General features: G+C 67.5%; 95 protein-coding genes (1 of these 95 running past the window's edge). 49 read left to right on the plus strand and 46 right to left on the minus strand.

The window, feature by feature from the left end; translation table 11 throughout:
• Positions 1-9: 9 nt before the first annotated feature.
• From ISF28_RS06950 to ISF28_RS06980, 7 genes are all read right to left on the minus strand, one after another.
• Complete coding sequence (locus tag ISF28_RS06950; protein WP_198116428.1) at positions 10-390, minus strand: tautomerase family protein; 381 nt, start codon at positions 388-390, stop codon at positions 10-12.
• An 18-nt stretch (positions 391-408) separates the two neighbouring features.
• A complete protein-coding gene (gene yacG / locus ISF28_RS06955) occupies positions 409-591 on the minus strand; it encodes a DNA gyrase inhibitor YacG (RefSeq protein ID WP_198116429.1) in 183 nt (60 codons plus the stop codon).
• A gap of 13 nt (positions 592-604) precedes the next feature.
• Positions 605-1,360, minus strand: coding sequence for a cell division protein ZapD (zapD, locus tag ISF28_RS06960; protein ID WP_198116430.1), 756 nt, complete (start codon positions 1,358-1,360; stop codon positions 605-607).
• A 60-nt stretch (positions 1,361-1,420) separates the two neighbouring features.
• The gene (gene coaE / locus ISF28_RS06965) at positions 1,421-2,092 is read right to left on the minus strand and encodes a dephospho-CoA kinase (RefSeq protein WP_198116431.1); all 672 of its coding nucleotides are present in this window, start codon (positions 2,090-2,092) and stop codon (positions 1,421-1,423) included.
• Between the two features lie 25 nt (positions 2,093-2,117).
• Entirely contained in the window at positions 2,118-2,987 is an 870-nt protein-coding gene (locus tag ISF28_RS06970; protein WP_198116432.1) for a prepilin peptidase, read from the minus strand.
• Positions 2,988-3,077: 90 nt separating this feature from the next.
• On the minus strand, positions 3,078-5,291 hold the full coding sequence (locus ISF28_RS06975) for a putative bifunctional diguanylate cyclase/phosphodiesterase (protein ID WP_198116433.1): 2,214 nt from the start codon (positions 5,289-5,291) through the stop codon (positions 3,078-3,080).
• A 138-nt stretch (positions 5,292-5,429) separates the two neighbouring features.
• Positions 5,430-7,136, minus strand: a complete 1,707-nt coding sequence (locus tag ISF28_RS06980) for an ArnT family glycosyltransferase (protein WP_198116434.1) — start codon at positions 7,134-7,136, stop codon at positions 5,430-5,432.
• 272 nt (positions 7,137-7,408) lie between these two features.
• On the opposite strand from ISF28_RS06980, the gene ISF28_RS31145 reads away from it, so the two are divergent.
• Positions 7,409-7,759, plus strand: coding sequence for a signal protein (locus ISF28_RS31145; RefSeq protein ID WP_198116435.1), 351 nt, complete (start codon positions 7,409-7,411; stop codon positions 7,757-7,759).
• A 9-nt stretch (positions 7,760-7,768) separates the two neighbouring features.
• Here the strand turns inward: ISF28_RS31145 and ISF28_RS06990 are convergent, their stop codons facing one another.
• The 5 genes from ISF28_RS06990 to ISF28_RS07010 form a co-directional block, all read right to left on the minus strand.
• On the minus strand, positions 7,769-8,665 hold the full coding sequence (locus ISF28_RS06990; protein WP_198116436.1) for a DMT family transporter: 897 nt from the start codon (positions 8,663-8,665) through the stop codon (positions 7,769-7,771).
• 90 nt (positions 8,666-8,755) lie between these two features.
• On the minus strand, positions 8,756-9,145 hold the full coding sequence (locus ISF28_RS06995) for a helix-turn-helix transcriptional regulator (RefSeq protein ID WP_229518917.1): 390 nt from the start codon (positions 9,143-9,145) through the stop codon (positions 8,756-8,758).
• 766 nt (positions 9,146-9,911) lie between these two features.
• A complete protein-coding gene (locus ISF28_RS07000; RefSeq protein ID WP_198116437.1) occupies positions 9,912-11,150 on the minus strand; it encodes a type II secretion system F family protein in 1,239 nt (412 codons plus the stop codon).
• A 9-nt stretch (positions 11,151-11,159) separates the two neighbouring features.
• Entirely contained in the window at positions 11,160-12,887 is a 1,728-nt protein-coding gene (gene pilB / locus ISF28_RS07005) for a type IV-A pilus assembly ATPase PilB (protein WP_198116438.1), read from the minus strand.
• A 248-nt stretch (positions 12,888-13,135) separates the two neighbouring features.
• Complete coding sequence (locus ISF28_RS07010) at positions 13,136-14,443, minus strand: HlyC/CorC family transporter (RefSeq protein ID WP_198116439.1); 1,308 nt, start codon at positions 14,441-14,443, stop codon at positions 13,136-13,138.
• Positions 14,444-14,766: 323 nt separating this feature from the next.
• Between ISF28_RS07010 and ISF28_RS07015 the strand changes: the two genes are divergently transcribed.
• The 3 genes from ISF28_RS07015 to ISF28_RS07025 are packed head-to-tail and all read left to right on the plus strand — an operon-like array spanning position 14,767 to position 18,588.
• Entirely contained in the window at positions 14,767-16,776 is a 2,010-nt protein-coding gene (locus ISF28_RS07015; RefSeq protein WP_198116440.1) for a ferritin-like domain-containing protein, read from the plus strand.
• A complete protein-coding gene (bufB, locus tag ISF28_RS07020; RefSeq protein WP_198116441.1) occupies positions 16,776-17,732 on the plus strand; it encodes an MNIO family bufferin maturase in 957 nt (318 codons plus the stop codon). The genes ISF28_RS07015 and bufB overlap by 1 nt, the downstream gene beginning before the upstream one ends.
• Positions 17,710-18,588 carry an HvfC/BufC N-terminal domain-containing protein gene (locus tag ISF28_RS07025; RefSeq protein WP_198116442.1) on the plus strand — a complete coding sequence of 293 codons (879 nt, stop codon included), beginning with the start codon at positions 17,710-17,712 and terminating at the stop codon, positions 18,586-18,588. Before bufB ends, ISF28_RS07025 begins: the two co-directional genes overlap by 23 nt.
• Positions 18,589-18,611: 23 nt before the next feature.
• On the opposite strand, the gene ISF28_RS31000 is transcribed toward ISF28_RS07025, so the two are convergent.
• The 4 genes from ISF28_RS31000 to ISF28_RS07045 form a co-directional block, all read right to left on the minus strand.
• Positions 18,612-20,183, minus strand: a complete 1,572-nt coding sequence (locus ISF28_RS31000) for a methyl-accepting chemotaxis protein (RefSeq protein ID WP_198116443.1) — start codon at positions 20,181-20,183, stop codon at positions 18,612-18,614.
• Positions 20,184-20,210: 27 nt separating this feature from the next.
• The gene (locus tag ISF28_RS07035) at positions 20,211-20,615 is read right to left on the minus strand and encodes a type 2 periplasmic-binding domain-containing protein (RefSeq protein WP_198116444.1); all 405 of its coding nucleotides are present in this window, start codon (positions 20,613-20,615) and stop codon (positions 20,211-20,213) included.
• Positions 20,616-20,625: 10 nt separating this feature from the next.
• A complete protein-coding gene (locus ISF28_RS07040) occupies positions 20,626-21,873 on the minus strand; it encodes a hypothetical protein (RefSeq protein ID WP_198116445.1) in 1,248 nt (415 codons plus the stop codon).
• Between the two features lie 217 nt (positions 21,874-22,090).
• Positions 22,091-22,648: a ClpP family protease gene (locus ISF28_RS07045; protein WP_198116446.1), complete on the minus strand. Its 558-nt coding sequence runs from the start codon at positions 22,646-22,648 to the stop codon at positions 22,091-22,093.
• Positions 22,649-22,884: 236 nt separating this feature from the next.
• On the opposite strand from ISF28_RS07045, the gene xdhA reads away from it, so the two are divergent.
• The 9 genes from xdhA (at position 22,885) to ISF28_RS07090 (ending at position 38,484) form a co-directional block, all read left to right on the plus strand.
• The gene (gene xdhA, locus ISF28_RS07050) at positions 22,885-24,366 is read left to right on the plus strand and encodes a xanthine dehydrogenase small subunit (protein WP_198116447.1); all 1,482 of its coding nucleotides are present in this window, start codon (positions 22,885-22,887) and stop codon (positions 24,364-24,366) included.
• Positions 24,367-24,376: 10 nt separating this feature from the next.
• Positions 24,377-26,722 carry a xanthine dehydrogenase molybdopterin binding subunit gene (xdhB, locus tag ISF28_RS07055; RefSeq protein WP_198116448.1) on the plus strand — a complete coding sequence of 782 codons (2,346 nt, stop codon included), beginning with the start codon at positions 24,377-24,379 and terminating at the stop codon, positions 26,720-26,722.
• 1 nt (position 26,723) lies between these two features.
• Complete coding sequence (xdhC, locus tag ISF28_RS07060; protein ID WP_198116449.1) at positions 26,724-27,734, plus strand: xanthine dehydrogenase accessory protein XdhC; 1,011 nt, start codon at positions 26,724-26,726, stop codon at positions 27,732-27,734.
• A complete protein-coding gene (guaD, locus tag ISF28_RS07065; RefSeq protein WP_198116450.1) occupies positions 27,735-29,042 on the plus strand; it encodes a guanine deaminase in 1,308 nt (435 codons plus the stop codon).
• Positions 29,043-29,098: 56 nt separating this feature from the next.
• On the plus strand, positions 29,099-30,589 hold the full coding sequence (locus ISF28_RS07070) for an adenosine deaminase family protein (protein WP_198116451.1): 1,491 nt from the start codon (positions 29,099-29,101) through the stop codon (positions 30,587-30,589).
• Positions 30,590-31,170: 581 nt separating this feature from the next.
• Entirely contained in the window at positions 31,171-34,584 is a 3,414-nt protein-coding gene (locus ISF28_RS07075; protein WP_198116452.1) for a TonB-dependent receptor, read from the plus strand.
• 141 nt (positions 34,585-34,725) lie between these two features.
• Positions 34,726-36,417: a bifunctional metallophosphatase/5'-nucleotidase gene (locus tag ISF28_RS07080; RefSeq protein ID WP_198116453.1), complete on the plus strand. Its 1,692-nt coding sequence runs from the start codon at positions 34,726-34,728 to the stop codon at positions 36,415-36,417.
• A gap of 45 nt (positions 36,418-36,462) precedes the next feature.
• Positions 36,463-37,515: a S1/P1 nuclease gene (locus ISF28_RS07085; RefSeq protein WP_198116454.1), complete on the plus strand. Its 1,053-nt coding sequence runs from the start codon at positions 36,463-36,465 to the stop codon at positions 37,513-37,515.
• Positions 37,516-37,644: 129 nt separating this feature from the next.
• The gene (locus tag ISF28_RS07090; protein WP_229518918.1) at positions 37,645-38,484 is read left to right on the plus strand and encodes a MipA/OmpV family protein; all 840 of its coding nucleotides are present in this window, start codon (positions 37,645-37,647) and stop codon (positions 38,482-38,484) included.
• A 51-nt stretch (positions 38,485-38,535) separates the two neighbouring features.
• Here the strand turns inward: ISF28_RS07090 and ISF28_RS07095 are convergent, their stop codons facing one another.
• The 5 genes from ISF28_RS07095 to ISF28_RS07115 all read right to left on the minus strand — a co-directional run bounded on the left by ISF28_RS07095 (position 38,536) and on the right by ISF28_RS07115 (position 44,363).
• Positions 38,536-39,501, minus strand: a complete 966-nt coding sequence (locus ISF28_RS07095) for an ABC transporter permease (protein ID WP_198116456.1) — start codon at positions 39,499-39,501, stop codon at positions 38,536-38,538.
• Positions 39,502-40,596 (minus strand): ABC transporter permease, encoded by a 1,095-nt coding sequence (locus ISF28_RS07100; protein WP_198116457.1) that lies wholly within the window; start codon positions 40,594-40,596, stop codon positions 39,502-39,504.
• A gap of 14 nt (positions 40,597-40,610) precedes the next feature.
• The gene (locus tag ISF28_RS07105; protein WP_198116458.1) at positions 40,611-42,140 is read right to left on the minus strand and encodes an ABC transporter ATP-binding protein; all 1,530 of its coding nucleotides are present in this window, start codon (positions 42,138-42,140) and stop codon (positions 40,611-40,613) included.
• A 129-nt stretch (positions 42,141-42,269) separates the two neighbouring features.
• Entirely contained in the window at positions 42,270-43,271 is a 1,002-nt protein-coding gene (locus ISF28_RS07110; RefSeq protein ID WP_198116459.1) for a BMP family lipoprotein, read from the minus strand.
• 159 nt (positions 43,272-43,430) lie between these two features.
• Positions 43,431-44,363: an alpha/beta hydrolase gene (locus ISF28_RS07115; protein WP_229518919.1), complete on the minus strand. Its 933-nt coding sequence runs from the start codon at positions 44,361-44,363 to the stop codon at positions 43,431-43,433.
• A 230-nt stretch (positions 44,364-44,593) separates the two neighbouring features.
• On the opposite strand from ISF28_RS07115, the gene ISF28_RS07120 reads away from it, so the two are divergent.
• Together ISF28_RS07120 and ISF28_RS07125 are read left to right on the plus strand one after the other, a co-directional pair.
• Complete coding sequence (locus ISF28_RS07120) at positions 44,594-45,445, plus strand: hypothetical protein (protein WP_198116461.1); 852 nt, start codon at positions 44,594-44,596, stop codon at positions 45,443-45,445.
• 126 nt (positions 45,446-45,571) lie between these two features.
• The gene (locus ISF28_RS07125; RefSeq protein WP_198116462.1) at positions 45,572-49,042 is read left to right on the plus strand and encodes an arabinofuranosidase catalytic domain-containing protein; all 3,471 of its coding nucleotides are present in this window, start codon (positions 45,572-45,574) and stop codon (positions 49,040-49,042) included.
• A 90-nt stretch (positions 49,043-49,132) separates the two neighbouring features.
• Here the strand turns inward: ISF28_RS07125 and ISF28_RS07130 are convergent, their stop codons facing one another.
• Genes ISF28_RS07130 through ISF28_RS07140 form a run of 3 tightly spaced genes read right to left on the minus strand, consistent with a single transcriptional unit; the run spans position 49,133 to position 51,500 of the window.
• Positions 49,133-50,191, minus strand: a complete 1,059-nt coding sequence (locus tag ISF28_RS07130; RefSeq protein ID WP_198116463.1) for a type VI immunity family protein — start codon at positions 50,189-50,191, stop codon at positions 49,133-49,135.
• Positions 50,192-50,199: 8 nt separating this feature from the next.
• Positions 50,200-50,871 (minus strand): VRR-NUC domain-containing protein, encoded by a 672-nt coding sequence (locus ISF28_RS07135; protein ID WP_198116464.1) that lies wholly within the window; start codon positions 50,869-50,871, stop codon positions 50,200-50,202.
• Between the two features lie 53 nt (positions 50,872-50,924).
• Positions 50,925-51,500, minus strand: a complete 576-nt coding sequence (locus ISF28_RS07140) for a PAAR domain-containing protein (protein WP_229518920.1) — start codon at positions 51,498-51,500, stop codon at positions 50,925-50,927.
• 466 nt (positions 51,501-51,966) lie between these two features.
• On the opposite strand from ISF28_RS07140, the gene ISF28_RS07145 reads away from it, so the two are divergent.
• On the plus strand, positions 51,967-52,269 hold the full coding sequence (locus ISF28_RS07145; RefSeq protein ID WP_198116590.1) for a YciI-like protein: 303 nt from the start codon (positions 51,967-51,969) through the stop codon (positions 52,267-52,269).
• A gap of 1 nt (position 52,270) precedes the next feature.
• Here ISF28_RS07145 and ISF28_RS07150 read toward each other — a convergent pair whose 3' ends face one another.
• On the minus strand, positions 52,271-53,431 hold the full coding sequence (locus ISF28_RS07150) for an SMP-30/gluconolactonase/LRE family protein (protein ID WP_198116465.1): 1,161 nt from the start codon (positions 53,429-53,431) through the stop codon (positions 52,271-52,273).
• Between the two features lie 205 nt (positions 53,432-53,636).
• Between ISF28_RS07150 and ISF28_RS07155 the strand changes: the two genes are divergently transcribed.
• Genes ISF28_RS07155 through pcp form a run of 3 tightly spaced genes read left to right on the plus strand, consistent with a single transcriptional unit; the run spans position 53,637 to position 55,958 of the window.
• The gene (locus ISF28_RS07155; RefSeq protein ID WP_198116466.1) at positions 53,637-54,326 is read left to right on the plus strand and encodes a DUF969 domain-containing protein; all 690 of its coding nucleotides are present in this window, start codon (positions 53,637-53,639) and stop codon (positions 54,324-54,326) included.
• Entirely contained in the window at positions 54,323-55,279 is a 957-nt protein-coding gene (locus ISF28_RS07160; protein ID WP_198116467.1) for a DUF979 domain-containing protein, read from the plus strand. Before ISF28_RS07155 ends, ISF28_RS07160 begins: the two co-directional genes overlap by 4 nt.
• 7 nt (positions 55,280-55,286) lie before the next feature.
• Complete coding sequence (gene pcp, locus ISF28_RS07165; protein ID WP_198116468.1) at positions 55,287-55,958, plus strand: pyroglutamyl-peptidase I; 672 nt, start codon at positions 55,287-55,289, stop codon at positions 55,956-55,958.
• Positions 55,959-56,088: 130 nt separating this feature from the next.
• Here the strand turns inward: pcp and ISF28_RS07170 are convergent, their stop codons facing one another.
• From ISF28_RS07170 to ISF28_RS07180, 3 genes are read right to left on the minus strand one after another with little or no spacing between them, the layout of a single operon-like run.
• Entirely contained in the window at positions 56,089-56,994 is a 906-nt protein-coding gene (locus tag ISF28_RS07170) for a LysR family transcriptional regulator (RefSeq protein ID WP_198116469.1), read from the minus strand.
• Positions 56,995-57,013: 19 nt separating this feature from the next.
• Positions 57,014-57,934: a pseudouridine-5'-phosphate glycosidase gene (locus tag ISF28_RS07175; RefSeq protein WP_198116470.1), complete on the minus strand. Its 921-nt coding sequence runs from the start codon at positions 57,932-57,934 to the stop codon at positions 57,014-57,016.
• Between the two features lie 2 nt (positions 57,935-57,936).
• Complete coding sequence (locus tag ISF28_RS07180; RefSeq protein ID WP_198116471.1) at positions 57,937-59,052, minus strand: carbohydrate kinase; 1,116 nt, start codon at positions 59,050-59,052, stop codon at positions 57,937-57,939.
• 211 nt (positions 59,053-59,263) lie between these two features.
• On the opposite strand from ISF28_RS07180, the gene xapA reads away from it, so the two are divergent.
• The 7 genes from xapA to ISF28_RS07215 all read left to right on the plus strand — a co-directional run bounded on the left by xapA (position 59,264) and on the right by ISF28_RS07215 (position 67,295).
• On the plus strand, positions 59,264-60,106 hold the full coding sequence (gene xapA, locus ISF28_RS07185) for a xanthosine phosphorylase (RefSeq protein ID WP_198116472.1): 843 nt from the start codon (positions 59,264-59,266) through the stop codon (positions 60,104-60,106).
• 24 nt (positions 60,107-60,130) lie between these two features.
• Positions 60,131-61,324: a phosphopentomutase gene (locus ISF28_RS07190; RefSeq protein WP_198116473.1), complete on the plus strand. Its 1,194-nt coding sequence runs from the start codon at positions 60,131-60,133 to the stop codon at positions 61,322-61,324.
• Entirely contained in the window at positions 61,321-62,277 is a 957-nt protein-coding gene (deoC, locus tag ISF28_RS07195; protein WP_198116474.1) for a deoxyribose-phosphate aldolase, read from the plus strand. Before ISF28_RS07190 ends, deoC begins: the two co-directional genes overlap by 4 nt.
• Positions 62,278-62,288: 11 nt before the next feature.
• Complete coding sequence (locus tag ISF28_RS07200) at positions 62,289-64,679, plus strand: aldehyde dehydrogenase family protein (protein WP_370663398.1); 2,391 nt, start codon at positions 62,289-62,291, stop codon at positions 64,677-64,679.
• Between the two features lie 25 nt (positions 64,680-64,704).
• The gene (gene deoA, locus ISF28_RS07205) at positions 64,705-66,027 is read left to right on the plus strand and encodes a thymidine phosphorylase (RefSeq protein WP_198116475.1); all 1,323 of its coding nucleotides are present in this window, start codon (positions 64,705-64,707) and stop codon (positions 66,025-66,027) included.
• The gene (locus ISF28_RS07210) at positions 66,024-66,428 is read left to right on the plus strand and encodes a cytidine deaminase (protein ID WP_198116476.1); all 405 of its coding nucleotides are present in this window, start codon (positions 66,024-66,026) and stop codon (positions 66,426-66,428) included. The genes deoA and ISF28_RS07210 overlap by 4 nt, the downstream gene beginning before the upstream one ends.
• A gap of 126 nt (positions 66,429-66,554) precedes the next feature.
• Positions 66,555-67,295: a DUF2076 domain-containing protein gene (locus ISF28_RS07215; RefSeq protein ID WP_198116477.1), complete on the plus strand. Its 741-nt coding sequence runs from the start codon at positions 66,555-66,557 to the stop codon at positions 67,293-67,295.
• On the opposite strand, the gene ISF28_RS07220 is transcribed toward ISF28_RS07215, so the two are convergent.
• The 4 genes from ISF28_RS07220 to ISF28_RS07235 are packed head-to-tail and all read right to left on the minus strand — an operon-like array spanning position 67,296 to position 69,741.
• Entirely contained in the window at positions 67,296-67,730 is a 435-nt protein-coding gene (locus ISF28_RS07220; RefSeq protein ID WP_198116478.1) for a VOC family protein, read from the minus strand.
• 19 nt (positions 67,731-67,749) lie between these two features.
• Positions 67,750-68,562, minus strand: a complete 813-nt coding sequence (locus tag ISF28_RS07225) for a LytR/AlgR family response regulator transcription factor (protein ID WP_198116479.1) — start codon at positions 68,560-68,562, stop codon at positions 67,750-67,752.
• Positions 68,559-69,449, minus strand: a complete 891-nt coding sequence (locus ISF28_RS07230) for a sensor histidine kinase (protein ID WP_198116480.1) — start codon at positions 69,447-69,449, stop codon at positions 68,559-68,561. Before ISF28_RS07230 ends, ISF28_RS07225 begins: the two co-directional genes overlap by 4 nt.
• A gap of 13 nt (positions 69,450-69,462) precedes the next feature.
• Positions 69,463-69,741: a hypothetical protein gene (locus tag ISF28_RS07235; RefSeq protein WP_198116481.1), complete on the minus strand. Its 279-nt coding sequence runs from the start codon at positions 69,739-69,741 to the stop codon at positions 69,463-69,465.
• Positions 69,742-69,957: 216 nt separating this feature from the next.
• Between ISF28_RS07235 and ISF28_RS07240 the strand changes: the two genes are divergently transcribed.
• Both ISF28_RS07240 and ISF28_RS07245 read left to right on the plus strand, forming a co-directional pair.
• Positions 69,958-70,644: a helix-turn-helix transcriptional regulator gene (locus ISF28_RS07240; RefSeq protein ID WP_198116482.1), complete on the plus strand. Its 687-nt coding sequence runs from the start codon at positions 69,958-69,960 to the stop codon at positions 70,642-70,644.
• A gap of 66 nt (positions 70,645-70,710) precedes the next feature.
• Positions 70,711-71,328 carry a glutathione S-transferase family protein gene (locus tag ISF28_RS07245; protein WP_198116483.1) on the plus strand — a complete coding sequence of 206 codons (618 nt, stop codon included), beginning with the start codon at positions 70,711-70,713 and terminating at the stop codon, positions 71,326-71,328.
• A 19-nt stretch (positions 71,329-71,347) separates the two neighbouring features.
• Here the strand turns inward: ISF28_RS07245 and ISF28_RS07250 are convergent, their stop codons facing one another.
• From ISF28_RS07250 to ISF28_RS07265, 4 genes are all read right to left on the minus strand, one after another.
• Positions 71,348-72,478, minus strand: coding sequence for a PEP-CTERM sorting domain-containing protein (locus ISF28_RS07250; protein ID WP_198116484.1), 1,131 nt, complete (start codon positions 72,476-72,478; stop codon positions 71,348-71,350).
• A gap of 159 nt (positions 72,479-72,637) precedes the next feature.
• Positions 72,638-73,198 (minus strand): GNAT family N-acetyltransferase, encoded by a 561-nt coding sequence (locus ISF28_RS07255; RefSeq protein ID WP_198116485.1) that lies wholly within the window; start codon positions 73,196-73,198, stop codon positions 72,638-72,640.
• A complete protein-coding gene (locus ISF28_RS07260) occupies positions 73,186-73,836 on the minus strand; it encodes a TetR/AcrR family transcriptional regulator (RefSeq protein WP_198116486.1) in 651 nt (216 codons plus the stop codon). The genes ISF28_RS07255 and ISF28_RS07260 overlap by 13 nt, the downstream gene beginning before the upstream one ends.
• The gene (locus ISF28_RS07265; protein WP_198116487.1) at positions 73,833-75,272 is read right to left on the minus strand and encodes an aminotransferase-like domain-containing protein; all 1,440 of its coding nucleotides are present in this window, start codon (positions 75,270-75,272) and stop codon (positions 73,833-73,835) included. Before ISF28_RS07265 ends, ISF28_RS07260 begins: the two co-directional genes overlap by 4 nt.
• A 185-nt stretch (positions 75,273-75,457) precedes the next feature.
• Between ISF28_RS07265 and aptA the strand changes: the two genes are divergently transcribed.
• The 8 genes from aptA to ISF28_RS07305 all read left to right on the plus strand — a co-directional run bounded on the left by aptA (position 75,458) and on the right by ISF28_RS07305 (position 87,501).
• Positions 75,458-76,774 (plus strand): omega-aminotransferase AptA, encoded by a 1,317-nt coding sequence (gene aptA, locus ISF28_RS07270; protein ID WP_198116488.1) that lies wholly within the window; start codon positions 75,458-75,460, stop codon positions 76,772-76,774.
• 17 nt (positions 76,775-76,791) lie between these two features.
• Positions 76,792-78,285: a CoA-acylating methylmalonate-semialdehyde dehydrogenase gene (locus ISF28_RS07275; RefSeq protein ID WP_198116489.1), complete on the plus strand. Its 1,494-nt coding sequence runs from the start codon at positions 76,792-76,794 to the stop codon at positions 78,283-78,285.
• Positions 78,286-78,386: 101 nt separating this feature from the next.
• Positions 78,387-79,763 carry an NAD(P)-dependent oxidoreductase gene (locus tag ISF28_RS07280; RefSeq protein ID WP_198116490.1) on the plus strand — a complete coding sequence of 459 codons (1,377 nt, stop codon included), beginning with the start codon at positions 78,387-78,389 and terminating at the stop codon, positions 79,761-79,763.
• The gene (gene preA / locus ISF28_RS07285; protein WP_198116491.1) at positions 79,763-81,037 is read left to right on the plus strand and encodes an NAD-dependent dihydropyrimidine dehydrogenase subunit PreA; all 1,275 of its coding nucleotides are present in this window, start codon (positions 79,763-79,765) and stop codon (positions 81,035-81,037) included. Before ISF28_RS07280 ends, preA begins: the two co-directional genes overlap by 1 nt.
• Positions 81,038-81,179: 142 nt before the next feature.
• Positions 81,180-82,667, plus strand: coding sequence for an NCS1 family nucleobase:cation symporter-1 (locus ISF28_RS07290; RefSeq protein ID WP_198116492.1), 1,488 nt, complete (start codon positions 81,180-81,182; stop codon positions 82,665-82,667).
• Between the two features lie 27 nt (positions 82,668-82,694).
• Entirely contained in the window at positions 82,695-84,083 is a 1,389-nt protein-coding gene (gene hydA / locus ISF28_RS07295; protein ID WP_198116493.1) for a dihydropyrimidinase, read from the plus strand.
• 22 nt (positions 84,084-84,105) lie between these two features.
• The gene (locus ISF28_RS07300; RefSeq protein WP_198116494.1) at positions 84,106-85,386 is read left to right on the plus strand and encodes a Zn-dependent hydrolase; all 1,281 of its coding nucleotides are present in this window, start codon (positions 84,106-84,108) and stop codon (positions 85,384-85,386) included.
• A gap of 123 nt (positions 85,387-85,509) precedes the next feature.
• Entirely contained in the window at positions 85,510-87,501 is a 1,992-nt protein-coding gene (locus tag ISF28_RS07305; protein WP_198116495.1) for an MHYT domain-containing protein, read from the plus strand.
• A gap of 15 nt (positions 87,502-87,516) precedes the next feature.
• Here the strand turns inward: ISF28_RS07305 and ISF28_RS07310 are convergent, their stop codons facing one another.
• Positions 87,517-88,722, minus strand: a complete 1,206-nt coding sequence (locus ISF28_RS07310; RefSeq protein WP_198116496.1) for an ammonium transporter — start codon at positions 88,720-88,722, stop codon at positions 87,517-87,519.
• Positions 88,723-88,956: 234 nt separating this feature from the next.
• Here ISF28_RS07310 and ISF28_RS07315 point away from each other — a divergent pair, with 234 nt between their 5' ends.
• Positions 88,957-90,768, plus strand: coding sequence for a DUF885 domain-containing protein (locus ISF28_RS07315; protein ID WP_198116497.1), 1,812 nt, complete (start codon positions 88,957-88,959; stop codon positions 90,766-90,768).
• A gap of 81 nt (positions 90,769-90,849) precedes the next feature.
• Complete coding sequence (locus ISF28_RS07320; protein ID WP_198116498.1) at positions 90,850-92,154, plus strand: NRAMP family divalent metal transporter; 1,305 nt, start codon at positions 90,850-90,852, stop codon at positions 92,152-92,154.
• Positions 92,155-92,161: 7 nt separating this feature from the next.
• Here ISF28_RS07320 and ISF28_RS07325 read toward each other — a convergent pair whose 3' ends face one another.
• The 5 genes from ISF28_RS07325 to ISF28_RS07345 form a co-directional block, all read right to left on the minus strand.
• A complete protein-coding gene (locus ISF28_RS07325; RefSeq protein WP_198116499.1) occupies positions 92,162-93,280 on the minus strand; it encodes a TIGR03118 family protein in 1,119 nt (372 codons plus the stop codon).
• A gap of 86 nt (positions 93,281-93,366) precedes the next feature.
• The gene (locus tag ISF28_RS07330; RefSeq protein ID WP_198116500.1) at positions 93,367-94,077 is read right to left on the minus strand and encodes a TorF family putative porin; all 711 of its coding nucleotides are present in this window, start codon (positions 94,075-94,077) and stop codon (positions 93,367-93,369) included.
• Entirely contained in the window at positions 94,026-95,324 is a 1,299-nt protein-coding gene (locus ISF28_RS07335) for a S8 family peptidase (protein WP_198116501.1), read from the minus strand. The genes ISF28_RS07330 and ISF28_RS07335 overlap by 52 nt, the downstream gene beginning before the upstream one ends.
• On the minus strand, positions 95,321-96,031 hold the full coding sequence (locus ISF28_RS07340; RefSeq protein ID WP_198116502.1) for a zf-HC2 domain-containing protein: 711 nt from the start codon (positions 96,029-96,031) through the stop codon (positions 95,321-95,323). Before ISF28_RS07340 ends, ISF28_RS07335 begins: the two co-directional genes overlap by 4 nt.
• Positions 96,028-96,615, minus strand: a complete 588-nt coding sequence (locus tag ISF28_RS07345; RefSeq protein ID WP_370663399.1) for an RNA polymerase sigma factor — start codon at positions 96,613-96,615, stop codon at positions 96,028-96,030. Before ISF28_RS07345 ends, ISF28_RS07340 begins: the two co-directional genes overlap by 4 nt.
• Positions 96,616-96,790: 175 nt before the next feature.
• Between ISF28_RS07345 and ISF28_RS07350 the strand changes: the two genes are divergently transcribed.
• Positions 96,791-97,207 carry a hypothetical protein gene (locus ISF28_RS07350; RefSeq protein ID WP_198116503.1) on the plus strand — a complete coding sequence of 139 codons (417 nt, stop codon included), beginning with the start codon at positions 96,791-96,793 and terminating at the stop codon, positions 97,205-97,207.
• A 118-nt stretch (positions 97,208-97,325) separates the two neighbouring features.
• Complete coding sequence (locus ISF28_RS07355) at positions 97,326-98,030, plus strand: CPBP family intramembrane glutamic endopeptidase (RefSeq protein WP_198116504.1); 705 nt, start codon at positions 97,326-97,328, stop codon at positions 98,028-98,030.
• 10 nt (positions 98,031-98,040) lie between these two features.
• Here the strand turns inward: ISF28_RS07355 and ISF28_RS07360 are convergent, their stop codons facing one another.
• Entirely contained in the window at positions 98,041-98,979 is a 939-nt protein-coding gene (locus ISF28_RS07360) for a LysR substrate-binding domain-containing protein (RefSeq protein ID WP_198116505.1), read from the minus strand.
• A gap of 118 nt (positions 98,980-99,097) precedes the next feature.
• Here ISF28_RS07360 and ISF28_RS07365 point away from each other — a divergent pair, with 118 nt between their 5' ends.
• Complete coding sequence (locus tag ISF28_RS07365) at positions 99,098-100,300, plus strand: urate hydroxylase PuuD (protein WP_198116506.1); 1,203 nt, start codon at positions 99,098-99,100, stop codon at positions 100,298-100,300.
• Positions 100,301-100,303: 3 nt separating this feature from the next.
• Here the strand turns inward: ISF28_RS07365 and ISF28_RS07370 are convergent, their stop codons facing one another.
• The 3 genes from ISF28_RS07370 to ISF28_RS07380 all read right to left on the minus strand — a co-directional run bounded on the left by ISF28_RS07370 (position 100,304) and on the right by ISF28_RS07380 (position 103,244).
• The gene (locus tag ISF28_RS07370) at positions 100,304-102,694 is read right to left on the minus strand and encodes a S9 family peptidase (protein WP_370663400.1); all 2,391 of its coding nucleotides are present in this window, start codon (positions 102,692-102,694) and stop codon (positions 100,304-100,306) included.
• A gap of 210 nt (positions 102,695-102,904) precedes the next feature.
• Positions 102,905-103,048, minus strand: coding sequence for a hypothetical protein (locus ISF28_RS07375; protein WP_198116507.1), 144 nt, complete (start codon positions 103,046-103,048; stop codon positions 102,905-102,907).
• Positions 103,049-103,085: 37 nt separating this feature from the next.
• Complete coding sequence (locus tag ISF28_RS07380; protein WP_198116508.1) at positions 103,086-103,244, minus strand: hypothetical protein; 159 nt, start codon at positions 103,242-103,244, stop codon at positions 103,086-103,088.
• A 203-nt stretch (positions 103,245-103,447) separates the two neighbouring features.
• On the opposite strand from ISF28_RS07380, the gene ISF28_RS07385 reads away from it, so the two are divergent.
• The 8 genes from ISF28_RS07385 to ISF28_RS07420 form a co-directional block, all read left to right on the plus strand.
• Positions 103,448-104,089, plus strand: a complete 642-nt coding sequence (locus tag ISF28_RS07385; RefSeq protein WP_198116509.1) for an ANTAR domain-containing response regulator — start codon at positions 103,448-103,450, stop codon at positions 104,087-104,089.
• Positions 104,090-104,103: 14 nt separating this feature from the next.
• Positions 104,104-105,279, plus strand: coding sequence for a CmpA/NrtA family ABC transporter substrate-binding protein (locus tag ISF28_RS07390; protein ID WP_198116510.1), 1,176 nt, complete (start codon positions 104,104-104,106; stop codon positions 105,277-105,279).
• A gap of 271 nt (positions 105,280-105,550) precedes the next feature.
• Entirely contained in the window at positions 105,551-106,846 is a 1,296-nt protein-coding gene (locus ISF28_RS07395) for an MFS transporter (RefSeq protein WP_198116511.1), read from the plus strand.
• Positions 106,847-106,882: 36 nt separating this feature from the next.
• The gene (gene nirB, locus ISF28_RS07400) at positions 106,883-109,420 is read left to right on the plus strand and encodes a nitrite reductase large subunit NirB (RefSeq protein ID WP_198116512.1); all 2,538 of its coding nucleotides are present in this window, start codon (positions 106,883-106,885) and stop codon (positions 109,418-109,420) included.
• Positions 109,421-109,447: 27 nt separating this feature from the next.
• Positions 109,448-109,807: a nitrite reductase small subunit NirD gene (gene nirD, locus ISF28_RS07405; RefSeq protein ID WP_198116513.1), complete on the plus strand. Its 360-nt coding sequence runs from the start codon at positions 109,448-109,450 to the stop codon at positions 109,805-109,807.
• Complete coding sequence (locus ISF28_RS07410; RefSeq protein ID WP_198116514.1) at positions 109,808-111,034, plus strand: NAD(P)/FAD-dependent oxidoreductase; 1,227 nt, start codon at positions 109,808-109,810, stop codon at positions 111,032-111,034.
• 12 nt (positions 111,035-111,046) lie between these two features.
• A complete protein-coding gene (locus tag ISF28_RS07415) occupies positions 111,047-113,749 on the plus strand; it encodes a nitrate reductase (RefSeq protein ID WP_198116515.1) in 2,703 nt (900 codons plus the stop codon).
• 297 nt (positions 113,750-114,046) lie between these two features.
• Positions 114,047-115,343, plus strand: the 5' end (the start) of a protein-coding gene (locus tag ISF28_RS07420; RefSeq protein ID WP_198116516.1) for a type VI secretion system Vgr family protein. It continues 1,430 nt past the right edge of the window; the window shows 1,297 of its 2,727 coding nt (coding positions 1-1,297); its start codon is at positions 114,047-114,049; its stop codon lies off the right edge, out of view.

Consider the following 115,343-nt stretch of genomic DNA (forward strand, 5'->3'; position numbering starts at 1 on the left):
CGATCGTTCTCACGTATGCAGCAATCTGCCGCCCGCGAACGACCAGTTTTCCCAGGTCGTTTCCTTGAAGACGACCATCACGTTTTCCGGATCGAAGCCGTCCGCGCGCAGGCGGTTCATCAGCTCGCCCAGCAACTTCTTCTTGACCTTCACGCTGCGTCCGACGGACCAGACGATCTCGATCAGCGCGAAGTCGTCCGTGCGCGTCGTCTGGACGTCGGGGTAGTGGGTGTCGTAGCGGAAGTCCGCGGCGTCGAGTTCCAGCACGCGCTGGAACCGGTCGGTGTCGGGCACGCCGGTCGCGCCGAGCGCGGCGTGGACGGCGGCGAAGACCTTGTCCTTGAACTCGGCGCTTTTCGGCTTGCGGACGGTGAGCGTGACGAACGGCATGCGGCTTCCTCGCTGAGCTTATTCCTTCGAGACGGAATCGTCGTCGGCGTCGCCCGGCGGCGCGCCGGGAATCGTGTACTTTTCTTCGGCCCAGGCGCCCAGGTCGATTTGCTTGCAGCGTTCGGAACAGAACGGACGGAATTTATTCGCTTCCGTCCATTCGACCTTCTTGCCGCAGGTGGGGCAGGCTACGACGGTCATGGTGTTTCCAACATCAGAAATTGCACAGTGTGAGCTCGAACGGGACGTCTTCTTCCAGCGGCTTCGGTTTCAAGTCGCCGCCCTGGGTCGTGAAGCGCACCCACAGCATGTATTTGTTGGCGGAGATCTCGGGGATCGCGCCGAGGGATTCGTCCAGCGACAGGCGCAGCATCTGGTAGACCTTACCTTGCAGCATCTGCTGGTAGCTGCCGGACGTGGCGATCATCTTGACGGGGCCGCCGGAATCGCGCAGCAGGCGCAGCACGAGGGCCAGCGCGTCGAACAGGGGCGCCAGCGGGGCGAACCAGGCCACGATGTCGGCGTGGCGCTGCCCGGCCGGGCGCCGCTGCCACGCGTAGTAGGACGGCAGGTCGAATTCGCAGGCGCCGCCGGGGATGATCGTGCGGCCGCGGATGCTCATCAGCCATTCGTTGTCGCGCACGTTCTGGCCCGTCTTGCCCTGGGCGTTGACGAGGGCGTTGCTGACGGTGTCGAGCTCGGCCAGCACGGCGTCGAGCATGTCCTTGGCGACGGCCGGATTGCTGCGGTAGCCCAGCAGACTCTGCTTCTGGCGTTCCAGCTCCTGCAGGAGGTCGGACTTGAGGTCCGCGCGGCCCGCTACTTCCAGCATGTCGAAGATCGTCGCGAGCGCGACATGGTGCTGCAGAGGATGTTCCTGAACTACAAAGAATTTGAACTTCTCGTACAGGTCCTCCAGCCGCAACAACGTGCGTATGCGCTCGTTGAACGGGTATTCGTAGACGATCAAAATGACATCCTCAAGAATGTAGGCTGGCAACCACGTGATTCTGAACCATGATGCACAAAATTACAAACGCTTGCTTGTCTGCTCTGCCAATCTTGCCGCTTCGTCAAGATAAAAGCGGTGCAGGCGCTCCACTTGGGGCAGCAGGGCGTCGATGCCGGCGTCGTTGAGGATGACATCATCCGCTTCTTCCAGCCGGCGTGCACGCGAGACCTGGGCCGCCATGATGGCGCGGACCTGTTCTTCCGCCAGGCCATTGCGTGCCATCACGCGCGCCACCTGGGTGGCTTCCGGACAGTCGATCGCGAGCACGCGCGCCACGCGCTCGCGCCACGTGCCCGATTCGATCAGGAGGGGGACGGCGAAGATCGTGTACGGACCGCCGGCCAGCAGCGCGGCGGCGGCCGTCGCCTCGCGGATGCGGGGGTGCAGGATGGCTTCCAGGCGGGCGCGGGCGTGCGGGTCGGAGAAGACGAGGGCGCGCATCCTGGCGCGGTCGAGGGCGCCGTCGGGCGTGGCGTAATCGGGGCCGAAGGCGTCGATCAGCGCGGGCATCGCGGCGCCGTGCGGGGCCGTCAGGCCGTGGGCGATCCGGTCGGTGTCGACGACGGCGGCGCCGCGCGCGGCGAAGAGGTCGGCCACGGTCGTCTTGCCGCAGCCGATGCCGCCGGTGAGGCCCACCGCATACCGGGGCGGCGGGTGCGATGCTGAAACGGTCGGGCCGGTTGTCTCCATGCGATCCTCGGGCCCGGCCGCGAGGCTAGACCAAGAAACCCTGCGCGTAGCGGGTGAGTGGTGTTCCGTACAAGAGTGCGATCATACCAGCCGCCGCGAGATAGGGGCCGAACGGGATCGGATTATTGCGGTCGCGCTTGGCGAACACGATCAGGCCGATGCCGACGACGGCGCCGACGGCGGACGACAGGATGATGATGGTCGGCAGCATCGTCCAGCCCATCCATGCGCCCAGGGCGGCGAGCAGCTTGAAGTCGCCGTAGCCCATGCCTTCCTTGCCGGTGGCGAGCTTGAACAGCCAGTACACGGCCCACAGCGACACATAGCCGGCCATCGCGCCGATGACGGCGTCGCGCAGGGGCACGATGGTCCCGTTCAGGTTGACGAGCAGGCCCAGCCACAAGAGCGGGTACGTCAGGTCGTCGGGCAGCGTCTTCGTGTCGTAGTCGATCAAGGTCATCGAGATCAGGAAGTACGCGAACGCGAGGCTCGCCAGGCCCAGCCAGCCGCTGCCGAAATGCCAGACCAGCACGGCCGACAGCAGGCCCGTGACGGCCTCCACGATCGGGTAACGGGGCGAGATCGGGGCCTTGCAGGCGCTGCACTTGCCACGCAAGAAGAGCCAGCTGACGACGGGGACGTTTTCCAGCGCCGTGATGCCGTGGCCGCAATGCGGGCAGGCGGAGCGGGGAACCATCAGGTTGAAGCGGTCCTGGTGCGGCAATTCCTTGCCGGCTTCGTGCGCGATGTAGTTGTCGAGCTCGCGCTGCGCCATCACGGGCAGGCGGTACACGACCACGTTCAGGAAGCTGCCGATCAACAGGCCGAACAGGGCTGCGGCGAGAGTCGCGGCGAGGGTCGCCGGGGCGGCGAAGAGCAGGGTTTCCGGTGGCATGGCGCTCCGATGGTTGGCTGATTCCGTGAATCAACTATTCTAGGGGTTTTCCCGTGCTTTGGGCAGCGTCTTGACGCGTGCCCGCCACGTTCAGGCCGCCTCCGGCTGCGCGATCAGGTCGAACAGGCGCTCCAGCGGCACGGGCCGGCCCGGCAGCCAGCCCTGCACGAGGGGACAACCGAACTGGCGCAGGTAACCCAGCTGGGCGTCCGTCTCCACGCCTTCCGCGACCACCGTCAGCTTCATGTGCCGGCCCAGGTCGAGGATCGAGCGCACGATGGCGCAGTCGTTCCGGTCGTACGGCACGCCGGCCATGAACAGGCGGTCGATCTTGAGCGAGCCGATCGGCAGGTTCTTCAGCAGCGACAGCGACGAATAGCCCATGCCGAAGTCGTCCAGGCCGATGCCGAAGCCGCGCCGGCGCAGTTCGCGCATGATGGCGATCGACTTGTCGGCGTGCTTCATCACGACGCCTTCCGTCAGCTCGAGGCAGATGCGGCGCGGGTCGGCGCCGGCCGCCGCGGCCATGGCCGCGAGGCGGTCCGGCAGTTCGGCGTCGATGAATTCCGGCGCGGCCATGTTGACGTGCACGCGCACGCCGGCCAGCCCGGCCGCGCTCAGGCGGGCGACGTCGCGGCAGGCCTGGCGCACGACCCAGCGGCCGATGTCGACGATCAGGCGGCTCTGTTCCGCCAGCGGAATGAACACGTTCGGCGGCACGATCTCGCCGTTCGGCCGGCGCCAGCGGATCAGCGCTTCGACGGCGTCGATCTCCATGTCCGTGCTGGTGCGGATCGGCTGGTATTCGAGGAAGAATTCGCCGCGCCGGATCGCGCAGTGCAGGTCGGTCAGCAGGCCGATGCGGTGGCCCGCGTCGGCCGGCGCGCCGTCGCCGCAGAAGCGGCTGACAAGGTTGCGGCCATTCCGCTTGCTGGCGTACATGGCGGCATCGGCCGCGTGCAGGAGTTCGCGCGTGCTGCGGCCGTGGTCCGGATACGTGCTGATGCCGATGCTCGCCGACACCGCGAGCCGGTGCTCGCCGTAGACGAAGCGGCGGCGCGCCGCGTCCAGCACGGCCTCGGCCACGCGTTCCAGTTCGAGCGGCGTGGTGCCCGGCACGGACAGCAGCGCGAATTCGTCGCCGCCCAGGCGGCCGATACGCCAGCCGGGCGGCGCCAGCGCGCGCAGGCGCTGCGCGAACTCGGTCAGGACGACGTTGCCGGCATCGTGGCCGAACGCGTCGTTGATGGGCTTGAACTGGTCGAGGTCGACGAACAGCACGCCGAACGTCTGCCCGGGGCGCGCGTCGCGGCACTGGCGGTCGAGCTGGTCGTAGAAATGGGCGCGGTTGGCCAGGCCCGTCATCTCGTCGGTGTGGGCGCGCACGCGGATGCGCTCCTGCTGGCGCATGCGTTCGACGGCTTGGGCGATCATCGCGGCGATCGACTTGGCGAGGCCCGGCAACTGGGCATCGGGCTGGCGCTGCTGGACGCTGAAGAATTCGAGCACGCCGGGCCGCATCAGGCACGCGTCCGACGCGAGGAAGGTCACCGGGAAAAAATAGGCGGACTGCAGGCCGCACGCGCGTGCCGCCTCCGCCCGCAACAGGGCGGCCGTGCCGCTCGCATCCTCGATCCAGTGCGCGTCGCCGCTGGCCCAGACGGTGCCGATCATGCCCTCGCCGGGCGCCATCGCCAGGCGCGCGCTGGCCTCGCGGAACGGCGCCAGCGCCTGGTTCGGAGCCTGCCACGCATAGCGGCAGCGCAGCGCGGGGCGCGCGCCGGCGCGCTCGTCGAGCGACCAGTACGCGCCCCATTCCCAGCCCAGTTCCTCGCAGACGAGTTGCAGGATGCCGGTCACGGCGTCGTCGATGCTGTCGGTGCCGACGAGGTATTGCGTGAGCGCGAAGTTGAAGCGCTCGCGCGCGGCGGCCTGCTTCGCGGCGGTGACGTCGACGAGGATGCCGGCGGCGACGGCGCCGTCCGCCGTGTCGACCTGCTGCAGGCGCAGCCAGCGCAGGCCCCGTCCGCCCGTGCGCACGCGGAATTCGCACTCGGCGCCGGTGCCGCCGGTCGCGACGCGGCCGAGGGCGGCGCGCACGACGGCGCGGTCTTCCGGCTCGACCCGCGCGAGGCAGGCGTCGGGATCGGCATGCCGGCCGGTGCCGAAAAAGGATGCGGCGACGGCCGACAGCGCGATGCCGCCGCCGGCGCGGTCGAACCACCAGCGGCCGAGTCCGGCAACGAGGTCACCCGGGTCGGCGAGGTTGGGAAGGAGGGAAATGTCGATGTTCTGTATGGTCATGAAAGCCGCGAGCGATGAGATCGATGGACATGCACCAGAACCGGACGGGCCGGTCCGGTTTGCACCGAAACGGACGCCGGACGGCCTGGTCGCCATCTTGGTGTTGGTCTATCCGTCCAGATGCAAGTTGCATGCCGGTCATCGGTCCGTGCAGGCGGCCGCGCCGGGCGCGCGCCGGAACAGCCAGAAATGTTCGTCGCGGTCGGCCGGGCGGGCGCCGTCCCACACGGGCCGCCACGTCGCCGCGTCGCTGCAGCGCGGCAGGCGGCCGTCCGGGTTCTCCAGCAGGATCTGCGTGCAGGCTGACGCCGGCCGTTGTTCCAGCCGCTCGGTCACGATGCCGTCGTAGTAGTGCAGCAGCGCGCGTTCGCTTTCGCCGACGCCGTAGCTGGCCACGCAGCCGGCGGCCAGCGCCGGCTGCAGCGCGCGGAAGACGTGGCGGTAGGCCTTGACGTCGTCGATCCACGGCAGGAACAGCGTCGTCGCGAGCAGCCAGCACAGCGCCATGCCCGTCACCCACGTCTGCAACGCCGCCTGGCGCCGCGGATGCAGGAACATGAGCCAGGCCGCGCCGGCCGTCGCGCCCGACGCGCAGGCGAGCCGCCAGGCGTCCACGTGCCGGCCGGGATGCGGCGGCAGCAGCCCGGCGAGCGCGCGCAGGTGCAGCGGCGCGGGCAACAAGACGATGTCGGCCCACGCGAGCCACAGCGTCAGCGCGACGCCGCCGAACAGGATGCGCGCGCCCATGCGCCACGCGGATTCCGCGCGTGGCGCCAGCGCGAGGGCGCTGCGCGCGCCGAGCAGGGACAGCGGCAGCAGCAGGGGCAGCGCATAGCCGCCGCGCGCGGACGCCGCCGCGACCAGCACGCCGAAGATGACGGCCGCCAGGACGACGGCCGACTGCAGGCGTTCGTCGCTGGCCAGCTGCGCGCGGTCGCGCCACAGCGCGACGGCCGCGAGCGGCGCCGCCGGGAACGTGATCCACCACAGGTTCTTCGTCCAGAAGCCGGGATCGTGCGCCGCGCCCAGCTCGGGCACGGCAAAGCCGACGAAGCGCCCGATATTGTTCATCCAGAACCAGTCGCCGAACAGCACGGGCGAGCGCAGCCAGAGCGCGGCCGGCCACAGGGTCAGCCACGGCAGTGCGGCCAGCAGCGCGACGAGCACCGTGCGCGCGTAGGCGCGCGCCCGCCAGCGCGCGAAGCACAGCGGCAGCAGCAGGGCGGCGAGGCCGAACACGCCGGGCGCGAGCAGGCCCTTGGCGAGGAAGCCGACGCCGACGCCGGTGCCGACCGCAATGCCGCTCGCGACCGGGCGCGTGCGCCAGCGCGGCAGGCCGGCCATGGCGACCGCGATCCCGGCCAGCAGCGCGGTGTCCGTCAGCATCAGGTGGGAAAACGCGGCCAGTCCGAAGCAGCCCAGCAGCACGCAGACCGTCGTGCGGCCGAACTGCGCGTCGACCCACAGCCGGCCGCACCGCGCCAGCGCCGCGCACGCGAGCAGGATGAACAGGCCGGTGGCCAGGCGCGCGCCGTCGTGCAGCGGCAGCACGGGCGACGTCAGCGTGGCCAGCGCGCCCGCGACCCAGTAGAACAGCGGGGGCTTTTCCATGAACGGCTCGCCCGCCATCCTGGGCACGACGGCATCGCCGGTGGCCAGCATGTTGCGCACGATCTCGGCGATATACGTCTCGTCCTGTTTCCACGGTTCGTGGCCGAGGAGGCCGGGCAGGACATACAGCCCGAGCAGGAGCAGAAAGGCCCAGGTCCGGGTGCCGAGCACGAAGCGGCCGGCCAGTTGTGGTTCGGCCGCGCGCGGCGCCGGCGCGGTGCCGGGGCGCAGCACCTGGCCGATGTCGTCGAGCTCGGGGGGGCGTGCTGGACATGGCGGTTTCCTGTGTCACTCTGCGCCAACGGTAATCCCGGCGCGCGCTGGCCTGTTTGATGTCGTCGTACTCGATCGGCATCGACAGTGGCATCGAACGACCGTATTTACGACGCGTAAAAATGATAGCTCTGCGTCGGGCGCACACACGTTACGGTTTGGTTATTTTTTCGATTTGTCATGCAGTGTGGGAATATGATGCGGCCTCGACGAACCGCATCCATGGAGGAAACATGAAGAACTATCTCGCCGTCTTGTTCACCGCATTGACCGCATTGACCGCATTGACCGCGTTGACCGCGACCGCCGCCCCGGCCCAGACGACGGTGCCGAATCCGCTGGCACCGGACAAGGCCGTCCCGAGCGCCCCCGCGGCGGCCAAGCCCGCGGCATCCGCGCCGGCGCACAAGGAGCAGGCGCCGGGCGGCGGCGCGGGCAAGGTCTGGGCGAACAGTTCCAGCAAGGTCTATCACTGCGAAGGCGACAAGTACTACGGCAAGACCAAGAAGGGCGAGTACATGACGGAAGCGGACGCCAAGGCCAAGGGCTATCACGGCGTCGGCGGCAAGTCCTGCTCCAAATAAACCTGCGCTTCACGGCGTGAGTTCGTCCTGCGCGCGCATGGCCCCGCGCAGGAGCGCCGGCACGGCCACCGCACCGAGGACGAACGCGATGCCGGCGAGTTGCCGCCCGCTCACCGGCTCGTGCAGCAACAGGGCCGCCAGCAGCAACGCGGCGACGGGCGCCAGCGCCGTGAACAGCGCCGCCTCCGTCCCGCCGACGCGGGCCGTGCCCGCATACCACAGCAGGAATCCGCCGACGGTGGGCACCAGCGCATAGTAGGCGACGGCGAGCAGCGCGGACGGCGTGGCGGCCGCCACCGGCGCCCGTTCCGCCAGCGCGAACGGCAGGGAGGCCGCGAGTCCGATGGCGCTCATCAAGGTGGACAGCGCGAGCGGGGAGATCTCGATCCGCACCCGCTTGTCGAGCAGGATGAACAAGGCTTCGCACAGCACCGCGCCGAGGACGAGCGCATTGCCCGCCGTCGGCCCGGCACCGGCGCCCGCCGGTTGCAGCACGAACAGCCCGGCCCCCGCCAGCGCGACGGTCGCGAGCAGCGCCGGCCGCGGCCGCTCGCCCAGCACGCACACGGCGACGACGGACGACACGACGGGCAAGGTGCCGAGGATGACGCCGGCATCGAGCGCCGACGTCGCGCGCAGCCCGGCCATCAACAGCGCCGTGTATCCGGCCGTGCCCGCCAGCCCCTGCACGACGAGGAGGGCACTGTCGCGCAGTCCGGGGCGAGGCAGGCGTTGGCCGGACACGCGCAGCAGCACGAGAAAACAGGGCAGGGCGAGCGCGAAGCGCAGCGCGGTGGCGGTGAATGGCGGCAGGCCGGCGGCGGCGATCTTGCTGGCCACGACGGTGCTGCCGACCAGCATCATCGCCAGCGTCAGGTACAGGTAACCCAGGGTGGTGCGGGACACGGCGTTCTCCTCGTCATCGACATGGAAACGCAGGTTAGCCGCCTGCTCGGCGCGGGTATTGAATGAAATTGCAGGCGAACGCGGACGAACTCAGGCGAGCGCGGCGACGTACGCGCCGGGCGTGATGCCATAGGTGCGGATGAAGAGCCGCGTCATGTGGCTCTGGTCGGCGAAGCCGCCGGCGGCGGCGGCTTCCGCCAGCGCCGACCCGCGGGCCAGCAGGGCGCGGGCCGCGTCGATGCGGCGCTGGATCAGGTAGGCGTGCGGCGTCAGGCCGGTCGCCCGGGCGAATTGGCGCACGAGCTGGAACCGGGTCAGCCCGCTGGCCTGGGCCAGGTCGGCGAGGCTGTGCGCGGCGGCCGGCGCGTCGTCGATCATGGCCCGGGCCCGCGCGATCGCGGCCGTGGCCGGCGTGGGCCGGTTGCGCGCAGACGTCTCTTGCAGGCCCCGCAGCAATTCGAGCAGCGATTGTTCGCGCAACAGGGCGGTCGCGGCGCATCCCGGGTCGGCCGTGACGGCCGCGTACAGGCGCCGAAAGCAGGCGGACAGCGCGGCGTGGCGCGCGACGGGATGGCGGAACGTGTAGTCGTCGCTGGCCCCCTCGTTCAGGTCGGACGCGACGGCACCCGCGAGATGCGGGAGCGCTCAGTGTACGGCCGGCTTTTTAATCGTGGCAAGCGGTTATCGGCTGGAATGAAGCGGATTGTCCGGCTTCAGGCGTGCCCGTGGGCGCCGCATGCGTTTTTTCGCGGCGAACTTCCTGAGCTTTGGAAACACCAGCGAGCGTTCGCCGCAGTCGCTGCACAGGATGTGCTCGCTGCTCCACAGGAGGCGCATCAAGGGCGTACGCGCGATACGCCGCACATAGGTGGAACCGCATTCGGGGCAGGAGGCCATGGGACGATATACTGGGGATTGTGAATTATTCTTCCAGCATAGCGGCAATTGCTGAGTTACACCGTGCGGTAGCGCACAATGGCGCGTGGCCGATGCGTTAGGTGCGCCACAGTCGGCCGCGCGAGACCCCGCTAGTGTGCGAGCATGGGCACGCGGATATCCGATCGAAAACTCTATGCGATGAAACGCATGTCGCTCGCCTTGCAGCGCGCGGCGGCGGCGCGGCCGCTCGGCCCGAGCACCGACCGCGCCCTGCGCTGGGCCGCGGCCTGGGGTCTACTGGCCGGCATCCGGACGCCGCGCACGCGCATCCGCTTGCGGCGGACGACGCTGCATTGCAGCAGGGACGTCAGACCACGGACCCCAGCTTGAAGATCGGCAGATACATGGCCACGACGAGGCCACCGATCAGCACGCCCAGGACGACCATGATCATGGGCTCCATCAGCGACGACAGCGCTTTGACGGCTTCGTCCACTTCTTCCTCGTAGAAGTCCGCCACCTTGCCCAGCATGCCGTCCAGCGCGCCGGATTCTTCGCCGATCGCGACCATCTGCGTCACCATGTTCGGAAACACATTGGCGTTCTGCATGGCGGCGGTCAGGCTCGTGCCCGTGCTGACTTCCGTCTGAATCCTTTTCGTCGCTTCCAGGTAGACGTAGTTGCCGGCGGCGCCACCGACGGAATCCAGCGCTTCCACGAGCGGCACGCCGGCGGCGAACATCGTCGCCAGGGTGCGGGTCCAGCGCGCGATCGTGCCCTTGCGGATCACGTCGCCGAACACGGGAATGCGCAGCAGCACGCGGTCCATGAATTGCTGCATCTTCAGCGACCGGCGCCACGTCTGGAAGAAGAAGTACAGGGCGCCGAAGAGCGAGCCGAAGATGAGGTACCACCATTTCACGACGAAGTCGGAGATGCTCATCACGATCAGGGTCGGGGCCGGCAGGTTCGCGCCGAAGCTGGTAAAAATGGATTTGAACGCGGGCACCACCCAGATCATGATCACGGCCGTGACGATGAAGGCGATGGCGATGATCGAGCACGGGTACATCAGCGCGCCCTTGATCTTGCTCTTGAGCGCGAGCGTCTTTTCCTTGTAGATCGCCAGGCGCGTCAGCAGGTCTTCCAGGATACCCGCCTGCTCGCCGGCGCCGACCAGGTTGCAGAACAGCGGGTCGAAATACAGCGGGTATTTGCGGAAGGCGTTGTTCAGGCTGGTGCCCGTTTCGATGTCGGCGCGCAAGTCCATGATCAGCTTGGACATCGACGGGTTCGCGTGGCCCTTGCCCACGATGTCGAACGATTGCAGCAGCGGCACGCCGGCCTTCATCATCGTGGCCAGCTGGCGCGTGAACAGCGTGAGGTCCTTGTCCTGGATCTTCTTGCCGCTGCGATACACCTTCTTCTTGACCTTGGTGACCATGATGCCCTGTCGGCGCAAGGTCACGTTCACGATGGTCTCGCCGCCGGCGCGCATTTCGCCGCGCACGGTCTTGCCCGTCTTGTCCTTGCCTTCCCAAGCGAAGATGTATTCCTTGACCTGCGCACCGGGTGCGCGGCGAGCCGTAGCGGATGTCGTTGCCATGTCGGTTCCTTATTCGTTCGTGCAGCCGAGCACTTCCTCGAGACTGGTGAGCCCTTGTTTCACTTTCATCAGGCCGGACCGGCGCAGCGAGTTCACGCCCTCGGCCTCGGCCTGGGCGGCGATCTGCATGGCGTTGCCGTGCGCCAGGATCAACGCCTCGATGGCCGGCGTGATCGGCATGATCTGGTAGATGCCCACGCGGCCCTTGTAGCCGGAGCCGAGGCAGCGTTCGCAGCCGACAGGGCCGTAGGGCCTCCAGTCGCCGTCCAGGTCGCCGTCGCGGAAGCCCGCCGCCTTCAACGTGTCGCGCCCGATGTCGAGCGGCTGCTTGCACGTGCACAGGCGGCGCGCGAGGCGCTGGGCGGTGATCAGGATGACGGACGACGCGATATTGAACGGCGCCACCCCCATGTTCATCAGGCGCGTCAGCGTCGACGGCGCGTCGTTCGTGTGCAGCGTGGAAAACACCATGTGGCCCGTCTGCGCCGCCTTGATCGCGATGTCGGCCGTTTCCAGGTCGCGGATCTCGCCGACCATGATGATGTCCGGGTCCTGGCGCAGGAAGGCTTTCAGCGCGACGGGGAACGTGAGGCCAGCCTTTTCGTTGACGTTGACCTGGTTCACGCCGGGCAGGTTGATCTCAGCCGGGTCTTCCGCCGTCGAGATGTTGATCCCCGGTTTGTTCAGCAAATTCAGGCAGCTGTACAGCGACACGGTTTTACCGGAGCCGGTCGGGCCCGTCACGAGCACCATGCCGTACGGACGCGTGATGGCGTCGATGAGCAGGGCTTTCTGGTCCGGGTCGTAGCCGAGCGCGTCGATGCCCATCTGGGCCTGCGTCGCGTCCAGGATACGCATGACCGTCTTTTCGCCAAACAAGGTCGGCAGCGTGCTCACGCGAAAATCGATCGTCTTCGTGGGCGACAGCACGAGGCGCATGCGGCCGTCCTGCGGCACGCGCTTTTCCGAAATGTCGAGCTTGGCCAGCACCTTGATGCGCGAGACGAGCTTGTCGCGGATCGACAGCGGCGGGGCCAGGTGGTCGCGCAGCACGCCGTCCACGCGCAGGCGGATGCGGTACTGCTTTTCGTAAGGCTCGAAGTGGATGTCCGATGCGCCCAGGTTGATCGCGTCCATCAGCACCTTGTTCAGGAAGCGCACGATGGGCGCGTCCTCGACTTCCGTCGCGGCCGCTTCCGACGCCTGCGTCTGCGGTTCTTCCTCGGCGAACTCGATGTCGCCTTCCTCGCCGACCAGCTCGCTCAAATCCTGCTCGGCGCTCTTGGCGAGGTTCGCCAGCAGGGCCAGCAGGGCGTCGTGGGCGACGATCACCGGCTCGACCGTCGATTCGCTCTGGAACTTGATCTGGTCGAGCGCCTGGGTATTCGTCGGGTCGGACAGCGCCACCGACATCTTGTTGCCGCGGCGCGCCAGCGCGACGACGCGCTGGGCCTGCATCAGCTTGGCGTCGATGGCGTTGACGGGCAGCGAGTCGAGGCTGAAGGTGGCGAGGTCGAGGAGGGGATAGCCGAAGGTTTCGGCGCAGAACACGGCCAGGGAACGCGCATCGACCGAGCCTGAGCCGAGCAAGGTGTCGATGAAACCGGCCTTGTCGGCGCTCGCCTTCTTTTGCAGCGTATCCGCCTGAGGCAGCGTCAAGCGTCCCGCCTGCACGAGGGCACGCGCCAGCCCGGGCAACGCAGTGCCTGGGGTGGTGGTAGGGAGGACTGCTGCCATATGGTTACGGTCGGAAGGACGACGAGAAGCCGGGCAGGAAAGGGAGCCCCGGCGGATGTTCTCGATGATGCCCGTAGGCATCAAATCGGTCAAGACTTTGTCGTGGGGAAAGATGCGTGCATACCACGCGGACGAATTGGTATGTAACCAACAGGGAATGTCGGGCGAATAACATCGTTATTCCTCGTGCAATGACCAGGAAGGAACCGCCGGCTCGTGGCCCGCGGCGCTCGGCCGGACGAGCCCGATCAGGCTGCCAGCCAGCGTTTGACCGCGACCGGCCGCAACAGTTTCACGACCTTGATGGCCTGGTTCTGCACTTGCACGACTTCGATCACACAGTTGCCGATCTTGAGGGCGATGGGGAATTCGGGAATCTCCTGCAGCTGTTCCAGCAGCAGGCCGTTGACGGTCTTGGGTCCGTCGAGGGGCAGGTCGAGACCCAGCTTCTTGTTGATGTCGCGCAGTGGCGTCGTGCCTTCGAGCAGCACTTCGCCCTGGGCATTCCACGCCATCGCATCGCTGCGCGCGGCGCCCGGGGAGGACGTCGTGAAGTCGCCGATCATTTCCTCGATGATGTCCTCGAGGGTGACGAGGCCCTGCACTTCGCCGTATTCGTCGACGATGATGCCCAGGCGCTCCTTGTTTTCCTGGAAATACTGGAGCTGGGTGAACACGCCCGTGTCTTGCGGGATGAAATAAGGCTCGGTCAACAGTTCGCGGAAATGCTCGATCGTCAGGTCGTCTTCCTCGTTCAACAGCGCGACGGCCTTGCGCACGTGCAGGATGCCGACGATGCGATTGATCTCGCCCTCGTAGACGGGCAGCTTGTTGTGGTAGCACGTGGTCAGTTCGGCCATGATGTCGTCCACGGGCAGCGCGAGGTTCAGCGCCTCGATCTGGCTGCGCGGCGTCATGACGTCCTCGACGGAGATTTTTTCCAGGTCGAACAGGTTCAGCAGGATGCTCTTGTGCTTTTGCGGGATGTAACTGCCCGCTTCCAGCACGACGGAGCGCAATTCTTCCGGCGACAGGCGCTGCTGGGCTTCCGCATGGCCGACGCCCACGCCGCGGATGCGCAGCATCCGCAGCAGGCCCGACACGAACAGGTTGACGAACCAGATCGCCGGCTTGGCCACCCTCATCAGCGGGCGCAGCACGAAGCTGGAGCCCAGCGCGATGCGTTCCGGGTATGTGGCGCCGATGATCTTGGGAGAAATCTCCGCGAACACGATCAACAGGAAGGCGACGACGGCCGTGGCGATCGTGATCACGCTTTCCTCATGGCCGAAGAACAGGATGGCGATGGCGGTCACGAGCGCCGTGGCCATCGCATTGATCAGCGTGTTGGCGATGAGCACGAGGGACAGCAGTTTATCGGTGCGGTCCAGCAGCCACAGCGTGGTGATGGCGCGGCGGTGGCCCCGTTTGGCGAGGTGGCGCAGGCGATATTTATTGGCCGCCATCAGGGCGGTTTCCGCCATCGCGAAGAAGGCCGAGCAGAGGATCAGGAGGGCGAGTGCGAGGATGAGCACCCAAAGCGGTACGGTTTCCAATGATCACCGTCAAGAATCGTCAGGAAACTGGCAAGGCCAGCGCGGTGCGGGACGCCGGGCGACCACGCAGAGGCCGATTCTAAGACATGGGGAGGGGGCTTGCAAGTTTGGCTAGAGATGCCGCGCGACAGGATGTGGTTACGCGTGATACGAAAAATGTGATTATTGGTGAGTATTTATCGATCGAATGTAGATCATAATTCTTTCCGCAAGGAATCATCGAACGCGGGGGCGAGGATCGAACAGCCCTGCTACGACGGTCTCCGTGCCGTTGCGCTGGAAACCGCAACTGTCTCTTCGACATCTCACACAAGGCTTATCACATGCATATTCCTGTCCTCGGAAAAACGCTGAAACCGATCACGCAGCGCAGCCTGGCCGATCTGGCCACCGACATCTCGGCGGCCAAAGCCATTGCGCAGGCGGCGGTCAACGTCGAATTGTTTACGATCCCGCTGTACATGAGCACGATGTACTCCATCTACGGCATGCATCAGATCAATTCTTCCGGGCAGACCTATTATCTGGGTCGCGAATGGCCGGGGATGTCGACCAGGGCCATGCCGGGCACGCCGAATGCCAAGGCTTTCAATATCATCTTCAGCGTGTTCATCCAGGAAATGCTGCACCTGCAGATGGCCTCGAACATCGCGACGGCGCTGGGCGTCCAGCCGACGTTCACCAGCCTGGCCTTGCAGACCGAGAAGCACGGCTGGCATTGCTATGGCCCGCATTGCAGCATCATTCCCCACATCGTCGACCTGAAAGACACCAGCAATTACAGCAACGTGCGGGTGAACACGGAAGCCCTGAACGAAAACCAGGTGAAGTTATTCCTCGCGATTGAACAGCCGGAACGGGATGCGCGCAAGGAATTGGAACATTTGCCCACGCCGAAATACTTCCCCACCGTGCCGTTCCAGGACTGGAAGCCGGGCAATACCGAACTCGACTTGCCGCTGTTCGGGACCATCGGCTGGATGTACGAGTGCTATGCCCAATATCTCAGCATCGAATACACGGACGGTGAAAACCTGTTCCAGAAGATGTTCCAACCCGGTTCGGTACAGCAAGACATGTTCAACTCCGAAGTGTCCGGCCATCCGAAAAAGGAATTTCCGCGTTTCGAGACCCTGCTGACCGCGGCCGACGAGACCGACGTCACGACGGCATTCGACAAAGTGATCGACATGATGAGCGCGATCTCGGACCAGGGCGAAGGCAACGCCATTACCATGCAGCGCTACCGCAAGCGCCACCTGCTCCAGGCCGTCGACGGCAAGTACCAGGAAGACACGGCGGCGTTGAAGCAGGACTATCCGTCGTTCGACCAGCACGGCACAGCGGCGCCATCGCGCGATGCCGCCGCGCGCGGCGACAACAAGGCGCAAGATCACTACGAGCGCTTCCAGGAAGTGCACAAGCTGCTGCACGCCGTCACGACCTGGGAGCAGTGGCACGCCGTCTGGGACAAGGAAGGCAAGGGCTGGACCGGCGCCGACCTGCGCAACGACCAGTACGATGCCGCCAAGGCGCCGGCCAACATTCCCAAGCCGGACGACGTGGCGGGGGCCCTGAACCGGCTCAAGGCCCAGGGCGCGCCTACCCATCATTTGCTGAGCCAGGTGGCGGTCGGTGCCATCGCCGGCATCACGACCGTGCTCGACACCTACTGGAAAGTCCAGGACACCGTCTTCCCCTACCCGTCGATGGTCGGTTCCGGCGACCGCATGTCGATCTGCTGGGCCATCTTCGGCAAGGCGGCCAATCTGGGCGCGGGCCTCGACGCGCCGGACAAGGACACGCTGTACCACGCCTGCCAGGGCCTGTCGCTGGCGCAGCCGGACACGACGGCCAGCTGCGCCGCGATCGAAATCTACCACTCCTGCAAGGGATCGAACGGCTGCCACGCCCAGGGCGGCTGCGGCTTCGCGCATTCCGACGAGGGCGGCGGTTCCTGCGGCAGTTCGAGTTGCGGCGGCAGCGCGGCGACGGCCAAGCTGCATGGCACCTGCGGCGCGCCGAGCACCATTCCCTACAGCGCGCCGAGCGACAACAAGTGCGCCTCGTTCGGCGGCTGCGCGGTGCCGATCTCGGCCTCGCAGGTCTACCCCGACACCGCCCCGCCGCCGACCATGAAGCTGTACGACTTCGTCGGCCCCAAGCACGAGTCGCAGGCGCTGCCGAATACCATGGCCTTCGCGTGTGGCGACTCGGTGTATGAAAAGGCCTGGGAAGCGTACAAGGCGGTGATGGCGAGCCGCGGCCAGCCGGTGACCGCGCCCATGCCCGAACCGACCGACCTGCGCCTGGCCCTGCCGCCGTCGACCTGATGGAAGCGCCGCAATCTGCACGCGGCGCGCAGCCGCGCCTGGGCCTGCCGAATCTGGGCCTGGGCGTGGGCTTGCGCTCGACGCATTTCCAGCACATCCTCGAGCACGGACCCGGGGTCGATTGGTTCGAAGTGATCAGCGAGAACTTTATCGACAACCACGGCCACGCGCGCCATGTACTCGAGACGGTGGCGGATCGGGTCCCGGTGGTGCTGCACGGGGTGTCGCTGTCGATCGGCAGCACCGACGCGCTGGACTTCGGCTATCTGGCCAAGCTGAAGCAACTAGCCACGGACGTGAAGCCCGCCTGGATCTCGGACCACCTGTGCTGGACCGGCGTGGCGTCCGTCAATTCGCACGACCTGCTGCCGCTGCCGCTGACCGAAGAGAGCCTGCGCCACGTGACTGCCCGGGTCGAGCAGGTGCAGGATTTCCTGGACCGGCCGCTGATCCTGGAAAATCCCAGCACCTACATGCAGTTCCGCCAGTCGAGCATGCCGGAATGGGAATTCCTCGGCCGCCTGGCCGAGCGCACCGGCTGCGGCCTGCTGCTGGACGTGAACAATGTCCATGTGTCGGCGTTCAACCACGGCTTCGACGCCGCCGACTACATCGCGCGCCTGCCGCACGATCGCATCGTGCAGATCCACCTGGCGGGGCCGACCGACTGCGGCGCCTACCTGGTCGACACCCACGACCATCCGGTGCCGGAGCCGGTCTGGCAGCTGTATGCGCTGGCGCAGCGCCTGACGGGCGGCGTCGCCACGCTGCTGGAGTGGGACGGCAAGATTCCGCCGTACCCGGAACTGCTGGCCGAGCTGGACAAGGCCCGGACGGTGCTGGCCGGCCGCATGCCCGCGCCCGTGGCGGCCGCGCCGGGCCTGCCGGACACCGTGCGCTCGACGCCCGTCGATTTCTGCCTTGGAGGAACGGATGACCTCAGCGTCGCTGCATGAGCTGCATGAGCTGCAAGACTGGTTCCTGACCGTGATGACGGCCCCGGGCGGCGTCGAACGCGGTGCGGCGCTGGCCGCCGGGCGCCATGCCTGGCGGCTGGACGAGGTGGTCGCGCATGCGCACGGCGCGGCGCCGGATACCCGCATGCATATTTACGCCAACGGCTATGTGCTGCGCTTGCTCGACTGCCTGCGCGCCGATTACCCGATGCTGCTCGAGGTCATGGGCGAACCGTTGTTCACGTTCTTTGCCAAGGCCTACGTGTGGCGCCATCCATCGACCTCGCCGTCGCTGTACGACCTGGGTGCCGGATTTGCGGCCTTTCTCGCCGACAGCCAGGGCGGGCTCGGCGCGGATGACGGCCTGCTGCGGCTGCCCATCGAGCTCGCGCGCCTCGAACGCGCCCGTACCGAGGCGGGACGGGCGCGCGGCATGGAGCGCGGCGGCACGGTCCGGTCCGCCATCCAGCATCCGCTTGCGCTGATGCTGGGCCAGGACGTGACGTTGTCCGCGCCCCCCTGTTTGCGCTTGCTGGACCTGGCGCTGCCACTGCTGCCCTTCGTGGACAGCCTGCGCGGCGACGGCGCGGTGCCGCCCGCGCCGGCACCGCAGCGCAGCTACGTGGGCGTCACGCGCATGCGTTACCGGGTGCGCGCGTACGCGCTGGAAGCCTGGCAATTCCACCTCTTGCAGGCGCTGGTGGAACAAGACGGGCGCGGCACGTCGTCGCAGCAGTGCGTCCAGCGCGCGGCCGAGCGCACGGGGCAGGCGGCCGACCACCTGGCGGTGCAGATGATGCTGTGGTTGCCGACCGCCGCGGCAAGCGGTCTGGTATTGGCGGAGACGTTCGGCTAGTCGCGGCGCCCGCGACACCTTCCTCAGCCGCGCGCCAGCGCCAGCCGCCCTTGGCCGCCCGGCGCGGCCAGCGTGTGCCCGGCCGCCAGCTTGAACTGCGCCAGCGCGCCGGACAGCTGCTCCGTCTGCTCCGCCAGCGATTCCGCCGCGGCCGACGCTTCCTCGACGAGCGCCGAGTTCTGCTGGGTCATCTGGTCCATGTCGTCGATGGCGCGGCCGATCTGTTCGATGCCTTCTTCCTGGCGCTGGCCGGCCACGCTGATCTCGGCCATGATGTCGTGCACCTTGCGCACCGACGCGACGATCTGTTCCATCGTGGCGCCCGCCTCGTCGACGAGCGCGCTGCCGGCGTCGACCTTGGCGACGGAGTCGCCGATCAGTTGCTTGATTTCCTTGGCGGCCGCCGCCGAGCGTTGCGCCAGGTTGCGCACCTCGCCCGCGACGACCGCGAAGCCGCGGCCCTGTTCGCCGGCCCGGGCCGCTTCCACGGCGGCGTTCAAGGCCAGGATATTCGTCTGGAAGGCGATGCCGTCGATCACGGAAATGATCTCGACGATCTGCTTGGCCGACGCGTTGATGGCGCCCATCGTGGACACCACGTTGCCCACCACTTCGCCGCCGCGGGTGGCGATGTCGGTGGCGGACAGGACCAGTGTGTTCGCCTGGTTCGTGTTGGCGGCGTTCGTGCGCACGGTCTCGGTCAGCGATTCGACGGCGCGCGTCGTGTGCTCCAGGCTGCGCGCCTGCGATTCCGTGCGGCCGGCCAGGTCGGCGTTGCCGCTGGCGATTTCGGCACTGGCCGTGGCGATGGTCTCGGCGGATGTCTTGATGCCGGACACCATCGTCGCCAGGCGCGTGCGCATGTCCTGCAGCGCGGCCAGCAGGCTGTGCCGGTCGCCGGCGTCGAGGCGGATGTCCATCGACAGGTCGCCCGCCGCGACGGCGCGCGTGATCTCGCGGGCATACTCCGGTTCGCCGCCCAGCTGTTGCCAGATCGTGCGGATGACGAACCACGACACGCCGATCAGGGTCGCGATCACGACCAGCGCCGTGACGACGATGACGGACAGCACGTGGCGCACGCTCGTGCTGCTCTGCGCGATGCCGGCCTTGAATTGTTGCTGGGCCTGCTCGTTGAATTTCGCCACGTCGGCATTGAGCACGGTCAGCGCGCCCTGCATGCGCTGCACGGTCGCCTGCGTGTCGCCCTGCTCGAGTTCGAGCATGATCCTGGCGGCCGACACGGCCGGCGCATAGTAATCCTCGAATTCCTTGCTCAGACGCTTGGCGGTCGGATCCATGCCCGGGATCTTGCCGACCTCGGCCAGCTTGGCGCGGACCTTGTTCGCCTGGTCGCCGATCTGGGCGATGCGGGTCTTGTCGCCTTCGGAGACGGCATCGCGCAGACCGTCGGTGATGCCCTGCAGGTCGGCGGCCAGCGCCTTCGACGTGCCCAGCGCCGGATAGTCGACGGTCTCGGTCGTGTGGATCGAGTCCAGGGCGCCGCTGGCGATGGAGGCGGACACCGCCACGCCGAGGCCGAAGATGATGGTCGAGATGACCGGAAGTGCCCAGATCTTGCGCTTGATGCTCATGCCGTTTCCTTTGAATATGCGGGACGTTTACGGTGTGTAGATCACTTTCACCGAGGCGTCGACCGCGCTCTTTTCGATGTAGCCGATGGCTTTCGGGTCGCTCGCCACCATCTTCTTGACGGCGGCGTTGTCCGCCGCTTCCCTGGGCATCGTGGCCTTGCCGGTGAACACCAGTTTGGACCACAAGGACTTGACCTGGGACGCGTCCTTGTCCGTCACCTTCTTGTAGAACTCGGCGCGGACCGGGGTGCCTTCCGGCTGGTCGACGGGGGTCATGGCGCTCGACCGGCCCAGGAAAAATTGCGCGACCTGGTCTTTCGTCATCGGCGCCGCGGCGGCCTTCGGACTCACGACGACCACCACGTCTGCCATGGCGGGCAGGGCAAGCATCAATGCGGCGATGCCGAGGCCGGTCTTGATCGGATGTTTCATCGATCTCTCCTCAGAACACGAAGTCGACCGCGACGGCGCCGACGTTGACCGGGCCGTGGAAGCCCGGCTGCGGGTTGATCAGCAGGCCGGCCGCCTGGTTCGGGCGCACGTGGTCGAATTGCACCTTCAGCGCCAGCGAGCGGTAGAAGTCCCAGCGCATGCCGATCGAGTCGGTCTGCTGCTCGCCCTGGCCCACGCCCGTGTACGGCAGGGTGGCGACGATGCCGGACAGCGCGGCGAGGGTCGGGGTGCACGCGGCCGGGTAGCCGGCCGGGCAGGCCGCCGGCATGCCGTTGTGGACCGTGCCGTTGATGGACAGCCTGGCGTGGCTGTAGTACGGCAGGAACTTGCCGATGCGATAGCCGCCCATCACGTACCACGACGTCGTGTCGTTGACCCAGCTGTCGGTCTTGCGCTTGGCGTATTCGCTTTGCACGAGGATGTCGTTCCAGTCGAGCGTGGCGCCGATCGACGTGAACGATGCCTTCTTGTCGCGCACGTCGATGTCGGATGCGAGCTGGGCCGCCTGCGGGATGTGGTAGCCGGCGGCGACCATGTTCAGCGAGTTCAGCAGGGCCGGCATCGTCGTCGAGCCGTTCAGCGTGATCTTGCCGTCGACGCGGCCGAAGCGCACCGTCAGCGGGCCGTGCTCGGCCACGAGGTTCAGCGCGGTCATGCGGCGGCCGTCCAGGCTCAGGCCGTCGATCAGGTCGACCTTGGACTTGCCGATGGCCAGTTGCGCGGTGTACGTCGTGTCGCCATAGCTATGTTGCCAAGTGACGTCGGCGCCGTCGATCGTGTTGAACAGCATCTGCGAATACATCTCGGCCGGCGGACGCAGCATCGTGTTGGCATAGCCGACGTTGCGGTAGTCCGAAATCATGAAGGCCGGCACGCCCATGCGGCCGACGCGGAACGACACGTCGTCCGAGACCTTGGCCTTGGCGAACGCCCAGGCCAGCTCGGCGCCGAAGTCATCCTGCGCATCCTTGCGCACGAGGCCCTGGCCCGTGACGGACAGCCAGCTGTTGACGGCGTAATCGGCCTGCACGCCGAAGTTGGAATCGACGCCGGTGGTGACGTCCTTCCCGGCGCCGCTGGCCTGGTTCGGGCGGCCGAACTCGGCCTTGTCGGTATTGGTCCAGGTAAGGGCGCCGGTGCCGAAGCCGCTGATGCGGACGTTCGAACCGTCCTGCGCGAATGCGCAAGGCACGACAAAAGACAAGGCGAGCGCACTCGCGATGATGCGTTTTTTCATGGGAATGACCTGCTGAAGACTGCGGGTGGACGATTTTTTGTTATAGAGACACTGCCGAGGCGATGGTTACGCCGCGTAACGAATCTGTAATAAATTGTAGAGCGACATAAATTTTTGCCGCAAGGAAAATACGCGAATAATCACACTACGCTGGCGCCGTACGCCTTCTTTGTTGTGCCAAACAGACAGCGTGCCCTGTCAGAATTAGATGATGTATTTAATTCCACCAGTGCGATGTCGTGCCCGCTTCCGGCAGGCGCGCCTGCTTTGCTTCGTGCACGATGCCGGCGTGCACGGCCTGCTCGGCCGTGTAGATGCGCGCGCTGGCCGTCAGATAGGAACGGATGTCGTGGGCATCCGGTGCGCCGCGGGTGGCTTCCTCGAAGATGGCGGCGTAGCGCTCGGCGTCGAAGTCGAGGCAATCGCGCCATTCGGTGATGCGGGCGTGGTCCGCCGCCACCAGGTTGCCGAAGCCCCAGTGCAGCGGATGGATGAGGAAGCGCGTGCCGGGGCAGGCGTAGCGGCGCCGGCCGGCCAGGAAGATCGCGACGCCGACGGATTCCACGCTGCCCACGTTCCACGTCGCCAGCGGCAATGGCAACGATTTCAGGAAGTAGTACAGCGCGAAGCCGGCCGTCATGTTGCCGCCTTCGGTCGACATGTGCAGTTCGATCTCCGTCGCGCCGCTCTGCAGGGCCTGCAGGCACAGGTTGCGCACGGTGCAGGCGGAGTTCGCGTTGATCGGTCCGATGAAATGAACGATGTGCAATGCCATGAGCCCTCCCGGTGACGGCTCAAGCATAGCAAGTTTCGCAATCTTGCCTCGTTCCGCATTGCGTGCGGCGGGCAGGACGGGCATCCTCGGGGATCGGGCCGCGCCAGCGCGTCTTGCGGTATTTAAAATATCTGATATTCAAAATCGATATCCGGATATATCCCGCATGGTCCCCGGTGCTACTCTTGCATCCAGTGAGTCCCAATATCAGAAGTGCTTTCCAATCCGAGGCAACGATGTCCACACCGATCCGATTTTTCTACCGCGGCGCCGTCCATGAAGTGAACGACGTCACGCCGACGCAGACCATCCTGCAGCACCTGCGCGAGGATCTGCATTGCACCGGTACCAAGGAAGGCTGCGCCGAGGGCGACTGCGGCGCCTGCACCGTCGTGGTCGGATCGCTGGAAAACGGCGAACTGCAGATGCGGACCGTGAATTCCTGCATCCAGTTCACGCCCACGCTGGACGGCAAAGCGCTGTTCACCGTCGAAGACCTGGCCCGGGAGGATGGCAACCTGCACCCCGTGCAGCAGGCGCTCGTCGAATGCCACGGCTCGCAATGCGGCTTCTGCACGCCGGGCTTCGCCATGTCGCTGTGGGGCCTGTACCTCAAGCAGGAAGGCCGCGAGCCGACGCGCTGCGAGATCGACGACACCCTGTCCGGCAACCTGTGCCGCTGCACGGGCTACCGTCCCATCATCGACGCCGCCAAGCGCATGATGACGCTGCCGCCGGCGGAATTCGACCGCGCCGCGGTCGCGGAACAGCTGCGCGCCCTGCAGCGCGACGCCGGCGCCACGTACGAATACGACGGCCAGACCTTTCACGCGCCGCGCACGCTGGACGAACTCGTGGCCGTGCGCGCCGCGCATCCGACCGCGACGATCCTCGCCGGCTCGACGGACGTCGGCCTGTGGGTCACCAAGCAGATGCGCGAACTCACGGACATCATCTACCTGGGCCACGTGGCCGAACTGAAGACCTTGCGTGAGCAGGACGGCTTTATCGAGATCGGCGCCGGCGTCTCGCTCGAAGACGCGTACGCCGCCATCCGCAAGCACTACGAAGCACAGCTGGGCGAACTGTGGCAGCGCTTCGCATCGCTCCCGATCCGCAACGCGGGCACCCTGGGCGGCAACGTGGCGAACGGTTCGCCGATCGGCGACTCGATGCCGTGGCTGATCGCCCTCGGCAGCGAACTGGTGCTGCGCGGGCCGGACGGCGAGCGCACCATGCCGCTCGAGCGGTTCTACCTCGGCTACCAGGTCAAGGACTGGCGCGACGGCGAATTCGTGCAGGCCGTGCGCGTGCCGCTGCCGCGCCAGAACGTCGCGTTCCGCACCTATAAACTGGCCAAGCGCTTCGACCAGGACATCTCGGCCGTGTGCGCGGCCTTCGCCTTCACTTTGGACGACGGCATCGTGGTCGAAGCGCGCATCGCGTTCGGCGGCATGGCCGCGACGCCGAAGCGCGCCGCCGAGGCGGAAAGCCTGTTGAACGGCCGCGCCTGGGACGAGGCGGCCGTGACGGACGCGATGGCCGCGCTGGCCCGGGACTACGCCCCGCTGTCCGACATGCGCGCCTCGAGCGCCTACCGCATGAAGACGGCGCAGAACCTGCTGCGCCGCTTCTGGCTCGAAACGCGCAAGGACAACCCGCTGCCGCCCGTCGCGGTCAACGCATTCGCGGCATCGGCGCACACCGCCACGGCCTGAGGAGAACACCATGAACGACGCAGGATCCCCCGCATTGACCAAGGCCGAATGGAAGCAGGTCGGTCTCGGCAAAGCCCATGAATCGGCGCGGCTGCACGTGCTGGGCCAGGCCGACTACACGGACGACATCGCCGAGGTGCGCGGCACCTTGCACGCGGCGCTCGGCCTGTCGGGCAAGGCCCATGCACGCATCCTCGGCATCGACTTCGCGGACGTCCTGGCCAGCCGCGGCGTGCGCGCCGTGCTCACCGCGCAGGACATCCCCGGCACCAACGATTGCGGCCCGATCATCCACGACGATCCGATCCTCGCGGACGGCCTTGTGCAGTACATCGGCCAGCCGATCTTCGTGGTCGTCGCCGACTCGCACGATCTCGCCCGCCGCGCCGCGAAAAAGGCGAAGGTGAGCTACGAAGAACTGCCCGCGATCCTGACCCCGCAGGCCGCGCGCGCCGCCGGCTCGTATGTGCTGCCGCCGATGCGCCTGGCGCGCGGCGACGCCGAGGCCGCGTTCGAGCGCGCCCCGCACCGCGTGAAGGGCGAGCTGTACGTCGGCGGCCAGGAACAGTTTTATCTGGAAGGCCAGATTTCGTATGCCATCCCGCAGGAAAACGACGGCATGCTCGTGCTGTGTTCCACGCAGCACCCGAGCGAGATGCAGCACGTCGTGGCGCACGCGCTGAACCTGCATTCGCACAACGTGGTCGTCGAGTGCCGCCGCATGGGCGGGGGCTTCGGCGGCAAGGAATCGCAGTCGGCGCTGTGGGCGGCCTGCGCGGCGGTCGCGGCGAAACGCCTGAACCGCGCCGTCAAGCTGCGCGCCGACCGCGACGACGACATGATGGTCACCGGCAAGCGCCACTGCTTCCACTACCTGTACGAAGTGGGTTACGACGACGCCGGCCGCATCGTCGCGGCGAAGGTCGACATGGTGAGCCGCGCCGGCTTCTCGGCGGACCTGTCCGGCCCCGTCGCCACCCGCGCCATCTGCCACTTCGACAACACCTATTATCTGTCCGACTGCGACATCCGCGCGGCGGCCGGCAAGACGAACACGCAGTCGAACACCGCGTTCCGCGGCTTCGGCGGCCCGCAGGGCGCCATCGCGATCGAGTACATCATCGACGAGATCGCGCGCAACCTGGGCAAGGATGCGCTCGACATCCGCAAGCTGAATTTCTACGACAAGATCGACCGCAACGTCACGCCGTACGGCCAGCCGGTCGTCGACAACGTCATCCACGAACTGGTGGGCGAGCTGGAGGCGACGAGCGAATACCGCGCGCGGCGCCAGGCGATCGACGCATACAACGCGACGAGCCCCGTGCTGAAGAAGGGCCTGGCCCTCACGCCCGTGAAATTCGGCATCGCGTTCAACGTCACGCACCTGAACCAGGCCGGCGCCCTCGTGCACGTGTACGTGGACGGCTCCATCCTCGTCAACCATGGCGGCACGGAGATGGGGCAGGGCGTCAACACCAAGGTGATGCAGGTCGTCGCGCACGAACTGGGCGTCGATCTCACCCGCGTGCGCATCGCGGCGACGAACACGAGCAAGGTGGCCAACACGTCGGCGACAGCGGCATCGACGGGCGCGGACCTGAACGGCAAGGCCGCCCAGGACGCGGCGCGCCAGATCCGCGAGCGCCTGGCAGGCTTCGCCGCGAAGCAGTACGGCGGCGCCGTCGAAGACGTGCGCTTCGTCGCCGACACCGTGTTCGCGAACGGCCAGGAAATCGCGTTCGGCGAACTGGTCGCCAAGGCCTACCTGGCGCGCGTGCAGCTGTGGTCGGACGGTTTCTATGCCACGCCGAACCTGCACTGGGATCCGAAGACGATGACGGGCAACCCGTTCTTCTACTTCGCGTACGGCGCGGCGGTGGCGGAAGTCGTCATCGACACCTTGACGGGCGAATGGAAGCTGCTGCGCGCCGACGCGCTGTACGACGCCGGCAACTCGCTGAATCCCGCCATCGACATCGGCCAGGTCGAAGGCGCCTTCATCCAGGGCATGGGCTGGCTGACGACGGAAGAACTGTGGTGGAACGCGCAGGGCAAGCTCATGACGCACGCGCCGTCCACGTACAAGATCCCGGGCGTGTCCGATTGTCCGGACGCGTTCACCGTGAAGCTCTTCAACAACCGCAACGTGGCGGATTCGATCCACCGTTCGAAGGCCGTCGGCGAGCCGCCGCTGCTGCTGCCGTTCTCCGTGTTCCTCGCGATCCGCGACGCCATCTCGGCCGTCGGCGAACACAAGGTGAACCCGCCGCTGCGCGCGCCCGCGACGAGCGAGGCGATCCTCGACGCCGTGTCGTTCGTCGAACACGCCGCGCGGGAAGCCAGGGCGGCCTGAGATGGACGACTGGCTCATCCCCACGGACCGTCCCGCCGTGCTGATCACGGTCGCGCGGGTCGACGGTTCCGTGCCGCGCGAACCGGGCGCCCGCATGCTGGTCGATGCGAGCGGGCAGTGGGGCACCGTCGGCGGCGGCCACCTCGAGCTGCGCGGCGTCGAGACGGCGCGTGCCATGCTGGAGCAAGGCGAGGCACGCCGGCTGGAGCGCTTCCCGCTCGGCCCGAGCCTGGGCCAGTGCTGCGGCGGCGTCGTGCACCTCGCGTTCGAACTGGTCGACCGCGACCACTGCGCCCAGCTGGCCGCGCGCCGCCACGACGACTGCTGGCGCCTCGTCGCGCTGGACGGCGAACCCGACCGCGCGCTCGTCGACGCGCTGGGCCACAACATCCTCGTGCAGGGCGGCCGCTATCCGGACTTCGAGCGCGGCGGCGGCACCCGCGTGCTGCTGGACGCGGCCGGACGGCGCTGGCTCGTCGACCACGTCCCGGCGCCGCGCGCGCACGTGATGCTGTTCGGTGCCGGCCACGTGGGCGCGGCCGTCGTGCGCCTGCTGGCGGACCTGCCGTGCCGCGTGACGTGGGTCGACGAGCGGGAAGACCTGTTCCCGGCCGCGCTGCCGCACAACGTCGTCGCCGAAGCGACCGACATGCCGGAAGCCCTCGTGCACGCGGCGGCTCCCGGCACGAGCTTCCTCGTGATGACGCACAACCACGCGCTCGACCAGCGCCTGGCCGAAGCGATCCTCAGGCGCCCCGCGCAGCGCGACTGGTTCGGCCTGATCGGATCGGACACCAAACGCAAGCAGTTCGAACACCGCCTGCGCGACCGCGGCATCGCCCGCGCGCGCCTGGACGACATGGTGTGCCCGATCGGCATCCCCGGCGTCAAGGGCAAGGAGCCCGCCGTGATCGCCGTCGCCGTCGCTGCGCAATTGCTGATGGTCTGGGAGGCGGCCGCCAAGGCCGTCCCGCCCGCGACCGCAACCCCCGCTTCACTGGAACAAGACTAAATGTCCAACGATACCCCCGACGCGCAGGCCTACCGGGCGAGCCTGCTGCACTTCCACGCCGATCCGGTGCTTGCCGAGAACGCCCACGCGTGGCACGAGGACGGCCTGCTCGTCGTCGAGAACGGCCGCGTCAAGGCGGCCGGTGACTACGACCAGCTGGCCCCGACGCTGCCGCCCGGCACGGCGATCACCGATTACCGCGGCCAGATCATCACGCCCGGCTTCATCGACACGCACCTGCACTTCCCGCAGACCGACATGATAGTCTCGCCCGCGCCGGACCTGCTGCCGTGGCTGGAGAACTACACGTTCCCGACCGAGCGCCAGTTCAAGGACCCGGTGCACGCGCGCACCGTCGCCGAGTTCTTCCTCGACGAGCTGCTGCGCAACGGCACGACGACGGCGCTCGTCTACTGCACGGTGCACAAGGAATCCGTCGACGCCTTCTTCGAGGCGAGCGCCGCGCGCAACCTGCGCATGGCCGGCGGCAAGGTGCTGATGGACCGGAACTGCCCGGACTTCCTGCGCGACACGGCCGACCTGCGCGACAGCGAAGACCTGATCCGCCGCTGGCACAACCACGGCCGCGCGCTGTATGCGATCACGCCGCGCTTCGCCCCGACGTCGACCCCGGCCCAACTGGCGGCTGCGGGCGAGCTGGCGCGCGCGTTCCCGACGACGTACATCCAGACGCACGTGTCGGAAAGCCGCGACGAATGCGCTTGGGTGCAGGGCCTGTTCCCGGACCGCCGCAGCTATCTACAGGTGTACGAGCATTATGGCCTGATGCGGCCGCGCGCCATGTTCGGGCACTGCATCTGGCTCGACGACGCCGATTTCGCGCTGATGGCCGACACGGGCGCCGCCATCTCGCACTGCCCGACGTCGAACCTGTTCCTGGGCAGCGGCCTGTTCGACGTCGCCAAGGCGGACGAGGTGCGCGCACACGTGTCGCTCGGAACGGACGTCGGCGCCGGCACGTCGTTCTCGATGTTGCAAACAATGAATGAAGCGTATAAAGTTGCGCGATTGAAAGGCAGCTATCTCCCGGCCCTGCGCATGTTCTATCTCGCCACGCTGGGCGCCGCGCGCAGCATGCAGCTCGAAGGGACGATCGGCAATTTTGCCGCCGGCACCGAGGCCGATTTCGTCGTGCTCGATCCGAAGGCGACGCCGCTGCTGGCGCGCCGGACGGCGAACGGCGACTCGCTCGAGGAAACGCTGTTCGCGCTGGCCCTGCTGGGCGACGACCGCGCGATCCGTGCCACGTACGCGGCCGGCAAGCGGGTGCACGAGCGGGCGCGCTGATCCGCAGGGTGCGCGTCCCGGCTGCCTGAACGAATCTTTCACCTGCCGAGACGATGATGACAAAAACCCTGAGCAGCAGCCTGCTGATCACCCTGGCGGTCCTCGCGACCGCCGCCTCCGCGCGCACCCCGGCGTCCGGCCCCAACGAAGTTGCCACCGCGCGCCACTATGCCGCGCTGATCGCGGGCCCCCAGCCGAAGACGGCGGAGCTGGTCCTGTTCTTTTCGCAGATGCCCAAGGGCGGCGACCTGCACCACCATTACTCGGGCGCGATCTATGCCGAGACCTATGTCGACTGGCTCGACAAGCAGGGCGCCTGCGTCAACAAGCTGACCTACCGCATCGAGACCGACAAGGCCGTCGTCGAAGCCGAACGCGCCAAGCAGCCGAAGGACCGCACCTGCCTGTCGTCGGCCGACGTTTACGCCGACGACGCCACGTGGCGCGAGCTGCTGCAGCATTGGTCGAGCAAGGATTTCCACAACCACGGCGCGATCCAGCCGCCGCCGGACCGCCAGTTCTTCCAGACGTTCGGCTACTTCGGCCCCGTCTCGGACCATAACTTCCACGACGGCCTCCTCGAACTCAAGAACCGCGCGCTGGCCGAGAACGTGGCGTACATCGAAACGATGTTCAAGAGCCCGGACTCGGTGTCCGATCCGGAGTTCGACAAGCGCGCCTGGGACACCGCCCGCGACGACGCGAAGTTCGCGCAGCTGCTGGAAACCGCGCGCCAGAAGCTCGACGCCACCCCGGCGTTCAAGGCGTCGGTCGACAAATTCGTCAAGACCGTGAACGACGCGGCCCAGGGCATCGACGACGACAACTTCACGATGCGCTACCAGACCTACGTCGTGCGCCTGTTCTCGCCGTCGCGCGTGTTCTCGTCGATGCTGGCCGCGTTCGAGTCGGCCGCGCGGGGCGGCAAGATCGTCGGCGTGAACATCGTCGGCCAGGAAAGCCAGATGGTGGCCATGCGCGACTACACCTTGCACATGCAGATGTTCCGCTACCTGAAGAAGATCTACCCGAAGGTCAACATCGCGCTGCACGCGGGCGAGCTGGCGCTGGGCGACGTGGCGCCGGAAGACCTCAAGTACCACATCGACCAGGCCCTGAACGTGGCGGGCGCGCAGCGCATCGGCCACGGCATCGACCTCGCGCACGAGACCAACGCCATCGGCATCATGAAGACCATGCGGGCGAAGGACATCCCCGTCGAGATCAACCTGACGTCGAACGCCTTCATCGAGGGCGTGCAGGGCGAGAACCATCCGATCACGCTGTACCGCAAATACGGCGTGCCGTACGTGATCTCGACGGACGACGCCGGCGTCACCCGCCACAACCTGGCCAATGAATACGTGCTGTTCGCCAGCCGCTACAAGCCGAGTTATGCGGAGGTGAAGCGGGCGTCGTACAACAGCATCCGCTACAGCTTCCTGCCCGCGGCCGACAAGGCGCGCCTGACGCGCCTGCTCGACGCCCGCTACGCGCGCTTCGAGGCGGACATCGCGGCGCTCGACCGCACCATCGTGGCACACTGAGCGGATCGCCGCTCAGCCCCCCTTGCCGGCGGCGGTTCCGCCGCCGGTGCCCGTCTCTCCGATCGCCGTTTCCTCTCGCTGCGTCGACGCGGCCTCCGCATGGGCCGCCGCTGTGGCCAACTTGCTACAGAATGCGACATTTCTCATTTTGTTTGCCTAAAAAACAAGCGGAGCGATTTCATTTGAGAACGCCCCATTTATCATTCAGCCCTGTCCGATCCTGAGGGAAAGGGCAAGCTGCACGCGATGCCTTGCCCGTTTTTTCGGCAACTTATACGCGCAAGCTATAAATTCCCAAGAGAAAACGTATTTGTCTCGATAAGAGCCTTCATGCATATTGGTCTTTTATCAATCCAAAGTCAGAGAAAAAAAACAACTCAGGCATTTAATAGCCTGGAAACAATTGCCCGCTAAACTCGAGTGGGCTGCCTTTTGCTGGTGCATCGTCATCCACTTACGCACCGCAAAACAGCAGAACGAACAAGAGACCGGCTGTCATGAGCGACCGGTTCGGGATTGCAGTACTGAGAGGGGGAACTTCGTTCCCAACCATAACATCAAGTCTATTTGGGGTTAATCCAATGATCTATCAAAAGCGGATCCAGCTGACCAAGCTGGCGCTGGCTCTGTCGGTCGCACTCGCGGGCGCGCCGGCACTGGCGCAGAACACGACGTCGGCCGTTGCCGGCCGCATTTCGAGCGCGGACGGCCGACCGGCCGCCGGCGCGTCGGTGCAAATCGTCCACACCGAATCCGGTTCCGTCAGCAACGTCGTCACCGATGCCCAGGGCCGCTACATCGCGCGCGGCCTGCGTACCGGCGGTCCGTACACGATCATTATCACCAAGGACGGCGTCACCGAAAAACGCGAGGGCGTCTACCTGAAACTGGCGGAGACCACCGACGTCGACGCCACCCTCGGCCAGCCGATGCAAGTGGTGCAGGTGTCCGGCAACCGCGCCCGTGCCGAGATCTTCAACAGCAGCAATATGGGCGCCGGCACCGCCATCAGCGCCGCCCAGCTGCAGACCCAGGCGTCGATCAACCGCAACCTGCAGGACTACGCCCGCGCCGATCCGCGCGTGTCGCAGACCGACAAGGAGCGCGGCGAAATGTCCGTCGCCGGCCAGAACTCGCGCTACAACACCATCACCATCGACGGCGTCAACGTGAGCGACACGTTCGGCCTGGAGTCGAACGGCAGCCCGACCGCGCGCCAGCCGATCTCCATCGAAGCGATCCAGTCGGTGCAGGTGAACGTCGCCAACTACGACGTCACGCAGAAAGGCTACACCGGCGGCAACATCAACGCCGTCACCAAGTCCGGCACCAACAAGTGGAAGGGCGGCATCTACTACGTCTACCGCAACGACAAGTGGGCCGGCGACCGCTACGACAACACCAAGGACACCTACAGCGCGCCGCCGTCGTTCGACGAAACCACCAAGGGCGTGTGGGCCAGCGGCGCGCTCGTCAAGGACAAGCTGTTCATCTTCGCCCTGAGCGAGGAGTTCGACAGCACCCGCGCCTCGTCCAACTATGGCCCGATCGGCGGCGACGGTTCGACCACGGTCGGCATCACCCAGTCGTCGATCGCGTCGGCCCAGCAGATCGCCAAGAACGTCTACGGCATCGACATCGGCACCCCGACCGCCGGCGGCTCGCGGATGACGTCGCGCGAGCAGATGCTCAAGTTCGACTGGAACATCAACGACGACCACCGCGCCAGCCTGCGCTACTCGAAGACGTCGCAGAGCGAGCCGATCTATCCGGGCTATTCGAACAGCGGCATCGGCATGACGTCGTCGACGTACAACCAGGAAAAGAGCATCGAGACCATCGTCGCCCAGGTGCTCTCGGACTGGACGCCGAACTTCTCGACCGAGTTCAAGGCGTCGCAGCGCATCTATGATTCGGCGCCGAAGAACAACAGCCGCCTGCCGGCCATGGCGCTGCAGTTCTCGGGCCCGTTGCCGGCCGACGCGCCGGCCGGCGTGCCGACCGCGACCCGCTACCTGAACTTCGGCACCGAGCGTTCGCGCCAGTTCAACGTGCTGGGCACCAAGACCTATGACCTGTACGCCGGCGCCACCTGGACCCTGGGCGACCATGCGATCAAGTTCGGCGCCGACAACAGCAAGAACGAGATCTTCAATGCGTTCCTGCAGGACGTCTACGGCAACTACACCTTCGGCTGCGCCGACTACAACACCATCGGCGGTTACACGTCGGTGCCGTCGGGCTTCACCTGCTCCAAGGGCACGAATGCGCAGATCGAAGCGGCCGTGCTGGAGAACTTCCGCCGCGGCCGTCCGACCTCGTACAGCGTGCAGCTGCCGGCGCCGGGCGTTCCGTCGCTGAACGATGCGGCCGCGACCTTCTCGATGCGCGACACCGGCCTGTTCGTGCAGGATACCTGGAACGTCAACAAGAACCTGACCTTGACCTATGGCGTGCGCGTCGACGAGACGGGCGTGGGCGGCCGTCCGCTCGCGAACAACGCCGCGGCCCAGCCGCTCGTGGCGGGCAACTTCGCGACCGGCAAGGCGCAATCCGGCGGCTTCGGCTACGACAACACCGTCACGCCGGACGGCCAGAAGCTGTGGCAGCCGCGCTTCGGCTTCAACTACCGCTTCGACAGCGCGCGTCCGACCCAGGTGCGCGGCGGCGTCGGCCTGTTCCAGGGCGCGGCCGCGGCCGTCTGGATGGCCAACCCGTTCTCGAACACGGGCGTGTCGACCCGCATCGTCAGCTGCTCCGTCACCGGCACCGTCAAGTGCCCGCAGGGCGACGGCTTCCTCAGCGTGAATCCGGATGCGCAGCCGAACATCGCGGGCGCGCCGGCCGCCAAGGTCGACTTCCTGGATCCGGGCCTGCACCAGCCGTCGATCTGGAAATCCAACGTCGCCTTCGAGACGGAACTGCCGTGGTATGGCCTGGTGTTCGGCGCCGAGTACCTGTACACCAAGAACAAGGACGCCATCTATTACGAGAACCTGAACCTGGGCGGCGCGACGGCCACCGGCCCGGACGGCCGCGAGCTGTTCTGGAACGCCGCCGGCATGAACGCGGCCAACTTCTCGGCCGCCAATGGCTCGGTCACCGTGTCGCGCAGCGTGACGAACAAGTTCCTCAGCAACCGCAGCTTCACCGACGTGATGCTGGCCCGCTCGACCGACAAGGGCCGCTCGAAGATCGCCACAGTCTCGCTGACGGCGCCGATGAGCCGCGGCCTGGGCTGGTCGGTGGCGTTCAGCCACACCGACGCGACGGAAGTCTCGCCGCTGACGTCGTCGGTGTCGACCTCGAACTGGAACGGCCGCTCGGTGTTCAACCCGAACGAGGACGTGGCCGCCAACTCCGGCTACCTGGTCAAGAACCGCATCAACGCGCTCGTGAACTGGGAAAAGAAATTCTTCGGCGAGTACAAGACCCGCTTCGGCGTGTTCTACGAGGGCCGCTCGGGCAAACCGTTCAGCTGGACCTTCAACAACGACATGAACGGCGACAGCCAGGCCGGCAACGACTTGATGTACATCCCGAGCGCCATGGGTTCGGGCGAGGTGATCTTCGCCGGCGACACGGCGACCAGCCACGCCAACGAACAGAAGTTCTGGGACATCGTCAACGCCAACAAGGCCCTGCGCAATGCGAAGGGCGGCGTGGTGGGACGCAACAGCGACTTCGCGCCGTGGACCAACAGCTTCGACCTGCGCATCAGCCAGGAAATCCCGGGCATGTTCAAGCGTAACAAGGGCTTCTTCTCGCTGGACTTCATCAACTTCGGCAACCTGCTGAACAAGAAGTGGGGTCACATCAACGAAGTCGCCTTCCAGTCCGCCGGCGGCCAGGCGCGCAGCTTCGTCGACTACGCGGGTATGCAGAACGGCAAGTACGTGTACGCCGTGCGCCCGCAGGTCGAGGACTACGTCGTCCGCCAGAACAAGGGCGAATCGCAGTGGGCGATCCAGGCAACCGTCAAGTACGAGTTCTGACCTGAACGCGTAGCTCGACGTGTCGACGGCCGGTGGCGACACCGGCCGTTTTACGTCGTTGTTTCGCCGTCCGTAAAGACCCGCGGTGGCGGCGCCGATGCCATAATCGGTGGCTGCCGTCCGCACTCCAAGAGGCTACACATGATCGATTCCCGTTCCTTCGGCGCGCGCCTGTCCTCCCTGGCGCTGGGCGTGGCGCTGCTGCTGTCCGGCTGCGCCGCGCCGCCGTCCAAGCCGGTTCCGATCGAGATCAACCTCGTCGCCCTGAACGACTTCCACGGCAATCTCGAGCCCAGCAAGTACACCTACACGCCGCCCGGATCGACGCAGCCGCGCACCATCCAGGCCGGCGGCATCGACGTGCTGAAAGGCGCGCTGGACGCGTTCCGCAAGGACGACCCCGACCTGCTGTTCGTCGCGGCCGGGGACCTCGTCGGCGGGAGTCCCGCCGAGTCGTCCATGTTCGCGGACGAGCCGAGCATCGTGGCGCTGAACCGCATGGGCCTCGTCGCGAGCTCGCTCGGCAACCACGAATTCGACCAGGGACCGCAGGAACTGCTGCGCCAGCAGCACGGCGGCTGCGCGTCGCCGCGGCCGGCCAAGGCGTGCCGCTTCGCGCCGGACTTCAAGGGCGCCGGCTTCACCTACCTCGCCGCCAACGTCGTCGACGCCAAAACGGGCAAAACCCTCGTGCCGGGCTGGCGCATCGTCGACGTCAAGGGCGTCAAGGTGGGCCTGATCGGCGCCGTGCTGCACGACCTCGCGTCCGTGACGGTCGCCGCGTCGATCAAGGGCCTGGCGATGGGTGACGAAGCGGCATCCATCAACGCCGCGCTGCCCGCGATGCGCGCGCAGGGTGCGCAGGTGTTCGTCGTGCTGGTCCACGAAGGCGGCTTCGCCGACCAGCCGTTTTACCAGGCCGGTTGCGACACCCTGCACGGTCCCATCGTCGCCATCGCGAAGAAGCTCGACCCGGCCATCCGTCTCGTCATCAGCGGCCATTCGCACACGGGTTATCTGTGCAAGGTGGACGGCCGCGTCGTCACGCAGGCCGACGCCTACGGCCACCTGCTGTCGCGCATCCGCTTGAGCGTGGACCCGGCCACCAAGGCCGTCGAGGACATCCAGGTGCGCAACGTCGTGATGGCCCCTGGCGCATTCACGCCCGATCCCCGCATGACCGCCTATCTCGCCGACGTGCGCGCGAAGAGCCGCGCGGTGCTGGCGCAGCCGGTGGCGCGCATCGCCGCCGCCATCTCGCGGCAGGAGACGCCGTCCGGCGAATCGGCGCTGGGCGACGTGATCGCCGACGCGGTCGTCGCCGCCACGCGCGACCAGGGCGCGCAGATCGGCTTCATGAACCCGGGCGGCATCCGCGCGGACCTGGAGACGGAAGCGGGCGGCGTCGTGACGTTCGGCCAGGCGCAGGCCGTGCTCCCGTTCGGGAACACGCTCGTCGTCATGGACCTCACCGGCGCGCAGCTGCGCCGTGCGCTCGAACAGCAGTGGGACCGGCCGGCGTCGTCCGACCCGTCCATCCAGGCCGTTTCCAGCAGCCTGACGTATGACTGGGACGGCACGCTGCCGGCCGGCCGGCGCGTGTCGAACGTGAAGGTGGACGGCGTGCCGCTCGCCGACGACAAGACGTACCGCGTGGTGGCGAACAACTTCCTGGCCGAGGGCGGCGACAACATCCCGGTCTTCGTCAAGGGCACGCGCCGCGTCGCGACGGGCTTGCGCGACATCGACAGCCTGATCGCGTATTTGAAGAAACATCCGGAGCTGGGCGGCACGAGCCTGGCCGCGCCGCAGCGCATCCACAAGGTGCGCTAACGATATAAACCGTAAAATTGTATTGAACGAAAGCGAAAGATCCCGATGAAGAAAATCGCATGTGCCGTGGCGCTGATGGGCGCCTTCGTGTCGCTGGACGCGGCCGCCTGGGGCACGGACGGCCACCGCGCCGTGGGCGCCATCGCCGACAAGCTGATCAAGGGCACCCACGCCGAGGCCGGGGTGAAGGCATTGCTGCTGCCGGGCGAATCGCTGGAAGCCGTGTCCACGTGGCCGGACTGCGTGAAGGGCAACTGGTGCGGCCCGCAGACGCCGGAGATGATCGAGTACGTGAACGCGAACCCGAAGCATAGCGAATACCACTACACCGACGTGCCGTTCCAGCTCGACCACTACCACGACGGCGCCGCCGGCACGGCCGACGACGACATCGTGCAGACCCTGAAGCAGGCGATCGCCGTCCTGCAGGGCAAGGACACGCCGGCGACCAATCCGCACAAGTTCACGAAGCGCCAGGCGCTGATCCTCATCACCCACCTGGCCGGCGACATCGTCCAGCCGCTGCACGTGGGCGCCGCCTTCGTCGACAAGAACGGCCACTTCGTCGTGCCGAAGACGAAGGCCGAGATCGACGAGACCGTCGTCTTCGATTCGCGCGGCGGCAATAACTTCCTGATGGACGACGCGAAGATCGAGCGGATGTCCGCCAACCTGATCCCGCCGGGCGATCCGAAGCCGGAAAAGCCGGGCGTGCCGAAGGCGCTGACGAAGCCGTTCCACTCGTACTGGGACAGCACGACGGTCGACTACGCGTTCCGTCGCATCCGCACCAAGACCCCGAAGCAGTTCGCCCAGGCCGTCATCGACGGCAAGCCGGACGTCGCGCCGGCCACCGGCGACCCCGTGACGTGGCCGTACCAGTGGGCGGACGATACGCTGGCCGTCTCGAAGATCGCGTTCGCCGGCGTCACGGCGGGCAGGATCGTGCCGCAGACGAGCAAGAAGGGCGAGACCTATTACACGTGGACCCTGGAAGTGCCGGACGATTACCCGGTGCCCAGTTCGGCCCTCGCGAAGACCCAGATGATCAAAGGCGGCTACAACCTGGCCGCCTTGCTGAAGGCGATCTGGCCGTAACCACGGCGCCACACCTTGGCAAACCGCCGCGCGCTCATGAGGCCGCGGCGGTTTTTTCTTTGGCGCGAGCGCACCGCTGGGGGCCGGGTGCCGTTAGAATCGGCGGCAATCTTATCCAGGACCATGACCATGCTTCGTTTCGCCGCTTCCTTGACCGCGCTGTGCGCGCTTGCCTCGACCGCCTCGACCGCGCTTGCCGCCGAACCCGGCACACGCGATCTGCCCTTGTGGGAGGCGGGCGTGGGCGCCGCCATGTTCAGCACGCCCGCGTACCCGGGGTCGTCCGACCGCAGCAACCGCGGCATCGCGCTGCCGTTCCTCCTGTACCGCGGCAAGGTCTTGCGCGCGGACCAGGGCGGCGTGGGCGCGCGCCTGCTGAACACGGACAAGGTCGAATTCGACGTCGGCTTCGCCGCCGCGCTGCCCGCGCATTCGAAGGACGTGGCCGTGCGCCGCGGCATGCCGGACCTCGGCACGCTCGTCGAATTCGGGCCGCGCGTGAAGGTCAAGTTCGCCGACCTCGGCGACGCCGGGCGCGTGCGCTTCGAGCTGCCGGCGCGCGCCGTCATCGAAGGGCGGGGCGGGCTGCGGCGCCAGGGCTGGACGACCGAGCCGCGCTTCGTGTGGGAACGGCGCGGCGACGCGGGCCGCTGGACGCTGGAAGGGCAGTTGGGGGCCCTGTTCGGCGACCGGCGCATCCACCAGTATTTTTACGAGGTCGCGCCGCAGTACGCGACGGCGGACCGGCCGGCGTACCACGCGGGCGGCGGCCTGATGCTCGTGCGGACGGGATTGTTCGGTACCTACCGCATCGACCCGGACCTGCGCGTGTTCGGGTTCGTCCGCCTGGACAGCTATGCGGGGAATGCGAACCGGGACAGTCCGCTGTTCCGGCAGAATACCGGGGTGTCGGCGGGGGTGGGTTTCGCGTGGACGTTGGCGCGCTCGTCCCGCAGCGCGAACGAATGAAGCCGTAGGGTGGGGTGATTGATGCCGGGGGCATCAATCACGTGCCCACCATCAACGCGACTTGACGAACGGCTTGCCGATGGCCTTCGGCGCGACGGACTTGGCCATCAACCCGGCCAGCACGACCACGGTGACGATGTACGGAATCGCCTGGATCAGCGACCCCGGCAAGCGCCCCACGACCGGCAGGTCGACGCCTTCGAGCTGGATCTGGATCGCGCCGAACAGGCCGAACATCAGGCACCCGAGCACCGTGTGCAGCGGCCGCCAGTTGCCGAACACGAGGGCCGTCAGCGCCAGGTAGCCGGCGCCGGCCGACATGTCGCGCAGGAAGAAGCCGCTCTGGACCAGCGTCAGGTACGCGCCCGAGAACGAGCACAGGACGCCGGCCACGAACATGGCGAGATAGCGCGTGCGCTCGACCGACACGCCGGCCGCGTCGGCCGCATGCGGGTTCTCGCCGCACGCGCGCAGGCGCAGGCCGAAGCGGCTGTGGTACACGACCCAGTGCACGACGGGCAGCAGCAGGAAGGCGAGGTAGACCAGCACCGACTGGCCGCCGATCAGGTGGCCGTACAGCCAGCCGATGACGGGGACGTGCTCCAGCGCGGCGGTGCCGGGCAGGGTGATGTCGAGCAGGCGCGCATTGCGCAGGTCCGGCGTGCGGCCGCCCTGCTGGAAGAAGAACTGCGCGAGCACGAACGTCAGGCCGCTCATCGCGATGTTGATGGCGATGCCGCACACGAGCTGGTTGCCCTTCTGCGTGATCGACACGAACGCCTGGACCATGGCGAGGGCGACGGACACGCCCATGCCGGCGAGGATGCCGTACCACGGGTTCTGCGTGGCGTAGGCGACGGCGGCGGAGGCGAACGCCGACGCGAGGATCTTGCCTTCGAGGCCGATGTCGACGACGCCCGAACGCTCGGCGAACAGGCCGGCCAGCGCGGCGAACATCAGCACGGGCGCGTTGCGCACCGTGGAGACGATGATGCTGGCGATGTGGAAGTCTTCCATTCAAGCCTCCTTGCTGGAGCGGGTGAGGTTGATCAGTTTCAGGAGCGCCGGGGCGTAGAAGTTTTCCATCGCGCCGCAGAACAGGATGATCAGGCCCTGGATGAAGATGAACGTCTCCTGCGGGATGTTCGGCTTTTCCAGCGACAGGTCGAAGCCGCCCTGGATCAGCGCGCCGAACAGCACGGACGACAGGAAGATGCCGACCGGATGCTGGCGGCCCATCAGCGCGATGGCGATGCCCACGAAGCCCGCGCCGGCGGGGAAGTTCAGCGACAGGTAGTGCGTGGAGCCCATCACGGAGTTGACGGCGCCGAAGCCGGCCAGCGCGCCCGACACGAGCATCGTGACGATGATCGTGCGGCTGATCTTCACGCCCGCGTAGTGCGCGGCGTGCGCGTTCAGGCCCGTGGCCCGGAGCTCGTAGCCCCAGCTCGAACGCCACACCGCCACGCCGTAGACGACCAGCGCCACGATGGCGAGGACGAAGCTGACGTTCAGCGGCGTGTCGCCCAGCACCGGCATGATCTTGTTCAGCAGGGGCAGGGCGGCGCTGTCGGCGAACACGCGCGAGGCCGGGTTCTGCTGGCCCTCGGGGATCAGGTATTTGACGATCACGAAGTTCATCAGGCTCGCCGCGATGAAGTTGAACATGATCGTCGTGACGACGACGTGGCTGCCCCGCTTGGCCTGCAGGTAGCCGGGGATGAAGGCCCATAATGCGCCGAAGACGGCGGCGCCGATCATCGCGAGCGGAACGAGGAGCCAGCCGGGCAGGTGGGCGTCGAGCGCCAGCACGACCCACGTCAGGCCCAGGCCGCCCACGTACATCTGGCCTTCGGCGCCGATGTTGAACAGGCCCGCCTGCATCGCGATCGACACGGCGAGGCCCGCGAAGATGAAGGTGGTCGCGTAGAACAGCGTGTACGCGAGGCCTTCCGGATCGAGGATGGCGCTGTCGACCAGGATGTGCAGCGACTCCGACGGGCTTTCGCCCAGCAGGTGGATCACGAGCGCCGCGACGAGCAGCGCCGACATCAGGTTCAGGATGGGCAGGACGAAGCCGGTGGCCCAGCGTGGCAGTTCGGTTTTTTTCATGCTCGGCTCCGGCCTCAGGACTTGTGCATCCCGCCCATCAACAGGCCGATGCGGGTGGTGTCGAATTCGTCGATGGGAAGGATGCCGGCGATGCGGCCGCCGCACATCACGATGATGCGGTCCGCGAGCGCGCGCACCTCTTCCAGCTCCACCGACGACAGCAGGATCGCCACGCCTTCGTCGCGCAGGCGCAGGAGCTGCGTGTGGATGCTTTCGATGGTGCCGATGTCGACGCCGCGCGTCGGCTGGCCGACCAGCATCAGCTTCGGCTTCGCGGCCACTTCGCGCGCGATCACGACCTTCTGCTGGTTGCCGCCCGACAGGAGACCGATGCGCAGGTCGGGATTGTTCGGACGGACGTCGAACGCCGTCATCAGGTGCGCGCAGCGTGCGGCGATCTTCTTGGTGTCGAACAGGCCCCAGCGGTTCTTGACCTTGTCCTGGTAGCCGAACACGGTGTTCTGCATGACGGAGAAATCCTTGATCACGCCGTCGCGCAGGCGGTCTTCCGGCACGTGGCCGATGCCCAAAGCGCGGAACGCCGCAGGCAGGCCGTCCGCGTTGGTGCGGCCCGCGTACGGCAGATCCTTGCCGAGGAATTCGACGGTTCCATGCGTCGGCAGGCGCATGCCGGACAGGATCTCCAGCAGCTCGCTCTGGCCGTTGCCCGACACGCCCGCGATGGCGACGACTTCGCCCGCGCGCAACGTAAAATCGATGTCGGACAGCAGGGCCACGCCGTTCGCGTCCTTCAGTCCCAGGCTTGAGACCTTCAGCACTTCCGCGCCCGGATTGAGCGGCGCGCGCGGCAGCTCGCTCTGGATCGGGCGGCCGACCATCATGTTGGCCAGTGCCTCGCGCGACGTCTTCGCCGTCTTCACCGCACCGACGACGCGGCCCGCGCGCATCACCGTTACCTCGTCCGTGATCTCCATGATCTCCTGCAGCTTGTGGGTGATCAGGATGATGGTCTTGCCCTGTTCCTTGAACAGCCGCAGGATCTCGAACAGCGACGCCGTCTCCTGCGCGGTCAGCACGGCCGTGGGCTCGTCGAGGATCAGGATGTCGGCGCTGCGGTAAATCTGTTTGAGGATCTCCACGCGCTGCTGTGCGCCGACGGACAGGTCGTGCACCGTCGCCAGCGGGTCGACGTCGAGCCGGTAGCGGTCGCAGATCTCGCGCAGCTTCGCCTCGACGGCGCCGCGTTTGGCGGCCAGCTTGAAGCCGCCCTCGTTGCCCAGCATGACGTTGTCGAGGACCGTCATGTTCTCGACGAGCATGAAGTGCTGGTGCACCATGCCGATGCCGAGGGCGATGGCTTCATGACTGGTGCGGATGTCGCGGGGCTGGCCGTCGACCAGGACCTGGCCGCTGTCGGCATTGTAGTAGCCGTACAGGATGCTCATCAGTGTCGACTTGCCGGCGCCGTTTTCGCCGATCACGCCGTGGATCGAGCCCTTGGCGATCGCGAAGCTGACGTCGGTATTCGCCCGCACCGCCCCGAAGGCCTTGCTAATGTTGCGAAATTCTACGGCTGACTGCATGGCGGTCCGTTTTCGGTAGACAGAGTAAAAGGGAAGGCATTCACTTAAAAGCGCGCCGCGCCGGCGTGGACACCGGCGCGGCGCGCTTGACGCTTTACGGCATGCGGTACGTTGCTGCGGTTGCTGCGGTTACTGCGGGCAGGAACCGGCCGCGCGGTAGTCGACCACCTTGATCTTGCCGGCGATGATGTCGGCCCGCGCCGCCGTCACGCGCTTTTCGATCTCGGGGGTGACGACCATGCGGTTGTCCTTGTCGAGCACCCAGTCCACGCCGCCTTCCTTCAGGCCCTCGTACGTGATGCCCGACGTGAACTGGCCGTTCTTCGCTTTCATGAGGGCTTCGTAGGTGGCGTTGTCGACGCGCTTGACCATCGACGTCAGCATGGTGCCCGGGTACAGGTAGTTCTGGTTCGAGTCGACGCCGATCGCCAGCTTGCCCTTTTCCTTCGCCATCTGCAGCGCGCCCATGCCGGAACCGCCGGCCACGGCGAACACGACGTCGGAGCCGCGGTCGAATTGCGCGCGGGCGAGTTCGCCGCCCTTGGCCGGGTCGTTCCAGGCCGCGCTCGTCGTGCCGACCATGTTCTCCAACACCTGGATCTTCGGCACGACCGACTTCGCGCCCTGCACGTAGCCGCAGGCGAACGCGCGGATCAGGGGAATGTCCATGCCGCCCACGAAGCTGATCGTCTTGGTCCTGGACGCCATCGCGGCGGCGACGCCCACGAGGTAGGAGCCTTCCTGTTCCTTGAACAGCACGGAATTGACGTTCTTGCCCTGGGCATTGCCGTCGACGATGACGAAGTGGACGTTCGGGTATTCGGCCGCGATCTTTTGCACGGGCTGCGTCTGCGAAAAGCCGATCGACACGATCAATTTCAGCTTCTTGCGGGCGAGGGCACGCAGGACTTGTTCGGCCTGGGTATCGTAGTTGGCCTGCGCTTCAAACACCTTGAGGCCGGTTTCCTTCATGAACCGCATCACGCCTTCGGAGGCGGACTGGTTGAAGGACTTGTCGAACTTGCCGCCGGCATCGTAGACGATCGCGAGCTTCGCGCCGGCCATGTCGGCACGGGCAGCGGCGCTGATGCACAACGCCGCGATCGTCAGACAAATATGCTTGAATTTCATCGATTGGCTCCTGAATCCCGTATTGTACCGGCGCAACGGCTGTGCTGGGAGTAGGGGATTTTCGGAACTATGCATCACCCCGTTTATTCATGGCAAATACGATTTTACTTCGTGATTTATTTTGTTGAAATATAAATCCCGCAAGAAAACCAGAATGTGTCACTTGATGAGCGGCAGGACGGGGGCAACGGGGAGGGCGGCGACGGCGGGCGTCGCGGCGGCCGCGACGACGATGTCCGGGGCCGGCACCGGGATGGGCGCGGCGGAAGCGAGGCTGGGCGCCTCGATCGGCCCCGCGAACTGCGACGTGAGGAAGCGGGCGATGCGCGCCTGGGTGTCTTCCAGGTACGGAATGGTCAGGTGGTCCGAGTCGGGCACCGTCTCGTCCCCTATCAGTTGGGCCAGCTTGGCGACGAGCTGGTCGGTGTGCGAATGGGGCACGATGTCGTCGCTGGCCGCGCGCAGCACGAACGTCGGCGCCTTGAGCGTGGGCGCGTACTTGATCGATTCGAAGCGGTGGCGCAGCATGTATTCGATCGGCATCACGCGGAACTTGCGCTTGGCGAGGGCCAGGATCGAGTCGTAGGGCGTGATCAGCACGACGGAATGCACGGGACGTTCCTTCGCCACCTGCACGGCCACGCCGGAACCGAGGCTGCGGCCGACGACGGCGATGCGGCGCGGATCGACGTGGTGGCGCGCGGTCATCCAGTCGAACAGCATGCAGGCGTCGTCGACCATGTGCGCCTCGGCCGGGTCGCCATGCGAGTCGCCGTAGCCGCGGTAATTCACGGCCAGCACGGCCATGCCAGGAAAGAGCTTGCCGGCATCGCGCACGACCCAGGACACTTCCTCGGACCGTCCGCCGAAATAAATGACGGCGGGGCGCGAGCCCGGCATCCGCGGCGTCATCAGCCAGCCGGACAGCCGCGTGCCGTCCTTGGCGCGCAGCACGACGGGGCGCGTGCGGTGTCCGTTGCTGCGCGGATGCGCGACTTCCCGCTCGACGGTGGGATTGAACACGAGACGGCGCTGGTTCGCCGCGACCGCGGCCGTGAGGCCCAGCCACAACATGCTGGCAACGCCAGCCATACCTGCCGCCAATTTTTTCGGAGTGCTCATGTATACAGTCTACCTCTGCCTTCCGGTTTAATCTGTGCGCTGCCCATCAAATACGGCTTCATTATGGAACGGATGCCACAACAGTAGTTTCGCTGCAACAACCTGTTACAGCGCCGGCGTTGTCGCGGCGTGACAGCCTTGCTAGGCTGTTCACGAATGGAGAGCGCGGAGGCGAGGTGAAGTGGAAGTGGAAAACAGTCGTGGCGGCGTGTGCGGCGTTGGGCTTGCTCGTGGTGCTGGTACTGCCGGCGTGGCGGCCCGTCGCGCCGCCGCCCGTGCCGGCCGCCGTGAAGGCGCCGGCGCCATCGGCCGCCGGCACCACGGGTGACGCGGGACCGGCGTGGCTGTCCGGCCCGGGCGAGCCGGCGCCGCTGCCCGCGGCGGCACCGCCCGAACCGCTGGCGCGCCGCATCGAGCGCCTGGCCGCGAGCGGCGACCCGCACGACGCATTCCAGGCCTGGTGGCTGTTGCACACGTGCGTCGTGTTCGAGCGCACGGGGCGGTTGCCGCAGAGCGAAGGGACGGACCGCGAGGTGCTCGCCGATCCCGCGCATGCCTGCGCGACCCTGAACGAAAGGATGAAGATGGCGCGCATCGACCACCTCGAGCGCGCCGCGCGCGCGGGGGTGGACGGCGCGCTGGCGGAGCTGGTCGAGGAAGGCCCGTTCGGCGACCCGACCGCCCTCACGACGCGTCCGGACGATCCGCTCGTCAAGGAGTGGAAGGCGCGCGTCAACGGGATGCTGAACGACCAGGCGGAGCAGGGCGTCTGGTCCAGCCTGTACGAGCTGTTCACGGGCTTCTGGTTCGGCCACCCGGCCATCGCGGCCGACCGCCAGAGCGCACTGGCCTACGGCATGGCGCTGCGCGACATCATGGTCAAGCTGGACGGCGTGCCGGAGCAGCAGGCGATCCCGTTCAACGGCCCTTTCCTGGACGAGATCGGCGCCGGCCTGACGTCCGCCGAGAAGGCCCGCGCCCAGGCGCGTGCCGATGCGATCGTCGCCCGCGCCGCCGACCTGCGCGGGCGGGAGCGTGCCGCGCCGCACTGAGCCATTGCAAATCCGATATCGGTCACGACAAAAAAACGATTGGTCAAAGCCAGCCCATTCGCTCTAGGATGGACGGTTTCACAATTGGTTATCGATAACAAAACGGTTTTCGAAGAGAACGAATCCATGCGAATCCTGAATCTTGCCGTCAGCCTGATGCTCACGCTGGCGTTCACCCTGGGCGTGCTGCCGGCCGCGAACGCCAGTCCGGCCCGGCCGGAGGGCCCGTGCGACATCTATGCGAAGGCGGGCGCGCCCTGCGTCGCCGCGCACAGCACCACGCGCGCGCTGTATGCCGCGTATGACGGACCGCTGTACCAGGTGATGCGCCAGTCGGACGGCAAGACGCTCGACATCGGCGTCGTGCAACCGACGCGCCTGCCGGTTCCCGACGCCGGCGGCTATGCGGACGCGGCGGCGCAGGATGCGTTTTGCGCCAACACCTATTGCTGGATCACGGTGCTGTACGACCAATCGGGCAAGCGCAACCACCTTGTGCAGGCGCCGCGCGGCACCTGGACGGGGCCCGCGCTGGGCGGCATGGACAATCTGCCGCTGGCGGACCTGGCGCCGGTCACCGTGATGGGCCACAAGGTCTATGGCGTGTACATCGCGCCGGGCATGGGCTTGCGCCTGAACGACACGCACGGCGTGCCGGTCGACGACCAGGCGGGCGGGCAATATGCCGTCATCAATGGCTATCACTACAATACCGACTGCTGCTTCGACTACGGCAACGGCGAGATCGACAGCATCGACGACGACAACGGCACCATGGAAGCGATTTATTTCGGCAATGCGACCGGATGGTATCGCGGCAGCGGGCCGGGGCCGTGGGTGATGGCCGACCAGGAAAACAATCTCGTCGGCTGCGTCAACGACGACAAGTCGAAAATGTGCGCAGGCGTGCCCACCCTCGATGCGCGCTTCGTCACCGCCGTCACGAAAGGCAAGCCCGGCCATTGGGCGACGCTGGGCGGCGATGCGCGGCGGGGACGGCTTGCCGTCATGTACGAAGGGCGCAGGATCGACGCTTCGTACGATCCCATGCGCAAGCAGGGCGCCGTCATTCTCGGCAATGGCGGCGACAACAGTGCCACGTCGCAAGGCACGTTCTACGAAGGCGCGATGACGGCGCCCGGGACGTATCCCTCCAACGACACCGACCAGCTGGTCGCGCACAACGTGGCGGCCGCCCGCTACGATGTGGCGGCCGTCAGCGTGGGCGCCGGCGCCAAGGCGGCCGCCGACGTCCCGGCCGGCCTGCACACGTTCGCGCCGCGGGAGTCGCGCGACATGACCGTCACGTTCACGAACACGACGGATCGGCCCGTCCGGGGCGTCACGCTGTCCCTGGCGGTGCCGCAGGGCTGGCGCGCCGCAGCGGGCGGCAAGGCGTCGGCAACCTTCGCGGACGCGATCGCGCCCGGCGCGAGCGTGCATGCCGTATTCAAGGTCACGTCCGGTGCCGCCCCGTTCAATGGCGACGTGAAAGGCGTCGCAACGTGGCCGGATGCCGTGGGCCATGCACGACGCGCCGAATTCGCCGCCGCCAAGGTGCGCAACGTGGCGCCGGTGAAGATCAACGAATTCCGCCTGAGCGACGGCGCCGGCGACAACCCGACCAATGCCTTCATCGAGCTCTATAACGCCGGCGCGCAAGCGGTCGACCTGTCGAACTGGACGTTCGCCCAGCACGCGGCGCGCGAACCGCTGTTTTCCGCAGTGAAGATTCCCGCCGGCACCAGGCTGGCGCCGCACGGCTTCTACGTGCTGGGCTTGTCCAATTCCGGCCTCGTGCTGCCCGCCCAGCCCGGCGACACGACCGTGCACGTGCGCAACGTCGACGGGATCAAGCCGGGCGACACCGTCGTCGTCGGCAGCGGTCCGGACCGCGAAACGCGCAAGGTCGTCCGCGTCGGCACGGCGGCCGGCCAGGCGACGCCCCTGTGGCAGCCGCTCCCCGACGGCCCCATCATCACGATTCCGGCCGGTGCGACGAACGTCCCGGTGACCTCCACCGCGGGTTTCGCAGTCGGCGACACGCTCGCCCTCGGCTACGGCGCCACGTATCCCGACGTCGGGCGCGCGACCGAGCATTACGAGACAGTGACCATCACCGGCGTCGGCACGGCAGGCAACCAGGCGTGGCTCGGCCTCGACGCGCCGGCCGGTTCGACGACGATCCAGGTGACGTCGACCGACGGCATCGCCGCCGGCGACAAGCTGCGGCTCGACATCGACAGCGTCGGCCACGGCATCGACACGGTCACCGTCAAGCACGTGGGCACGGCCGCCCGGCGCACCAGCCTGGCCCGCGATGCGGCAGCCGGCGCGACGACGATCGTCGTGCATGGCGCGATCGGTTTCCCAGCCAGGAAGAACGTCGACTACACGCCCGGCAAAGCCGTGATCGGCGCGCCCGGCCATCTCGAAACCGTGGAGATCGTCAAGGTCGAGGGCCAGCCGGGCGGCAACCTGACGCTGATGATCGCGCCGGCGCTCGCCCAGCCTCACGTGGCCAGCGAACCGTTCGTGGAGCCGGGCACGGGCCTCGAACTGGCGGCGCCATTGCGCTACGACCACGCGGCCAACCTGCCGTTCAGCGTGCGCGGTTCGGGCATCAGCTTCAGTCCCGCCACCCGTCACGCGCACTCGAGCAACGAGCCGGTGCGCCCGGCGGGCAGCGGGATCGTGCTGGACCGCGCCCTGTCCCGTGCCCATGACACCGATGCCGTCGTGCGCGTGGCTACCGTGACCGCCGCCGGCTTCCAGGGCAAGCCGGACCAATGGTTCGGCGGCCCGGCGCCGTCGCGGCAAGCGGGCAGCATGGTGCTGCGCGACGCGGCGGGGCACGTGGTCGACAGCCTGAACTACGGCGGCCTCGTCGATCCATGGGCATCCGGCGGATTCCGCGGCGCCGCCGGCAAGGACGCCACCTGCCACGCGGGCGCGCCGGGCATCGCCAGCTCGTTCGTCTGGGAGCGCGCGCTCCCGGGCATCCCGTTCAGCGGTCCCGTCGGGCAAGTCGACGCGACCCCCGGCAGCACGGGACGCTATCCGGACGGCCAGGACAGCGATGACGATTGCTCGGATTTCGTGACGTCCGCCTCGGTCAGGATCGGCGCCGTGGATGCGGGAGCGAAGGGCGTCAAGGCCGTGTCGGTCGCGCCCTTTGCGCCCGGCCAGGCCGTCGTCGTCGATGCGGGCGACCATGCGGAAACCTTGACGGTCGCCACAGTCGGCTCGCCTGGCATCACCCGTGCAGCGGCGATCGCGGACAAGGGCGCGACGGTCGTCCGGGTCGACGACCCGCGCCAATTCACGGTCGGCCAGGCCGTGGTCATCGGCAGCGGCGCGGATGAAGAGCAGGGCGTCGTCGCGGCGGTGGACACGGCGTGGCGGGCCGGCAAGCTGACCCTCGCGGCGCCGCTGGCGCGCGCGCACGACACGGGGAGCAATGTGTCGGGCACCGGCATCGCCTTCACCGGCCCGCTCGCGAAGTCGCATGCCGCGGGCGCGGTGATGACGGCGGCGGGTGACGTCGCGACGCCGGGCGCGGCCAACACCTATGTCCGTCGCGCGCCTGGGAGATGAGTGACGTGCTTCAGTGCGGCGTGCGCCCGGTCGACGGGCAGCGTCGGACTCGTGTCGCGGCGAATCGAGGGCCTTCGAGCGAAGGCGGCGCTACTGATCAGAAGGAATCTTGGGCTCTTTCAGCAGCTGCGCTTTATAGGCCATCAGCTGGTCGGAAGGAACATCGAAGCGCTTGAGCCACTGGTCAGCGGACCAGCCAATCAGACGAGGCTCGCTTTCGGAAGAGGCGTAGTGGATCTGCACTTCAGATGTCCGGACTGGCCGCAAGAGCATGTTTGGAAGCACCATCCGCGCCGGAGGTGGTGCGTCCGCCGGCGCCGCATCCGGCTGTGGGCCAGCCTGGATAACGACGCCCGCGCCGTAATCGAACAGCCGGAACCAGTCCATCGGCAACTCAGACCGGATGGTCGATTCACCACCCACCTTTTCCAGGTATTCCCTGTTGATGGCCGTCAGCCAGCTAATGGTCTTGATGCCCAGATGCGCGTTGGCGGCGCCGGCGATCAGGTTGCCGGCATCAAAGCCGCGCAACTTCGAGGCGAGGAATGCCTCGAATGCCTGGTTCTCGTCATAGCGCAGGGCTGACAGATTCAGGCTGTGGCCCGCGTAGCCATGGACCGCACGTAACCGTCGCGCGCAGTCAACGAAGAGTTCCAGGAATACGGCCGCGTGCTCCTCGACAAACAGGAGCGGTACAGTAAATCGCATGCCACACAGGCCCCAGTCGCCCATTTTCGCGCGCCAGGCCGGAAGCCCAACGACTTGAAAGTCCCACGGTCCGGCGTCGTACATCTGTTTTCCGCTGGTGTAGTAGAAGCTCACCGCATCGTCCGGGTCTAACTTGGACAACATAACCTTGAGTGGCTTTGCCTGCTCGACGGTCATTGTATCGGGGCCCTCGGGTGGCTCTTCACGCAAGAGCCAGGTCAGCTTAGGCTTGACGGCAGCCTGATAGGCCGCGAAACACTCACTAATGGCCTCACGCACGGGCGGCAGGTGCGCGTCCGTGAAAAAGAGCGTGGCGGCGATAGCGGGCACACAGCCTATATAGTTTTGCGGCCCTTGCGCCGTGAGCAATCCCCCGGGAACGTTCATCGCCTCAGGGTTCGTGCGCATCAGCTCGACGGGGTCGAATGGTAAATCGCTCATGTCAGTCCTTAAAATGCCGGCACGCCGCCTGGTGGCGGCCGTTTCGTCACAATCATGTAAATTATGCCTGCCGCTGCTGCTGCAGGGCCCAATTGTTCAACGGGTAGTTTCGTCGGCTTTGGCTCAGGACGGTCGCAGTCGCACTGCTTGAGGTCTAGCGGCACCATCTTGTTTGGGGCACCGGCAATTTTGATGTAGGCCTGGCGCTGGCCTAACCGATATTTGTCGTCGGGAAACTTCATCTCCACCACTTGCTTGATGTTGTCCTGCGTGGGAGGCTTCGACGGGTCGTTGACGATGACCACATCCGGGCGGCGGGTGTAGCCGCGATTGGCGACGTATGGCTGCGGGCGAGTCGGGTCTTGGGGCCAGAGTGTCGAGGTCCAGCCTCGCCAAAGAGTCCGTCCTTTGGTCGGAATCTCTTTGTCGAGGAACGGTTCTGGCGGCCGCTTCGTCATATCGTAGGTATACTCGGCTTTGTAGGGGCTCGTGTACTTGAGTGCTTCGTCGAGCGCCTTGAGTCGGCTGGAGACACACTCCTGCTTCAGCCGGCGCCCGTCAGCGCCGATATTCGGCTGCGTTTGACACTGGCACATCGCCGAGCAAAGGACCTTCTTATCGGCTGCATCGAGCTCGGGTTGCTTGAGAGGTACCACCGTAGTAGAGCCTTCCGGGGACATATCCCCGACCGCCATTGGCGTCTTTTCCCCCGGCGGAGGAGTGGGGGGGCCCGTCATGCGTCACCGTCCTGAACCAACTCAAACGCCAGAGCTTCGCGTGCGTCGCGGTCGACCCAAGTCGTGTAGCCGTCTGCGTCGGTAGTGCCTGTGATGTATTGCCCACCGGTGGACCGCACACGCACGGCCTGGCTGCGCACTGGGGCTCCGGTCGCGGCGTTGACGAGTTGGAAGCGTCCGCGAAAGCGCCCTTGGCTTTGCGCGACAGGCTCATCGTGGTAGCGGCTTGCAAGCCCGGCTGCCACCACGCCAAAGCCCTGCAGGGACGTACTGGGGGCGTCCGATACGACGGCAGATGCGCCGCCGTTTACCGGGGCCGTGAGGGTCATCTGCTGGCTGGCGACCAGCAGGGCACCACATGCTGTTTTGCACCCGTCATAGGCGACCGCGTGGCCGTCGTCAAGAAAGCCCACGTCCCCCTCCACGATGGGAAACACACCCTTGCATCGCGGGCAGGAGACCATGTCGCCGACCCGAGCCCAACCCTTTCCTTCGGTAGCGGAGAGCTGTGAACAGGTAATGACGGTCCCGCCGTGACTCGTTTTGTCGCCGATAACGATGAGGGGTTTCAAAGTGCCTCCGCTAGTCTTTTTACTTGCATTAAAGTAAATTTTAACATTAATGTTGCATTTGTAAATTTTTCTAATTAAACATTTTGTTCAGCCGAGGAAGATCAAGGTGATGACCTTGCCAGGAGGAACCGTGACCTCATGACTGGCTGTGTTAGCGACGGACGTTATGTTGACCGTGTATTTGGCCAAGGGACTGAGTAAGAGTCGAAGTCGCCCGAATTTTTGTACGATCCGGATCGCAGCGGAACAGCAGCCTCCGATGGTTTTTCAGGGAGTCGATTTGCCATCGGCTAAGGTACTCAACAGGGCGTTTGGAGCCTTGATTGGCAGCAAAGAGCGGTCTCTGCAGATGTATCGGTGGGTCTGCCGATGATAATCATGCGCAATATCTCAAGTTCGGAATAAGACGAGTTCACACCGGACCGATTAAGATGTGCGGCACCACCGCGTTTTTATGGAGAACAAAGTGCACTTCCTGCTGATCTACGACCTGGCCCCCGATTACCTGGAGCGCCGCGGCGAATTCCGCAACGAACACCTCAAGCTGGGCTGGGAAGCCCACGAGCGCGGCGAGATCGTCATTGCCGGGGCCCTGGCCGATCCGGCCGACCAGGCGGTGCTGCTGTTCACCGGCGACTCGCCGGAAGCCGCCGAGCGCTTCGCCCGTGCCGATCCGTACGTCGTCCACGGCCTCGTCAAGCAGTGGCGCGTGCGGCCGTGGACCACCGTCGTCGGCCAGGACGCCGCGAATCCGGTCCGGCCGGGCTGACTCACTTCGCCGGCAACAGTTTCACGACGAGGTCGTGCGTCGTGAGCGCGATCGAGCGGTCGGGCGCCAGGGCCACGCCGACCGGCCGGTCCAGGCCGCCGGGCAGGGGCCCGAGGACGATGCCCGCATGGCCCGCCACGCCGGCCACGGTGCTCGTCACATTGTCCAGGTTGATGCGGCGGATGGTCGAGTTGCCGGTGTCGGCGATGTATAGATCGTTGCCGTCGACCGCGATGCCGCTGGGCGCGCACAGGCGCGAGACGCCCGGGCTGCCGTCGACGGCGTCGCACCGTCCCGCCTGGCCGGCCAGGGTCGACACGATGCCCTTGTCGTTCACCATGCGGATCGTCGAATTGCCCGTGTCGACGACGTAGACATTGCCCCAGTTGTCGACGCCCACGTCCTGCGGGTCGCAGAACTGCGCCTGGCCGCCGTTGCCGTCGCGGCTGCCGCATACGCCCGGCGTGCCGGCCACCGTCGTGACGTTGCCCGAGGCGTCGATGCGGCGCAGCATGTGGTTGCCGGTGTCGGCCACCCACAGGTTGCCGTCGCGGTCCAGCGCGATGCCCCGCGGCCTGCAGAAGCGCGCGGTGGCGCCCCGGCCGTCCGCGCTGCCGCACGTGCCGTTGCCGGCGATGGTCGTCGTCGTGCCGTCGGGCGCGATGCGGCGGATGACGGAATTGCCGCTGTCCGTCACGTACAGGTTGCCGTCGGTATCGGCGACGAGCCGGCTCGGGTCGTTGAACCGTGCCGCCGCGCCGCTGCCGTCCGCGTAGCCGACGGCGCCGCGCGTGCCGGCCAGGGTCGTGACCACGCCCTGGGGCGAGATCTTGCGCACGGTGGCGCTGGCGCTTTCCGCCACGTACAGGTTGCCGGCCGCGTCCGCCGTGATGCCCTGCGGCGCGTTGAAGCGGGCGCCGGCGCCGGTGCCGTCCTGCGAGCCCGTGCATTGCCCGCAGATGTCGCCCGCGATCGGGAACAGGCCCGTGGCGCCCTGTGGCCGGTCGGGCCAGCTGGGCCAGTCGGGATGGTCGGGCCACGGGTGGTCGTCCTCGTGAAACCAGCCGACTCCGATGGCGACGTCGCCGCCGCACGCGGCCAGGCCGAGCAGCAGGCTGGCGGTCAGCAGGAGCAAGCGTACTGTGCGTTCGAATGCAGTCATGGCCGAACCCCGGATGGAAACGGCATCGAGCTTACCGCGCATCGCTAGGTGCGACATGCGTGCGCGCAAAGCGCGCGGGCCGGTCATGTGCAGGTCGGCCGCTCGTCGCGTCGACGCGACGGCGTGTCCGTGTGCGCTGCATGCGAGCGGCGCAGACTTATCCGTAAGGTAAGATTCCGCACGCAACCACAACCGCTGGAGGACCATGCACACCGCCGTCAATCTGTGGCCGCTGCTCGGCATCGCTGCCGTCGCCGCCGGATTCCTGTTGCGCGCCCACCCGGTGCTCGTCGTGATCGTCGCCTGCGGCGTCACGGGCTGGGCCGCGCACCTGCCCGTGGCGCGCCTGCTGGAATCGCTCGGCAGCGCGTTCATCAAGACCCGCAACCTGCCGCTGATCCTGCTGCTGCCGCTGGCCGCGATCGGCCTGCTGGAACGCTACGGCCTCAAGGAATACGCGCAGGCCGGCATCGCCCGTGTCCGGTCGGCTACGACGGGGCGCCTGCTGACGGTGTACCTGCTGGCGCGCGAGGTCGCCGCCGCGTTCGGGCTGACGAGCCTCGGCGGCCATCCGAACATGGTGCGCCCGCTCGTCGCGCCGATGGCCGAGGCGGCGGCCGAGGCGCGCCACGGGACCCTGCCCGAGCCGCTGCGCCAGCGCATCCGGGCCATGAGCGCGGCCACGGACAATGTCGGCCTGTTCTTCGGCGAGGACGTGTTCGTCGCGTTCGGCGCCATCGTGCTGATGCAGACGATCCTCAAGGCCGAGGGCCTCGAGGTGGATCCCGTCGGGATGGCCTTGTGGGGTTTGCCGACGGCCGTGACGGCCTTCGTCATCCACGCCTGGAACCTGCGCCGGCTCGACGCGCGCATCCGCCGCGAGGCCGGCCGGTGATCGTGTCCCTCGACGTTTTCTACGTGCTCGTCGGCCTGCTGTTCGCGGCGACGGCCGTCATGACGGTGCGCGACAGGACCAATCCGCGCCGCGTCACGACGGCGCTGTTCTGGGGCCTGTACGCGCTGGTCTACCTGCTGGGCGAACGCCTGGCGCCGGCCGTGGCGGGCGTGCTGATGATCGCGATGGCGCTCGTCGCCGGCTGCGGCTTGGTGCGCCCCGGCCGCGCCGACGTCCCGCCGGAAGCGGCGCGGAAGGCCAGCGCGGCGCGCCTCGGCAACCGGCTGCTCGTGCCGGCGCTGGCGATTCCCGTCGTGACGATGCTCGGTTCCGTCGTGCTCAAGGACGTGCATATCGGCGCGGCCTTCCTGCTGGACCCGAAGAACGTGACGCTGGTGAGCATGGGCTGCGGCAGCATCGCCGCGCTGGCGCTCGCGTGCGGGCTCACGCGCGCGACGCCGCTGCAGGGCGTGCGCGAGGCGCGCCGGCTGATCGATGCGATGAGCTGGGCCGTCGTGCTGCCGCACATGCTGGCCGTGCTTGGGCTGCTGTTTTCCGAGGCAGGCGTGGGCAAGGCCGTGGCCCACGTCGCGACGCGTTATCTGCCCCTCGACTCGCGGCTCTTGGCCTGCGCCGCGTTCTGCGTGGGCATGGCATTATTTACCGTCGTGATGGGCAATGGCTTCGCCGCGTTTCCCGTCATCGCGGGCGGCATCGGGATTCCCGTGCTCGTCGGCGTGTACCATGCGAATCCGGCCGTGATGGCGGCCATCGGCATGTTCAGCGCCTATTGCGGCACCTTGATGACGCCCATGGCCGCGAATTTCAACATCGTGCCGGCGGCGCTGCTCGACCTGCCCGACAAGAATGCCGTGATCAAGGCCCAGCTGCCGACCGCGCTGCCGCTGCTGGGCGCGAATATCGTGTTGTTGTATTTTTTGATGTATCGATGAGGCGAACATGACCGCACCGACTCCCCAAGCTCCCGCCCGGACCGTCCTCCTGACCGGGTTCGACCCCTTCAACGGCGCCGCCATCAATCCGTCGTGGGAAGCCGCGCGGCTACTTGACGGCTGGTCCGGGCCGGGCTTCGCGGTGGCCGCGCGCCGGCTCCCCTGCGCGTTCGGCGCCGCCATCGACGCGCTGCGCGCCGCCATCGCCGAGGTCAAGCCCGACGTCGTGATCTCCGTCGGCCAAGCCGGCGGCCGCTCCGAGATTTCGCTGGAGCGCGTGGCCATCAACATGGACGACGCGTCGATCCGCGACAACGCGGGCCGCCAGCCCATCGACACGCCCGTCGTGGCGGACGGACCGGCCGCGTATTTCACCACCTTGCCCGTCAAGGCCATCGTGAAAGCGCTGCGCCTGCGCGGCTTTCCGGCCAGCGTGTCGCAGACGGCGGGCACCTTCGTCTGCAACCACGTGTTCTACGGCTTGATGCACCAGACCGCCGGACAGCCGCTGAAGGCGGGGTTCATCCACGTGCCGTTCCTGCCGGAGCAGGCCGCGGACCGGCCGGAGCGGCCGCCGTCGATGGCATTGCGCGACATCGTCGACGCGTTGCGCATCGCGGTGGAGGTGGCGGTCGTCACGGAAAGCGACGCAGTAGAAGCTGGCGGCGCGACCCATTAATTCGTGTAGATAAGGACGTAGGGTGGGCATTCGAGGCCGGGGGCCTCGAATGAAACGAGCCCACCAAGCGCATGCGGTCCGCGCACATGGTGGGCACGTGATTGATGCCCCCGGCATCAATCACCCCACCCTACGGTTCTCCAGCGGGATTTAAAATTTTGAGGAACGCCCGCACGACCGGCGCATCGTCCTGCGTGGGATACGTGATGTACAGATTGGCCGACGGCGGATTCGTGCGCACCGGCAGGAAGCGCACGCCCGGCCAGCCGATGCGGCTCGTCGTCGCCGGCATCAGCGCCACGCCCAGCCCGGCGCCCACCATCGCGAGCAGGGTCTGCGGCTCGGCCGCCTCCTGGAAGATCGCCGGCTGGAAGCCCGCGTTGACGCAGCACTGGATCAGGTAGCGCGGTTCGGCCGACTGGTCCAGGTGCAAGGTCAGCATCGGCTCGTTGGCGATGTCGATCAGCTCGATGGCGTCCTGCTGCGCCAGCGGGTGCTGGGCATTGATCGCGACGCACACCTCTTCGCGGAAGCACAGTTCCTGGCGCAGGCCGGCGTTCTTCAGCATGTCTTCGTCGATCCTCGGCTCGCGCCAGAAGCCGACGTCGATCTGGCGGCCGCGCAGCGCGTCCCACTGGTCGTTCGGGCCCAGTTCGTGGATGGTCCACGTCACGCGCGGGAACTGGCTCTGGAATTGTTCCAGCAGGCCGGGAATCGGGCCCCACATCGCGGAGCCGACGATGCCGACGCGCAGGCGCCCGACCTCGCCGCGGTCGATCTGGCGGATCGTGTCGATGGTCATGCGCATGCGGCCTAGCAGGTCGGCCGCCTCGTGCATCAGCGCCTTGCCGGCGACGGTCAGCTCGAAGCTGCGCGTCGTGCGCGCGAACAGGCGCACCCCGAGTTCGCTCTCCAGCTTCATGATCTGCTGCGACAACGGCGGCTGCGAGATGTGCAGGCGCTCGGCGGCGCGCGAAAAGCTTTTTTCCTCGGCCACCGCCAGGAAGTATTTCAGTTGCTTCAGGTCGATCGACATGGCGTCTCCGCGAATGGGCTCAGACGTGCGCCGTGGCGTGCAGCGCCGCCGCAAGGCGGGCGCCGACGAGGGCGTTGTGCTTCACGAGCGCGATGTTGGTGGCGAGGCTGCGGCCGCCCGTCAGGTCCTTGATGCGGGCCAGCAGGAACGGCGTCACGGCCTTGCCCTTGACGCCTTGCGCGCCGGCCTCGCGCAGCGCTTGCGCGATGATGCCGTCGATCTCGTCGTTCTGCAGCGCCGATTCGGCCGGCACCGGATTGCTGACGACGACGCCGCCGCTCAGCCCCAGCTGCCACTTGGTGCGGATGAAGCGGGCCTGCTGCTCCGGCGTGTCGAGCTGGAAGTCGGCGTTGAAGCCCGATTCGCGCGTGAAGAATGCGGGGAAGCCCGGCTGGCCGACGCTCACCACCGGCACGCCGTGCGTCTCCAGGTATTCCAGCGTGAGGCCGATGTCGAGGATCGACTTCACGCCCGCGCACACGACGGCCACGCTGGTGCGCGCCAGTTCCTGCAGGTCGGCCGAGATGTCGAAGCTCGTGGCCGCGCCGCGGTGCACGCCGCCGATGCCGCCCGTGACGAACACCTCGATGCCGGCCAGCGCCGCGCAGATCATCGTCGCGGCCACCGTCGTCGCGCCCAGCTTTTTCTCGGCCAGCGCGTAGGCGAGGTCGCGCCGGCTGACCTTGAGGGCATCCTGCGCATTGCCCAGCCGTTCGAGCTGGGCGTCCGCCAGGCCCACGCAGATGCGGCCGTCGATGAGGGCGATGGTGGCCGGCGTCGCGCCGGCGGCGCGGATCACCTGCTCGACCTCGCGCGCCGTCCGCACGTTCTGCGGGTACGGCATGCCGTGCGAAATGATCGTCGACTCGAGCGCGACGACGGGCTTGCCGGCCGCGCGCGCGGCCGCGACTTCGGGAGAAAACTGGAGGAAGGATTGCATGTTCAGTCCTGTGAAAGCGGGTGATGTTCGGTGGCGAGGCTGCTCGGACCCAGGCCCGGATGCACGGTCTCGGGCACGCCCAGCGTGAGGGCCGACAGGTGCAGGCCGCGCCGGCATGCGAGCACGAGGTCGTCGGTCCCGTCGTCCTGCACGAGCGACCAGCAGACGGCGGCGGCGAACGCGTCGCCGGCCCCCGTCACGTCGACGACGTCGACGGGCGGCGCGGGCAGGTCGACGACATCGTCGCCGGCGGTGACGAGCACGCCGCGCGCGCCGCGCGTGACGACGAGGTCGCGCGCGCCCTGGGCCTGCACGTCGCGCATGGCCGCTTCGATGGCAGCGTCGTCCGCCAGCGGCCGGCCGACGCGGGCCGCGAGTTCGCCGGCGTTGAGGATCAACAGGCGCACGCCGGACAGGTCGTCCGGCAGGCGCGCCATCTTCGGTTCGGACACGGCGACGACGACCAGCGGCGTGGCGTTGCGCCGCGCCTGGCGGGCGAGGGCGGCGACGGTGTCCTGCGGCAGGTTCAGGTCCGCCACGACGAGGGCCGCGCCCGCGAGCTGGGCCTGGCGCGCGTCGATGAACGCGGCCTCGAGCCGGTCGTACAGCGCCATGTCGGCCAGCGCGACGACCATCTCGCCGTCGCGGTCCAGCACGGCCGTGTACGTGCCGCTGCAGCAGCCTTCCAGGCGCAGCGCGCCGCGCACGTCGATGCCGAGGCTTTCCGCGTGCGCGAGCAGGGCGGCGCCGGACGAATCGGCGCCGATGGCGGTCAGCAGTGCGGCGGTCGTGCCCAGCCGGGCGAGGTTCTCCGCGATGTTGCGCGCCACGCCGCCGAACGATTCGCTCTGGCTGGCCGGGTTCGACGTGCGCAGCGCGATGGCGGCCGTCGAGCGTAGCTTGCGGTCCAGGTTCGCGGCGCCTACGCAGACGACGGGACGGCGGTCCGGCAGCACGTAGGCGCGCCCCAGCAGCTTGCGCTCGCGGATCAGGCCCGCGATATAGCCGGCGACGGCCGAGCGCGACAAGCCCAGCTGGTTGGCGAGGTCTTGCTGCGAAATGAACGGGTTCGCGCGGATGGCCTCGTACAACTGTTGTTTTTTTGGCGATTCGGTCACGATGACGGGTGAATTAAACTTTTGTTTTTCATCTTAAACATATGTTTTGTCGCGGTCAACGTGGCGATATGCATGGGAGAAGTCTAGCGTGAATTTATTGCGTGAAGATATAAATCCGCCAGAAAAATGGTATTTGCCAACACAATCCGCATTCATGCATAGTTGACATATTTTGGTGCACCGCCAGCCTCATCTCGACCGGACCGCGACAATGACCACCCAACAGTTCAGCAACACCCCCTTCGAAGCCGCCGACGTCATCCGCGCCCGCAAGCCGGGCTTCACGCCGCGCGTGGCCCTGATCCTCGGTTCCGGCCTCGGCGTGCTGGCCGAGCAGATGACGGATGCGGTGGCGATCGGCTATGCCGACCTGCCGGGCTTCCCGATCAGCACCGTGCACGGCCATGCCGGCGAACTGGTGCTGGGCACGCTCGCGGGCGTGCCGGTCGCGTGCATGAAGGGCCGCGGCCACTTTTATGAAGGCTATGGCCCGGGCGTGATGACGTCCGCGGTGCGCACCTTCAAACTGATCGGCTGCGAACTGCTGTTCGTGACGAATGCGGCCGGCTCGCTGCGTCCGGAAGTGGACGCCGGCAGCGTCGTCGTGCTGACGGACCACATCAACCTGCTGCCGGGCAGCCCGATGGCCGGCCCGAACGACGACCGCTTCGGCCCGCGCTTCTTCAGCATGGCCAACGCGTACGACGCCGGCATCCGCGACCTGATCAAGGCCACGGCGGCGGACAAGAACATCGCCGTGAACGAAGGCGTGTACCTGGCGTGCCCGGGTCCGAACTTCGAGACGGCCGCCGAGATCCGCGCATTCAAGGCGCTCGGCGCGGACGTCGTCGGCATGTCCGTCGTGCCGGAAGTGATCGCGGCGCGCCACTGCGGCCTGAAGGTGGCGGGCGTTTCCGCCATCACAAATTTGGCCGAGGGCTTGAGCCCGTTCCCGCTGTCGCACGAGCAGACGCTGAAGTATGCTGCGGTGGCGGCCAAGGAGATGGTCACGCTGATCCACGGCTTCATCGAACGTCTGGGCAAGACCGCCTGATCACGGGAATAGGGAAGGGATACCATGTCACGCGCATTCATCCTCCTGCTGGACTCCTTCGGCCTGGGCGCCTTGCCCGACGCCGATAAATACGGCGACGCGGGCGCCGACACCCTCGGCCACATCGCGCAGTGGGCGCAGGCATCGGGCAAGCCGCTGGCGCTGCCCACGCTGGAAGCGATCGGCCTCGGCGCCGCCGCGCACAAGGCCAGCGGCGCATGGCCCGCGGGATTCAACAAGCGCGACGGCTTCACCGGCGCCTGGGGCGTCGCGCGCGAACGCTCCACCGGCAAGGACACGCAGAGCGGCCACTGGGAAATCGCCGGCGTGCCCGTGCTGTTCGACTGGGGCTACTTCCCGAAGACGGTGCCGACCTTCCCGCAGGCGCTGACCGACAAGCTGGCCGAGGTCACGGGCGTGCCGGGCTGGCTGGGCAACTGCCATGCGTCCGGCACGACCATCATCACGGAACTGGGCGACGAGCATGTCGCGACCGGCAAGCCGATCATCTACACGTCGGCCGACTCGGTGATGCAGATCGCCGCGCACGAAGAGCACTTCGGCCTCGAGCGCCTGTACCAGGTGTGCGAAGCCGCGTACGAACTGGTCAAGCCGTACAACATCGGACGCGTGATCGCGCGTCCGTTCACGGGCGCCAACGGCAACTACAAGCGCACGAGCAACCGCCACGATTACGCCGTGCCCCCGGTCGCCCCTACCTTGCTGGACCACGTGAAGGATGCCGGGGGCGAGGTCATCGCGCTCGGCAAGATCAGCGACATCTTTGCCGGCCAGGGCGTCACGCAACTCATCAAGGGCGCCGACAACATGGCGCTGTTCGACCGCCTGCTGGAAGTGGCCGGCACGGCGCCGGACAAATCGCTCACGTTCGTGAATTTCGTCGACTTCGACATGCACTTCGGCCACCGCCGCGACGTGGCCGGCTACGCGAACGCGCTGCACGAACTGGATGCGCGCCTGCCGGACTTCATCGCGAAGTTGAAGGAGGGCGACCTCGTCGTCATCACGGCGGACCACGGCTGCGACCCGACGTGGGCCGGCTCCGACCACACGCGCGAACACATCCCGATGCTGTTCTTCGGCCCGGCCGCGCCCGCGCGCGAGCTGCCGGTGTCCGACACGTTCTCCGACATCGGTGCCACGCTGGCGCACCACCTCGGCGTCCAACCCCTTGCCAACGGAACCGCATTGTTATGAGCCCGAATTTGGATTTCAAGCGTAATACCGCCATCGGTCTCGACCTGGGCTGGATCAACCACCTGAAGGTCAACCGCAACGCGGCCGACCGCCGCGCCGCCAGCCTCGCGAACCGGCGCACGGTCAAGAAGGAATATCAGGCCGCGTGGCTGATCCGCGCCATCGAGTGCATCGACCTGACCACCTTGTCGGGCGACGACACGCCGGGCCGCGTCGAGCGCCTGTGCCGCAAGGCGATGCGCCCGCTGCGCGCGGACCTGATGCAGGCGCTGGGCCTCGACTCGCTGACGACGGGCGCCGTGTGCGTGTATCACGAAATGATCCGCCCCGCGGCCGAGGTGCTGCGGGGCCGCCTGCCGATTGCCGCCGTCTCGACGGCGTTCCCGGCGGGCCTCTCCAGCCTCGAAACGAAGATCCGCGAGATCGAACTGTCCGTGGCCGCCGGCGCCAGCGAGATCGACATCGTCATCACGCGCCAGCACGTCCTGACCGGCAACTGGCAAGCGCTGTACGACGAGATGGTCGCCTACCGCCAGGCGTGCGGCGACGCGCACGTGAAGGCGATCCTCGCGACGGGCGATCTCGTCACATTGGAAAACGTAGCAAAAGCGTCGTGGGTCTGCATGATGGCAGGCGCCGACTTTATCAAGACATCGACCGGCAAGGAAGGTGTGAACGCGACCATTCCCGTGTCGCTGGTGATGGTACGAGCGATCCGCGAGTACTACGAACGCACCGGCTACAAGGTCGGCTACAAGCCGGCCGGGGGTGTGTCCTCCGCCAAGGCCGCATTGCAATACCTGACCGTGATGAAGGAAGAGCTGGGCAACGAATGGCTGCAGCCGCACCTGTTCCGCATCGGCGCATCGAGCCTGCTGACCGACATTGAGCGCCAGCTCGAACACTACGTCACCGGCAGCTATTCGGCTGTCCATCGTCACGCGCAACCTTGATCGGACCTGTCATGCCCACTATCAAAGAGATTCTTCAGACCATGGATTACGGCCCCGCACCCGAGAGCACCAAGGAAGCGCAAGCGTGGCTGGAATCGCATGGCCGCCGTTTCGGCCTGTTCGTCGACGGCGCCTGGACGGATGTTGCCGAGACCTTCGGCTCGTTCAACCCGGCCGACGGCAGCGAACTGGCGCAGGTGACGCAGGCGAGCCAGGCCGACGTCGACCGCGCCGTCGACGCCGCGCGCCGCGCGCAGCTGGGCTGGGTCGCGCTCGGTGGCCACGGCCGCGCGAAAGTCCTGTACGCGCTGGCGCGCCTGCTGCAAAAGCACGCGCGCCTGTTCGCCGTGCTGGAAACGCTGGACAACGGCAAGACGATCCGCGAGACGCGCGACGCCGACCTGCCGCTGGCCGCCCGTCATTTCTATCACCACGCCGGCTGGGCCCAGCTGCAGTCGGAAGAATTCGCGGACTACCGCGCCGTCGGCGTCGTCGGCCAGATCGTGCCGTGGAATTTCCCGCTGCTGATGCTGGCGTGGAAGGTGGCGCCCGCGCTCGCCGCCGGCAATACCGTCGTGTTCAAGCCGGCCGAATTCACGTCGTTGACGGCGCTGCTGTTCGCCGAGATGTGCCAGCAGTCCGGCGTGCCGGCCGGTGTCGTCAACATCGTCACGGGCGACGGCCGCGTGGGCGAGGCGATCGTGAATCACCCGGGCATCGACAAGCTGGCGTTCACCGGCTCGACGGAAGTGGGCCGCATCATCCGCAAGGCCACGGCCGGCACGGGCAAGAAACTGTCGCTGGAACTGGGCGGCAAGTCGCCGTTCATCGTGTTCGACGACGCCGACCTGGACGCGGCCGTCGAAGGCCTCGTCGATTCCATCTGGTTCAACCAGGGCCAGGTCTGCTGCGCCGGGTCGCGCCTGCTCGTGCAGGAAACGATCTACCCGCGCTTCATCGAGAAGGTCAAGGCGCGCATGCGCAACCTGCGCGTCGGCTCGCCGCTGGATAAATCGAACGACATCGGCGCGCTGGTCGATCCGGTGCAGCAGCAGCGTATCCACGGCCTCGTGGAATCGGCGCGCGCCGAAGGCTGCGAGATCTGGCAGCCGGAAGCAGAGACGCCGCAGGCCGGCGCCTGGTATCTGCCCACGTTGATCACGGGCGCGTCGACGTCGGCGACCGTGTCGCAGACGGAAATCTTCGGCCCCGTGCTCGTCGCGTCGAGCTTCCGCACGCCGGGCGAAGCCGTGCAGCTCGCGAACAACACGGTGTACGGCCTCGCGGCGTGCGTGTGGAGCGAGTCGATCAGCCTCGCGCTGGACGTCGCCCCGCAGATCAAGGCCGGCGTCGTGTGGATCAACACGGCGAACCAGTTCGATGCAGCGTGCGGCTTCGGCGGCTACAAGGAATCCGGCTTCGGCCGCGAGGGCGGCAAGGAAGGCATGGTTGAGTACCTGACGCCGCTGGCGGAAGATGCGCGCCCGGCCGCGCCGGTCAATGCCGCTCAGTTGAAGCAAACCGGTAAAGTGAAGCTGGCAAGCGGCGACAGCCCGTTCGCCGTCGATCGCACGGCGAAGCTGTACATCGGCGGCAAGCAGGCGCGCCCGGACGGCGCGTACAGCCGCGCGATCCATGGCGCGAACGGAGAATTCCTGGCCGACGTGGGAGAAGGCAACCGCAAGGACATCCGCAATGCCGTGGAGGCCGCGCACAAGGCGTCCGGCTGGGCGAAGGCGACGGCGCACAACCGCGCGCAGGTGCTGTACTACATCGCCGAGAACCTGGCCGTGCGGGCCGACGAATTCGCCGCCCGCATCGCCGCGCAGACTGGCGCCAAGGATGCCGCGCGCGAAGTGCGGGCGTCGATCGAGCGCCTGTTCTACTGGGCCGCGTGGGCCGACAAATACGACGGCCTGGCGCACCAGCCGCCGATGCACGGCATCACCGTCGCGCTGAACGAACCCGTCGGCGTGATCGGCATCGTGTGCCCGGACGAGAACCCGCTGCTGGGCTTCATCTCGCTCGTGGCGCCGGCGCTGGCGCTGGGCAATCGCGTGGTCGCGGTGCCGTCGGAAGCGCATCCGTTGTCCGCGTTGGACCTGTACCAGGTGCTGGACACGTCCGACCTGCCGGGCGGCGCGCTGAACATCGTCACGGGCAGCCACGACGAACTGGCGCGCACCCTGGCGTCGCACTTCGACGTGGATGCCGTGTGGCGCCACGATGGCTCGCAGGACGGCTGCGCGGAAGTGGAGCGCCTGGCGGCGGAATCGCTGAAGCGCACGTGGACGGGCGGCGCGAAAGGGCGCGACTGGTTCGATGCGAAGCAGGCGTGCGGGCGCATGGTGTTGCAGCATGCAAGCCAGGTCAAGAACGTGTGGATTCCCTACGGCGTGTAATTGCCTACATTTGGACACATTGCTTATGTTCCTCCCCCAAGAAATCGTCCGCAAAAAACGCGACGGCGGCACCTTGAGCCCGGAAGAGATCCGCTTCTTCGTGCGCGGCATCCCGGACGGCAGCGTCACCGAAGGCCAGATCGCCGCGCTCGCGATGGCCGTCTACTTCAACGACATGACGATGGACGAGCGCGTCGCCTTCACGCTCGCGATGCGCGATTCCGGCCAGGTCATGGAGTGGAAATCGTTGCACCTGCCCGGCCCCGTCGTCGACAAGCATTCGACGGGCGGCGTCGGCGACGTCGTGTCGCTGATGCTCGGCCCGATGATCGCGGCATGTGGCGGCTTCGTGCCGATGATTTCCGGCCGCGGCCTGGGCCATACCGGCGGCACGCTCGACAAATTCGATTCGATTCCCGGCTACTGCACGGTGCCCGATCCGGAACTGTTCCGCAAGATCGTCAAGGACGTGGGCGTCGCCATCATCGGCCAGACCGCGCAGCTGGCGCCGGCCGACAAGCGTTTCTACAGCATCCGCGACACGACGGCGACCGTGGAATCCGTCGCCATGATCACGGGCTCGATCCTGTCGAAGAAGCTGGCGGCGGGCCTCGACGCCCTCGTCATGGACGTCAAGGTGGGCACCGGCGCGTTCATGCCGACTTATGAAAAATCCGTGGAGCTGGCGGAATCCATCGTCCACGTCGGCAACGGCGCCGGCACGCGCACGTCGGCGATCCTGACCGGCATGAACGAGTCGCTGTGCCCGGCGGCCGGCAATGCCGTCGAGGTGCGCGTCGCGATCGACTACCTGACCGGCAAGTCGCGCCCGGCGCGCCTGCACGAGGTGACGATGGCATTGTGCGCCGAGATGCTCGTCATCTCCGGCCTCGCCGCGACGGACGAGGCGGCGCGCGCGCGGCTGCAGCGCGCGCTCGATTCGGGCGAGGCGGCCGAGCGCTTCGCGCGCATGGTCGCGGCGCTGGGCGGCCCGGCCGACCTGATGGACGATCCCGATGCCCACCTGGCCCGCGCGCCGATCGTCGTGCCGGTGCCGGCGCCCGCATCCGGCTACGCGTATGCGACGGATTGCCGCGGCCTGGGCCTGGCCGTCGTCGGCCTGGGCGGCGGACGCATCCGCCCGCAGGACCCGATCGACTTCGCCGTCGGCCTCACCGACCTCGCCGAACTGGGCGCGCAGGTCGAGGCCGGCCAGCCGCTGGCGCTCGTCCACGCGCGCACGCAGGACGGCGCCGAACGCGCCGTGCGCGAGGTGCAGGCCGCCTACCGCATCGCGGCCGAGCGGCCGGCCGCGCAGCCGATGATCTACAAGACCATACGCCCATGAGCTACGAGAACCTGATCGCCGAAGCGCGCGCCGCGCGCGAGCTGGCCTACGCGCCGTACTCCCGCTTCAAGGTGGGCGCCGCGCTCGCCACCAAGGACGGCCGCGTGTTCCGCGGCTGTAACGTGGAGAACGCGTCCTACGGCCTGTGCAACTGCGCCGAGCGCACGGCCTTCTTTTCCGCCATCGCGCACGGCTACGCGCCGGGCGACTTCGCGGCGCTGGCCGTGATCGGCGACACGGCGGGCCCCATCGCCCCGTGCGGCGCGTGCCGCCAAGTGGTGCTGGAACTGGGCGGCGGCGACTTGCCGGTCGTGCTCGCGAACTTGAACGGCGACGTGATGGAAACGACGGCCGCCGCGCAACTGCCGAACGCCTTCGGCGGCCGCGACCTCGAAACGTAAGCACGGCCGCGCGCTGCGCGCGGTTCAGCGCCGTTTAAGGCAATCTTGCCCGGATGCTGTCAAACTTGAATTCAAGGACGGCCCCACAACATGGGGGCTATCCGATCATTCAAAGGAGCAGACGTCATGAGCCCGCAAGATTCGCAGATGTTGCACGATTTCCTGAGCCAGCTGATCCAGGCCCGCGGCATCCAGAAGGATCCGGACGCGGATGCCCTGATCCAGCGCGCCGTGGCCCAGCAGCCGGATGCCCCCTACCTGCTGGTGCAAAGGGCGTTGCTGCTCGAACAAGCCCTGAACAATGCGAAGGACCGCATCGCCGGGCTGGAGAGCCAGCTGCAGCAGGCACGTTCCGGTCAGCAAGGTGGCGATGGAAAATTCCTCGACGCCAATGCCTGGGGCAATAGCGGCAGGTCGCAGCCGGCCCAGTCCTACCAGCGCGACGTGCAGGCGCCGTATCCATCCCAGCAGCAATATCAGCAGCAATATCAGCCGCAGTACCAGAGCGCGCCGTCGTCGAGCTTCTTGCGCGGCGGCCTGGGCAGCACCCTTGGCTCGATCGCGGCGACGGCGGCCGGCGTCGCGGCCGGCGGCTTCCTGTTCCAGGGTCTGGAAAACATGTTCAGCCACCATGACTACGGCGGCGGCGGCAACCGCCTGCTGAACAGCGACGATCCGGCCAACAATCTGTTCAGCGACCAGTCCGGCAGCGCACTGGCCAACGAGGCCGGGCTGGGCGACGTCGACCAGGCGCTGGGCGGCGCGGCGCCGGATGGCCTGTTCGACGACAGTGTCGACAACGGCAGCCTGGACGGCGGCCAGGGATTTTTCGACGGGGACGGTTCGGACGAAGGGCTGTTCAGCTGATCAGCGGTTCGGCAGGAACAAATCCTCCGGCTTCCACGCATCGTACGTGCCGACGTTCCACACATGCCCTTCGAGGTCGCGGCACATGAAGCCGCGGCTGCCGAATTCCGTGTCGGCCGGTTCCTGCAGGATGACGGCGCCGGCCTGGCGCGCGCGCTCGCACACGCGGTCGGCATCAATCACCTGCAGGTAGACGGTCTGCGTCTGGCGGCCCTTGATCTCGTCCGGCTGCACGAGCAGCTTGCCGTATTCGCCTTCGTCGCTGACGGAGCCCAGCATGATCATGCCGTCGCCGAGCGTCAGTTGGGCGTGGGCGATGGCGCCGTCGATGCCGGGCACGGCGACCTGGCAGGCGAAGCCGAAGACTTCGCACAGCCAGTCGATGGCGGCGGGGGTGTCGCGGTAGCGCAGGCAGGGAATGACGCTGGAAGGCATGGCGGGCTCCGGTCGTGATTCACATCTGCTGGAAAAGATAGCTGTGATTGCGGCTTACTTCAAGCTCGCCGTCATAACCGCGCACCTTCAGCATCTGGCGCCCGCGCAGGTCGCGCTTGACCTCGGCGATGGCGTCCACGCGCACGAGCGTCGAACGGTGGATGCGCCAGAACTCGTCCGGGTCGAGCTCGTCCAGCAATTCCTTCAACGTCTTGCGGATCAGAAATTCGGCCGAGGCCGTCTGCACCCGCGTGTATTTTTCGTCGGACTGGAAGAACAGGACCTCGCGCGTGCTCACCATGCGCAGGCTGGAACCGACCTGGGCCTGGATCCAGCGCAGATAGGCCGGCTTGTCGGGCTTGCCCTTGTTTTCCAGCAAGGCCGTCAGCTTGGCCAGCTCGTGGCCGATGTCCTGCGGCGGCGCGGCGGCGGCGCCGTTGTCCGGCCTCGCGCGCGTGCGCAGGCGCGCCTGCAGCCGCGCGCACGTGGTCGCGAGGCGTTCCGCCGACACGGGTTTCAACAGATAGTCGAGCGCGCCCTGGGCGAACGCGTCCAGCGCGTACTGGTCGTAGGCCGTGGCGAACACGATGTGCGAGCGCTCGTACAGCCGGCGCGCAGCCTCGATGCCGGACAGGCCCGGCATGCGGATGTCGAGGAAGGCGATGTCCGGGCGGTGGCGCTCGCCCAGTTCGACGGCTTCCACGCCGTTCGCTGCCTCGGCCACGATCTGCAGCTCGGGCCAGACGCTGGCCAGGCGCGCGCGCAGCAGGTCGCGCATCGGGGCCTCGTCGTCGGCGATCAGTGCGGTGACCGGGCGTTGTTCCGGGCTCATGCGTCCTCCATCATCTTGTAGGGCAGGCGGATCGTGGCGCAGGCGCCGCCGCCCGGCGGGGTCGAGATGTCCAGCGCGGCCTCGGCGCCGTACAGCAGTTGCAGCCGCTCGCGGATATTGGCGAGGCCGACGCCGTCGTCCGCGTGCGGATCGATGCCGACGCCATCGTCGCACACTTCCACGTGCAGGTCGGCCCCGACCACGTGCGCGCGGACGGCGACGGTGCCGCCTTCGATCTTCGGCTCCAGGCCGTGCTTGATGGCGTTCTCGATCAGGGTCTGCAGCATCATCGGCGGGAACGGGGCGCTGCCGAGGAAGTCGGGCACGTCGAAGCGCACCTGCAGGCGTTCCTTCATCCGCGCCTGCATGATGGCGAGGTAGGCCCGCGACAACTCCACCTGCTTGCCCAGCGTGGCGCCGCCGCGCTGGCGCATCTGCGGCAAGGTCGAGCGCAGGTAGTCGATCAGGTGGGCGTGCACGCGCGCCGCTTCCTTCGGATCGGTCTCGATCAGCTGGCCGATCAGCGCCAGCGTGTTGAACAGGAAGTGCGGCTCGACCTGCGCCTGCAGCGCGGCCATCTGCGCCTCCATCAGCCGGCGTTCGAGGGTGGCGACGTTGGCCTGCGTCGTCGCTTCGCGCGCCATCAGTTCGGCCTTGCGCTTGCCGCCCGCCAGCACCTTCACGGCGAACGAGATGAAGACGTACCAGCCCGCCGGCTCGGGCGTGTTCAACATCCCGAAGAAGATCAGCACGAAGAACCACGTGAGGAACAGCTGGCGCCATTCGACGACGGCGACCCAGTCGAAGAAGCGCCACCACAATTTGCTGGCTTCGTTGAAGGCGTCGCGTACGAAGTCGAGGACGCGGTTGATGTCGCTGGCGCGCATGCCGTTCCCCTGCTTATTGCTTGCCGTAGTGGTCGCCGAATTGTTCCCGCTGCGCGCGGTGGCGGTCGACGGCGAAGGCGCCGATCACGACCTTGAGGCCCATGAACAGCACGAACAGGAACAGCGCCAGCGGCAGGATGCTGATCACGAAGGCGAGGACGATGCAGCAGGCCAGCATCGCGGGCCACGGCATCGTGGCGATGGTGCGCGCGCCGCGCCGGCAGGCCCGGACGATGTCGTGGGCGATGTCTTCCATCGTGGCGGCGAATTCGCGGAAAGCGGTCTTGTTCATGGCGACTCCTGAGGTGTGACTTGTTGCGATGGAGTCACTGTACATCCCTGGCGGCATGGTGGCCACAGCAGACCGACGAACTGCCGAAAACACGGGATGAGGGGTCGTGCGGCCCGACGGGCGGGTCGCCGCGGCGCGCCGATGGACCGGGCCATGTCGAAGTAATAAAATCGTATCCATGACTTCAGACATCCCAACTGGACGCAACGGCGCCCCATGACCCGCACCGGACGCCTGTTCCAATTGATGGACGCCCTGCGCGGCCACCGCCGGCCGGTGACGGCCAGCGCGCTGGCCGAGCGCCTCGGCGTGTCCGAGCGCACCATCTATCGCGACATCCAGACGCTCGCCCAGTTGGGGGCGCCCGTCGAGGGCTCGGCGGGCGTCGGCTACGTGCTGCGCACCGGGTTCTTCCTGCCGCCGCTGATGTTCGACGCCGACGAGCTGGAAGCCCTCGTGCTGGGCGCGCGCTGGGTGCGCCAGCAGGGCGACCCGGCGCTGTCCGCCGCGGCCGACCGCGCGCTGGCCAAGATCGCCACCGCCACGCCGCGCGACCTGCGCGACCACATGGCCGAGACGAGCTTGTGGGTGCCGGCCTTTCCGGCCGCGGCGCCGGTCGAGGCGTTCATCCAGCCCACGCGCGAGGCGATCCGGCGCCAGTGCAAGCTGCGCATCGCCTACCGCGACGAGCGCGACGTCGCCACCGAGCGCATCGTGTGGCCGTTCGCGCTCGCTTTTTTCGAAGGCAAGCGCGTCATGGCCGCGTGGTGCGAACTGCGCGACGCGATCCGCCACTTCCGCGTCGACCGCATCGTACGGGCCGAAGCGAGCACGGAACGCTACCCGTCGCCGCGCCACCAGCTGCTGCGGCGCTGGCGCCAAGAGTACGATATTCCCGAGTGATCCTGACAGGATCTGTCAGGGCCGGGCCTTAACATTGTCACATCTTCCACCCACAAGGAGACAGCAATGCAGCTCTACTACAACTCGTACTCGTCCAACACCCGCCGCGTGCTGCTGGCCGCGGAGCACCTCGGCATCCAGTTCGACCTCGTCGAGATCAACCTGGCCAGCCAGGACGATCGCCGCCGCCTCGAAGAAGTCAATGCCAACAGCAAGATCCCGGTGCTGATCGACGGCGACTTCGTCCTGTGGGAATCGTGCGCGATCATGCAATACCTGGCCGAGGGCACGCCCGGCCAGACCGTGTGGCCGCAGGACCGCCAGGCCCGGGCCGACGTGAACCGCTGGATGTTCTGGTCCTGCCAGCATTTCGGCCCGGCCGTCGGCGTGCTCACGTGGGAACACATCTGGAAGAAATTCGTCACGGGCCAGGATCCCGACGCGCAGGAGGTGGCGCGCGGCGAAGCCGACCTGGCCGAGGCGGCCCGCGTGCTCGAGAAGCACCTGTCCACGCGCCGCTGGCTCGTCGGCGACGACGTGACCTTGGCCGACTACGCGGTGGTGGCGCCGCTCATGTACAAAGAGAAGACGCGGCTGCCGCTGGACGGCTATCCGCACCTGCTGGCCTGGTTCGAGCGCATCCAGGCGCTGCCGGCGTGGCGCAACACCGACAAGGCCTGGTGATCGCGGCGCGCGGTTCCGGTCACGCCCGGCCGTCCGGGCGTGGACGGAGGCGCCGCCGCAGCACCAGCACGCCCAGGCCGAGGCCCAGCATGGACGCGGCCGCGGGTTCCGGAACCGGCGAGAGCAGCACGGCGTACGCCTTGCCGTTCAACAAACCGGTCGCCGCGATCTGTCCGTGGTCGTTGATGGCCTTGGGCAGCTGGATCGTCCAGCCGGCCGCCGGGTCGATCAGCGCGTCCAGGCTGGTGACCGTGTCGCCCTGCATGATGAAGGCGCCGAACGTGCCGCTGTCGCCGACGATCTGGCCCAGGTTGTTGATGTCGTAGGCGATGCTGCCTGTGCCGCCGAGCCTGGCGTCGAGGTTGATCAGCTTGCCGCCTTCGTACAGGAAAGCTTGCGGGATGTGGAAGTCGGCCAGGCTGTCGGAATAGCCGACGACCTGGCCGAGGTCGTTGATGGCGTAGGCGGTCGAATAGGCGTCGCCGAACGTGCCGAGGTCGGTCATGACGCCGTTCGAATACAGGAAGGGATGCACGGGCGGATCGCCCGGCCCGGCCTGGCCGGAGGCGCCGACGATCTGGCCGTGGTTGTTGATGTCGGTCGCCCCTGCGAACGGACTGGAAAAGCCGGGCAGGGTGCCGAGGTCCTGCAACGTGCCCCCGGGCGGCCGCACGAAGGCGCGTTCGCCGGAAAAGTCGTTCGGGTTCTCGGGCGCGAACGCGGAACCCACGGTGACGCCGGCGGCATTGATGCCCCAGCCATGGCTGCCGTTGCCGCCGAAGGTGCCGAGGTCCGTCATGCTGCCGTTCTGGTACAGGAAGGCGCGGCTCTGGCCGGCGGCATTGTCCGCCGAGCCGACGATCTGGCCGGCATCGTTCACGGCCGCGGCGATGCTGTTCGTGCCGCCGAACGTGCCGATGTCGACGGGCCCCGTGCCCGTGTTGACGAAGGCGCGGTAGCTGTTGAAGGACGGGTCGAAGGTCCTGCCCACCACCGTGCCCAGGTTGTTGAGGCCCCATGCCTGGCTGTCGGCGGCGCCCACGACGGTGAGGTCGTACGGCGTCGTCTGGGCCAGGGCGGGCAAGGTGGACGTGCCTGCGGCGCACAGGACGCATAGGAGCGCGAGTTTGCGGATCGCCATGATCGACATCGGAACCTCCTGATTCATCGTTGATCGGACTGCCAGGGCGATATTGCCCGGGCGCCAGCGGCCGTGGCTCCGCTGCTGAGATCAAGAATAGGGGGCGGGAACGCGCGCCGGTTTGTTACCCGTCATGGGTACGCGGCGTGCGCGGACGGCGCGTCGCGCTTATGCGACGGCCGCGTTCCAGTATGCGCGCAGCAGCCCGTAATAGACGGTGTCGGCCGGCTCGCCCTGCACGATCCACCGTTCGGGCATGAAACCTTCCTTGCGGAATCCGAGCTTTTCCAGCACCCGGGCCGACGCGGTGTTGCGCGGGTCGATGTCGGCTTCGACGCGGTTCAGGTCGAGTGCCGTGAAGCCGTAATCGAGCAGCGCGCGCAGCGCCTCGCTGACGTAGCCGGCGCCCCAGTGGGCGCGGGCGAGCGCATAGCCCAGTTCGCAGCGCCGGCTGGCGTCCACGAAGCGGTGCAGGCTGACGTTGCCGATCAGTTGTCCCGTCCCGCGCAGCGCGACGCCCAGGCGCATGCCGCTGCCGTCGGCGTACGCGGCCCGCGTGGCGGCGATGTGGTCGCGCGACTGGTCCAGCGTCGTCCACGGGCCGCTGCTCCAGTAGCGCGCCACCTCGGGGTCGGAAAACACGGCGTAGTGGGCGTCGACGTCGCGTTCGTCCATCCAGCGCAGCAGGAGGCGCGGCGTGGACAATTCGATGGGGTTCAAATCGGGCATGGGTTCTCCTGCAGGCCGACGGCGGCGAGCACCATGCCCGTGATCAGGCGTTCGGCGTCGTCGAAGTCGGACGGTTGCAACTGTTCGCGGTCGAGCACGAGCGTCATCTGCGCCGCGAAGTCGGCATACGACTGCGTCATCGCCCAGACGGCGAACAGCAGGTGGGTGGCGTTGACGGGCGCGATCTTTCCGTCCGCGACCCAGCGCTCGAACACGGCGATGTCGGCGCGCAGCAGCGGGATCACGCGGCTGCGGATCCGGTCGGCGTACAGCTTGGCGCCGCCGATCACTTCCATCGCATACACGCGCGACGCGAGCGGCTGCTCGCGCGAGAATTGCAGCTTCGCGCGCACGTAGGCGCGCAGCACGTCGCCCGGGTCCTTGCCCGGGTCGGCCAGGCAGGCCATGCGCGCGAGCCACTCGTCCAGCACGTTGTCGAGTACCCGCTGGTACAAGGCCTGCTTGGTCGGGAAGTAGTACATCAGGTTCTGCTTCGACAGGCCGGCGCGCTCCGCGACGGTGGCGATCGACGTGCCTTCGTAGCCGCATTCGGCGAACTGGCGCACGGCTTCGCCCAGGATGGCCGTTTCGACTTTGCCGCGGTGGCTGACGCGGTATTTGGCGGGGGCGGTGGTCATGGCGGATCTCCTCGGATCGAACACAGGAAGTCGAGCAGGGCGGGCTCGAAGGCATAGGCGACGTTGAAGCGGAACCAGGCGCAGGCGGGCGGTTGCAGCGAGAAGAATTCGCCCGGCGCCAGCAAGATGCCGGCGCGCAGCGCGCGCTCGGCGATGGCGCGGCCGTTGCCCCGGCCGTCCGGCCATCCCGCGCTGACGAACATCCCGCCGCGCGGCCTGGCGAGCGGCACGAGGCCCGCGTCGCCGAGGCGTTCGAGGGCCCGTTCGCGCGCGCCGTCCAGCTGCAGCACGAGGCGCTCGACCTGCTTGCGGTAGGCGCGGCTGCTGACGGCATCGTACACGGCGCGCTCGTTCACTTCGGACGTCGTCAGGCCCGTGAGCATCTTGACGCGCACCAGTTCCGGCAACAGGGAGGCCGACGCGCAGATCGAGCCCACGCGCAGCACGGGCGACAGGGTCTTCGAAAAGCTGCCGATGCGGATCACGCGGCGCAGGCCATCCATCGCGGCCAGCGACGATTCGCCGCGCACGGCCAGTTCGCGGTAGATATCGTCCTCGACGAGCCAGAAGTCGTACTGCTCGGACAGCGCCAGCAGCCGGTGCGCCTGCGCCTGCGACAGCGACGTGCCGAGGGGATTCTGCAGCACCGTGTTGACGAACATGAGTTTCGGCTGGCGCGCCTGGGCCTCCTGCGCGAGGACGTCCATGTCCAGGCCGTGCGCGCCGCGCGGGATGCCGACGGCTTCGCACCCGTGGTGGCGCACGAGGGCGAGCAGGTTGCTGTAGCCGGGATCCTCGACGAACACGACGTCGCCCGGCCGGGTGAGCGTGCGCAGCACGAGGTCGAATGCGTGGGTGGCGCCGTGCGTGAGCAGGATCTGCTCGGGTTGGACGGCGAACAGGTCGGCCGACAGCGCGGCCGCCAGGTGCTGGCGCAGGCTGGGAAAGCCGAGCGGATGGCCGTAGCCGCGCAGGCGGCCGGCCGGGATCTTCATCGCGTGGCGCACGGCGTCGAGGATCGTCGATGCGCCATACCATTCGGGCGGCAGCCAGCCGGCGCCGACGGGCAGCGCGTCCGTCTGGCCGGAATACAGGTCGGGCGTGAGCGTGTCGACGACGCCGGCGGCGGCGGGCAGCGCGGCCTGCTGCGCCGGCGCGTCCGCGCCGCGCGCCACGAAAAAGCCGGAGCCGCGCCGCGACGAGAGCAGGCCCAGATGCAGCAGGCGGTCATACGATTCGACGACGGTGAAGGTGCTGACGCCGTTCACTTTTGCGAATTGTCGAACGGACGGCATCTTCGTCCCGGCGGGCAGCGCGCGCCGATTTACCATCTCGGCGATGGCCGCGACGATCTGGTCCACCAGGCTGCCGCGGCGCTGGCGGTCGATCGCCAGCACGGGCCATCCCTCGCTCTCGCTCTTGTCGGTCGGATCCATCGTTACTCCATCGGGGCTGCGTCGTGCGCGACGCCGGCAACTGTACAGGCTATGCTACCAGTACGGTTGGCCATTTTCGCAGATTGTGTATATGTGCCACTGTTGCTCTGCTGTCTATTATTGCATCATTGTTTTTGCCAGTTGGTAAATTTGTAGGCTGGCTGTCAGATTACTAGGGGAGTCGCATGTACGAGTCTAGACCCGAATCGATGTCATCCTTCTGGATGCCATTCACCAACAACCGCGACTTCAAGGCGCACCCGCGCCTCCTCGTCTCGGCGCAAGGGATGTATTACAAGGACGTCGACGGCAACGCCGTGCTCGACGGCACCGCCGGCCTGTGGTGCGTCCCGTGCGGCCACGCGCAGCCGAAGATCGTCGCCGCCGTCAGCGAGATGGTCGGCCAGCTCGATTTCGCGCCCACGTTCCAGATGGGCCACCCGGCCGCCTTCGACCTGGCCGAGCGGCTGATGGACTACACGAACCACAAGTTCGGCCACGTGTTCTACACGAACTCCGGCTCGGAAGCCGTGGACACCGCCCTCAAGATCGCGCTGGCCTACCACAAGGCGCGCGGCGAGGGCGGACGCACGCGGCTGATCGGGCGCGAGCGCGGGTACCACGGCGTCGGCTTCGGCGGCCTGTCCGTCGGCGGCATCGGCCCGAACCGCAAGGCCTTCGGGCCGCTGCTGCCGGGCGTCGACCACCTGCCGCACACGCACAACCTCGCGCAGAACGCGTTCTCGCGCGGCGAGCCGGAACACGGCGCGGAACTGGCGGACGAGCTGGAACGCATCGTCGCGCTGCACGATCCGTCGACCATCGCGGCCGTGATCGTCGAACCCGTGTCGGGATCGACGGGCGTGCTGGTCCCGCCGAAGGGCTATCTGAAGCGCCTGCGCGAGATCTGCACCAAATACGGCATCCTGCTGATCTTCGACGAAGTGATCACGGGCTTCGGCCGGCTGACGACGCCGTTCGCCGTCGACTACTTCGACGTCGAACCGGACCTGATGACGACGGCGAAAGGCCTCACGAACGGCGTCGTGCCGATGGGCGCCGTGTTCTCGAAAACATTCATCCACGACGCGTTCATGGACGCGCCGGCCGGCATCGAACTGGCCCACGGCTACACGTATTCCGGCCACCCGCTGGCCTGCGCGGCGTCGCTGGCGACGCTCGACGTCTTCGCGGAGCAGGGCATCCTGGACAACGCGAAGAACCTGCAACCGTACTGGGAAGACGCCGTACACAGCCTGCGCGGCCTGCCGCACGTGATCGACATCCGCACCATCGGCCTCGTCGCCGGCATCGAGCTGGCCGGCATTCCCGGCAAGCCGGGCGCGCGCGCGTTCGCCGCGTTCAAGCAGGCCTTCGCCGACGGCATCCTGATCCGCACGACGGGCGACATCATCGCGTTGTCGCCGCCGCTCGTGCTGGAGAAGAAGCACATCGACGAGTTGTTCGGCAAGCTGGCCACCGTCCTCAAGAACCTCGACTGAATCGACTGAAAGAACCCATGGAGACCATCAATCACTACGTCAATGGCCGCGTGGCCGAGGGCACCGGCGGACGCTACGCCGACGTCTACAACCCCGCGCTGGGCGAACCGTGCGCGCGCGTGGCGCTGGCGAGCGGCGGCGACGTGGACGCGGCCGTCGCGGCGGCCCATGCCGCGTTTCCCGCCTGGGCCGCGACGCCCCCGCTGGCGCGCGCCCGCGTGCTGTTCAACTACCTGCAGCTGTGCCAGCGCCACGTGGACGAATTCGCGGCGCTGGTCGTGCGCGAACACGGCAAGACGTTCGCCGACGCCCGCGGCGAAGTCGCGCGCGGCATCGAGGTCGTCGAATTCGCGGTGGGCATCCCGCAACTGCTCAAGGGCGAGTTCACGGACCAGATCGCGCGCGGCATCGACGCGTGGTCGATGCGCCAGCCGCTGGGCGCCGTCGCGGGCATCACGCCGTTCAACTTCCCCGTGATGGTGCCGATGTGGATGTTCCCGGTCGCGATCGCGTGCGGCAACACGTTCGTGCTGAAACCGTCGGAGCGCGATCCGTCGGCGTCGCTGCTGCATGCGCGCCTGCTCAAGGAAGCGGGCCTGCCGGACGGCGTGTTCAACGTCGTGCAGGGCGACAAGGCCGCGGTCGACGCGCTGCTGGACCACCCGGACATCCAGGCCGTCAGCTTCGTCGGCTCCACGCCGATCGCGGAATATATTTATGCGCGCGGCAGCGCGGCCGGCAAGCGCGTGCAGGCACTGGGCGGCGCCAAGAACCACATGGTCGTGATGCCGGACGCCGATATGGACATGGCCGTCGACGCCCTCATCGGGGCCGCGTACGGCTCGGCGGGCGAGCGCTGCATGGCGATCTCGGTGGCGGTGGCCATCGGCGACGCGGGCGATGCGCTCGTCGCCCGGCTGGCCGAGCGCACGCGCGCCCTGAAGATCGCGGACGGCATGGCGGACGGCGCCGAGATGGGGCCGGTCGTCACGCTCGCGGCCAAGCAGCGCATCGAACGGCTGATCGGCGAAGGCGTGGAGCAGGGCGCGACGCTCGTCGTCGACGGCCGCGGCTTCCAGGTGCAGGAGCGCGCGAACGGCTTCTTCGTGGGCGGCACGCTGTTCGACCACGTTCTGCCTTCCATGTCGATCTACCGGGAAGAGATCTTCGGACCCGTGCTGTGCGTCGTGCGCCTGCCGGACGTGGGCAGCGCTTTGGCCCTCATCAACGGCAACGAGTACGGCAACGGCGTGGCCGTGTTTACCCGCGACGGCGGCGTGGCGCGCGAATTCGTGCGCCAGGTGCAAGTGGGCATGGTCGGCGTGAACGTGCCGTTGCCCGTGCCGATGGCGTTCAGCAGCTTCGGCGGGTGGAAGAAAAGCCTGTTCGGGGACCACCACGCGTACGGGCCGGAAGGCGTGCGGTTCTATACGCGGCAAAAGGCCGTCATGCAGCGGTGGCCGAATACGGCGAGCAGCGGGGTGGAGTTCGCATTTCCTCAAATGAAATGATGGCCACGATCCGTTGAACTTGACGTAGGGTGGGCACCCCGTGCCCACCAAACGGTTCTCGAGGTAGTCCTCGTATCACCACGTACAAGAAGGGATGCTTCATGATCGAGTCACTCCACCATCTGCCCCACGCCGCCGGCACGCACGCCGCCTTGTCCGAGCGCTTCACGGACCTCGCGCCGGCGCTGACGGCCCGCCAGGCCGCCATCGAGAGCGCCCGCTGCCTGTACTGCTACGACGCACCTTGCACCCGCGCGTGCCCGACGGGCATCGACGTGGCGAGCTTCATCCGCAACATCCACGAAGGCAACGTGGATGGCGCCGCCGTCAACATCCTCAAGCAGAACATCTTCGGCGGCAGCTGTTCGCGCGTGTGTCCGACGGAGATCCTGTGCGAGGACGCCTGCGTGCGCAACCACGACGCCGAAGGCCAGCCCGTGAAGATCGGCCTGCTGCAGCGCCACGCCATCGACAACGCGCACTTCGCCGGCCACCCGTTCCAGCGCGCGCCATCGACCGGCAAGACCATCGCCGTCGTGGGCGCCGGCCCGGCCGGGCTGGCATGCGCGCACCGGCTCGCGATGCTGGGGCATGACGTCGTCGTGTTCGAGGCGCGCGACAAGGCGGGAGGCCTCAACGAATACGGCATCGCCAAGTACAAGCTGCCGGGCGACTTCGCCCAGCGCGAGGTCGACTTCCTGCTGTCCATCGGGGGCATCGAGATCCAGTACGGCCGCGTCCTGGGCGGCAACCTGCACCTGCAGGACCTGCACACGCGCTACGACGCCGTCTTCCTCGGCCTGGGCCTCGGCGCCAGCCGCCGGCTCGGCCTCACGGGCGAGGACGCGCCCGGCCTCGCGGTCGCCGTCGACTACATCGCCACCCTGCGCCAGGCGGCCGACCTCGCGGCGCTGCCGGTGCCGCGGCGCGCCGTCGTGATCGGCGCCGGCAACACGGCCGTCGACATGGCCGTGCAGATCGGGCGTCTCGGCGCGGAAGAGGTCACGCTCGTCTACCGCCGCGGCGTCGAGGCGATGAGCGCGACGGATCACGAGATCGAGATCGCCAGGGCGAACGGCGTGCGCATCCGCACGTGGGCCGCGCCGCACGAGGTGCTGCTGGACGACGCGGGACGCGTGCGCGGCATGCGCTTCGAGGAGACGCGCCTGCTTGACGGCCGCCTCGCCGGCACGGGCGCCTTCGTCGACGTCGCGGCCGATGCCGTGTTCAAGGCGATCGGCCAGCACATGGATGCGGGCGCGCTGTCCGATCCGCTGGCGGGCGAGATCGAACGTGAAGGTAAGGAAGGCGAACTGCGGATCCACGTCGACGCCAGGTTCCGCACCAAACTGCCGGGCGTGTACGCGGGCGGCGATTGCGTGGCGCCGGGGCAGGACCTGACGGTGCAGGCCGTCCAGCACGGCAAGCTGGCCGCGCTGGCGATCCATGACGACATCCTTTCCAAAGCGGAGGCATGATGGCCGACCTGAGCATCGAATTCTGCGGCATCAAGTCGCCGAACCCTTTCTGGCTGGCGTCCGCGCCGCCGACCGACAAGGCCTACAACGTCGTGCGCGCCTTCGAGGCCGGGTGGGGCGGCGTCGTGTGGAAGACGCTCGGCGAGGACCCGCCGGCCGTCAACGTGTCGTCGCGCTACTCGGCGCTGCACGGGAAGAACCGCGAGGTGATCGGCTTCAACAACATCGAGCTGATCACCGACCGCAGCCTCGAGATCAACCTGCGCGAGATCACGCAGGTCAAGAAGGATTGGCCGGACCGCGCGCTGATCGTGTCGATGATGCTGCCGTGCGAGGAAGCGCCGTGGCGCGAGATCCTGCCGCTCGTCGAGGCGACGGGTGCCGATGGCATCGAACTGAACTTCGGCTGCCCGCACGGCATGCCCGAGCGCGGGATGGGCGCCGCCGTCGGCCAGCAGCCGGACCTGATCGAACAGGTCACGCGCTGGTGCAAGACGCATACGCGGCTGCCGGTGATCGTCAAGCTGACCCCGAACATCACGGACGTGCGCGCGCCCGCGCGGGCGGCACTGGCGGGCGGGGCGGATGCCGTCTCGCTGATCAACACCATCAATTCGATCACGCACCTGGACCTGGACCGCATGGTCGCGTTTCCCGCCGTCGGCAACGCCAGCACGCATGGCGGCTATTGCGGCACCGCCGTGAAGCCCATCGCGCTGAACATGGTGGCCGAGATCGCGCGCGACCCCGTCACGAGAGGTTTGCCGATATCCGGCATCGGCGGCATCGGCAACTGGCGCGACGCGGCCGAATTCATCGCACTGGGCGCCGGCTCGGTGCAGGTGTGCACCGCGGCGATGCTGCACGGCTTCCGCATCGTCGAGGAGATGAAGGACGGCTTGTCGCGCTGGATGGATGCGAAGGGGTATGAAAACATCGCGGCGTTCTCGCGCAAGGCCGTGCCCAACACGACGGACTGGAAATACCTGGACATGAACTACCAGGTCATCGCGCGCATCGACCAGGACAAGTGCATCCAGTGCGGGCGTTGCCACGTCGCGTGCGAGGATACGTCGCACCAGGCCATCGCCCGCATCGTCGACGGCAATGCGCGACGGTACGAGGTCATAGCCCAGGAATGCGTGGGCTGCAACCTGTGCGAGATCACCTGTCCCGTCGAAGGGTGCATCACGATGGTGCCGCAGCAGACGGGCAAGCCGTATATGAATTGGACGCAGGATCCCAGGAATCCGCGGACGGATATTACGACGTAGGGTGGGCTCCCCGAGCCCACCGAGGCATGCCGATGGGCACGCATGGTGGGCACAGGGTGCCCACCCTACGGCATACGTAATTGCCTGGCATCGCTCTTGCTGCTAATGTCGCAATGCCCGCCAACCGATGGAGACCGCCCCGATGAGCCTTGACCCCGCAACGAACCAGGACCTGTGGAACGAAGACCTGGCGCCGACCAGCGCGGCGCAGCGCACGTGGCGCTGGTATCACTTCGCCGCCCTGTGGGTCGGCATGGTGATGTGCATCCCGGCCTATACGCTGTCGGCCAGCCTGATCGAAGCCGGCATGTCCGCCTACCAGGCCGTGTTCACCGTGTTCCTCGCCAACGCCATCGTGCTGCTGCCGATGCTGCTGATCGGCCATGCCGGCACCAAGTACGGCATCCCGTACGCCGTGCTGGCGCGCGCGGCGTTCGGCACGCGCGGGGCGCGGCTGCCGGCGCTGATGCGCGCCATCGTCGCGTGCGGGTGGTACGGCATCCAGACGTGGTTCGGCGGCAGCATGATCTACACCTTGCTGGGCGTGCTGGCCGGGCACGAGATCGGCGGCGCGAAGCTGGACGGCTTCGGCATCAACGGCGCGCAGCTGCTGTGCTTCGTCGTGTTCTGGGCGATCCAGTTCTGGTTCATCGTGCACGGCATGGATTCGATCCGCAAGCTGGAGACGTACACGGCCCCGCTCAAGATCGCGATCTGCTTCGTGCTGCTCGGCTGGGTGTACCAGAAGGCCGGCGGCTTCGGGCCGCTGCTCGACGCGCCGTCGCAATTCGTCGCCGGCGGCAAGAAGGCCGGCCAGTTCTGGACCACGTTCTGGCCGTCGCTGACGGCGATGGTCGGCTTCTGGGCCACGCTCGCGCTGAACATCCCCGACTTCACCCGCTTCGCGCGCACGCAGCGCGACCAGGTGCTGGGCCAGTCGATCGGCCTGCCGGTGCCCATGGGCCTCCTGGCGGCGCTCGCCGTCATCGTCACGTCGGCCACCGTCGTCCTGTACGGCAAGGCATTGTGGGACCCTGTCGACCTGGCCAGCCGCATGACGGGCGCCGCCGTGCTGATCGCGCTCATTGTCCTGCTCGTGGACACCGTCAGCGTCAACCTGGCCGCGAACCTCGTCGGCCCGGCCTACGATTTTTCCGCGCTGGCGCCGCGCCGCATCTCGTACCGCACGGGCGGCTACATCACGGCCGGCATCGCGCTCGTCATGATGCCGTGGAAGATCCTCGAATCGACGCAAGGCTACATCTTCACGTGGCTGATCGGTTATTCCGCGCTGCTGGGGCCCATCGCCGGCGTGCTGATCATCGACTACTACCTGATCCGCCGCACCGAGCTCGCCGTCGACCAGCTGTACAAGGACGACGGCATCTACGGCTACAAGAACGGCTGGAACCGCGCCGCCATCGTCGCATTCGTCGCCGGCGTGCTGCCGAACATCCCGGGCTTCTTGAATGCGGCGTTTCCGGCGTCGTTCCCGGACGTGGGTGCCGGCTTCAAGACCCTGTACACCTATGCGTGGTTCGTCGGGATCGCGATTTCCGCGCTCGTGTACGGCCTCATGATGAAGGGCAGGGCGGCGCCGGCGCTGCGTCCGGCCCGTTCGCTCGATTGATGCACCGATCGTAAAAAGGGGAGACAGATGACCATCCTGATTCGTGGCGGCACCGTCGTCAACGCGGACCGCGCATTCCGCGCCGACGTCCTCACCGAAGGCGGCAAGATCGTCGCCGTGGGCGAGAACCTGGAGGCGCCCGCCAACGCGACGATCGTCGACGCCGGCGGCCAGTACGTGATGCCGGGCGGGATCGACCCGCACACGCACATGCAACTGCCGTTCATGGGCACCGTCACCGCCGACGATTTTTACACCGGCACGGCGGCCGGGCTGGCGGGCGGCACGACGACGATCATCGACTTCGTGATCCCCGACCCCAAGCAGCGCTTGCTGGACGCATTCCAGACCTGGCGCGGCTGGGCCGAGAAGGCCGCGGCCGACTACTCGTTCCACGTGGCCGTCACGTGGTGGGACGACACCGTCCACGAAGACATGGGCACGCTCGTCCAGCGCCACGGCGTGAACAGCTTCAAGCACTTCATGGCCTACAAGAACGCCATCATGGCCGACGACGAGACGCTCGTGAAAAGCTTCCGGCGCGCGCTCGAACTGGGCGCGATCCCCACGGTGCACGCGGAGAACGGGGAGCTGGTCTACCAGCTGCAGCGCGAACTGCTGGCCAAGGGCATCCGCGGGCCGGAAGCGCATCCGTTGTCGCGGCCGCCCGAAGTGGAGGCGGAAGCGGCGAACCGCGCCATCGCCATCGCGAACGTGCTGGGCACGCCCGTGTACATCGTGCACGTGTCGTGCGCCGAATCGCTGGACGCCATCACCCGCGCCCGCGCACGGGGCCAGCGCGTGTACGGCGAGGCGCTGGCGGGCCACCTCGTCATCGACGACAGCGTCTACCGCCACGCCGACCCCGAGACCGCGCGCGCCTACGTGATGAGCCCACCGTTCCGCTCCAGTCACCACCAGACGGCGTTGTGGCAGGGCCTGCAGGGCGGCAACCTGCACACGACGGCGACGGACCACTGCACGTTCTGCGCGGGCCAGAAGGCGATGGGCGCGGACGATTTCACGCGCATCCCGAATGGCTGCGGCGGCGTCGAGGAGCGCATGGCCGTCGTGTGGGATGCGGGTGTCAACACGGGGCGTTTGACGCCGTCCGAATTCGTGCGCGTGACGTCGACCAACGCGGCGCAGATCTTCAACATCTACCCGCGCAAGGGTTCCGTGTCCGTGGGCGCGGACGCGGACGTCGTCGTGTGGGACCCGCACGGCACGCGCACCTTGTCGGCCGCGACGCAGCATTCGAAGGGCGACTTCAACGTGTTCGAAGGCCGCACCGTGCGCGGCATCCCGACGCACACGGTGGCGGCCGGGAAGCTCGTGTATGCGGACGGCGACCTGCGCGCGGAGCGGGGCGCGGGACGCTATGTGGAGCGGCCGGCGTTTACCGGCACCATCTGAAGCCCATCACCGGAGGACAACCATGAACGACCTGCGCATCAACGGCACCCGCCTGTGGAACGCCCTGATGGAACTGGCGCAAATCGGCGCCACCGACAAGGGCGGCGTGAAGCGCCTCGCCCTGACGGACCTCGACCGCCAGGGCCGCGATCTCGTCGTGCAATGGGCGAAGGCCGAGGGCCTCGCCGTCACGGTCGATGCGATCGGCAACGTCTTCATGCGCCGCGAGGGCGCGAACCCGAGCCTGCCGCCCGTCGTTACGGGCAGCCACATCGACACGCAGCCGACCGGCGGCAAATTCGACGGCAACTACGGCGTGCTGGCCGGCCTGGAAGTCGTGCGCACCCTGAACGAGCGCGGCATCCGCACCCAGGCGCCGATCGAAGTCGCGTTCTGGACGAACGAGGAAGGCTCGCGCTTCGTGCCCGTGATGATGGGCTCCGGCGTATTCTGCGGCGCCTTCACCCTGGAGACGGCGTACGCGGCGCGCGACGTCGACGGCAAGTCGGTCGGCGAGGAGCTGGAGCGGATCGGTTACCGGGGCGACCAGGCGCCGGGCATGCACCCCATCGGCGCGTATTTCGAAGCGCACATCGAGCAGGGGCCCGTGCTGGAGGATGCGAACAAGGTGATCGGCGTCGTGCCCGCCGTGATGGGCCTGTCGTGGTACGACTGCACCGTGACCGGCATGGAGGCGCACGCGGGCCCGACCCCGATGCACCTGCGCCGCGACGCGCTGCAGGTGGCCACCACCATCATGCAGGAGACGGTGGCCATCGCCAACCGCTATCCGCCGTACGGACGCGGCACCGTGGGCATGGTGCAGGTCTTCCCGAACAGCCGCAACGTGATCCCCGGCCGGGTCAAGTTCAGCATCGACCTGCGCAACGTCTCGGACGAGCTGCTGAACACCATGCACGGCGAGATCGAGGCGTTCGTCGAGCGCACGCGGCGCGAGACGGGCCTCGGCATCGAGCTGGAACGTGTATCGTACTACCCGCCTTGCCCGTTCCACCCGGATTGCGTGGACGCCGTGCGCGCCGCCACGGCCAGGCTGGGCTACTCGACGATGGACGTCGTGTCGGGCGCCGGGCACGACGCGATCTACGTCGCGCGGCGCGCGCCGGCCGGCATGATCTTCGTGCCGTGCAAGGACGGCATCAGCCACAACGAAATCGAGGACGCCCAGCCCGCGCACCTGGAAGCCGGCTGCAACGTGCTGCTGCACGCGATGCTGGAGCGGGCCGGGATCGCGGACGGCGCAGGCCAGCCCGTGCGCGCTGAAATTGTTGCACAACAGTAAGAAAGCGCGAATTCCTGTTACCATTCTGGCCGAATACGGGCGGTCGTAGCATACTGTGCCGAAGTCTTCCGGGCCCGCAAGGACCGCCGTGTCCTTGCGTTTTGCCACTCATGCGCGTTGACGATGCTGACAGGATACTATGAGCCTCCGCTGGTCCTGATCTCCATCCTCATCGCGATCGTTGCGTCCTATTCCGCACTCAGCCTGGCCGGCCGCGTGACGGAAGCCGCCGGGCGCGCCAAGTTCGCCTGGGTCCTGGGCGGCGCGATCGCGATGGGTTCCGGGATCTGGGCCATGCATTTCGTCGGGATGCTGGCGTTCCGCCTGCCGATCCCGGTCGCGTACGACATCCCCATCACCCTCGCGTCGCTGGTGCTGGCGATCGCCGCGTCCGGCCTCGCGCTGTGGCAGGTGAGCCGCGCGGACCTCGGTCCCGTGCGCCTGGGCGCAAGCAGCTTGATCATGGGCATCGGCATCAACGCGATGCATTACACGGGCATGGCCGCCATGCGCATGCAGCCGGGAATCGTGTACGACCCGCTGCTGTTCGCGCTGTCCGTCGTCATCGCCGTCGGCGCCTCGGCGCTGGCGTTGTGGATCGCCTTCCGGCTGCGCCGCAACGCGCCGGACGTGTGGCTGCCGCGCATCGGGGCCGCCGTCGTGATGGGCATGGCCATCGTCGGCATGCACTACACGGGCATGGCGGCCGCGAACTTCCCGGCCGACAGCGTGTGCATGGCCGCGCGCGCCGGCGTGCACCGCGACGGCCTCGCCACGCTCGTCCTGCTGGCCACGTTCTGCGTGCTGGGCCTGGCCCTCATCGCGTCCGTGTTCGACGCCCGGCTGGAAGCGAACGCGCACATCCTCGCGATGTCGCAGGCGACGGCGCTCGAGCGCCAGGAATTGCTGGAACGCGAACGCAGCGCGCGTGACCAGGCCGAGCGCCTGTCCGCGCTGAAGGACGAATTCCTGGCCACGCTGTCGCACGAGCTGCGCACGCCGCTCAACGCGATCCTCGGCTGGGCCGGCATGCTGCAGCGGGGCGTGAAGGACGAGGCGACCATGAAGCGCGCGCTCGAGACGATCGAACGCAACGCGCGCGCCCAGGGCCAGTTGATCGACGACCTGCTCGACATGAGCCGCATCATTTCCGGCACCGTGCGCCTGGACGTGCAGACCGTCGATCCGGCCCGCATCGTCGAGGCGGCGCTGGGCACCGTGCACCCGGCGGCGGCGGCCAAGATGATCGCGCTGCGCGCCGACCTCGGACGCGACGCCGGCGCCATGCCCCTCGAGGTGCGCGCCGATCCGGGCCGGCTGCAGCAGGTGTTGTGGAATCTGCTGGCCAACGCGGTCAAGTTCACGCCACCGGGCGGCAACGTGCAGGTGCTGCTGGGGCGCGACGGCAACGATGCCGTGATCCGCGTGATCGATTCCGGCATCGGCATCGCGCCCGATTTCCTGCCCCATGTGTTCGACCGCTTCCGCCAGCAGGACGCGTCGATCACGCGCCAGCACGGCGGCCTGGGACTGGGCCTGTCGATCGCCAAGCAGCTCGTCGAACTGCACGGCGGCACCATCGCCGTCGACAGCGCCGGCGCCCACACGGGGGCCACGTTCACCGTGCGCCTGCCGCTGGCGCACCGGCCGGCGGCCGTGGCGGCGGCGGGCGTCCGTCCGTCCGCGCCGGCCGCGCCGCGCGAGCTGGCCGACCTGTCGGGATTGCGGGTGCTGGTGATCGACGACGCGCCCGACACGCTCGACGTGCTGGAACAGATCCTGACGGTCAGCGGCGCCGCCACGATGACGGCGCCCGGCGCCGGCGCGGCGCTGGCGCTGCTGGAGCACGAGGTGCCGGACGTGATCGTCAGCGACGTGGGGATGCCCGAAGTCGACGGCTTCGAACTGATGCGGCGCATCCGCCGGCGCGCGGCCACCGCGGACATTCCCGCCATCGCGCTGACCGCGTTCACGCGCCAGGACGACCGGGACAAGGCGTTGCAGGCCGGCTTCACGGATTACCTGGCCAAGCCGGTCGAACCGGCCGTGCTGGCGGAGGCCATCCGGCGCGTGGCGGCGCGCGGAGGCAAGGAGGCGGCCGCGCGCGAGGTTTGACGCTTGCTGGAACGCTTACTGGAACGTGGTTTCGCGTTCCGGCGTGGCGCTGATGCGGTGGATGGCCAGATCGGCGCCGTCGAATTCCTCCTCGGCGTCCAGGCGCAGCCCGACGGTGGCCTTGAGCAGGCCGTAGACGATCGCGCCGCCGGCGGCGGCGATGGCGACGCCCAGCAGGGTGCCGATCAGTTGCGACGCGATCGACACGCCGCCCAGGCCGCCCAGCGCCCGGCTGCCGAAGATGCCCGCCGCGATGCCGCCCCAGGCGCCGCACAGGCCGTGCAGGGGCCACACGCCCAGCACGTCGTCGATCTTCCAGCGGTTCTGCGCCAGGGTGAACATGACGACGAAGATCGCGCCCGCGATCGCGCCCGTCACGAGGGCGCCCATCGGGTGCATCAGGTCCGAGCCGGCGCACACGGCGACGAGGCCGGCCAACGGGCCGTTGTAGACGAAGCCCGGGTCGTTCTTGCCCATCACGAACGCGACGAGGGTGCCGCCCACGAGGGCCATCAGCGAATTGACGGCGACGAGGCCGTTCATCTTGTCCAGGGTCTGCGCGCTCATCACGTTGAAGCCGAACCAGCCGACGGTGAGGATCCAGGCGCCCAGCGCGAGGAACGGGATGTTCGACGGCGGATGCGCCGAGATGCGGCCATCCTTCGTGTAGCGGCCGCGGCGCGCGCCCAGCAGCAGCACGGCCGGCAGCGCGGCCCAGCCGCCCACGGCGTGCACGACGACGGAGCCGGCGAAGTCGTGGAACGCGGCGCCGAACGTGGCCGTCAGCCAGTCCTGGATGCCGAAGCGGTTGTTCCAGGCGATGCCCTCGAACAGCGGGTAGACGAGGCCCACGAGCAGGGCGGTGGCCGCCATCTGCGGGTGGAACTTGGCGCGCTCGGCGATGCCGCCCGAGATGATGGCCGGGATCGCGGCGGCGAACGTCAGCAGGAAGAAGAATTTCACGAGCTCGTAGCCGTTCTTGGCGACGAGCGTGTCCGTGGCGCCCATGAAATGGATGCCGTAGGCGATGCCATAGCCGACGAAGAAATAGGCGATGGTCGAGACGGCGAAGTCGATCAGGATCTTGACCAGGGCGTTGACCTGGTTCTTGCGGCGCACCGTGCCTAGTTCGAGGAAGGCGAAGCCGGCGTGCATCGCCAGGATCATGATCCCGCCGAGCAAGATGAAGAGCGCGTCGGCTCCGCTTTTATATGCATCCATGCGTACTACTCCAAAAAAGTGCAAGTTGGTCGGATAAGCACTGCTTAGTAGCAATAAACGTTCCAATTTGGTGAAAGCGTGCACTACTGGCGAGCATGCCATATGGATTGCTCCGCAAGCGTGCACAAGCACCGTTGCGGTGCATGAATGCGCCAAAATGGGGATCGCTGGTGGTGCAACCCCGTCCGGCGAGTCGTAGTATGCTTTCGGGAAATAACCTCACAAAGGAGATCCATGAACCGTACCCTGCACGCCGCCATCCTCGCGGCCCTGGTGGCGGCCGGCGGCGCCACCCTGTCCGTCCAGGCCGCAACCGCGCCTGCCACCCAGACCGCGTCCGCCGCCGAACGCCGCGTGGACAGCGTGGCCGCCCGTTTTTACGATGCGCGCGCCCGTTTCGATCCGCTGCTGTACGCGACGGCCAACGGCGACAGCCGCTACGACGACCAGATCGGCATGGCGATCGCCCCGCAAGTGCGCGCCCGCTACTTCGCCGCGAACCACGCGCTGCTCGGCGAACTGGGCAAGATCGACCGCGCGCACCTGTCGGACAAGGCGCGCCTGAACTACGACATCCTCGCTTTCGAGATCCGCGCCCAGCTCGACCTCGAGCGCTTCCCCGAGCACCTGCTGCCGCTGAACCACTTCGACAACATCCCGAGCACGCTGGCGAACTACGCGAGCGGCACGGGCTCGCAGCCCCTGGCGACGCCGGCCCAGTACCGCGCCTACCTCTCCCGGCTGCAGCAGCTGCCGGCCTGGATCGACCAAGCCATCGCCAACATGAAGGAAGGCATGCGCACGGGCGTCGTGCAGCCGAAGGCGATCACGGAGAAGATGCTGCCGCAGTTCCGCCAACTGGCCGCGCGCGACCCGGAAGCGAGCATTTTTTACACGCCCATCAAGAACCTGCCCGCCGGCTTCTCCGACCAGGATAAAAAGACGCTGACGGCCGGCTACCGCCAGGCCGCGGAGCGGATCGACGCGGCGCTCGTCCGCCTCAATACCTTCCTCGAGAAGGATTACCTGCCCGCGGGCCGCCTGACGGCCGGCTACGGCGCGCTGCCGGATGGCGCCGCGTGGTACCGGGCACGTATCCGCAACAACACGAACCTCGACCTGGCGCCGGCGCAGATCCACGACCTGGGCCTGGCGGAAACGGCGCGCATCCGCAAGGAGATGGCGGCGCTGGCGCCCAAGCTGGGATATGACGGCCCGTTGAAGGACTTCCCGCAATGGGTCGCCGCCCAGCCCCGCTTCAAGCCGTTCAAGACCGACCGCGAAGTGCTGGACCGCTACCGCGCGATCTACGGCGTCGTCCAGGCCAAGCTGCCGCAGTATTTCACCTTGCTGCCGAAGGCGAAGCTGGACATCCAGCTGGAGCCGGAACTGACGCGCGCCACGGCGTCCGACCATTACACGCCCGTCGCGGCGGACGGTTCGCATCCCGGCGTGTTCTGGGCCGTCGTCAACGACCCGAAGGATTACAGCACGGTCGGCATGACGACGCTGTTCCTGCACGAAGGCGTGCCGGGCCACCACCTGCACGCGGCGCTGCTGAAGGAATTGCCGCTGCCGGACTTCCGCAAGTTCTTCACCGAGCATCCGAGCGCCGCCGCCTACACGGAAGGCTGGGCGTTGTACAGCGAGACGCTGGGCCGCGAATTCGGCCTGTACGACGACCCGGCCGCGTACTACGGCCACCTGAACGACGAACTGCTGCGCGCCGTGCGCCTGGTCGTCGACACGGGCATGCACGCGCAGGGCTGGTCGCGCGAAAAGGCGATCGCGTACATGATGGACAATCTCGGCTACAGCGAGGCGACCGCGACGAACCAGGTCGAGCGCTACATGGTGTGGCCGGGCCAGGCGCTGGCGTACAAGGTGGGCGCGCTGAAGATCCTCGACCTGCGCGCGCGGGCGCAGAAGGCGCTGGGGCCGAAGTTCAGCTACGCCAGGTTCCACGAGGTGGTGCTGGGCGACGGCACGCTGCCGCTGCCGATCCTGCAGGCGCAGGTGGAGAAGTGGATCGCGGCGGAGAAGTGACCGACGGCTGATCGTTACGGCCCGTGCACAGTGTGCGCAATCGTACATATCGCGTGCGCGCATCCGTGCATGATGTTCCTCATGAAAGCCGAGGACAACAAGGATGCCGGATTGACCTCGCCGCCGTCGCCGCAGGCCTCGACCTGGCTGTCGAAGCTGGGTCCTGGCCTGATCACCGGCGCGGCCGACGATGACCCGAGCGGCATCGCCACGTATTCGCAGGGCGGCGCCCAATTCGGGTTCAACCTGCTGTGGACGTTGCTGCTGACGTATCCGCTGATGGCCGCGATCCAGGTCATCAGCGCAGACATCGGACGCGTGACGGGCCGCGGCCTCGCCACCAACCTGCAGCGCTATGCGCCGCGCCGGGCGGTGTGGGGCATCGTGGGCCTGCTGCTCGTCGCGAACGTCATCAACATCGCGGCCGACGTGGCGGCGATGGGCGAGGCGATGGCGCTCGTCGCGCCCGGGCGCCCGCTGTGGTACGCCGTCGGCTTCGGCGTGCTGTCCGTGCTGCTGCAGGTGTTCGTGCCCTACCAGCGCTACGTGAACCTGCTCAAATGGCTCACGCTCGTGCTGCTCGCCTACGTGGCCACCGTGTTCGTCGTTCACGTGCCGTGGGGCGAGGTGCTCAAATCGACCGTGTGGCCGCGCATCGCGTGGCGCAAGGACTACCTGACCACCATCGTCGCCGTGTTCGGCACGACGATCAGTCCCTATCTGTTCTTCTGGCAGGCGTCGCAGGAAGTCGAGGAGTTGCGCGCGGATGCCGATGCCCAGCCGCTGCGCCAGGCGCCCGAGCAGGTGGAGCGCCAGTTCAGCCGCATCCGCTTCGACACGTTCGTCGGCATGGGCGTATCGAACGCCGTCGCGTTCTTCATCATGCTGACGACGGCCGCCACCTTGCACGCGCAGGGCGTGCGCGATTTGCAGTCGGCGGCGCAGGCCGCGTCGGCATTGAAACCCGTCGCGGGCGAACTCGCGTTCGTCCTGTTCGCGCTGGGCATCGTCGGCACCGGCCTGCTGGCGATTCCCGTGCTGGCCGGTTCCGCCGCGTACGCGATGGCCGGCACGTTCCACTGGAAGAGCAGCCTGGGCTCCGAATTCTCGGCGGCCCGCAAGTTCTACGCCATCATCATCGTCGCCACCCTGGCCGGCGTCGGCATCAACTTCATGCCGCTCGATCCGATCAAGGCCCTGTACTGGAGCGCGGTGCTGAACGGCGTCATCGCCGTGCCCGTGATGGCGATCATGATGCTGGTCGCATCGAGTCCGCGCATCATGGGCGAATTGACGATCACGCGGCGCCTCGCCGTCATGGGCTGGCTGTGCACCGGCGTGATGGCGGCGGCGTCGATCGCCATGTTCGCCTCGTTCGCCGCGTGACGGTCATTCACTGGAGGTCGATGCGGCCATAGATGCCGTGCGCCTCGTCGTTCGGCCCGGCCGTGTAGAACAGCGTGTTCGCCGGCTGGTTGTTCACGCCGTTGCCGAAGGCGATGCCCCACAGGCCGTCGATGACGATGGGCGTATGGTCGGCCTTCGAGAGCGTGCCGATGAAGGCGCCCGTGGACGTATTGTAGGCGTTGATCTTGCCGTCGCCGAAGTTCGCCACGAGCAGCGCATTGGCGAAGTCCCCGAAATTGGCCGGCGCCACCGCCATGCCCCACGGCGTATTCAGCGCGCCGCCGCTCGCCAGCCGGCGGATCAACGTGCCGGCCGTGTCGAACACGTCGACGACGCCGAGCCCCGCGCCCTTGACCTCGTCGTTGCCGGCCGTCTCGCGCTGCGCATACGCGACGTAGATGCGGTCGCCGACGGCCTGGATGCCGAACGGGCCGTAGCCGGCCGGCAGGTTCGGATCGGCGAACGCGCCGGGCAGCGTGGTCTTGTGCCAGCCGGCGTCGTACACGTCGATGCGGTTGTTGTGGAAGTCGGCCGCATACAGGTAGTTGGCGCCGGCATAGGCGGCGATGGCCAGGCCCTTGTAGACGGCGCTGCCGCCCGTGTCGACGGCCGTCACGGCGTTCGCGCGGTTGACGGCCGGCGACCAGCCGGCCACGGTGCCCGCCTCGCCCGCGAAGATGAAGGGGCTGGCGCCTGTCGCGCCGTTCTGCGTGACCTTGAAGTCCTGGGTGCCGTTGTAGACGATGCCCGTGACGCCGGCCGCGCCGCTTGTTCCGGCCGGGATGGCGACGACGAGCGTCTGCGGCACACCGTTGCCGTCGTACAGGGTCGACGTCGACGTGCCGTTGTTGGCGACCCAGACGAAGGCCGTCGGGTTGAACGCGAGGCCCCACGCGTTGACGAGGTGGGTGTCGGTATGCGCGGCGCCGCTGGACTGGTCCGTGACCAGCGCCGTGGCCGTGAATGCGCTCGTGATCGCGGGCGGCATGGTCGTCGTCATCGGCTGGTCGCTGCCGCCGCCGCACGCCGCGACGGCGGCGCCCAGGACGATGCCGGACAGGGCGGCCTTGGCGAGGCGGCCGGCCGTTTTCGATTGCAGGTTCATGATTGCTCCTCGGTTGGACGTGTTGAAAGGGACGCCGTTAATGCCCCCGTCCGCGCGCAAGGTTCAATCGAATCGCAAGTGTTTTTTCAGTACCGCCAGCTGACGCTCGCGACGAGCGCGCGCGCGCGCGGGAAGCCGCGGCCGGCCCCGTGGATGAGGGTCTGCCAGCCGGCCTGCAGGCGCCAGTCGTCCAGGTCGTAGGCAAGCGTGGCGCGCAGGTCGACGGGCGTGCGGGCCGCCGCGCGATAATCGTCGTCGGACTGGTGCAGCAGGCCGGCGTGCAGGGCCAGCGCGAGGCGTTCGTTCAGCGGGATGCCGCCGTTCAGGTCGAGGTAGACCGAACGGCCCGCGCCGTAATAGGCCGGCGAATAGGACAGGCGCGCGTTGAGGGTGTCCAGCGTCAGGCCGGCGTAGAACTCGTGATAGTCGGCCGCGTGGTCGCGCAAGTAGATCGTGCGGCTGATACCGGCATCCCAGGACAGGCGCGACGTCAGCGGCAGCGCGCGGCCGCCGTAGACGATCAACAGGCCCTGGTCGCGGCCGTACAAGGTGATGGGCGACGCGAAGGCGCCGCCGTACCAGCCGGCGTCGAAGTCGTGGTCCACGCGCACCTGCAGGGCGGGATGGGACCCCAGCGACACGCCGCGCATCGCGTACTCGGATACGAGGGTGACGTCGGCACTGGTCTGGGCGAATGCGCCGCGCGCCAGGAAGATGGCGGCGAGGCAGAATGCACGCGCGCCCGTCAACGCGGGCGCGGGGAAGGAAGGCTGGCGGTCGTGGTCGTCGATGGGCATAGGCAAACGCAGGATCCGGCGGCACGCGCAATGGCCGCGCAGGCGTCTATGCTACCAGCTTGTCCCGGTCCCGACGCCAACGCGGCGGGAAACACGCGCGCGCCGCCGGCGAGATCCGCCCGCAGCCGGGGCGGCGCCGTGCCGGGCTGCAGTTCGAGGATCAGCGCGGCCAGCCCCGCCACGTGCGCCGCCGCGTAGGACGAGCCGGACACCATGCCCCAGCGCGCGCCCGGCAGCGAGGCCGGCACGTCGGTGCCCGGCGCGCGCAGCGCCCCGGGCGGCGCGGCGCGCTGGGTGTCGGACGCCACCGCGATCACGCCCGGATGCGAGGCCGGAAAGCCGCCGTCGGGCAGCGCCGGATCGGCCGCGCCGACGAGCGTGATGCCGCGCGCGAGGGCCGCGTCGAGCAGGGCCTGCAGCAGCTTGTCCTTCGGGCCGCCCAGGCTCATATTGATGATGCCCACGTCGTTCATCAGCGCGAAATTGATCGCCTTGCCGAGCGTGAAGCTGTTGCAGCGTGCGGGCGGCCCGGCCGTCTCCCAGCACGCGCGCAGCGCCATTACCTTCGCGTCCGGCGCGATGCCCGCGATGCCCAGGCCGTTGCCTTCGCGCGCGGCGATGATGCCGGCGACGGCGGTGCCGTGGGCTTCCGACGCGTCCGGATACGCGTCGACGAAATTGCGCCGCAATTTGATTTGTCCCGCGAGGTCGGGGTGGTTCGCATCGACGCCGCTGTCGATGACGGCCACCGTCACGCCGCGCCCCGTGCTGGCGCGGTGCAGCGTCTTCAGCTGCCACAGTTGCGCGGCCGGCTGCACGGGAAGCAGCGGATCGCCGCTGCCCAGCGCGTGGTAGTCCTGGATCGCCTGGGCCCACGCGACGCGCGGGTCGTGCGCCAGCGTGTCGAGCAGCCGGTCGACGGGGCCGGAACCCGTGTCTTCCATCACGAAGCAGTCGATGCCGATGGCGGGCATCGGCCAGTCGTCGACGACGCGCAGGCCGTAGGCGGCGGCCAGTTCGCGCGCCACGCGGCGGCGCGCGGCGCGGGTGCCGTCGTCCGAGTAGCCGCCGCCATAGGCGCCGTCGGGACGGAAGTGCGGCGACGGCATGCGCAGCATGACGAGCACCTGGCGCGCGGCCGACGCCGCATGCGGGTCGGGCGCGGCCGCATCCGCGCGCGGGGCCGCGCACGCGAGGACGCACAGGGCCGCGCACAGCGCGAGGACGCGGGAGAAGATGCGATTCACGGCTGGCCGTCCATGGACAAGGGTTCGGCGAGCGTCACGGCCGGCTCCGCGCGCAGGCGGGCCAGCACGGGATCGAGCCGGCCGTCCGCGCCGACCAGCCAGGCGTCCGTGACGGTCGGTCCGCCGACGATGCGCGCGCCGCTTGCGCGCAAGATGCGGTGCAGTTCGCGTTCGGGCGTGTCGGGCCGGAAGGTCACGACGAGCCGCGCCGCGCCGCTCGCGCCGGCGGCGCCGAGGACGCGGTAGGCGCCCGCATCCGGCTGCGCCGCCGGGCGCGCCAGCAGCGCGGCCAGCACGGCGATCGCGCAGAACTGTGCCGCCACCGCCGCGCGCAGCCAGGTGCCGTCGTTGGCGGCGCGGCGCATGCGCCAGCGTTGCAGCAGACCGGGCGCCTCCTGCGCTTCCGGCATTTTCTGCGCCGCCTGCGCTGTCGGCGCCGTCGGCACGGCGCAGGGCATCGGGACGTCGTCGTCGACCGGCGCGGTGTCCAGGCGCGGCATCAGGCGGGCCAGCGCGCGCTCAGGATCGAGGTCGAGCTCCGGCCCCGGTCCGGCCGCGTGCAGCGTGCGCAGCAGCGCAAGGTCGGCGCGGCAGTCGGCGCAGGTCGCCACGTGGGCTTGTGCGCGTTCCAGTTCGGTGCCCGCGAGGGTGCCGTTGGCGAGCCAGGGCAGGGCGTCCTGCGCCTCGGGGTGGCTGTACGGGGTCATGGCCGGATCTCCAGCTGGTCTTCCAGCAGCGTTGCCAGGCGGCGGCGCGCGTGGAACAGGCGGGTCTTGACGGTGTTGACGGGACATTCCATGATTTCTGCGATTTCTGCGTAACCCATGTCGTGATAAAAGGTCAGCTGGAACGCGGCCCGTTGCGCCAGCGGCAAGGCGGCGACGGCCGCGTCCACGGCGTGTGCGAGACGCTGCTGTTCGAAGCGCCAGTCGGGCCGGCCGGCATCGTCGCCCGCGCATTCCTCGGCCGCGTCGACCGCGGGCTCGTCGAGCGCGTGCAAGGCCTTGCAAGCCTTGCGGTACGCGATCGCGAACACCCAGGTCGACACCTTGCAGCTGCCGTCGAACGTGGCGGCCTTCTGCCAGACGACGAGCAGGGTGTCGTTGACGATTTCCTCGATCAGCGGCACGCTGCGCGTCATCCTTTGCAGAAAGCGCGCCAGGCGCGGAAAATACGCGCGGTACAGCATCTCGAAGGCACGCCGGTCCCCGGCCGCGACACGGCCGACCAGGCTGGCCTCGCCTTCGGCCGATCCGACCGCCGAAGCCGTTTCTCCGATTTTCCTATCCACGCATGCGTTCCCTACTGTTTAGCGGTGAATACCCGGCGACCGTCCCAAGGTTCATGCGCGGCGAAAATATTTTTTGCCGCACGTGATTCTCACACGAATCGCCGCCCGTGCGAATCGTGTTGCTGGGATGATCATGACATGTCACGATATCGCCATGTCAACCAGGTAAAGCCTCATGAAACGATTTGCCACTTCCCTCCTGACCCTCACGCTGGCCCTGACCCTGGCCGGCGCCGTCCACGCCCAATCGCAGGGCGACGACAACCCCCGTCCGCTCGGCTACACCCGCGTCGCCGACGCGCTGGCCGCGCTGCAGAAAACCCCGGAGGCGCAGATCACCCATCCGGACGGCTGGACCGTGATCACCGTCCGCAAGCCGGAACTGGCCGTCTGGTCGTTCGTGCCCAAGGGCCACGAGGCGTATCCGGCCGTCGTGCGGCGCCTGATCCGCAAGACCGACAAGGGGACGTTCGTCGAGATGAAAGTCCTGTGTGAAGCCAAGCAGGAACCGTGCCGGAAGCTGGCGCTGCAGTTCCAGCAGATGACGGCGCAGATGCAGCAGGCGTTGCAGGCGAAGGGCGCCCGGCACTGACCGGCATGAGACGCGCCGCGGCATGGCGTGAACATGCGCGCATTTTGCGGCTTGGCAATCTGATAAGGTGAACGCGCGCCGTTTCCTGGCGCCGTATTCTCTTTTTTGAAAGCCGCGCATGCTGGAATTGTCGTTCGCATCCTATCTTCTGTTCGTATTGCCCTTCCTGAGCCTGCGTCGCAGCCTCAAGCCGGCACCGACCGTGCGGGCGCCGCTGCTGCGCCGTTATTGGCGCCAGGGGCGGCATGCCGCGTTGCTGCTCGCCGTCCTCGCCGGCGTCGAATGGCACGCGGGACGCAGCCTGGGCGATCTCGGCCTCGGCGTGCCGCTGTCGTCGTCCGGACGGTCGGGATTGATCGCCGCCGCCTGCCTGATCGTCGGACTGCACGTGGCCGGGATGGCGTGGGAACGCTTCATGACGCCGGCGGCGCGGGAAGCACAGCGGCGCAAGCTGGCGGACGCCAGCCTGCCGTGGCCCGATACGACGGCCGAATCGGTTGCGTTCGTGCTGTCGACGAGCCTCATGTGCGCAGGCTGGGAAGTGTTGTATCGCGGCTTCTTGCTGCTCGTGCTGGCGCCGCATGTCGGCCTGCCGCTTGCCGTCGCGGCGGCCGCGCTGGCCTACGGCGTGGCGCACGGCTACAAGAGCCGGGGACAGTTGATCGGTTCGATCGTCGCCGCGTTCGCCTTTACCGTCGCTTATGCGTGGACGCACAGCCTGTGGTGGCTGATGGCGATCCACGTCGCGATGCCGCTGTCCGTGCTGGCAAGCGTGCGCAAGGCGCGGCGCGCGTACGGCGTCGTGGCGCCGGAACAGTCGTGAAGGTCGTCGTTCAGCGGTTGACCACCACCTTGGCCGCGGCCGTCACCTGGTCGCGCAGCCATTTGTGTTCGGGTGACTGGTGCACGCGCTGGTGCCACAGCTGATAGAAGCGCATCGGCGGAAACTTGATCGGGACCGTGAAGTTTTTCAGCGGCAGCGTGTTTTCGTAGAAGCGGATGAACTGGCGGCCCGTCGTCAGCACGAGGTCCGTCTGCGTGAGCATGTACGGGATCAGGCCGAAGTAGGGCGATTCCACGGCCACCTTGCGATGCAGGCCCTGGCGTTCGAGGAAGGCGTCGATGACGCCGTGGTAGCCGGGCAGCATGGCGGTCGGCGCGACGTGGGGCAGCGTCAGGTAGTCCTCGACCGTCATCGCGTCGGACGCCGTGCGCTTGGCGTAGGCGCTGTCGGCGCGCATCGTGCAGATGATCGGGTCCTCGAACAGCTTGGAGATGTGCAGGTGCGACGGCGGCTCGTCCCAGTTGGCGATCACGAGGTCCATCTCGCCGTCCGCCAGCATGCGCAGGTAGTCCGTGCCCGGCCCGAGGTGGTGGATCGTCACCCGGCTGTTCGGCGCGCCGCGCCGGATCGACGCGACGACGCCCGGCAGGAATTGCGTGTCGAGGTAGTCCGGCGCGGCGATGTGGAACGTGCGGTCCGCCTGTTCCGGCACGAACGGCGTCTTGCGGACGAACAGGCTTTCCGTCTCGTCGAGGATGCGCTTGGCCGGCTTGAGCAGGCTCTCGCCGTGCTGGGTCGGCACCATGCCGCGCGCGCCGCGCACGAGCAGCGGGTCGCCCGTCAGCTCGCGCAGCTTGCGCAGCGAGGCCGAGATCGACGGCTGCGGCTGGTTCAACTTGAGGGCGACGCGCGAGACGTTCTTTTCGACCAGCAGCAGGTACAGGATGCGGATCAGGTGCAGGTCGAGGTGCTGGGGCAGGCTGGACATGGGAGTGCTTTTATATGATTGTTATATATGTAGTCTGATTTTAAATATACGATATTTTTCATGTTCTAGAAACTATATCGACGGCGGTGTCGCCTGCCGGTCACGCTGAGGAGGCTCGATGGAATACCTGGTCCCGTACGTTCTCGAATGGATGAACATGCTGGTGCGCTGGCTGCACGTCATCACCGGCATCGCCTGGATCGGCGCCTCGTTCTACTTCGTCTGGCTGGACAACTCGCTGCGCGCGCCGGCGCCCGGTTCCGACCTCGCGCGCAAGGGCGTGGCGGGCGAGTTGTGGGCCGTGCACGGCGGCGGCTTCTACAATCCGCAAAAATACCTCGTCGCGCCGGCCGAACTGCCGGACGAGCTGCACTGGTTCAAATGGGAAGCGTATGCGACGTGGCTGTCCGGGTTCGCGCTGCTCATCGTCGTCTACTGGCTGAACGCGCGGGCCATGATGGTCGACCGCGGCGTGGCCGATCTATCCGCCTGGCAGGCCATCGGGATCGGGGCCGCAAGCCTCGTCGCGGGCTGGATCGTGTACGACCTGCTGTGCCGCTCGAAGCTCGGCCGGCACGACCTGGCGTTCGGCGTCGCGATCTTCGCGCTGCTGGTCGGCGCGGCGTGGGTGCTCACGCATTTCCTCAGCGGCCGCGCGGCCTACATCCACGTGGGCGCGATGATCGGCACGATCATGGTCGCGAACGTGGCGATGGTGATCATCCCGGGCCAGCGCAGGATGGTCGAGGCGATGCGCGCGGGACGCAAGCCCGATCCCGTCTACGGCATCCGCGGCAAGCAGCGCAGCGTCCACAACAACTATTTCACCTTGCCCGTGTTGTTCATCATGATCAGCAACCACTTCGCGATGACCTACCGCCACCCGCATGCGTGGGCCGTGCTGGGCACGGTCATGGCCGCGGGCGTGTTCATCCGCCACTTCTTCAACCTGCGCCACAAGGGGCGCGTTGAGTGGATCTATCCGGCGATCGGGGTCGCGCTGCTGCTGGGGCTTGCCGTGGCGCTGGCGCCGCCGCGGCCAAGCGTGGCGGCGGAGGCGGTGCCGTTTTCCCGGGTGGAGACGATCGTCCGCCAGCGCTGCGTGTCGTGCCACGCGGCGCATCCGGCGCAGCCCGGGTTCGCGAGCGCGCCGGCCGGCGTGATGCTGGACGACGCCCGCGGCATCGCGCAGAACGCGCCGCGGATCTACCAGCAGGCCGTCCAGCTGAAGGCGATGCCGCTCGCGAACCTGACCAATATGACGGATGCGGAGCGGGCCGAGTTGGCCGCGTGGTACCAAAGCGGCGCGAAGACCCCGTAACGGTTACGGTTTCAACGTGCGCTCGAACAGCTGGAAGATGCGCCGGTACTCGTCGTACCACGACTCCGGCTGCACGAACGCATGCCGCTCCAGCGGGTACGGCGCCAGCTCCCAGTGGTCCTTCTTCAACTCGATCAGCCGCTCCGTCATGCGCACGGAGTCCTGGAAGAACACGTTGTCGTCGACCATCCCGTGCGCGATCAAGAGGTGGCCCTTGAGGTTCTGCGCATACTCGATCGGCGACGACGTCTTGTAGGCTTCCGGATCCACGTCCGGCGTATTCAGGATATTGGCCGTGTACTCGTGGTTGTACGTGCTCCAGTCGGACACGGGACGCAGCGCCGCGCCGGCCTTGAACACGTCGGGCGCGCGGAACATGGCCATCAAGGTCATGAAGCCGCCGTAGCTGCCGCCGTAGACGCCGACGCGGGCCGGGTCGCCCTGTTCGTTGGCGACCATCCAGTTCACGCCATCCAGGTAATCCTCCAGTTCCGGATGGCCCATCTGGCGGTAGATGGCCGTGCGCCATTTGACGCCGTAGCCCTTCGACGCGCGGTAGTCCATGTCGAGGACCACGTAGCCGTTCTGCACGAGCAGGTTGTGGAACATCTGCTCGCGGAAGTAGGGCGTGTAGCGCAGGGTGACGTTCTGCAGATAGCCCGCGCCGTGCACGAACATCACGACCGGATATCGTTTGCCCGGCTCGAGCCGCGCGGGTCGGTACAGCTTGGCCCAGATCGGCGCCGCGCCGTGCGTCGACGGGATCGTCACGAACCGCGGCTGGATCCACTCGTGCGCCTTGTACTCGGGCGTGCGGGTGTCGGTGAGCTTGACCGCGGCGCCGCCGTGCGCGGGCACGGTCGCGATCTGCGCCGGCAGGTACGGCCCGGAATAATGCACGAGCAGCTCGTTCTGGTCCGGCGACAGGCGGAAATCCTGCACGCCGGCCAGGTTGCTGACTTCATGCGTGGCGCCGTCCCGGGCGGAGACGGCGCAGACCTCGTACGTGCCGGGCGACTTGCGGTTGCACAGCACCCAGGCGGTCCGGCCGTCCGCCGACCAGGCCACGTCCGACGCTTCCCACGGCCCTTGCGTGAGCGCGCGCGCGTGGCCGGCGGCGTCGCGCACGTACAGGTGCGAATAGCCCGTCTCTTCGGACAGATACCACAGCGTCGTGTTGTCCGGCAGCCAGCCGAATTCATTGTTGTCGTAGTTGACCCAGGCTTCGTCCGTCAGGCGGTGCACGGGGCGCAGGGCGGCGTGCGGCAGGTCGACGGTGGCGATCCAGCGGTCCTTGTTGTCGACCGAGCGGAACATGACGGCCGCGTTGGCGCCGTCCAGGCTCCACGTGATCGCCGCGCCCTCGACGTCGACCAGCACCGGACGGTTGCCCTTGAGCGGGGCGAGCTTGTGCGCCGCGCGCAGCTGCGCCAGCGGGTCGACCGTGATGCCGGGCAGGACGTCGAACGACAGGTTCTTCACGTCGTGCGTTGCCAGGTTCACGAGCTTCAGGCCCTGGCCCGCCGGCGTGTTGCGACCCACGCGCGTGCGCTCGTCCGAGAATTCCTCGTAGCCGCTTTCCGTCACATAGCGGGGCATCTTGCCGACGCGGCCCTTGTCCGCGCCCTTCGGTCCCGTCACGACGAGCAGCCAGCGGCCGTCCGGCGACAGCGCGCTGTTCAGGATCGTCACCTTGTCGCCCAGCCAGATCGGCGCCGCGGCGCGGGTCGGATCCGCGCGGCGCAGTGCCTCGGCCTGGGCGCGGGTCGCGTCGCGCTCGTCCTTCTGGCGTTTCAATATGGTCGACAGGCGCAACTGCATGTCGCGCAAGGCGTCCGGTTCCGGCACGTCCGGATCCTTGCCGGCGCGCGGCATGGCGATGGGGCCGGACACGCGTTCGTTGCGGTCCCAGGCGAACCAGTCGTCGCCGATGCGGTACTGCACGCCGCGCTCGTCGGCCGAATATTGCACGGCCTGGATCGTCGCCCCGTCGTTACGCGTGATCTGCACGAGGGCGCCGGTTTTCAGGTCGCGCTCGAACAGGTCGCCGTTGCGCACGATGATGGCGCGGGTGCGGGCGCGGTCGTACAGCATTTCCGGGCTGTCCAGCCTGGCCTGGTCGGCATCTGCCACCCGGGCCGCGGGGCCCGCGCGCAGCGCGTTCACGCGCCACGTGTCGCGCAGCGGCGAGCCGGTGCGCTTCTGCTTGTAGAAGATCTGCCTGCCGTCCCAGTTCCACCACGCCGCTTCCACGGGCGTGCCGATCCAGTCGGGGTTGGCCATGGCCTGGTCGAGGGTTACGGGAATCGAGGCGGCGGAGGTGGCGGCGAGTGTGGCGGCGGCGGGCAGCGCCAGCAGGGCGGCGAAAACGGTCAGGGCGGGAAGTCGCATCATCAGTCGGGTGGATAAATGAGGAACAAGAATGCTTTTCTTGGTGAGAAATTGCAAAAAAGCATTCTAGCTCAGCCGGCAATGATGCTGTGCGGATTCGCTGCGAGCAGTGGCGTGCGTAAGTACCGCGGCACCGAGTGGTGATGTTGTGATGCGCAAAAAACAACGCCCGGCCAGTGCCGGGCGTGTGGAGACGGTTGCGACCGCGGTCGATTATGCGACGGCTTTCGGTTTCGTGTATTCGGCCACCCGCAGTTCGGAAGGCGTCGTGATGGACGGGTTGCGCACGAAGATCACGATGCGGGTGACGACGACGGCGGCGGCGATGGCGATGGTGACGTATTCGATCGGGGTCATGATTTTATCCTTTATCTTGAGATGTAGACTTTGCGGTTCAGTTCGAGGTCTTGCGCGCCATGGCGAAGGCGCCGCTCGCGGGCTGGGCGGCGTCGTGAGCGAACCAGCCGCCGTGCGCGGTGTACAGTTCGATCGCAAAGTCGCGGATCTTGCCGAAGGTGTCGGCGAATCGGTGGGTGATCGTTGCGGTGGTCATCGTCATCTCCGGTAAGAAAATCTGTCGTGTTGCGATGAGATGCAGTATAGGGACGACCACGTCATAAATGAACTTTTAGTTTGTGATGCTTCCTATGCGATTCATGAATATTTTCTGCGCGACAACTAAAGTGGATCCAAACTCACGCCATTCGCGTGGTGAATATCTTGGTTTCCGGCACGGAACTTGCATATGCTAAGGGCATGAAACCGCCGTCCAAGGTCCAGCGCACCCTGCGCATCGTCGTCGTCAACACCGCGTCCACCCATGCCGCGGACGAGGCCGCGCTCGCCGCGCAGGCCCGGCGCAACACGGCGCTGAGGATCGGCTTGCTGGAATCCGGCTACGACATCGTCGCCTCGCTGCCGGCCGATATCTTCCTGCCCGAGCGGATCGCCCAGATCCAGCCGGACATGATCATCATCGACAGCGAGTCGGACGCGCGCGACGTCCTCGAACACATCGTGATTGCCACGCGCGACGAGCCGCGTCCCATCGTCCTGTTCACGGACGACCCGACGTCGTCCAGCATGGATGCCGCGATCGACGCGGGCGTCACCGCCTACATCGTGGCCGGGCTGCAGTCCGAGCGCGTGAAGCCCGTGCTGGACGTCGCGATGAAGCGTTTCCGGCGCGAGCAGAAGCTCCTGGACGAGCTGTCGGACACGCGCCGCCAGCTGGCCGACCGCAAGCTGATCGAGCGCGCCAAGGGCGTGCTCATGGCGCGCAACAAGCTGACGGAGGACGAGGCCTACCAGCGGCTGCGCTCCATGGCGATGAACAAGAAACTGAAGCTGGCCGACGTCGCCCAACGCATCCTCGACGTCGAGGATCTGCTGGGCTAATGAAAAGGAATCAGATGGCAAGCGCATTCGTGGCCGGATCGGACCGGCCGGAAAAGACCGTGATCCGGGCCGGCTTCATGCCGCTGACGGATTGCGCGTCCCTCGTGATGGCGTCCGTGCTGGGGCTGGACGACAAGTACGGCATCAAGTTGGAACTCGCGCGCCAGCATTCGTGGTCCGGCATGCGCGACCGCCTGCTGCAGGGCGAGATCGACGCCGCCCACGTCTTATATGGCCTGTTGTACGGCGTCGAGAACGGCATCGGCACGGCGCCCACGCGCATGGCCGCGTTGATGAACTTGTCGCGCAACGGCCAGGCCATCACCTTGTCGCGCGCGCTCGCGCACGCACGCGTGACGGACCTGGACTCGCTGGCCGCCGCCATGCGCAAGAGCGCGCGCCGCTTTACGTTCGCGCACACCTTCCCGACCGGGAACCACGCGATGTTCCTCTATTACTGGCTCGCCGCCGGCGGCATCGATCCCGTACGCGACGCCCAGGTGGTGACCGTGCCGCCCAGCCAGATGGCCGAGAATCTCGCCGCCGGCCACATGGACGGTTTTTGCGCCGGTGAGCCGTGGAGCGCCCGCGCCCAGATGGACGGCAGCGGCTACACGGTCGCGACGAGCCAGGACATCTGGCACGACCACCCCGGCAAGGCGCTCGGCACGACGGCCGCCTTCGCCGACGCCCATCCGCACGCCTGCCGCGCGCTGGTCGCGGCCGTGCTGGAAGCGGGGCGCTGGCTCGACGCGTCGGAAGAGCACCGCGACGCGGCGGCCGAGATCCTGTCCAGTCCCGCCTACGTGAACGCGGATCGCCGCGCCATCGCCGCCCGCCTGCACGGCGAGTACGACGATGGCCTGGGCCGGCGCTGGCTTGACCCCGACCCGGTGCGTTTTTTCGCCGACGGCGACGCGAACTTCCCGTACCTGTCCGACGGCATGTGGTTCATGACCCAGCACCGGCGCTGGGGCCTGCTGCGCCACGACGTCGATTACGCGGCGGTGGCGGCCCGCGTGAACCGCGTGGACCTGTATCGCGACGCGGCCGCGCTGGCCGGCGTGCCCGTGCCGACGGACCTGATGCGCCGCTCCGTGCTCATGGACGGCAAGGTCTGGGACGGCACGAACCCGGACGGCTACATCTCATCCTTTCCCATCCGCCGCCCGGCCCTGGCCGGTGCGTAGCGTCCCAAACGGGTGCCTCATAAGCGTGCATGGTGCACTGCAATGAAGCGCACCGGCCCCGGTCAAGACGGTCTTCCCCGGGTAAACCATCTGGCACGGGTCTTGCACATACGGAGGTAGGGATCAACGGCGATCCCTGAACAAACAGCGCCGGTCCAACGACGGACCGGCACCAGGACAACGGCGTCCGCTGCACCGCTTCCGCGATTTTCACGATCGCGCCTGCGGTACGCAGCGGGCGCCTTTTCGTTTTTAAGAAGGGAACAAAAAAATGGCAGGCAAAGCAAACAGCATCAAGCTATTCTCCTTTGATACGCCCCAGATGCGCGCGTTCCACCTGACCTGGGTGGCCTTCTTCGTCTGTTTCTATGCCTGGTTCGCCTGCGCACCGCTGATGCCGGTGATTAAGGGCGAGTTCCACCTGTCGGTCGGCCAGATCGCGGACATCAACATCGCGGCCGTCGCCATCACCATCCTGATGCGCCTGATCGTCGGCCCGCTGTGCGACCGCTTCGGCCCGCGCAAGACCTACACCGGCCTGCTGGCGCTGGGCGCGATCCCCGTGCTGGGCGTCGCGATGGCCCAGAGCTACGAAAGCTTCCTGCTGTTCCGCCTCGGCATCGGCGCCGTCGGCGCGAGCTTCGTGATCACCCAGTATCACACCTCCGTCATGTTCGGCCCGAAGGTCGTCGGCACCGCCAACGCGGCGTCGGCCGGCTGGGGCAACAGCGGTGCCGGCTTCGCGCAGGCTTCGATGCCGCTGCTGCTGGGCGCCATCGTCATGGCCGGCGTCAGCGAAACGATGGGCTGGCGCGTCGCGCTGCTCGTGCCGGGCGTGCTGATGCTCATCATGGCCGTCGTCTACTACAAATTCACGCAGGACTGCCCGGAAGGTAACTACGCCGAGCTGCGCGCGGCGGGCGTGCCGTTCGAAGCGGGCGGCAAGGGCGGCTGGGCGAGCTTCTTCGAAGCCTGCCGCAACTACCGCGCCTGGCTGCTGTTCATCACGTACGGCGCCTGCTTCGGCATCGAACTGTTCATCCACAACGTCGCCGCCACGTATTACGTCGACCACTTCGGCCTGTCGCTGAAGGCGGCCGGCATGGCCGCCGGCAGCTTCGGCCTGCTGGCCCTGTTCGCCCGCGCCCTCGGCGGCTGGCTGTCGGACAAGGCCGCCGCCCGCGGCGACTTGAACAGCCGCGTGAACCTGCTGTTCATCCTGATGGTGGGCGAGGGCCTGGGCCTGCTGTGGTTCTCGCAGACCTCCAGCGTGACGCAGGCCATCGTCGCCATGCTGGCCTTCGGCCTGTGCACCCACATGGCGTGCGGCTCGACCTACGCGCTGGTCCCGTTCGTGAACCGCAAGGCGCTGGGCGGCGTGGCGGGCATCGTCGGCGCGGGCGGCAACGTCGGCGCCGTGCTGGCCGGCTTCCTGATGAAAGCCACCGGCGACGTGCGTCAGACCCTGCTGATCCTCGGCGGCGCCGTCCTCGTCTCGGCCATCTGCGCCATCGGCGTGCGCTTCTCGCTCGCCGTCCCCGAAACGCCGGCGCCCGCAGCCGCCTGAACCAAATATAAGTCGTCGCATTCCAGGAGTCGCAACATGAAACTGATCGTCATCGGCCACGGCATGGTAGGCCACAAATTCCTCGAAACCCTGTTCGCGGATGCCGCGCAAGCCGCCAACTTCAAGGTCACCGTCCTGTGCGAGGAACCGCGTCCCGCCTACGATCGCGTGCACCTGTCCTCGTTCTTCTCGGGCACGACGGCCGACCAGTTGTCGCTCGTCGCGCCGGGCTTCTTCGAGAAGCACGCCGCCAACATCGACCTGAAGCTGAACGCGAAGGCCGTGGCGGTGGACCGCGATGCGAAGACGGTCACGCTGGCAGATGGCGCAGTCCTCTCCTACGACAAGCTCGTGTTCGCGACGGGTTCCTACCCGTTCGTGCCGCCCGTCCCGGGCAAGGAGCGCGACGACATCTTCGTCTACCGCACCATCGAAGATCTGGAAAAGATGACGGAATGCGGCGCCCGCGCCAAGTCGGGCGTCGTCGTCGGCGGCGGCCTCTTGGGCCTCGAATGCGCCAAGGCGCTGCGCGACATGCACCTCGACACGCACGTCGTCGAATTCGCGCCGCGCCTGATGGCGGTGCAGGTCGACGACCTGGGCGGCCGCGTCCTGCGCAACAAGATCGCGGCGCTGGGCGTCTCGGTCCACACGCAAAAGAACACGCTGCAGATCGTCGACGGCGAGTCCGCCACGCACCGCATGGAATTCGCCGACGGCAGCCACCTGGAAGCGGACATGATCGTGTTCTCGGCCGGCATCCGCCCGCGCGACGAACTGGCCAAGGCCTGCGGCCTGGACCTGGGCCCGCGCGGCGGCATCGCCATCGACGACGCCTGCCTGGCCTCGGACCCGCACGTCTACGCCATCGGCGAGTGCGCGGCGTGGGGCGGCCAGACCTTCGGTCTCGTCGCACCGGGCTACGAGATGGCCCGCATCGTCGCCCGCGCGCTGCTCGGCCAGGAAGCCGCCTTCGCCGGCGCCGACATGAGCACGAAGCTGAAGCTGATGGGCGTGGACGTCGCGTCGATCGGCGACGCCCACGGCAACACGCCGGGCGCGCGCAGCTTCCAGTTCACGGACGAGCGCAAGCAGGTCTATAAGAAGATCGTCGTGTCCGACGACGGCAAGCGCCTGCTGGGCGCCGTGCTGATCGGCGACGCGGCCGAATACGGCAGCCTGCTGCAGATGATGCTCAACGATATGGAGCTGCCGGAATCGCCGGAATTCCTGATCCTGCCGCAGGCCGAAGGCGGCGCCCGTCCGGCCCTCGGCGTCGACGCGCTGCCCGCATCGGCCCAGGTCTGCTCGTGCAACGCCGTCAGCAAGGGCGTCATCGCCGACGCGGTGTCCGGCGGCGCCTGCGACATCGGCGCGATCAAGTCGTGCACCAACGCGGGCACGTCGTGCGGCGGCTGCGTGCCGCTCGTCACGCAGATCATGAAGTCCGAGATGGCGAAGGCCGGCCTGGCCGTCAACAACCACGTGTGCGAACACTTCCCGTACTCGCGCCAGGAGATCCACCACCTGGTGCGCGTGGGCGGCATCAAGACCTTCGCCGAGCTGCTGCACAAGCACGGCAAGGGCCTGGGCTGCGACATCTGCAAGCCGGTCGCCGCCAGCGTGCTGGCCTCGACGTGGAACGACTTCGTGCTCAAGCCGGAACATGCGAGCCTGCAGGATTCGAACGACTACTTCCTCGGCAACATCCAGAAGGACGGCACGTATTCCGTCGTTCCGCGCATGCCGGGTGGCGAAGTGACGCCGGACGGCCTGATCGCCGTGGGCCAGATCGCCAAGAAATACGGCCTGTACACCAAGATCACGGGCGGCCAGCGCGTCGACCTGTTCGGCGCCCGCGTGGACCAGCTGCCGGCGATCTGGGAAGAACTGATCGCGGCCGGCTTCGAGTCGGGCCACGCCTACGGCAAGTCGCTGCGCACCGTGAAATCGTGCGTCGGTTCGACGTGGTGCCGCTACGGCGTGGGCGATTCCGTCGGCTTCGCCATCGCGCTGGAAAACCGCTACAAGGGCCTGCGCGCGCCGCACAAGATCAAGTTCGGCGTGTCCGGCTGCACCCGCGAATGCGCCGAGGCGCAGGGCAAGGACGTGGGCCTGATCGCGACCGAGAAGGGCTGGAACCTGTACGTGTGCGGCAACGGCGGCATGAAGCCCCGTCACGCCGAACTGATCGCGTCGGACCTGGACGAAGCGACGGTCGTGAAACTCGTCGACCGCTTCCTGATGTTCTACGTGCGCACCGCCGACCGGCTGCAGCGCACCAGCACGTGGCGCGAGAACCTGGAGGGCGGCCTGGATTACCTGAAGCAGGTCGTCGTCGACGACAAGCTTGGGATCGCGGCCGAACTGGAAGCGGACATGCAGCGCGTGGTCGACACCTATGCCGACGAGTGGAAGAACGCCGTCGAGGACCCGGCCGTGCGCCAGCGCTTCCGCAGCTTCGTCAACAGCGAGACCACGGACGACAACGTCGTGTTCATGCCGGAGCGCGGCCAGATCCGTCCCGCGACGCCGGAAGAACGCCGCCGCACCATCCCGATTGCCGCAGCTTGATTCAACGACTGGAAAAGGAGACCCACCATGCCCCGTGACAAAGATGTAAAAAATGAGCTCAATCAGTGGAACGCCGTCTGCTCGCTCGACCAGATCGTCCCGGACACGGGCGTCGCCGCCCTGCTGAACGGCCGCCAGGTGGCGGTGTTCCGCGTCGGGGCCGAGTCCCCGCGCCTGTTCGCCATCGATAACTACGACCCGAACTCGGACGCCGCCGTGCTGTCGCGCGGCCTGGTCGGCAGCCTGGGCGAGCGCATCGTCGTGGCGTCGCCGATCTACAAGCAGCACTTCGACCTGCAGACCGGCGAATGCCTGGAAGCGCCGCATCACTCGGTGTCCAGCTACCCGGTGCGCGTCGAGGACGGCAAGGTCATGGTGGGGGCGTAAATGAAATCCCATCCGCGCCTGGTCGTCATCGGCAACGGCATGGCGGGCATGCGCACGGTCGAGGAGCTCCTGAAGCTCGCGCCCGACATGTACCGCATCACCGTGTTCGGCGCGGAGCCGCACGGGAATTACAACCGCATCCTGCTGTCGCCCGTGCTGGCGGGCGAGAAGACCGTCGACGACATCATGCTCAACACGCGTGAGTGGTACGACGCCAACGGCATCACCCTGCACGCGGGCGACCCGGTCGTGCGCATCGACCGCAAGAAGCGCGTCGTGCACGCCGCTTCCGGCCTCGCCGTGCCGTACGACCGCCTCCTGATCGCGACCGGTTCGAAGCCGTTCATCGTGCCGGTGCCGGGGCACCAGCTGCCGGGCGTGATCGGTTTCCGCGACATCAGCGACGTCGACACGATGCTCGCGGCCGCGCGCGCGGGCGGCAAGGCCGTCGTCATCGGCGGCGGCCTGCTCGGCCTGGAAGCCGCGAACGGCCTGCTGCGCCGCGGCATGACGGTGACCGTCGTGCACGTGATGGGCAGCCTGATGAACCAGCAGCTCGACCCGCCGGCCGCGGAACTGCTGCGCGCCAGCCTGGAGCAGCGCGGCCTGCGCATCCTGCTGAACCGCCAGACCGCCGCCATCGACGGCGATGATCGTGTGTCGTCCGTGCGCTTCGAGGATGGCGAGACCGTGGACGCCGACCTCGTCGTGATGGCGGCCGGCGTGCGTCCGAACGTCGAACTGGCGAAGGAGGCGGGCCTGCACTGCGAGCGCGCCATCGTCGTCGACGACACGCTGCAGACCTACGACCCGCGCGTGTACGCCGTCGGCGAATGCGTGCAGCACCGCCGCGCCACGTTCGGCCTCGTCGCGCCGATCTGGGACCAGGCGCGCGTTTGCGCCGCCCACCTGGCGGGCGCGGGCCACCGCCGTTACGTGCAGCAGGCCACCGCGACGAAGCTCAAGGTGACGGGCGTGGACCTGTACTCGGCCGGCGACATCGTCGGCGGCGAGGGCAGCGAAGATCTCGTGCTGCGCGACCGCCGCGGCGGCATCTATAAACGCCTCGTCGTCGCGGGCAACCGCCTGACGGGCGCCGTACTGTACGGGGACGTCGCGGACGGTCCCTGGTACTTCGATCTGATTCAACAGCGGACGGACATCTCGCCCTTCCGCGACCAGTTGCTGTTCGGCCGCGCGCACGCAGACCACGCGCAGGCGGCCTGACGAGGAGTTTTCATGAAGTTGTCTGCCATCCCCACCACCGTCCGTACGACCTGCCCATATTGCGGCGTCGGCTGCGGCGTCAATGCCCAGGTCGGGCAGGACGGCGCAATCGCGATCGCGGGCGACGCGGCGCACCCGGCCAGCCAGGGCCGCCTGTGCGTGAAAGGTTCCGCGCTGGGCGAGACGCTCGGCAACCGCGGCCGGCTGCTCGCGCCGATGCTGAGGGAAGAGGGCGGCTTGCGCGAGGCGTCGTGGGACGAGGCGCTGGACAAGGTCGCGCAGGGCTTCGCGCGCGTCATCGCCGAGCATGGCCCGGACGCCGTCGCGCTGTACGTGTCGGGCCAGTTGCTCACCGAGGATTACTACGTCGCCAACAAGTTCATGAAGGGCTATGTGGGCAGCGCGAACATCGACACCAATTCGCGCCTGTGCATGTCGTCGGCCGTGGCCGGCCACAAGCGTGCGTTCGGCGAGGACGTCGTGCCGGGCTGCTACGAGGACTTCGAGCAGGCCGACCTGGTCGTGCTCGTCGGCTCGAACGCCGCGTGGTGCCATCCGACCCTGTACCAGCGCATCGCGCGCGCGAAGCAGGAGCGGCCGGAACTGAAGGTCGTCGTCATCGACCCGCGCCGCACGGCGACCTGCGACATCGCCGACCTGCACCTGCCCGTCAAGCCGGGCACGGACGTGTGGCTGTTCGACTGCCTGTTCGGCCACCTGGCCGTGCATGCGGCCGACGAGGCGTTCGTCGACGCGCACACGACGGGCCTGGCGGATGCGCTGGACGCCGCCGCCAAGGCCGGCACGCTGGCCGACGTCGCACGTACCTGCCGCATCGATCCGCGCGATCTCGAGCGCTTCTACGACCTGTTCGCGAACACCGAGAAGGTCGTGACGGCCTTCACGATGGGTGTGAACCAGTCGACGAGCGGCGCCGACAAGGTCAATGCGATCATCAACTGCCACCTGATCACGGGCCGCATCGGCCGTCCCGGCATGGGGCCGTTCTCGCTGACGGGCCAGCCGAACGCGATGGGCGGGCGCGAAGTGGGCGGTCTCGCGAACATGCTGGCCGCGCACATGGATCTCGACGATGCCGCGCAGCGCGCCGCGCTGCAGGAATTCTGGGGCTCGCCGCGCATGGCAGACAAGCCGGGCCTGAAGGCCGTCGACCTGTTCCGCGCCATCGAGGAAGGCAAGGTCAAGGCCGTGTGGATCATGGCGACGAATCCGCTCGTCAGCCTGCCCGATGCCGACCAGGCCCGCCGCGCGCTCGAGAAATGCGAGTTGGTCGTGGCGTCCGACATCGTGCTCGGCACCGACACGAACGAGGCGGCCCACGTGCTGCTGCCGGCCCTCGGCTGGGGCGAGAAGGACGGCACGGTCACCAATTCCGAGCGCTGCATCTCGCGCCAGCGCGCCTTCCTGTCCGCGCCGGGCAGCGCGCGCGCCGACTGGGACATCGTGTGCGACGTCGCGCGCCGCATGGGTTACGCAGGATTCGATTTCACGTCGCCGCACCAGATCTTCGACGAGCATGCGCGCCTGTCGGGGTGGAAAAATGGCACCGAGGGCCAGCGCCGGCGAGTGTTCGATGTCAAAGCCCTGTCCGGCATGACGCGCGCCGACTACGATGCGCTCGATCCCGTCCAATGGCCGGTGCGCACGCCGGGAGAACGGACGGCGCGCCTGTTCGGCGACGGCCGCTTCGCCCACGGCGACGGCCGCGCGCGCTTCGTGCCGACGGTGCCGCGCGCGCCCGCCAACCTGCCCGGCGGCGAGTATCCGCTCGTGCTGAACACGGGCCGCGTGCGCGACCAGTGGCACACGATGACGCGCACGGGCCGCTCGCAGAAACTGGCCGAGCACATCCCGGAACCGTTCATCGACATGCACCCGCAGGATGCGCTGCTGTGCGGCGTGAAGGCGGGGGAACTCGCGCGCGTGACGAGCGACTGGGGCGCCGTCGTGGCGCGCGTGCAGCACGGCGGCGGCATCGCGCGCGGCAGCGTGTTCATGCCGATCCACTGGAGCGGCCAGACGGCGTCGGATGCGCGCGTGGGCACCGTCGTCAACCCGGCCGTCGACCCGGTGTCGGGCGAGCCGGAATTCAAGCACACGCCGGTGCGGATCGAACCGTTCGGCGTCACGTGGTACGGTTTCATCCTGTCGCGCACGGAGCTGCCGCTGCGCGAGGCGGCCAACTGGACGCGCATCCAGGGCAAGGACTTCGTCCGCTACGAACTGGCTGGCCGCAAGCCGTTCGCCGACGCCCCCGCGTGGACCCGGCGCCTGTTGAACGTGCACGACGAGGACGCGGACTGGATCGAGGTCGAGGACAAGAACGGCGGCGTGCACCGCGCCGTGCACCTCGTCGACGGCCGCATCGAAGCCTGCCTGTTCGTCGCCCAGCGCGCCGACCTGCCGGCCCGCGCCTGGCTCGCGAGCATGTTCGACAAGGGGCGGCTGGAGCCGGCCGACCGCATCGGCCTGCTGGCCGGCCGCGCGAAAGAGCAGGGCTTCGACGCGGGACCGACCGTGTGCTCGTGCTTCGGCGTGGGCCGCAAGACGATCGAGATCGCGATCCGCCAGAACAATCTGTGCGACGCGTCCGCCGTCACGGCGTGCACGAAGGCGGGCGGCAATTGCGGCTCCTGCATCCCCGAGATCCGTTCGCTGCTGGCCGAGGCGCAGGCCCAGGCGGCGGAAGCATAACGCTCAGGCGGGCCTTCGGCGTCACGACGCCGAAGGCCGCGGCGCCGCGAGCGCATACCGTCCAGATCCCATCCCCCCTCACCAACGATTCCTCGAATTCACATTTCGGCAGCGCCGTCCTGCGTTGTTTCATGCTTTTTTCGAGAGAAAATTTATTTCTCATAAAAAACAAAGACTTCCAGGTGGCATGCGTTTCCCTGATTGGCGGTGAAATGTCAGCCGGATGAAATAATTCGTGAGAAAAACGTTACAAATTTTCATTATCATTGCCAGGTTCCGGCCCCGCCAGTCCCTGCCATGTCCATTACCAGCGCTCCGTTCAACCTGACCGATGCCAATCGTCCCATCCGCCTGCGCATCTCCGGCGCTGACGGCCTACGCGACGATCAATTACTCGTCAAACACGTCAGCGGTGTCGAGGCCGTCTGCGGCGGCATCGAATATTCGCTGCTGTGCGTGGCCACGCAAGCCGGCCTCGAACTGAAGCAGTTCATCGCCAACCCGGTGGAACTGCAGTTCGTCACCGACAGCGGCGGCCTGCGCGCCGTGTGCGGCATCGTCGCCGCGGCGGCCGAAGGGCAGAGCGATGGCGGACTGGCCACCTACCAGCTGATCGTGCGCGACGCCTTCGCCTTCCTCGACAAGACCAGCAACACGCGCGTGTTCCGCAACGCCAGCGAGGTCGACATCACGGACATCCTGCTCAAGGAATTCCGCCAGGCGAATCCGGTGGCGGCACGCGCGTTCGCCTATGACCTCGGCAGCCTGAAGTCGTATCCGCAGCGCGAATTCACGATGCAGTACAACGAGTCGACGGGCGCGTTCCTGCGCCGCCTGTGGAAGCGGCGCGGCATTTCGTGGTTCATCCAGCCCGGCGCGGCGAGCGAACGTGGCAGCGACGAAACGCCGCTGCACACGCTGGTGCTGTTCGACGACGTCATGTCGCTCAAGCGGAACGCCGGCGGCGACGTGCGCTTCCACCGCGACGATGCGACCGAACGCCGCGACGTCATCACGGCCTGGCACGCCGTGCGCACGCTGACGCCCGGCAGGATCGGCCGCCAGAGCTGGGACTACGCCACGTCCGGCGCCATGACGACGCAGGAAAACGGGATGAACGACCAGGGCGAATTGGGCAACCGCTTCGCCGCGAGCCTGGACGACTACCTCGTCGACGCGCCGCACCTGGGCGAGGACGATGCCGACTACCGCAGCCTCGGCGTGGCGCGCATCCAGCGCCACGAGTACGAGGCCAAGACCTTCCAGGGCGAAGGCAGCGAGCGCAATATGTGCGTCGGCCAGTGGAACACCGTCGTCGGCCATCCGGAGCTGGACCAGCATCCCGAGGGCGGGCGCGACTTCGTCGTCACGGAGCTGCGCGTGGAGGCCGAGAACAACCTGCCCAAGACGCTCGACGAGCAGGCGCGCCGCCTGTTCTCGCTGAACCGCTGGCGCGAGGACAGCGCGGCGCTGGCGCAGGCGAGCGCGGAACGCGGCGTGCGCTACACCAACCGGTTCAGCTGCGTGCGGCGCGGTGTGCCGATCGTGCCGGCCTACGACCCGCGCGTGGACCTGCCGCGCACGGAGCTGCAAT

It is taken from the genome of Massilia rhizosphaerae (genome assembly GCF_016093545.1).
GTDB classification, from domain to species: domain Bacteria; phylum Pseudomonadota; class Gammaproteobacteria; order Burkholderiales; family Burkholderiaceae_D; genus Telluria; species Telluria rhizosphaerae.

Coding starts and splice junctions, on each gene's coding strand:
- hydA (WP_198116493.1), top strand. CDS start 82,695: ATGACCATCCTGATTCGTGGCGGCACCGTCGTCAACGCGGACCGCGCA.
- ISF28_RS07315 (WP_198116497.1), top strand. CDS start 88,957: ATGAACCGTACCCTGCACGCCGCCATCCTCGCGGCCCTGGTGGCGGCC.
- ISF28_RS07240 (WP_198116482.1), top strand. CDS start 69,958: ATGACCCGCACCGGACGCCTGTTCCAATTGATGGACGCCCTGCGCGGC.
- ISF28_RS07045 (WP_198116446.1), bottom strand. CDS start 22,648: ATGGCATTGCACATCGTTCATTTCATCGGACCGATCAACGCGAACTCC.
- ISF28_RS07385 (WP_198116509.1), top strand. CDS start 103,448: ATGAAACCGCCGTCCAAGGTCCAGCGCACCCTGCGCATCGTCGTCGTC.
- ISF28_RS07150 (WP_198116465.1), bottom strand. CDS start 53,431: ATGACTGCATTCGAACGCACAGTACGCTTGCTCCTGCTGACCGCCAGC.
- yacG (WP_198116429.1), bottom strand. CDS start 591: ATGACCGTCGTAGCCTGCCCCACCTGCGGCAAGAAGGTCGAATGGACG.
- ISF28_RS07105 (WP_198116458.1), bottom strand. CDS start 42,140: ATGCAGTCAGCCGTAGAATTTCGCAACATTAGCAAGGCCTTCGGGGCG.
- ISF28_RS07170 (WP_198116469.1), bottom strand. CDS start 56,994: ATGTCGATCGACCTGAAGCAACTGAAATACTTCCTGGCGGTGGCCGAG.
- preA (WP_198116491.1), top strand. CDS start 79,763: ATGGCCGACCTGAGCATCGAATTCTGCGGCATCAAGTCGCCGAACCCT.
- ISF28_RS07035 (WP_198116444.1), bottom strand. CDS start 20,615: ATGAAACATCCGATCAAGACCGGCCTCGGCATCGCCGCATTGATGCTT.
- ISF28_RS07380 (WP_198116508.1), bottom strand. CDS start 103,244: ATGACCACCGCAACGATCACCCACCGATTCGCCGACACCTTCGGCAAG.
- ISF28_RS07320 (WP_198116498.1), top strand. CDS start 90,850: ATGAAAGCCGAGGACAACAAGGATGCCGGATTGACCTCGCCGCCGTCG.
- ISF28_RS06975 (WP_198116433.1), bottom strand. CDS start 5,291: ATGACCATACAGAACATCGACATTTCCCTCCTTCCCAACCTCGCCGAC.
- ISF28_RS07330 (WP_198116500.1), bottom strand. CDS start 94,077: ATGCCCATCGACGACCACGACCGCCAGCCTTCCTTCCCCGCGCCCGCG.
- ISF28_RS07305 (WP_198116495.1), top strand. CDS start 85,510: ATGCTGACAGGATACTATGAGCCTCCGCTGGTCCTGATCTCCATCCTC.
- ISF28_RS07085 (WP_198116454.1), top strand. CDS start 36,463: ATGAAGAAAATCGCATGTGCCGTGGCGCTGATGGGCGCCTTCGTGTCG.
- ISF28_RS07000 (WP_198116437.1), bottom strand. CDS start 11,150: ATGGCAACGACATCCGCTACGGCTCGCCGCGCACCCGGTGCGCAGGTC.
- ISF28_RS07310 (WP_198116496.1), bottom strand. CDS start 88,722: ATGGATGCATATAAAAGCGGAGCCGACGCGCTCTTCATCTTGCTCGGC.
- ISF28_RS07370 (WP_370663400.1), bottom strand. CDS start 102,694: ATGATGCGACTTCCCGCCCTGACCGTTTTCGCCGCCCTGCTGGCGCTG.
- ISF28_RS07115 (WP_229518919.1), bottom strand. CDS start 44,363: ATGGCTGGCGTTGCCAGCATGTTGTGGCTGGGCCTCACGGCCGCGGTC.
- ISF28_RS07215 (WP_198116477.1), top strand. CDS start 66,555: ATGAGCCCGCAAGATTCGCAGATGTTGCACGATTTCCTGAGCCAGCTG.
- pcp (WP_198116468.1), top strand. CDS start 55,287: ATGACCGCACCGACTCCCCAAGCTCCCGCCCGGACCGTCCTCCTGACC.
- nirD (WP_198116513.1), top strand. CDS start 109,448: ATGCCCCGTGACAAAGATGTAAAAAATGAGCTCAATCAGTGGAACGCC.
- ISF28_RS07275 (WP_198116489.1), top strand. CDS start 76,792: ATGGAGACCATCAATCACTACGTCAATGGCCGCGTGGCCGAGGGCACC.
- ISF28_RS07175 (WP_198116470.1), bottom strand. CDS start 57,934: ATGCAATCCTTCCTCCAGTTTTCTCCCGAAGTCGCGGCCGCGCGCGCG.
- ISF28_RS07365 (WP_198116506.1), top strand. CDS start 99,098: ATGGAATACCTGGTCCCGTACGTTCTCGAATGGATGAACATGCTGGTG.
- ISF28_RS07095 (WP_198116456.1), bottom strand. CDS start 39,501: ATGGAAGACTTCCACATCGCCAGCATCATCGTCTCCACGGTGCGCAAC.
- ISF28_RS07225 (WP_198116479.1), bottom strand. CDS start 68,562: ATGAGCCCGGAACAACGCCCGGTCACCGCACTGATCGCCGACGACGAG.
- xdhA (WP_198116447.1), top strand. CDS start 22,885: ATGTCCACACCGATCCGATTTTTCTACCGCGGCGCCGTCCATGAAGTG.
- ISF28_RS07265 (WP_198116487.1), bottom strand. CDS start 75,272: ATGGATCCGACCGACAAGAGCGAGAGCGAGGGATGGCCCGTGCTGGCG.
- ISF28_RS07075 (WP_198116452.1), top strand. CDS start 31,171: ATGATCTATCAAAAGCGGATCCAGCTGACCAAGCTGGCGCTGGCTCTG.
- ISF28_RS07220 (WP_198116478.1), bottom strand. CDS start 67,730: ATGCCTTCCAGCGTCATTCCCTGCCTGCGCTACCGCGACACCCCCGCC.
- xapA (WP_198116472.1), top strand. CDS start 59,264: ATGACCACCCAACAGTTCAGCAACACCCCCTTCGAAGCCGCCGACGTC.
- bufB (WP_198116441.1), top strand. CDS start 16,776: ATGGAAGCGCCGCAATCTGCACGCGGCGCGCAGCCGCGCCTGGGCCTG.
- pilB (WP_198116438.1), bottom strand. CDS start 12,887: ATGGCAGCAGTCCTCCCTACCACCACCCCAGGCACTGCGTTGCCCGGG.
- ISF28_RS07245 (WP_198116483.1), top strand. CDS start 70,711: ATGCAGCTCTACTACAACTCGTACTCGTCCAACACCCGCCGCGTGCTG.
- ISF28_RS07415 (WP_198116515.1), top strand. CDS start 111,047: ATGAAGTTGTCTGCCATCCCCACCACCGTCCGTACGACCTGCCCATAT.
- ISF28_RS07015 (WP_198116440.1), top strand. CDS start 14,767: ATGCATATTCCTGTCCTCGGAAAAACGCTGAAACCGATCACGCAGCGC.
- ISF28_RS07395 (WP_198116511.1), top strand. CDS start 105,551: ATGGCAGGCAAAGCAAACAGCATCAAGCTATTCTCCTTTGATACGCCC.
- xdhC (WP_198116449.1), top strand. CDS start 26,724: ATGGACGACTGGCTCATCCCCACGGACCGTCCCGCCGTGCTGATCACG.
- ISF28_RS07250 (WP_198116484.1), bottom strand. CDS start 72,478: ATGTCGATCATGGCGATCCGCAAACTCGCGCTCCTATGCGTCCTGTGC.
- ISF28_RS07390 (WP_198116510.1), top strand. CDS start 104,104: ATGGCAAGCGCATTCGTGGCCGGATCGGACCGGCCGGAAAAGACCGTG.
- ISF28_RS07125 (WP_198116462.1), top strand. CDS start 45,572: ATGCGAATCCTGAATCTTGCCGTCAGCCTGATGCTCACGCTGGCGTTC.
- ISF28_RS07255 (WP_198116485.1), bottom strand. CDS start 73,198: ATGCCCGATTTGAACCCCATCGAATTGTCCACGCCGCGCCTCCTGCTG.
- ISF28_RS07260 (WP_198116486.1), bottom strand. CDS start 73,836: ATGACCACCGCCCCCGCCAAATACCGCGTCAGCCACCGCGGCAAAGTC.
- ISF28_RS07355 (WP_198116504.1), top strand. CDS start 97,326: ATGCTGGAATTGTCGTTCGCATCCTATCTTCTGTTCGTATTGCCCTTC.
- ISF28_RS07230 (WP_198116480.1), bottom strand. CDS start 69,449: ATGCGCGCCAGCGACATCAACCGCGTCCTCGACTTCGTACGCGACGCC.
- ISF28_RS07300 (WP_198116494.1), top strand. CDS start 84,106: ATGAACGACCTGCGCATCAACGGCACCCGCCTGTGGAACGCCCTGATG.
- ISF28_RS31000 (WP_198116443.1), bottom strand. CDS start 20,183: ATGAGCATCAAGCGCAAGATCTGGGCACTTCCGGTCATCTCGACCATC.
- ISF28_RS07090 (WP_229518918.1), top strand. CDS start 37,645: ATGCTTCGTTTCGCCGCTTCCTTGACCGCGCTGTGCGCGCTTGCCTCG.
- guaD (WP_198116450.1), top strand. CDS start 27,735: ATGTCCAACGATACCCCCGACGCGCAGGCCTACCGGGCGAGCCTGCTG.
- ISF28_RS07025 (WP_198116442.1), top strand. CDS start 17,710: ATGACCTCAGCGTCGCTGCATGAGCTGCATGAGCTGCAAGACTGGTTC.
- ISF28_RS07350 (WP_198116503.1), top strand. CDS start 96,791: ATGAAACGATTTGCCACTTCCCTCCTGACCCTCACGCTGGCCCTGACC.
- ISF28_RS07130 (WP_198116463.1), bottom strand. CDS start 50,191: ATGAGCGATTTACCATTCGACCCCGTCGAGCTGATGCGCACGAACCCT.
- ISF28_RS07135 (WP_198116464.1), bottom strand. CDS start 50,871: ATGTCCCCGGAAGGCTCTACTACGGTGGTACCTCTCAAGCAACCCGAG.
- ISF28_RS07100 (WP_198116457.1), bottom strand. CDS start 40,596: ATGAAAAAAACCGAACTGCCACGCTGGGCCACCGGCTTCGTCCTGCCC.
- ISF28_RS07210 (WP_198116476.1), top strand. CDS start 66,024: ATGAGCTACGAGAACCTGATCGCCGAAGCGCGCGCCGCGCGCGAGCTG.
- ISF28_RS07070 (WP_198116451.1), top strand. CDS start 29,099: ATGACAAAAACCCTGAGCAGCAGCCTGCTGATCACCCTGGCGGTCCTC.
- aptA (WP_198116488.1), top strand. CDS start 75,458: ATGTACGAGTCTAGACCCGAATCGATGTCATCCTTCTGGATGCCATTC.
- deoC (WP_198116474.1), top strand. CDS start 61,321: ATGAGCCCGAATTTGGATTTCAAGCGTAATACCGCCATCGGTCTCGAC.
- ISF28_RS07280 (WP_198116490.1), top strand. CDS start 78,387: ATGATCGAGTCACTCCACCATCTGCCCCACGCCGCCGGCACGCACGCC.
- ISF28_RS07360 (WP_198116505.1), bottom strand. CDS start 98,979: ATGTCCAGCCTGCCCCAGCACCTCGACCTGCACCTGATCCGCATCCTG.
- ISF28_RS06950 (WP_198116428.1), bottom strand. CDS start 390: ATGCCGTTCGTCACGCTCACCGTCCGCAAGCCGAAAAGCGCCGAGTTC.
- ISF28_RS07190 (WP_198116473.1), top strand. CDS start 60,131: ATGTCACGCGCATTCATCCTCCTGCTGGACTCCTTCGGCCTGGGCGCC.
- ISF28_RS31145 (WP_198116435.1), top strand. CDS start 7,409: ATGAAGAACTATCTCGCCGTCTTGTTCACCGCATTGACCGCATTGACC.
- ISF28_RS07235 (WP_198116481.1), bottom strand. CDS start 69,741: ATGAACAAGACCGCTTTCCGCGAATTCGCCGCCACGATGGAAGACATC.
- xdhB (WP_198116448.1), top strand. CDS start 24,377: ATGAACGACGCAGGATCCCCCGCATTGACCAAGGCCGAATGGAAGCAG.
- ISF28_RS07410 (WP_198116514.1), top strand. CDS start 109,808: ATGAAATCCCATCCGCGCCTGGTCGTCATCGGCAACGGCATGGCGGGC.
- ISF28_RS07375 (WP_198116507.1), bottom strand. CDS start 103,048: ATGACCCCGATCGAATACGTCACCATCGCCATCGCCGCCGCCGTCGTC.
- ISF28_RS07040 (WP_198116445.1), bottom strand. CDS start 21,873: ATGAAAAAACGCATCATCGCGAGTGCGCTCGCCTTGTCTTTTGTCGTG.
- deoA (WP_198116475.1), top strand. CDS start 64,705: ATGTTCCTCCCCCAAGAAATCGTCCGCAAAAAACGCGACGGCGGCACC.
- ISF28_RS07340 (WP_198116502.1), bottom strand. CDS start 96,031: ATGACCCCGTACAGCCACCCCGAGGCGCAGGACGCCCTGCCCTGGCTC.
- coaE (WP_198116431.1), bottom strand. CDS start 2,092: ATGGAGACAACCGGCCCGACCGTTTCAGCATCGCACCCGCCGCCCCGG.
- ISF28_RS07290 (WP_198116492.1), top strand. CDS start 81,180: ATGAGCCTTGACCCCGCAACGAACCAGGACCTGTGGAACGAAGACCTG.
- ISF28_RS07155 (WP_198116466.1), top strand. CDS start 53,637: ATGCACACCGCCGTCAATCTGTGGCCGCTGCTCGGCATCGCTGCCGTC.
- ISF28_RS07200 (WP_370663398.1), top strand. CDS start 62,289: ATGCCCACTATCAAAGAGATTCTTCAGACCATGGATTACGGCCCCGCA.
- nirB (WP_198116512.1), top strand. CDS start 106,883: ATGAAACTGATCGTCATCGGCCACGGCATGGTAGGCCACAAATTCCTC.
- ISF28_RS07110 (WP_198116459.1), bottom strand. CDS start 43,271: ATGAAATTCAAGCATATTTGTCTGACGATCGCGGCGTTGTGCATCAGC.
- ISF28_RS07325 (WP_198116499.1), bottom strand. CDS start 93,280: ATGAACCTGCAATCGAAAACGGCCGGCCGCCTCGCCAAGGCCGCCCTG.
- ISF28_RS06970 (WP_198116432.1), bottom strand. CDS start 2,987: ATGCCACCGGAAACCCTGCTCTTCGCCGCCCCGGCGACCCTCGCCGCG.
- ISF28_RS07080 (WP_198116453.1), top strand. CDS start 34,726: ATGATCGATTCCCGTTCCTTCGGCGCGCGCCTGTCCTCCCTGGCGCTG.